Below are 115343 nucleotides of genomic sequence, written 5' to 3'. Positions count from 1 at the left end.
ATGTACTATACCGCTTTAGCGGAAGGGTGTGTTCATCATGAATCAGTTTGGGGCAACCGTTATGATGGTCTTAGAGACAAGTGGCTTTTTTGCACCTCTACTCTTCATCAGTTTTCACCTTTTGCGTCCGCTTCTGTTTTTGCCTGTTGCTTTCATTTGTATATCCGGCGGTATTTTGTTTGGGGCGGTGACAGGTTCGATTTACAGTGTGATTGGTGTGACCTTATCTAGTTTATTATTTTATAAAGTGAGTCAGTGGATGCCTAAGACGTTACAAAAACTGGTGAAGCTAAAACACAAGTTTTTTGGGAAGCACTCTAGCTTTTCCACCTCTCAAATTGCATTACTACGTCTGGTCCCGTTTATTCATTTTCATTTAATTTCACTATGTATTATTGAAATGTCTCAAGGGTTTAAAGATTATATGAAGACCTCCTTCTACTCAAACATCCCGCTAGCAGTAGTTTATACTTCTGTAGGGCAGTGGATCTCAAAGATGTCCCCTTTCATCATGGCCGGTTTTTTGGTGATGTTACTAACCTTAATTTATCTTTTAAGAAGGAAAGAGATCGTAATCAAGTGGGATGACTTTTTTCAAACAGGAACATAAGAAATGCCCCCTCATTAAGAGAGTGGGCATTTTTTGTTGCGCGGGTTTAGTCACCTGAATGACTCAGAACTAATTTATTTATAGGGTTTTTCCATTCGACTCTGGCATGGGGGTAGTGAATGTAAATTTCTTTCTCAACGAAATAAAGATCATTACGCTCAAAGCCTTTTAACTTATCAGGTTGCCTTGTCCATACGGATATAGACACCACATCAAAGGAATTCTCCGTAGTACCTAAGTATTTTTCTCCCTCAAATAAAACGCCCTTATACGTGAGTAAAAAATTCTTCTTAACGTTCTCTGCATCATCTAAGAAATAAAACTGCTTTTTCTCCTGAGCAAGCTCAAGCTTTCGCTTTGGATTGATAACGTATTTATAAGCTGTATAGATCAGGAGGATGGCAGCAACCAAAATTAACAACCTAAATAAATAAATGATCATATTGATCGACTCCCTTACCGAATCTATCTACCTCTCCTTACGATTGAAATTACAAAACGTTTCAACTTTTTCATAAAATCCTAAACCCGTGCTATAATCGTACCAAAACAGCTAAAAGGAGATACAGCACATGAACTGGGAAACACTTTTTAAAATGCAGCAAGAATTAGACCAACGTATTGAAGTGGAGCATGGATTGGAGAATGAGGATCTGTTTCGGAGAAAAGTTATGGCCTTGCTCGTTGAGTTAGGGGAGCTTGCGAATGAAACAAGATGCTTTAAGTTTTGGAGCACTAAACCTCCTAAAGAAGATGAGGTAATATTGGAGGAATACGTGGATGGACTTCATTTTATTCTTTCACTGGGACTTGAGAAAGACTACCGTTATTCACCGCAAGAAGACGGTCATAACTCAGTAGATGTAGATCTAACTGAACAATTTCATAAAGTGTATGGAGAGGTGCACCTCTTTCAAGAATCGCCGAATGATCTTCACTACCAGCAACTTTTTAAGACGTTTTTGAATTTAGGAGTAAAGCTTGGATTTTCTGAGCAATCTATCCAGGACGCCTATTATCACAAGAATGAAGTCAATCATGAACGGCAGGAAAATGGGTATTAGGTTCTTTGAATTTTGTGAATTTTTCTTTAAAGCGTTATAATGAAGAGAATGAGTACATAGAAGGAGGAATTAAAATGGCTAAATGGGATGATACTCTCACGATGCTTAAAGACTTAACAGATGCGAAAGGGGTCCCAGGTAACGAGAAAGAACCACGGGACGTTATGAAGAAATACATAACTCCATTTGCAGATGAAGTGTATACAGATAATTTAGGGAGTCTGATTGCTAAAAAAGTAGGTAAAGAAAACGGGCCTAAGATTATGGTTGCTGGACACTTAGATGAAGTTGGATTTATGGTTACTCGTATTGATGACAACGGGTTCATCTACTTCCAAACAGTCGGTGGCTGGTGGAGTCAGGTAATGCTGGCACAACGTGTGACCATTATGACTAAAAACGGTGACCTGACAGGAGTGATCGGTTCTAAACCACCACATATCCTTCCTGCTGATCAGCGTAAGAAAGCAATCGATATTAAAGAAATGTTCATTGATATTGGAGCATCTTCTAAAGAAGAAGCACAAGAATTTGGTGTTCGACCTGGTGATTCAGTAGTGCCGTATTTTGAATTTACTCAGATGCCAAATGAAAAAATGCTACTTGCAAAAGCTTGGGATAACCGCATTGGATGTGCCATTGCGATTGAAGTATTACGACAATTAAAAGGTCAGGAACATCCGAACGTCGTGTATGGTGTTGGAACCGTACAAGAAGAGGTAGGTCTTCGTGGAGCTAAGACTTCCACAAATGCCATTAAACCTGATATCGGCTTTGCAGTAGATGTTGGGATCGCTGGTGATACACCTGGGGTTTCTGATAAAGAAGCAGCCAGTAAAATGGGAGAAGGGCCTCAAATTATTCTTTATGATGCATCCATGATCTCCCATAAAGGGCTTCGTGACCATGTGATTGATACAGCAGATAAGAACGAAATCCCTTATCAATATGATGTGATTGCCGGTGGAGGAACAGATGCTGGTTCAATTCATCTTACAGCAGACGGCGTACCTGCTCTTTCTATTACCGTCGCTACACGTTATATCCATTCCCACGCAGCAATGCTACACCGTGATGACTTTGAAAATGCGGTGAAATTAATTGTAGAAGTGATTAAAGGTATGGACGAAGAAACGGTCAAGCAAATTACATTTAACTAAAGATGAGTTCAAAACGTCCAGGGGCGATCTCCTGGACGTTTTTTTAATGGAAGCGGGTTTTGAGGGTTTGATTCCTCTCTTCTCCTGCTTATTACTGCGTAAATAAATTTAGTGGATATGTTCAGAATAGGTGTGGGAAGCTAGGTTTAATAGAAGTGAAAGGTGGGGTCACTAATGAGTGTGTTTAATGGAAATATTTTTGAAGGTGAGTTTGCTCATGACTTGGATTCTTTTTATGTGAAGTCAGTAAAAAGTGTCGAGACGGGTTCCTCCTTATCCGAGGAACAGGTTGAGGAATTATTAAAGTATTTAGAGGAACACAAAGGACAAACGACAGCCATTACGATCAATGATCAACTGCCTATGATGCTAGAAGCGGATGAAGTGCAGTGTCTGATTGGAGAGCTCCGTTTTATAAAGAGTCACTTAGACTAAAAAGAGGCTGTCTCGTCGAGCAGCCTCTCTTTACTATTGCTTCATGTTTTGGACGTGGTTTTCAAGTGTTTCAAGAACTTCCTTCTTATCTTGCTCATTTGCATTTTCCCAGTATAGTTCGAAAAGAACACCAAGACCTGGGAGCATTTTTTCTTCACCGCTTTGAATGGCATCTTGAATCGTTGCTTCAAGTTGTTCTTGGTTGTTCCCAGAAATATTATCTAAAATAGCGTTTCTTAGGTTAAGGTTCAATTCTTCCACCTCTTTTCTTAAGGATACGATCTAATTATAGTTTGACCCCGGTGAATAGAAATATGTATGATAAGATAGGAAATCAAGTGCGAAACAAAGGATGAACATACTTATGATTGAATCTACTCAAAACCCATCCGTTAAGCGGTGGAAGAAGTTACAACGAAAAAGAACCCGCGACCAGGAACAAGCCTTTTTGGTGGAAGGTTTTCATCTTGTGGAAGAAGCGTTAAAAAGTCAGTGGAAGGTTCTTGAACTAATTGTTAGGGAGGATGTAGAGCTTCAAAGCGAATGGAGCAACTATCCATATTCCTATGTGTCTTCCCAGGTATTTAATGAAATAACAGAAACGGAGCAGCCCCAGGGGATCGCCGCGGTTGTAAGAATGGATGCACCGGAATGGCAACCATTTGAACGTATATTGATATTAGATGCTGTACAAGACCCGGGCAACTTAGGGACATTAATACGTACAGCAGATGCAGCTGGCTTTGATGCGATTATTTGCGGAAAAGGAACGGTCGATCCATTTAATGATAAAGTGCTACGCGCTACTCAAGGATCTGTCTTTCACATTCCTTTCTTTAAAGGAGAGTTATTAGAATGGGTGCCCGAACTTCAGAATCAAGGGGTTTCTGTCTGGGCTACGTCATTGAAAGAAGCGAAAGATTATACGGCTTGTACCCCATCTGCCCCTGTAGCCTTGATTGTAGGAAATGAGGGTGCAGGAGTTAATGAAACCTACGTCGATCAGGCTGATGAAAGAGTCATGATTCCCATTTATGGGAGAGCTGAATCGTTAAATGTAGGCATTGCAGCCGGAATTTTAATGTATTATTTAAGGAACTAAGGTTGCAAAGAGCGTATAGCTTTTCTATAATAGCTATTAGTTGAATAAAGTAAAGCGTTGAAAGAGCCAGTAAATGGTTGCCACCTATCCGATCTTCAGGGAGGGGATGTCTTAGACTGAGAGCATTTCCAGATCGACCAATCATTGAAGTTTCACTCTTGAGCTGACACTGGGACCTCTAGCTATGAGTAAAAGTGTTTCCGGATGAAGAATCCGTTATCAATGATGAAGTGGACATTTCCTCAGGCAGGATGTGTCAACAAGGGTGGTACCGCGAAACCATATCGAACAAGTCTCGTCCCTTTTATAGGGAGGAGACTTTTTTATGTTCTTAAAATGACGATAGATTTAAGAGGAGGATTAAGATGAAAGAGCGTTTAGTAGAACTGAAAACAGAAGCCCTCGAGAAGGTTGCACAAGCTGAAGACACAAAAGCTCTTCAAGATGTGAAAGTTCAATACTTAGGAAAGAAAGGTCCTATTACCGAAGTTCTTCGTGGGATGGGGAAGCTTCCTAAAGAAGAACGTCCTGTTATTGGACAAATGGCTAACGATGTTCGTGAAGAGATCCAAGTAGCGATCGATGAGAAACAAACGAAAATGGAAGAAGCGGCTCTTGAAAAGCAGCTACAAGAAGAAACGATTGACGTGACACTACCTGGCCGTCCAGTACAAACAGGTGGTCCTCATCTTCTGACGAATTTAATCGAAGAAATTGAAGATCTGTTTATCGGAATGGGCTTTGAAATTGCTGAGGGCCCTGAAGTAGAAGCAGACTACTATAACTTTGAAGCCTTGAACTTACCAAAAGGTCACCCTGCTCGTGACATGCAAGATTCTTTCTATATTACTGAAGAGATCTTAATGCGCACTCATACCTCTCCTGTCCAAGCACGTACAATGGAGCAGCATAAAGGAAAAGGCCCTGTAAAAGTAATCTGTCCTGGTAAAGTTTATCGCCGTGACACAGATGATGCGACTCACTCTCACCAATTTACACAAATTGAAGGGTTACTTGTCGATAAGCACGTTCGAATGAGTGATTTAAAAGGTGTCTTAAATGCTTTTGCTAAGCAAATGTTTGGTGAAGAGCGCGAAATTCGACTTCGCCCAAGTTTCTTCCCATTTACAGAGCCATCTGTTGAGATGGATATTTCTTGTAAAATGTGCGGTGGTGAAGGATGTTCTGTATGTAAAGGAACTGGATGGATTGAGATTCTAGGTGCAGGAATGGTTCACCCGAATGTACTTGAAATGGCTGGCTATGATCCAAACGAATACACAGGTTTCGCCTTCGGTATGGGGCCTGAACGAATTGCGATGTTGAAATATGGTATCGATGATATTCGCCATTTCTACACGGACGATGTACGATTCTTGAATCAATTCCATAAGGCGTAAGGAGGAGAAAAGCATGTTTGTATCATTAAATTGGTTAAAGCAATACGTAGATCTTCAAGGGTTAACACCTGAAGACTTAGCTGAAAAGATAACAAAAACAGGTATCGAAGTTGAAGGGGTGGAACCTTTCGGTGAGCCAATCGAAAACCTTGTTGTAGGATATGTGAAAGAATGCGATCAACACCCGAACGCAGACAAGTTAAACGTTTGTCAAGTGGACGTAGGTGACGAGGTATTGCAAATTGTGTGTGGCGCACCAAATGTAGCCAAAGGACAAAAAGTTGCCGTCGCTAAACCAGGCGCTGTATTACCAGGAGATTTTAAAATTAAAAAAGCTAAATTACGCGGTGAAGAGTCTTCAGGTATGATTTGTTCCCTTCAGGAATTAGGCATTGATGAAAAGTACGTGCCGGCTGAATTTGCAGAGGGAATTTTCGTCTTTGATGGCGATCCTGAAATTGGGGCAGATGCTTCTTCCTTATTAAATCTGGACGATCTCATTATTGAGCTAGGACTTACCCCTAACCGTTCTGATGCCCTAAGTATGATGGGTGTTGCGTACGAAGTAGCAGCAATCCTAGACACGCCAATCCACTTCCCGGATGAAGAAGTGCAAATTATAAATGAAAAAGCTGAAGATGCTATTTCTGTATCCGTTAAAGACGGGGACCTTAATCCATATTATGGAGCGATGGTGGTTAAAAATATTCAAGTTGGACCTGCTCCTCTATGGATGCGTAATCGCTTAATTTCAGCTGGAATTCGTCCTATTAACAACGTTGTTGATATTACGAATTATGTTCTCCTTGAATATGGACAGCCACTTCATGCCTTTGACTATGATCGATTTGGAAGTAAAGAAGTAGTGGTTCGCCGTGCTACAGATGGCGAAACGATTAAGACGTTAGACGATGAAGAGCGCACGCTGTCTTCTAACCACCTTGTAATTACAAACGGCCAAGAGCCTGTTGCCATTGCAGGGGTTATGGGAGGAGCTGACTCTGAGGTTCATGAAGGAACGACTACTGTTCTTTTAGAAGCAGCTTACTTTGATCCTCAAGCTGTTCGTTCAGCGGCTAAAGACCATGGTTTACGAAGTGAGGCTTCCGTTCGATTTGAGAAAGGTGTCGATCCTGACCGTGTTCAACGTGCGGGTCTTCGAGCAGCTCAACTTCTTTCTGAGTATGCTGGAGGAGAAGTACTAGAAGGCGTAGTTGCTTACGATGAATTGACTTATGAAGAGAAAACCGTAACCTTCACAACTTCTCGAATGAACCATGTATTAGGAACAGATATGAATGACGCGCATATTCAGGATATTTTGCGTAAACTTCAGTTCTCCTATGAACAAGACGGAGAAACCTTTACCGTAAACATCCCTACCCGTCGTGGGGACATTTCTCTTGTGGAAGATATGGTAGAAGAAATTGGACGTATGTTTGGATATGACAACATTCCATTTACGATGCCACAAGGGGCTGGAAATGCTGGTGGTTTAACAACTTATCAAGCATTGCGCCGAAAAGTGCGTCGCTACCTGGAAGGCGCAGGTTTATCTGAAGCTCTAACATATTCCCTTACGACAGAAGAACGAGCGAACATGTTAGTAAGTCCTGATGTGAAAGGTGAAAATGTTCGCCCTGTGCACTTAGCAATGCCAATGAGTGAAGAGCATAGTCATCTTCGACTTAGCGCTTTACCTGAGATGTTAGCATCCGCTTCTTACAATGTCGCTCGTAAACAAAAAGACGTTGCTTTCTATGAAGTAGGCTCCATCTATGTAACAGAAGAAGCCGTCTTAACCAAACAACCGGAAGAAAAAGAACGCTTAGCTGGTGTGCTGACAGGTAGCTGGTTAACGCATCCTTGGCAACAAGAGAAGAAAAATGTTGATTTCTATGTTGTAAAAGGAATCCTAGACGGATTGTTCGGATATTTAGACGTAGAAAACCAAATCTCTTATCAGCAAGGTCAAGTAGACGGAATGCACCCAGGCCGTACAGCTCTTGTTCAGTTGAATGGAGAAACTATTGGACACGTTGGCCAGGTTCATCCAACGCTTCAAAAAAGCTTTGATTTAAAAGAAGCCTATGCCTTTGATGTGGATCTTGAAAAAGTGTTTGAAGCGATTTCGTCAGAAGAGACGTATACACCAATCCCTCGCTACCCATCCATTAGCCGGGACATCGCCCTTGTAGTAGATGAAAGTGTAGCGGCAGGAGATCTTCGTCAGACCATTCTTGAAACAGGTGCTCCTCTTGTGAAGAATTGTTTAGTCTTTGACGTTTATCAAGGAGAACACCTCGAAGCTGGAAAGAAATCACTAGCCTTCTCGCTCCTTTACCTTGACCCATCTCGTACCCTTAAGGACGAAGAGGTAGAAGAAACGCACCAAGCCATTCTTACTAAAGTAAAAGAACAATACAACGCAGAACTACGTGCCTAAGCCTAAACCAAAAACTCCCTCTTTATCTAAAGAGGGAGTTTTTTATGTTCACCTTAATTCTTGATAATAAGTAGATAAAGAGAACGCTCGCATCCATTTTTGTAGTAAGTAATCTCAAATATGGAAAGCGAGTGGTTTCCACCCCCTCCTTACTCTCGGAAGATGGAAACAGAATCACCCTCTCGGTTGCCTATTCTTTCACCTAAAAGTTGGTACGGTTGCTATTCCGGTGGGGCATCCCCCATAATACAAATAAAAAGGGGAGAGGCGGTGATCAAGTGCAACATGTAAAAAACGTAGCACTCATACTAATCGGTTCCTTTATCTTCTCACTAGGAATCAACTACTTTGCCATACCAAATGGTTTATCAGAAGGTGGAATCATCGGGATATCAATTGTTCTATATTATGTCTTTGATTGGTCTACCGGTCTATCAACCTTTATTCTAAACACGATTCTCATCATAATCGGTTTTAAGTATCTGGATAAGAGAATGATGCTCTACACCTTCATTGGTATCTTTACAACGTCGTTCTTTTTATGGCTTACAGAACACGTAGGCACACCCATTGAATCGGATTCGTTATTAGCACCTATTTATGCTGGGCTCTTCGCAGGTGGAGGGATTGGATTAATCTTTCGTGCTGGCGGTACTTCTGGTGGGACCCAAATCATTTCTCAAATGATGAAGAAAAATTGGGGATGGAGCATGGCGAATGCAACTTTGTTAATTGACATGATTGTCATCGGAGGATCTGTCTTTGTAATTGGGCAGAAAAAAGCCCTATTAACCGTTATTGCGGTTTATGTAGGAGCACGTGCAATTGAGTTCATAGTGGATGGACTGAATATGCGGAAAGCTGTAACCATTATATCTGAAACTCCTGAGGAGGTATTAGAAGCTATTAATTCTAACGTACCAAGAGGGGTTACTGTATTAGAGGGATATGGAGGATATTCAAAAAAAGATAAAAAGGTCTTGTATGTGGTTGTGCATAAACAAGAAACGTTTAAGCTTCAAAGAATTATCAACGGAGTGGACGAGGAAGCTTTTGTTGTCATACACGATGTACGAAATGCGTTTGGTGGTGGATTCAAATAAGTAGAACAAAAAAGGCGAAAGACCTAGCGCTTTCGCCTTTTTCTGTTAACGATCATTTTATATCGATCGACATTCTATTTGGATCTACATACTTGGAGGGTCCTGATCTTGGAAAAGAGTAATTTTTGGCTTCGTATCTTTTCCTTTGTAGACCCTATTAAAGTAATCGTCCGTTAAGTCAATAATTTCTTTCCTCATAAAGAAGAGAGGGATCACGTTAAAGATCACGACAGCAGCTAACATTAAATCAAGGAATTGCCAGATGAACTCCAACCCTCCAATACCTCCTACAAAGACAGAAATGATATAGACGAAACGCATAATCCAAGACGCTTTTAACCCGAATAAATATTCTGCCTGTTTTTCCCCGAAAAATACAAGCACCCCTACAGTCGTTAATACGAAGAAAAGAAGGAAAAGGGAAATGAAGCCTCCTCCAAAGGTGTCCCCGTATACAGTTGATAATGCAATATCAATCATATTGGATGCTTCGTCTGAGGATTCCACTTGTGTCCATGCCCCTGATACCAATACAGTTAAACCTGAGACGGTACAGATGATGATGGTATCGATAAATACGCTGAACACACCCCAGAAAGCCTGCTTAGAGGGGTGATCTGTTTGAGCAGCTGCGTGTGTGATAGGGGCTGTTCCTAGACCCGCCTCATTGGAGTATAACCCTCGTGCAATTCCCCATCGAAGGGCGAGAGCAAATCCGGCACCTGCAAACCCTCCTGTTGCAGATATTGGTGTGAATGCATGCGTTATGATTAGATTAAAGACCGCAGGAATTTCTGAAACGTTCGCACCTATTACAATTAAACAAATCGTTAAGTAAGTAAGAACCATAAATGGGACAACTTTATCGGTTACGTTAGCGATCCGTTTGATTCCTCCAAATACAATAATCCCTACAACTCCCGTTATAATTAATCCTGTAATCCAACGATCCCATCCGAATGCTCCCTGCACTTGCGTCGTGATGGAATTTGATTGAACCATAATACTTGGTATGAGTTCTAGCATAAGTATAAAAGCGAATAAAAAGGCGACTACTTTCCAACCGAGAGCTTTTCGAATGTAATATTGAGGGCCCCCGACCCATATTCCTTCTTTATTTTTTTCCCGGTATTTCAACCCCATAGCGATTTCTCCGTATTTTGTAGCCATTCCAATTAATGCAATAATCCACATCCAAAATAAGGCACCAGGTCCACCTAAGTAAATACCGACTGGAACACCTACGATGTTTGTAGCTCCAGCAGTTGAGGCAAGTGAAGAAGTGAAAGCTTGGAAGGGAGTAATTGACCCCTTTTGTTTGTCTTTTTTGAAGATTTGTCCTGCAGTTTGATTGAGGATATGTCCGAAATGTCGAATCTGGAAAAACTTCAATCGAATCGTGAAAAAGAGGCCAACAAAAATGAGAAGCGCAGATAAAACATATTTCCATAAGAAGTTAGACAGCATAGGTAACCATTCCATTACATAATCTCCTCCAAAATAAATTTAATATGTTATATAATGGATTTATACCCTAATAATGTATATTGAATCTTTACCCAATAAAAAACTGCACCCTATAGGGTGCAGTTTTAATGTGCTGGACTATTTTATCCATTTATAGGCCTTCTCCGTATTAGCAAAGTGAACTTTAGCGAATTGTTCTAACACATCGGCTCCTTTTGTTTCAATAAGCTTAGCTGCTGCTTGGTCGACGCGCTTTGAAGCCCCTTTAGGTAAAGGCATACCAGCACGCTCAGACAGCTTATCCATTTGATGGACAAATGCTGTTCGAGCGATGATCGAAGCAGCTGCAACAGCGATGGAATAGGATTCGGCTTTTTTTAAGAAATACACATTGTCCTGAAGGGTTGCTTTCTCTGTGCGTAAGTGTTTTTCATAGACTGAGCGTTCAGCAAATTGGTCAATGACCCAGCCTTCAGGTTGATCGGGATTCATTTTCTGCAAGAGTTTGTTATAAGCATGGTGGTGGAGCATTGTTTTCATTTTCCCCTGTGACCATCCTTTTCTCTGCCACTGGTTATATTTATCATTGTGCAGGGTAACGAGAGAATAAGGGATATTCATTTTTACGATTTTACGAGCGATTTGCTCAATTTGAGGGTCTTTTAAACTTTTAGAGTCGCGAACGCCTGCAGCCTTTAATTGTGCGATTTGGTCTTCCCGAACATAAGCGCAGGCAACTGTAATAGGGCCGAAGTAATCCCCTGTCCCTGCCTCATCAGATCCCGCATGACTAGATGTGTAGAGGGAAGATGGTGGTGCGAATTGAGACTCAGTAGGAGAGGATTTGCTTGGCTTTTTTTGAGAGGGACTAGCTGTTCCCCACTTCCCTGCTTCTTGTTCATGATTAGGGCCCTGAAATAGCACTTTACCTGATTTATAAGCTGTAATCGAGCAGCCGTTTACTTTTGCGGCAAAGACAGCACCGGGCGGCGGGTTTCCCTTTAATGTTTTTTGATAATAGCTTTGCATTTTATATAATTGATTAGTTGGTAATTTAAGGACTGTTTGAGACAATCTGTACCATCTCCTTTTAAGAACGAATAGTCTCAGTATATCAAATTGGCGTCTAAAGCTGAATAATAGAGGGAATGAGAGGACAACGCTTTCCTTATTGAACAGCTTCATGTTAATATTAAGTTTAGGATTCTAATGTGGGTGAGGGGGCATATCTCTGTGTCGAATTCAGACAAAAAAAGAACAACGGTCGATATACATAATCGAACATACAAGATCGTAGGAGAGGAGCCATCGCACCATATACGCATGGTGGCTAGTCTGGTGGATCAAAAGATGAAAGAGATCCAGGAGTCAAACCCCAAATTGGATACTGCGCAACTTGCTGTACTAACAGCAGTTAACACCATGAATGATTACTTAAAGCTAAAAGAAGATTATACAAATATAGTTGAATCAAAAAGGAAAGAAGAGGATCGTTCAGACCATGATTGATTTATTATTATTAGGAATATTAGTTTTAGGAGTATTAATCGGTTTACGCAGGGGTTTTGTATTACAGCTCTTTCATATGACTGGATTTATTGTAGCTTTCATACTAGCTGTCGTCTACTATGATGATCTATCTCCGAAGTTACAGCTGTGGATTCCCTATCCGGAATTACCGGAAGGATCGAATTGGGCAGTCTTTGTAGAATCTCTTCCCTTGGAAAATGCATTTTACCATGCCATCGCATTTGCAGCGATTTTCTTTGCCGTAAAAGTAGTCATGCAAATCATCGCATCAATGCTAGACTTCTTAGCAGACCTTCCCATTGTTCATACAGCGAACGGATTGCTTGGAGGAGTACTTGGATTCATAGAAATGTATTTTATATTGTTTATCTTTTTATACATAGCGGCCCTTGTGCCAATGAATATGGTCCAAAATGCGGTGGAAGATTCATTTATCGCACAAACCATTGTAGAACACACACCTTTATTCTCTGGCCAGATCAAAGCGTTGTGGTTTGAGCATGTATCACCGCACCTCTAAAACTTCTCTAACTGGAGAAGTTTTTTCTTTACGTAACAGGGCGTATGGTTTCGATTAACTCATAAAAGACTGTTGTGATGAAATTATAAGAAGCAGGTGAAATGATGAAAGTAGATAAGAAGGAACTCGTTAAAAAATTGGAACAGATTGCTGTATACATGGAGCTTAAAGGGGAAAACCCTTTTAAGATTTCAGCTTACCGTAAAGCTGCGCAAGCATTAGAAAGTGATGATCGTTCTTTATCAGAAATTGATGATTTCACTAAAATGAACGGCATTGGTAAAGGGACAGCGGCAGTCATTGATGAATTTATAGAAAAAGGCGAGTCTGATACGTTAAATCAGCTGCAGGAAGAAGTGCCTGCTGGTCTTGTTCCTTTGTTGCAACTTCAAGGGCTAGGGGGTAAAAAGCTTGCGAAACTGTACCAGGAACTTGGGGTAACCGATGCAACGTCGTTAAAGACTGCTTGTGAGGAAGGGAAAGTGCAGGAACTCAGTGGTTTCGGAAAGAAAACGGAAGAAAAAATCCTTCAAGCTTTAGAAGATATTACAAAGCGCCCTGAACGACTTCCGATTGCAGTTATGCTACCATTGGCAAAGAAGATTGAAAGCTATCTTGATGAGATGAATGCCATTGAACAATATTCAAGGGCTGGAAGTTTAAGAAGAATGAGAGAAACCATTAAAGACTTAGACTTTATTATAGCTACAAAAGATTATGAGGCAGTAAGAGAGCAACTGCTTGAAATTGAAAATGTGAAAGAAATTATTGCTAAAGGGGATACGAAGGTATCGCTTTTATTAGCTGAGGGCTATGATATAGCTGTAGATTTCCGTCTTGTCGCACCTGATGAATTTGCGACTACCCTCCATCATTTTACGGGATCAAAGGATCATAATGTAGCTATGCGTCAGCTTGCTAAAGAACAAGGAGAGAAGATTAGCGAGTATGGTGTTGAGAATACGGAAACAGGAGAAGTTAAAACGTTTCAATCGGAACAAGAATTCTTTGCTCATTTTAACCTGAACTTTATTCCACCAGAGGTAAGGGAACAAACAGGAGAAGTGGAATCGTTCAAAGAGCCGATTCAATTGCTTGAACACAAGGATATACGTGGAGATCTGCATATGCACTCGGCTTGGAGTGACGGAGCGCAGTCCATTCGTGAAATGGCAGAAAGAGCAAAAGAAAAAGGATATGAGTACATCGCAATCACAGATCACTCTAAGTACTTACGCGTTGCTAATGGATTAAACGAAGATCGACTCAGAAAGCAACGTGAAGAAATTGAGAAAGTAAACGAAACCATGAAAGATTTCCATATCTTTGCCGGAATTGAAATGGACATCTTACCGGATGGATCGTTGGATTTTTCAAACGAGTTCTTGAAGGAAATGGATTTTGTCATTGCGTCGATTCATTCTAACTTCTCACAGCCAAAAGAAACCATTATGAAGCGTCTAAGAACAGCTCTTGAGTGTCCTCACGTCCATTTAATTGCTCATCCTACAGGTCGGCTGATCGGTAGAAGGGATGGGTATGAAATCGATATGGAAGAACTCATTCAAGGTGCTAAAGAAACGAACACAGCGCTTGAATTGAACGCTAACCCCAATCGTTTAGACCTTGCTGCTTCTTATATAAGACAAGCTCAGGAAGAAGGAGTGCGTATTGCCATTAATACAGACGCCCATAATTATTCAATGCTCGAAGATATGGAAGTAGGGGTTGGCATTGGTCGTAAAGGCTGGCTTAGGAAAGATACAGTATTAAACACGTGGACGGTTGATCAATTAAAAGCGTTTATGAAAGAAAACAGGTAATGAATAAAAGGGGTTCACAACGATGAATGAACGAATCTATCATGTTTTAGAATATAATAAAATGATTGAACAATTAGCAGAACAGGCTTCGTCCTCCCTTGGTAAAGAACAAATCTTAAAACTAAAACCATCTATTGAGGTTGAAGAGGTTCAGAAATGGCAAGCAGAAACGGATGAAGCAGCACATGTACTACGTTTAAAAGGGCACGCGCCACTTGGTGGGGTTTTCGATATTCGTCCTCACGTAAAGCGTGCGGCTATCGGGGGCATGCTGCAACCTGAAGAGTGTTTGGATATTGCGAGTACTCTATATGGAAGTAAGCAAATGAAAACGTTCATTGAAGACATGGACGTGGAAGAAGACTTAATGATACCGATCTTGCAAGAAATGGCTGAACAAATTGTGCCACTAAATGATTTAGAACGCTCGATTCGAAATCGTATTGACGATCACGGTAAAGTAATGGATGGAGCTAGTGATAAATTACGCACACTCCGTTCAAAAATTAGAACGACAGAAAATAAAGTACGTGACAAGCTGGACGGGTGGACTAGGTCAAAAAGTAAAATGCTTTCTGATGCCATTATCACCATCCGAAATGATCGTTATGTATTACCTGTGAAGCAGGAATACAGAGGTTCTTTTGGAGGGATCGTACACGACCAATCTTCCTCTGGAGCTACGTTATTTATTGAGCCTCAAGCAGTAGTAGAATTGAATAATCAACTGCAAGAAGCCCGCGTTCAGGAAAAGCATGAGATTGAACGGATTCTAATTGAATTGTCAGAACGTATTGCAGCCGATGAAGATTACCTGTATCAGAATGTAAAGGTACTGGCAAAACTGGACTTTATGTTTGCGAAGGCTCGCTTTGGTAAGACAATGAGAGCAGCTAAGCCAACCATTAATGACCAAGGGATCATTAAAATGAAGCAAGCACGCCACCCTTTAATTCCAGAAGATGAAGTAGTGCCAAATGACGTGGAGCTTGGCGAGGATTTTACATCAATTGTGATCACAGGTCCCAATACGGGTGGTAAGACCGTCACATTGAAAATGGTCGGATTATGCCAGCTGATGGCTCAAGCTGGGTTACAAATACCTGCACAAGATGGCTGTCAACTTACTGTCTTTGAAAATATCTTTGCTGATATTGGAGATGAACAGTCCATTGAGCAATCCTTAAGTACATTTTCTTCTCACATGACGAATATCGTGGACATCTTACAAAAAGTCGACCATAAAGGCTTGGTGCTATTTGATGAATTAGGCGCAGGAACAGACCCGCAAGAAGGTGCCGCTTTAGCCATGTCCATTTTAGATGATGTAGTCGGAAGAGGGGCAAGAGTCATAGCAACCACCCACTATCCTGAGCTAAAAGCCTATGGATTTAACAGAGATGGTGTTGTCAATGCTTCTGTTGAATTTGATGTAGAAACATTAAGACCGACATATCGTTTACTTATTGGCGTACCTGGGCGGAGTAATGCTTTTGAAATCTCTAGAAGATTGGGGCTAGAAGAAAGCATTATAACCACAGCTAAAGGCCATATGGGAGCCGATTCAGAAAGTGTCGAAAACATGATCGCTTCCCTTGAAGAGTCTAGACGTGGAGCCGATCGTGATTATGAAGAAGCTGAGGAATTGCTCCAAGAAGCTCAAAACCTGCGTAATGAGTTAGAGCAAAAATGGGCAGAGTTTGAAAGTAAACGAGAAGACCTATATCAAAAAGCCGAAGAAAAGGCGAAAAAAGCTGTCGATAAAGCGAAACAAGAAGCAGAAGATATTGTCTCAGAAATGCGTAATATGAAGAATCAGGCAGAGCTTAAGGAGCATGAGTGGATTGAAGCTCGTAAAATGCTTGATGAGGCACAGCCGGAACTAGCTAAGAAAAAACAAAAGCAGCCTGTGAAGAAGAAGGCTACTCAACCTACTTTGCAACCTGGTGATGAAGTAAATGTCCTCTCCTTAAATCAGCAAGGTCATATTATTGAAAAAGTAAATGATAAAGAGTTTCAGGTGCAGTTAGGTATTATGAAGATGAAGGTAAAAGCCAAAGACTTGGAGTTCGTGAAACGCGAAGAGCCTTTAAAACAAAAGCCGATGGCAACTGTGAAAGGGTCAAGTCACCATGTGAAACCGGAACTTGATCTTCGAGGAGAGCGTTATGAGGAGGCTTTACATCGTTTGGAGAAGTATGTGGATGATGCCATTTTAGCTGGGTATAAAACGGTTCATATTATTCACGGAAAAGGAACAGGTGCTCTCCGCAAAGGTGTAGAAGAATTCGCAAAGCGCCACAGATCGATTGCAGGTGCACGATCTGGAGGTATGAACGAAGGAGGCGGCGGCGTTACCGTCTTTGAATTACGCTAATAAGGGGAGAGAAATAAATGGACTTTTGGGAGCATGCCCTTGTAGAGACAGCAGCACGTTATAGCGTTGCTGTTCTCTGCGCTGTTTTATTTCTTGCTATCTTTGAAGTGGTGACGAAATATAACAACTGGGAACATATAAAGAAAGGGAATTTTTCAGTAGCAATGGCTACAGGAGGTAAGATCTTTGGGATCTCAAACATTTTCCGCTATTCGATTCAGCACAATGATTCTCTGTTAGAAATGATCGGCTGGGGGTTCTTTGGGTTTGTACTGCTATTATTTGGTTATTTTATATTTGAATTCCTTACCCCAAGCTTTCGAATTGATGATGAGATTGAACAGGACAACCGGGCTGTAGGGTTTATCTCCATGGTCATTTCAGTTGGATTATCCTTTGTCATAGGAGCAAACATTAACTAAGGGAGAGAATCAGATGGAAACTTTAGCGAAAGTTTTAGGCGTCGTTTCCGCTGCCTTTATCATCGTAGGAATTATATATATCGTGTTTTTCGTTTAATATTGAACTCCCACTGGCTATTCAGCGTCAAGTGGGAGTTCTTTTTATGAACAGTCAGGTCAATTCATTACTGAGTCAATCTTTAGCTACAGCACATTGAATGTAGGTCTTTCAATTAAATTTTCTAAATTATCTTTCAATTTAAGCAGGACTATCGTTATAATATAGGTAAGAAGTCTAATTTTATTCGAGGGGGTTAGGTATGAGCGAATTACATGCAGTAGATCAGCGCCCATGGTTAAAACATTATCCAGAGGAGATCCCAACATCGATCGAGTACGATGAAAAGCCTATCCATCAATTCTTGAAGGAAAGTGCTCTTCAATACCCAAAAAAGAAAGCGCTTCATTTTATGGGCAAAGAGATATCGTATGATTCTTTATACTCAGAGGTTCAGCAATTTGCCAGTTACCTTCAGTATTTAGGGTTGAGAAAAGGGGACCGTGTTTCCATCATGCTCCCGAACTGTCCGCAGTCTGTAATTGCTTATTATGGTATTTTACAAGCTGGCGGTGTGGTGGTTCAGACAAATCCGCTTTATGTGGAGCGTGAGCTTGAGTATCAGATGAAAGACTCAGGTGCGAAGATGATCGTTTGTTTAGATGTCTTGTACCCGAGAGTCACTAACATAAAAGGGAAAACGGATCTCGAACACGTGATTGTAACTGGGATTAAAGATTATTTACCATTTCCTAAAAACGTGGTGTACCCGTATATTCAGAAGAAGCAGTATGGTTTAATTGTGCGTCCTGAACACGGAGGAGACACCCATGTGTGGGAAGATCTAATGTTAGATGCATCTGGAATCGTTCATGAAGTAGATATAGATCCTAAAGAGGATGTAGCCATCCTTCAGTATACAGGGGGGACAACAGGATTCCCTAAAGGGGTCATGCTTACCCACTATAATTTAGTTTCGAATACTCAAATGTCTGATGCCTGGTTGTATAAGGCGAAAAAAGGCGAAGAAATCATATTAGGTATTCTTCCGTTCTTCCATGTATATGGGATGACCTCCGTTATGAATTTATCAATTATGCTGGGTAATAAAATGATTTTACTTCCAAAATTCGAAGTAGAGGACGTGTTAAAAACGATTCAGAAACAGCGTCCAACTTTATTCCCAGGTGCCCCGACAATTTATATTGCTTTACTAAATCATCCTTCTTTACAAAAGTATGATTTATCTTCCATTGAGGCATGTATTAGCGGGTCGGCTCCTCTTCCTGCAGAGGTGCAGGAACAATTTGAGCGTGTGACAGGTGGGAAGTTAGTTGAAGGATATGGTCTTTCGGAGTCTTCGCCAGTTACACATTCCAACTTTGTTTGGGAGAAGCGGGTAAGTGGAAGTGTTGGTGTCCCTTGGCCTGATACTGATGCCAAAATCTTTAAGCCTGAAACGACAGAAGAAGCAGAACCTGGTGAAATTGGAGAAATAGCTGTCTTTGGCCCGCAGATCATGAAAGGGTATTGGAATAAGCCTGAAGAAACAGCTCAGGTGCTCCGTGAGGGATGGTTGTTGACGGGTGATTTAGGCTACATGGACGAAGAAGGGTATTTTTACATTGTAGATCGAAAAAAAGATATGATTATTGCTGGGGGATACAATATATATCCTCGTGAAATAGAAGAAGTCCTATATGAACACGAGGCTATTCAGGAAGTAGTCGTAGCAGGTGTGCCCGATCCTTATAGAGGCGAAACGGTTAAAGCCTATGTGGTCTTAAAAGAGAATAAAACCTTGACTGAGGAAGAACTTGACGCCTACAGCCGTAAGCATATTGCCGCTTATAAAGTACCACGAATCTATGAATTCAGAACAGAATTGCCTAAGACAGCTGTCGGGAAGATCTTACGTCGTTCCCTCGTAGATGAAGAGAGAGAAAAGCTTGCCCAATCAAACAAAACGACTAGTTGAGCCCCTGGCTCTTTTTTCTTTGGGATGAGTTTGGATAAGCCCTTTATATTAAGATTGACAGAAGTCAAATCGTTTTGTAGAATGAAGATGAATGAATAGTCATTCATTTTACAAAGCATAGTTAGGGGATCCACATGAACAAAAATCGACCAAAGTACAAACAGATTATTGATGCAGCAGTAGAGGTCATCGCCGAAAATGGCTATCATTCCTCGCAAGTTTCTAAAATCGCCAAAAAAGCCGGAGTGGCTGATGGTACGATTTATCTTTACTTTAAGAATAAAGAAGACATCCTCGTTTCATTGTTCCAAGAAAAAATGGGGCAATTTATCGAAAAAATAGAGGAAGATATAAAAACAAAGTCGAATGCTAAAGAGAAGCTACTTGCAATGATTAAAACTCATTACGGGTTGCTATCCGAAGATCACCATTTAGCAATCGTTACGCAGTTAGAGTTAAGACAATCAAATAAAGATTTACGTTTAAAGATTAACGATGTGCTAAAGAGATACCTCTTAGTCATTGATCACATCGTAGAGGATGGAAAGGCAGAAGGACTTTTTCATGAATCCCTTGATTTGCGTCTCGTTCGTCAAATGGTCTTTGGTACATTAGATGAGACGGTGACGAATTGGGTTATGAATGATCAGAAGTACAGCCTGACCGATCAAGCTGAAGAAGTGCATGAACTATTAATTCATGGACTTACTATACATGCTAAGTAAGATTAGGAGGGAGCGTTATATGGATTATTTACAGTTAGAATCCACAGATGGTGTGGCCGTCATTACGATTCAAAGCCCACCAGCTAATGCATTAGCAAGTTATATTTTAAAAGATCTTGCCTCAGCTTTTGATGAGATTGAGGCAGATCCTTCCTTAAAAGCTGTAGTGATAAAAGGGGAAGGGAAATTCTTCTCAGCTGGAGCGGACATTAAGGAATTTACGTCCTTTCAGAGCCAGGAAGATTTAAGCAATCTGGGTCGTGAAGGACAACTGCTCTTTCAGCGTATAGAACATTTCAGGGCGCCAGTCATTGCAGCCATCCATGGAGCAGCCCTCGGAGGCGGATTAGAACTTGCTATGTCTTGCCATATGCGAATTGTGACAGAAGATGCAAAGCTTGGTTTACCTGAACTCTCATTAGGGATCATACCTGGATTTGCAGGAACGCAGCGTCTCCCTCGTTATGTAGGAAGTGCCAAAGCCTATGAAATGATTCTTACAGGGGAACCGATTACTGGTAAAGAAGCTTATTCAATTGGGCTTGCTAATAAAGCGGTTACATTTGATGCTTTAGAAGAGGAATCTATGAAACTAGCAAAGAAAATGGCTGCTAAGAGTGGCCCATCTATTGAAGCTGTTATGCGATTAATCCCGCATACATTTACTTCTACTTACGAGCAAGGCCAACAAGAAGAAGCAAAGGAATTTGGAAAGGTATTCGGAAATGAGGATGCCAAGGAAGGCGTAAAAGCCTTTATTGAAAAGCGTCAACCAAACTTTAAAGATCAATAGTCTTAGGAGGTTATATCATGAACATTTATGTATTAATGAAGCGAACATTTGATACGGAAGAGAAGATTCAGATTGACGGAGGACGTATTGAAGAAGAAGGAGCAGAATTTATTATTAACCCTTATGATGAATATGCGATTGAAGAAGCCATTCAATTGAGGGATGAACACGGCGGGGAAGTTACAGTCGTTACGATTGGTGAAGAAGAGTCTGAAAAGCAACTTCGCACAGCACTAGCGATGGGAGCAGACCAAGCCGTCCTTATTAATACAGAAGAAGATCTTGAAGAAGGAGACCAATATACAACGGTGAAGATTCTGGAAGCTTTCTTTAAAGATAAAGAAGCAGATCTTATTCTAGCAGGAAACGTTGCGATTGATGAAGCAAGTGGTCAGGTAGGCCCACGTTTGGCTGAGCGTTTGAATTTCTCTTGTGCCACAACGATTACAGGAATTACTGTGGATGGCGACAAAGCTCAAATCGAGCGAGATGTAGAAGGGGATGTTGAAAAGCTAGAAACATCTCTACCGTTACTTGTAACTTGTCAACAAGGCTTAAATGAACCAAGGTATCCTTCTTTACCTGGTATTATGAAGGCGAAGAAAAAGCCTTTAGAAGAGTTAGAATTAGATGATTTAGATCTTGAAGAAGATGATGTAGAAGCAAAAACAAAAACGATCGAAATTTATCTTCCACCTGAAAAAGAAGCTGGTAAAGTATTAGAAGGTGAGATCGACGATCAAGTGAAAGAACTTGTTTCATTATTACAAAACGAAGCGAAAGTACTATAAATCGATTGTCAACGAAAGGGGAATCTTTATGAGTCGCAAAGTACTAGTAATTGGAGAAGTTCGTGAAGGGGCATTACGTAACGTTTCATTTGAAGCCATTGCAGCGGCTAAAACGATGAGTGATGGCGGAGAAATTGTAGGGGTATTATGTGGTTCAGATGACTTAACAGAAATGGGGAAAGAACTGGTTTATTACGGAGCAGATCGAGTTGTAACTGTTCAAAGTGACCAGCTAAAATCTTATACGTCAGAAGGATATAGCCAAGCACTTATGGCTGTTATTGATGACGAGAAACCTGAAGGAATCGTGATGGGGCATACGGCGATTGGGAAAGACGTAACTCCAAAACTTGCAAGCAAAATTGAAACCGGTCTCATTTCAGATGCGGTAGATATCGAAGAGACCGGAGAGAACATTGTATTTACTCGTCCAATATACTCTGGTAAAGCTTTTGAGAAAAAGATTATCACAGATGGTTTAATCTTTGCTACGATTCGTCCTAACAATATTAAAGCCCTTGATCGTGATGAAAGTCGTTCAGGAGAGGTTACGGCTAAAGAGGTCGATATTAAAGATTTACGAACGGTCATTAAAGACATTATTCGTAAGACTTCTGAAGGGGTCGATCTTTCAGAGGCAAATGTTATTATTGCAGGTGGCCGTGGCGTGAAAAGCGAGGACGGCTTCAAACCTTTAGAAGAACTTGCAGAAGTGTTAGGTGGGGCTGTTGGAGCTTCCCGCGGAGCATGTGATGCAGAATACTGTGATTACTCGCTACAAATTGGTCAAACAGGTAAGGTCGTTACCCCAGACTTATATATTGCCTGCGGTATATCAGGAGCTATACAGCACCTAGCGGGTATGTCAAATTCAAAAGTCATTGTGGCGATTAATAAGGATCCTGAGGCAAATATCTTTAACGTAGCTGATTACGGAATCGTTGGAGATCTATTTGATGTAGTGCCTAAATTGACAGAAGAGATTAAACAAATTAAAGTAAATGCATAAACAATTCTTGAGGTGCTGCTTGTAAGTGGCACCTCTTCCCTTTCGTAGCATTCATTTACGCATAAATGGATGAGAGAAGGAGAAGCTAATTACAAACAGATGATTAGCCAGAGAATTGTTGAAGTGGTATACTTTAACCATATTCGATTTAGATGCAATTGAGGAGGAATACATGTATGGCTATAACACATGCAACTGATCAAAACTTCGCACAAGAAACAGGCGAAGGTTTAGTATTAGCAGACTTCTGGGCTCCGTGGTGCGGACCTTGTAAAATGATCGCTCCAGTTCTTGAAGAAATGGATGCTGAAATGAACGACCAAGTAAAAATCGTTAAACTAGACGTTGACGAAAACCAAGAAACAGCTGGGAAATTCGGTGTTATGAGTATCCCAACGCTACTTCTTTTCAAAGACGGTAAAGTCGTTGACCAAGTTGTTGGTTTCCAACCAAAAGAGCAACTTGTAGAATTAGTAAACAAACACGCATAAGCGTAACTTAAAAACAGCCTGAGCGATCAGGCTGTTTTTTTCAATAATAGATACCTATTGGATGATTTCTCGCGGCACATTCATGGTGTTAAGTGGGAGGCATAATAGGGAAGAAGGGTTGTAACTATCGTTTTGTAGTTTGGGAGAGTGATGAAACGTGTCTGATAACATCAAAGAAAAACTCGCTGTCCTTCCAGATCAGCCTGGATGTTATTTAATGAAAGACAAGCATGGGACCGTTATTTATGTAGGAAAATCAAAGGTGTTAAAGAATCGTGTTCGCTCCTATTTTACAGGAGCCAATGACGCTAAAACTCAGCGCCTCGTAACAGAAATTGTGGACTTCGAGTATATCGTGACTTCTTCTGAGATTGAAGCACTTATTCTTGAAATGAATTTAATTAAGAAGTATGACCCTAAATACAATGTTTTATTGAAGGATGATAAGACATATCCCTACTTAAAAATTACTGCAGAAAGACATCCCCGCTTAATTGTTACCAGAAAAGTAAAAAAAGATAAAGGCAAATACTTTGGTCCATACCCAAATGTAATTGCAGCGCGAGAAACGAAACGTCTGCTTGATCGTTTGTATCCATTAAGGAAATGCAATACGATGCCTGATCGGGTTTGTCTTTACTATCATATGCACCAATGTCTCGGACCTTGTGAGTATACGGTGACGAAACAACAGAATCAAGATATTGTAAATGAGATTGCCCGTTTTCTCAGTGGAGGTTTTAAAGAGATCAAACAAGATCTTCAATCAAAAATGTACAAAGCTTCTGAAGACTTAGATTTTGAGCGGGCTCAAGAGCTACGCGATCAAATTCAACATATTGAATCTGTTATGGAACAGCAGAAGATGACGTTAAATGATCAAGTTGATCGTGACATATTCGGATATTCCTATGATAAAGGATGGATGTGCGTTCAGGTGTTCTTTGTACGTCAAGGTAAACTTATTGAGAGAGACGTTTCGATTTTCCCGTTTTTTGATGATGCAGAAGAGACATTCCTAAGCTTCATCGGTCGATTCTACCTTCACCAGAATCATCCGAAACCAAAGCAAGTGCTCGTTCCGGTAGGAGCTGATCGAGAGGCTCTTAAGGAATTACTAGAGGTCGACGTTACCATTCCAATGAGAGGCCGGAAAAAAGAACTTGTAGAATTGGCGATGAAAAATGCTGAAATCGCCCTGCAAGAAAAGTTCTCTCTCATTGAACGGAATGAAGAAAGAACCATTAAGGCTGTAGAAGAACTTGGAGAAAAGCTCAATATTGAAACGCCTCATCGCATAGAAGCGTTTGATAACTCAAACATACAAGGGGCAGATCCAGTTTCTGCTATGGTGGTCTTTATTGATGGAAGACCGGAAAAGAAAGAGTATCGAAAATATAAGATACGGGACGTCGAAGGTCCAGATGATTACGATACGATGCGTGAAGTCATAAGAAGAAGATATAAACGGGTTATCCGAGATGGTTTACCTTTGCCCGATCTAATTGTCGTTGATGGTGGGAAAGGTCAAATGTCTGCTGCAACAGAAGTGCTCGAAAATGAGTTAGGTCTTGATATCCCGCTATGTGGCTTAGCCAAAGATGATAAGCACAGAACGAGTGAACTGCTATACGGTGACCCACCTGCAGTTGTAGAGATGGACCGTCAGTCGCAAGAGTTTTATCTCATCCAGCGTGTGCAAGATGAGGTGCACCGATTCGCTATTTCCTTCCATCGTCAATTACGTGGAAAAGGCGCTATCCAATCTGAACTTGATAAGATACCAGGAGTCGGAGAAAAGCGGCGTAAGCTTCTGTTACGCCATTTCCAATCTGTTAGACATATCAAAGAATCAGAAATAGAGGATCTAACCAAACTAGGAGTCCCGAAACCATTAGCTCAAACCATTCTCGAGCACCTCAACCAACCAGAGGATGAAGAAGTTGAAGAGGAAACATTAGAATAGATCAATAAGTGACAAGGCTCTTCCTCTGTTTGGGGAAGAGCCATTTTTATATAATGGCATTGTTAAAGTTGTTAATTGGCTAAGTGGAAAGCGTTCATTTCTAAAACCATCTTGTGATCAAACCAAAGCTAACGGAAACATTATCTCAATTTTGCACCTTCATGGTTTCGACACTTTAATTTTAATAATTGAAATAAATTCTCATTGACATTGAGAATCGTTCTCTATAGAATAAAACATGACATAATACTGAAAATCATTTTCATTTGGGAGGACTACATATGCCATTTAGCTTTAAGAAAACACTATTGTTCACAGGGTTATCGTTTTCACTAGTATTAGCGGGGTGTGCTGGTGATAGCGAAGGGGAAGATGAAACAGAAGGTACGAATTCTGATCAACAAGAAGAGGCCCAAGATACAGAGCAAGAAGATCAGGAACAAGAACAGAATCAAGAAGCCGAAACTGCATCAATTGAAGATCAGGTTCAGGCTTATAAAGATATTACAGCTGAGTTAGATAAGATGAAAGAAGACCAAGAAGTAAACTGGGACATGATTAAGGAAACGTATACTTCAGATCTTCAGCCTGTTTTAACAAGCGTAAATGGTGAGTTTGACCAGGCGATCACAGCTGCTATTGCAGCAGGAAAAGATGGGTCTTTAGAACAAAATGCAGCCCGACAAATCATTGATAAAACGACGCAGTCTTATTTCTATCAGAAACAAAAGAGTATGCATGGCGACATTGCTAAAGAGTTAGAAGAAGGCACGAAAGAAAAAGCCCAACAACAGTTTGATCAACTAAAATTCCTTGCTAATGAAGTATTTATCCCAACTGCAGTTAAGCGTGACAGCTACTATGAACTAGAAGGGGACTCTAGTCTTGAACAGAATATTAATGCCGGCTTAACGACTCAACAAGAAGCAATTCAAGAAGGAAATGTTGATGATTATGGAGTTTATAAGCAAATCACAGACAAATCCATTTACCGCAGTTACTTCTTAGCGGCTCAATCCTATGCGGAAAAGATTGAGAAAGCAGCGAGTGAAGGTGCGTCGGATGATGAACTAACAGCTGAGCAAGCAGAAGCATGGGGATTCTATCAGGCTATAAAAGGATCACTATCTTCAGGCGACAAAGAAGCTGCTGAACAGATCAATACGTTATTCAGCTTGGATCAAACAGAACCAAGCACAATTAAAGCTAGTGAGGTCAATGACTTATTTGTTCAAGCTTTTGTAGGAAAAATCAAAGGTTATCATAGTGAAGCAGTTGAAGAAACTAAAGAAGGAAATATTACAAAAGCTCGTACGGAAGCACTTGAAGCGAATATGTTTACGAAAGCCATTGAAATGTCCATGAATGAAAGACTCGGAGAAGAGCAAACGAAAGAAACACTTCAAAAAGCAGAATCGTGGTTAGAGGCTATAAGCAACGAGAATGCTGAAGAAGCAGAAAAAATTGGTCAAGAGATTGTCTCTACTTTAGACAAACTCGTACAATAATCTTCTCAGATTTACCATCACACGGGAAAAAACCTGTAACTTGGATATAAGTTACAGGTTTTTTATTTGGACACTTCTATGAATGAAGACCCTATTCGAAACCTAGTCCAATTGTGATAAAATGAACAAGATGTCTTGATGAGGTGAGAATATGAACGTACTACTAACGGGTGGGGCAGGATTTATTGGTTCCCACTTAGCTGAGTCTTTACTGCAGGATGGACACAAAGTAACCATCATCGACAAATTTCATCCCTATTATGATTATAAACGTAAAAAAGAACAATTAGATCGCATATTTAGTTACGCAAATCTCACATTTTGCGAAAATGATCTTTTAGATAAAGAAAGTTGTGCACCGATTTTTCATCAATCCTTTGATGCTGTATTTCACTTAGCAGCTCTTCCTGGAGTCCCGTACTCATTTGAACAACCATTAGAATATGTAGATGAGGATATTAAGGCAACGATTAATGTCTTAACAATGGCTGGAGAAGCTGGCATTCCTCATGTTTTATTTGGTTCTTCTTCTTCGGTCTATGGAAACAGGGACGGAGAGATGAGTGAAGATTTACCGATCCAAACGGTTATGTCCCCATATGCAGCAGCAAAGGTAAGTGGGGAAGCATATGCGCATATGTATCAGCACGTCTATGGTTTCCAGTTGACCGTGTTTCGTTATTTCACCGTTTATGGGCCTTGGGGGCGACCTGATATGGCTATTCCAAAGTTTATTCAGGCGAACCTTAAAGGAGAATCTATAGACGTATTTGGAAGTGGGACAGCCAGGGATTACACCTATATCGATGATATTGTAGACGGAATGCGGTTAGCACTAGCACATAGTAAGGGGAATCAGATTTATAACATTGGATCTGGAAATCCCATTACGATCGAAGAACTTGTCCAAACCCTAAAAGAAATCTTTCCTGATATGAAAGTAAACCATGCCCCTTTTCGATTAGGTGATGTGAAACAAACGTGGGCTGATCTCACGAAAGCTAAAAGATTGTTAGGGTATGAGCCTAAACATAGCTTTGAAGAAGGGCTGAGAAAAACAGTCCAATGGTTTATTCGTCATGAAAGGTAAGCGAATTCTTAAATGGATGATTCGAATAGCTGGTGTTTTATTAGCAGGACTATTTGTGTACCTAACCATTCATTATTTTTCATTTGATACGGTTCTACAAGTAGCGGAAGAACTGTTAGCCTCTCCTGTTTGGTTAATGGTAATGGTGCTAACCTATGCATTTTCATTTTGGATTAAAGCATTTGTATGGCGAGAATATGTGAATGAAAAGGGGAGTCTCCTTCCATATTGGTCAGGAATTCATTACGCTCTTTTCATGAACCATATTTTACCTTTTAAAACAGGGGATGCAGTGAGAGCGGGTGTCTTAAAAGGGACGAAGTCGTTTAGTTGGGAGAAGAGTGTGAGTAGTGTAGTGGCCATGAGAGTCCTTGATCTTGGGGGTCTATTTCTTCTTGCGGCCATCGGCACATATCTATATATGAATACGCTGTTCTATATAGGGATTACAACGGTAGGAATCCTATTTGTTCTTGCTTTGCTGCTCCCCTTTCGTTTGAAGAAAATTTTAAATAAACGTTTTCTAACATCCTTCAGTCACTTTTCCTCAACACTACTTTCCAAAAAAGGTGTTCTTTTGTTTGGACTTATAGTGATGAGTTGGATTCTTGAAGGATTCATTATTTATAGTGTGGGACGGATTACTGTAGAGGATCTTGGTTTTTTTGAGTCCGTTTGGGCAACGTCTGTTGCAGTTGTAAGTGGTGTATTTCAAATTACTCCTGGTCATATAGCAGGCTATGAAAGTGTACAGAGCTATGCGCTGACATTTGTAGGTCTTCCGATTGAGACAGGGTATGCTATTGCAGTTGTTACACACGTATTTAAATTTATTTATGCTTACGTTACAGGTCTGATCAGTTTTTATCTGACACCTGTATCGTTCTCCGTAGTAAAAACATGGTTTAAAGGGAGGGAATAAACTAGTGAAACAAGCATCATCTTTTGAAAAAATCGCAGCTAGAGGATGGAATTTATTAAATGAAGGTAAACCGTTCACTCCTATTTTTGTTATAGGCACAATGTTTTTGTATCATCTCTTTGATCTAAATACTTCCGCAGGGGCATTAGCCATTAGCATTATGTATGTTTTACCGTTACTAGCCTTATTCTATTATTTTGATTTCCCGTTGCTTTTACGATCTTATTTATGGATACCGGTTGTGGGATTTTTAATGATTTTTGAGAGCAGTTATTTGTCACTATGGTTATTAGCCTTAGGGATTTATTTCTTCTTTACGGTTTTCTTTTGGGGAACCTTTTATTATCATATGCGAATCGGAACAACATGGTGGAATTTCACACGATTTTGGAAGCTTGTATTAAAGAATAGTGATTCTACAAGCGGAAATGCACAAGAGCAAATCCCTAAATTTATTCTTCTGCTAGGAATTTGGGAGTACACGTTTCAACACTTGGACACAGGCGGGTTGAGCATTACTGATCTATATCAATTGATCTTATTTTATGCTGGAACAGCCCTCTTTACTTGGATATTGCATCATTACTTATTTGATTGGAAACCAAAACCCTATGAAACGTATACGCAAGAACATTATGAACAACCCATGGAGTCACCGAATGATCGCGTCATTGTCATAGTCATAGATGGAATGAGGAAAGACCGATTCGAGGCGGCTCATACACCATTTCTTGATTCATTGAAACAACAAGGGACGGAATACACCCAAATGGAAACCGTTTATCCTGCTCGGACGGTGGTTTGTTTTACCTCCATGTTTACAGGTACCTATCCTTTTGAGCATAAAATCCAAAGCAATATGGTGTGGAAGCTCGGGGCTCAAACAGAAAGTATTTTTGATTCTTTACGTAAAGTCGATAAGAAGGGGCGTTTATTAGGAATTGCACATCTCGTAGATACTTTCGGGGATGATGTAGATACAGTGACGGCCGTTATGCATAATGACGTTGCAGATAAGAATATTGTCCAAAAAGGGAAGCACATTATGGAGACAGAAAACCCTGAATTGTTTATCATGCAACTGATTAGTACAGACCAAACCGGTCACAGTCGTGGTGTGTTGTATGATGATTATATTGAAAAAATCGAAGAAACCGATAAGCTTGTCCAAGATTATGTGGAGTGGTTAACAGAACAAGGGTATATGGAAAATACAACGTTAATGGTTTGTGCTGATCATGGCCAAGCCGATGGAATTGGTGGACACGGCCACTTAGATGAAGGGGAGCGATTTGTTCCTTTCTTTATGACTGGTCCGACCATTGAAAAGGGAAAACGAGTAGAGAAAAAACACAGTCTTGTGTCGATGGCACCGACTATTGCCCATTTACTTGGAGCACCATATCCAGACCATTCCAGGGGAGAAGTATTGACTCAAAGTAAGAAGGAGGATCTGTCTTCATGAAGAAAGTCGTGGTATTTTTACCTGCTCACAACGAAGAAGACTGCATTAAAGAAATGATTCATACCATTCCACGACAAATGGGAGAGAACATAGAAGTGAAGATCATCCTCATTGATGATGGTTCAAAAGATAACACGATTGAATTGGCTAAAGAAGCAGGCGTGGATGCCATTTACCGGAATGAAACCAATCAAGGTTTGGGGGCTGCTGTCAGACAAGGGCTAAAACGTTCTTTAGAGCTAGGAGCAGATATTGGGGTTATGATTGATGCAGACCTAGAGTATCCTGGTCGACAAATACCTGATCTCATCCAACCGATCTTAAATAATCAAGCAGACTATGTGATGGGTTCTCGCTTTCTCGGCAACATCGAAGGAATGAAATTACACCGCCGCTTAGGCAATTATGCTTTCACGTTCCTCCAATCCTTGTTATTAAAGAGATGGATTTATGATGGCCAATCTGGAATGAGGGCATTCTCTAAAGAGGTCATGCAAGAAGCTGAAATTATTCATGATTACAACTATGCCCAGGTGGTCACGCTTAATATTGTCCGAAAAGGATTCCGCATGAAAGAAATTCCGATTGAATATCAAGTACGGAAAAAGGGTGAATCTTTCATTAAATTCAAAGCTTATATGAGCTCTGTATTACCGGCGATTTATCGTGAAATGAAGCGACACCCTTCTCCGGTGAAAAAGCCTGGGACAAATGAAGAGTGGACGTAACATAGTAAGAAAAGGATACCAAAAGGTGGCTTTGGATAATAACATTCCGAGCCACCTTTTGTATGTTCTTTGAAAAAGGAATGGTCGACTTAAAAAATGAAAGAGATCGATTAGTCAAAAAAATTGCTTATCTCTGCTTGACTATAGCGTTGATAATCATTATCATTATCGTAGGAGGTCTCAAATGAAAAAGATTATCATTTCCATCATAACGCTTACACTGAGTTTCATCATTATGGATCCAACTAATACAGCTGCTTACTCTTATGGGGACCCCGGTGAAGAGAAATTTGCCGAAGCTTATAAAGAAGTAAAACAATACGTGGATGCTGATAAGTGGGATCAAGCCGAGCAAGTCATAGATACGTATAATAAAGAATTTGATTTATATTTTAAACAAACCGTTCCTTACATAGAAGAAGCGCTCGACAATAAAGATAAAGAATTGTTGTTAAAAAGTTATCGAACAGCATTACGTTTAAACGTGGAGCGCCGTCTTCATTTTGCACAAGAACAATTTGAGGATTATGGTCAGGCCAAATTGCTGCTCGCTAAAGCGCGAGGGACGTTTGATGTGTTAAAGCCTACCTATAAGGAAGATGAAGGGGAAGAAGCGGTTCAATCCATTTATGAATCTTTCGACGAGGCCTTGCAATCATTAGGGAATCCCGGATTGTTTGGTATCGGAGATCAACAAAGTGATCAGGAAACATTTGATCGTGAAATTAACGAAATCAATACGTCTTTAACGGAAGCATTTCCAGTTCCGGCCCAAGAAGATGATGATGCGAACCTAACAGAAGAAAACTTAGGGATCTTCGGTGGTGAAGACGGGGAATCCAATCCAATTTGGAAGTGGTTATCCATAGGACTTGTTGGATTATTTATCCTATTAATTGTCTTTAATCGCACGAAAAACCGCAAGAAGGAGTAGGCATAGAGGGGGAAACAATAATGGATTTTCAAGCCTTTCTGATTACACTGAGAGAAGCGTTAGAAGCCATATTGATCGTCGGGCTCATTTTAAGTTATTTAACACGTTTGGATGCTAAGAAATATCATCCTTGGGTATTTGCTGGTGTATTCTTTGCTTTACTAAGCAGCTTCGGAGTAGCTTTATTATTCCAAGTTATCTTTACTGGCTTTGCTAGCTTTGGGTCTGAAGTTTATTTAAAAATAGGGATTATGTTTGCTTCTGTCATCTTACTTAGCCACATGGTTATGTGGATGAAGAAAGAATCAAAGAATGTAAACGGAGATATGCAGAAAAAGATTAACGCTGCTGTCACAGCTGGTAGTGTAACGGCCCTTGTATTGCATACGTATTTAATTGTTCTTCGTGAAGGTGTAGAAACAGTCTTCTTCTTTGCGGCCATAAGCGGGGGAGAAATTCAAGATGTATTCACTAGCTACGGAGCTCTTAGCGGCTTAATGCTTGCGTTAATATTAGGTTATCTATTCTTCACAGGCACAATGAAGTTCTCTTTAAAAACCTTTTTCCGAGTTACAGGAGTCCTAATCATGTTTATTGCCGCTGGACTATTGGTTCAAGGAATTGGCATGTTACAAGACCTTGGGAAGATGGGATCTGTGTACGAAACGGTTCAAGGAACGCCCAAAGCTGTTTATAATATCGTAGAATTCATGCCTGAACACTATCAAGATGAGGTTCATTTTGAGAGAGACACCGGCGGTGACGTGATGATCAGTGGTCAGATCGGTTTATTTATGGCTGCTATGTTTGGTTATAGCCATAATCCAACTGTCGAACAAATTGCAGCCTATTGGTTATACTTTGTCTTTATCATTGGCGCCAATATCTGGCATGCAAAGGAAATCACGCTATTTAGAAAGAAAAAAACGAAAACAGTGGATCAAACAGTAGCTTGACCCTCTCTATAACGTACTTGTAAAACCCGCCATACGAGCGGGTTTTTTCGTATCTAACGTAGGAAGTGAACCATGTGCAAAATAAACAATTATGCCTTAGTGAAAAATTTTATATCGGTTTTGCCCTTTTATCCTTAATAGCCATATTATCGTTTCGTATTCTATATAGCAGTGCATTCGCTAGAAGCTGGGACGCGGTTGATTTTGCTTTAGGGGTGCAAAGCTATAATCTCTTAGATATGCAACCCCATTTTCCTGGATACCCTTATTTTATATTGGGTGGAATGCTTGTGAATCTCTGGGTAGAAGACCCTGCGCGTTCCTTAGCTCTTTGGAACAGTCTGTTTTCCTTATCCTCATTACTTCCCATGTGGTTCATTTATAGAAGGTATTTGACTATTTCTAAAGCGCTTATTGCTGTCGCTTTCTCTCAATCCATTCCATTTTTAACGATTATCATTGCCTCTCCTATGTCTGAAGGGACTGCTTTTACGATTTTGTGGTGGTACATATGGGGGCTTATGGTTGCTCTTGAGAGGGGGCGGTATCGATATGATCTTCTTCCCCTTGCTCTTTTCAGTCTCTTGATGGGGGTGCGTCTCTCTTATTTACCTTTTTGTGTAGGAATCCTTTTATTGTGGTACAAAAGGCTGAGAGAAAAAGGACTCGGACATGTACTAGAACAGGCTGGGATAGCGTTCTTGTTTCAATTCTTATGGGTTTATCCTTTAATCCTTTCGGTGGGTGGGATAGACAGTTTTCAGTTTATAGCTACAAAGTTTGTTGAAGGGCATTTTACAGGTTGGGGTGGTTCTATTGCTACAGAACAAGCCCCCTTTATAACTCGAGTATGGACGTTTATTTGGACGAATATCTTATGGACTGGTCTTTCGGTTCACTCGGTTTTAATCCTGATATTATATGGGGTGCTAGTCCTTTCCTTATTCCGTGGGCCATCCTCTGTGCTCTATGAAAAGTTGTGGTGGAGTTTGGGAACAGCTTATACGTTCTGGGCTTTCTTCGCGCAAAATGTAGACAAGCCAAGACATATCTTACCGACGGTAGTGATCCTCGTGATTTTATTGTTGGTACACCTCTTAAAAGGGGGAGGGAAACGCAAAATAGGGGTGGTTTCGCTTCTTCTATTGATGAATACAGGGATAGGTGGATATTACGTACATAAGCAGGCAACGGAGTTACCTGCTACGTATCAACTGGCGAACTATGTAGAACAGCAATCTGAGCCTTTAAAAATATATACGTGGGAAGAAGAGCGTGTCCTTCAATATGTAGGAGTTTCTAAATCGTTTCAAAAGATTCAAACGTATGCTTTATTTAAAGAAGATGCCAGTAATCAACTGAAACAAGGAAAAACGGTCTACGTTACAGACCGGGTAGTTCAAGGCTTTATCCAACAGGGGATGGATACCACTGATTTCACGGCTGTAAAAAAGTTTACGTCTGATCCTTTGTTTGATCCCGTTTATAGTGATATTACTCTGTACAAATGGGTTACGTCGTCATCACCGTAAAGGTAACGGACTTCTTTTTATGGAGACATTCATAGGCACATTCGGCGGATACTCCTTGTAATAATGTTACTTGTTCAGCTATGAAGCCGGCTTCTAAGCGAAAGTTGTAAGGCGTTTTGTACTTTAATCTTTTTTGAGTTAAGTCACCTGAAAGAGTAAATTTATACTCTTTCTTTTTTTCTTTCTCTAAAGAAAGCACTCCCCAGGACATTGCCCCGAAAAAGGTTCCGACCTCATCAATCGTGTGACAAGGATATTTTCGGGCTAAACTTTTTCCCATGAAATATAAAATTGTGTCTTTCTCTTTCCCCAGTAAATCTGGTAAAAGTTGATTTCTCAGTACCTCATGGCCGATCAGGGAAGAGGGTACATCGCTGTATTCATCGAATAAGTTGGCAATTTGTTCATTCATTTAGGTTCATCCTCTCTCTTTTTATATTATTGCAGGGGGCAAGATTCTCTGCAATATGTTCTTTTCAAAATCGGGCAAAGTCTAAAAAATAGAGAGAAGAGAGAAAAGGAACACACCATAATTCACCATTTTATGAACATGTTTTCTTGACGCTCACCATGGATAGAAGTACAATAAACGTGACATAAATTGTGCATTTTTTTCAGATAAATCAAGGAAGACTCGAATTTGTTTCCTTTTTTTAAGGGTTTAGTAAAGCGCTTTATTGTCTGAAAAGTTTGTGCAACTATAAGTTACATACTATTCGAGGGGGGTAAACGTCACACATGGCAGGCAATCGAGAGTTTTTTTATCGCAGGTTACATTCATTACTAGGGGTTATTCCAGTTGGAGTTTTCTTGCTCCAACACTTAGTTGTGAACCATTTCGCAACAAGAGGGGAACAGGCGTTTAACGATGCGGCTCATTTTATGGAAAGTCTTCCGTTCCGTATTGTATTAGAGTTATTTATCATTTTCATTCCTCTTTACTTCCATGCCATTTACGGAGTTTATATTGCTTTTACGTCTAAGAATAACGTAAACCAATATGGTTATTTCCGTAACTGGATGTTCTATCTACAGCGTATTTCAGGAATCATTACGCTTATCTTTGTAACATGGCACGTATGGGAGACGCGAATTCAAGCTGCATTTGGAGAAGAAGTAAACTTTTCCTTAATGGCAGATATTTTATCTAATCCGTTTATGGTTGCGTTCTACATAATCGGTGTTGTTTCGACAACATTCCACTTCGCCAATGGTTTATGGTCATTCTTAGTAAGCTGGGGAATTACAATGTCCCCTCGTTCACAGCGTATTTCTACGTATGTAACGTTGGCGATTTTTGTCGCATTAAGTTATGTAGGGGTAGCAGCTATTTTAGCATTTGTTTAAACGTATGTACGAAATAGATTGTTTGGAAAGAAATTAAGGGAGTGAGCATTAAAAATGAGTAATCAAAACATCGTAGTCGTAGGCGGGGGACTCGCTGGACTAATGGCAACAATTAAAGCCGCTGAAGCCGGTGTACACGTGGACTTACTTTCCCTTGTACCTGTTAAGCGTTCTCACTCTGTTTGTGCGCAAGGCGGAATTAATGGTGCTGTAAATACGAAAGGGGAAGGGGATTCTCCTTGGGAGCACTTTGACGATACAGTATATGGCGGGGACTTCCTTGCCAATCAACCTCCTGTAAAAGCAATGTGTGACGCGGCACCAAGCATTATTCATATGCTGGATCGTATGGGTGTTATGTTTAACCGTACGCCTGAAGGATTATTGGACTTCAGACGTTTCGGGGGTACGCAACACCACCGTACAGCCTATGCCGGAGCAACAACAGGACAACAGTTACTATATGCACTAGATGAACAAGTTCGACGCCATGAAGTCGCAGGTCTTGTTACCAAATATGAAGGATGGGAATTCCTTTCCTCCATCATTGATGAATCAGGTGTGAGTCGTGGGGTTATGGCACAGAACCTAAATTCCCACGAGATTAAAGCCTTCAGAGCGGACGCGACGATCGTCGCAACAGGTGGACCTGGAATTATCTTTGGTAAGTCTACAAACTCTGTAATTAATACAGGCTCAGCAGCATCAGCTCTATACCAACAAGGAGCTGTGTATGCGAATGGTGAATTCATCCAAATTCACCCAACAGCCATTCCTGGGGACGATAAATTGCGCCTCATGAGTGAATCTGCTCGTGGTGAAGGTGGTCGTGTATGGACCTATAAAGATGGTGAGCCATGGTATTTCCTAGAGGAAAAGTATCCAGCTTACGGAAACCTTGTGCCTCGTGATATTGCAACACGTGAAATCTTTGATGTTTGTGTAAACCAAAAACTAGGTATCAATGGTGAGAACATGGTTTACCTGGATCTGTCTCATAAGGATCCAAAAGAATTAGATGTTAAACTTGGCGGAATCATTGAGATCTACGAGAAATTTGTCGGTGACGATCCTCGTAAAGTACCGATGAAGATCTTCCCTGCCGTTCACTACTCTATGGGTGGACTGTATGTGGATTATGATCAAATGACGACCATTCCTGGCGTATTTGCAGCTGGTGAATGTGACTTTACTCAACATGGTGGGAACCGTCTTGGGGCTAATTCATTGCTATCTTCCATCTTTGGTGGAATGGAAGCAGGACCGAAAGCTGTTCAATACATTAATGGCTTAGACAAAGTTGCTGAAGACGTTTCTTCTAAACTATTTGATGATAAGTTAAAAGAAGAAGAAGAGAAGTTTGAGGCTATTCTGAATATGAAAGGTACAGAAAACGCGTACCAAATTCATAAAGAACTAGGCGAGTGGATGACAGATAATGTAACGGTTGTACGTGAAAATGAAAAACTTCGTAAAACCGATGAGAAAATTCAAGAACTTCAAGAGCGTTTTAAAGATATCAACATTAATGATACGACGCGCTGGAGTAATCAGGGTGCTATGTTTACCCGTCAGCTTCAAAACATGCTTCAGTTGGCGCGTGTTATTACCATCGGAGCCCTAAATCGTAATGAAAGCCGCGGAGCTCATTATAAACCTGAGTTCCCAGAGCGTAACGATGAAGAATGGCTTAAAACGACGAAGGCAAGTTATGATCAAGAGAAGAACGCCCCAGTATTTAGCTATGAAGACGTGGATATCTCTCACATTCAACCACGTAAGAGAGACTACTCTAAAAGTAAAGGGGGTAAATAAACATGAGTGAAACAAAACAAATCACCTTTATTATTAAAAGGCAGAATGATCCGGAATCTTCTTCTTATGATGAAACATTTAAGGTTCCGTATCGTCAGAATATGAACGTTATTTCAGCCTTAATGGAAATTCGACGAAATCCGGTTAACGCAAATGGTGAAGACACAACGCCTGTTTATTGGGATATGGGGTGCTTAGAAGAGGTCTGTGGTGCTTGTTCTATGAAGATTAATGGCAAGCCTCGCCAATCTTGTACAGCGCTAGTCGATCAGCTTGAGCAGCCGATTCGTCTTGAGCCGATGTCTACTTTCCCTGTTATGCGAGACCTTGCGGTTGACCGTAGCCGTATGTTCGATGCCCTTAAGAAAGTGAAAGCTTGGGTACCGATTGATGGTACGTACGATTTAGGGCCAGGCCCTCGCATGCCTGAAAACAAACGTCAATGGGCGTATGAGCTGTCTAAATGTATGACTTGTGGTGTATGTTTAGAGGCATGTCCAAATGTAAATAGTAAGTCTGACTTTATTGGTCCGGCGGCTATTTCCCAAGTGCGTCTGTTCAACTCTCATCCGACAGGATCTATGAATAAGAATGAACGCTTAGAAGCATTAATGGGCGAAGGTGGACTTGCGGAGTGTGGAAACTCACAGAACTGTGTACAATCTTGTCCGAAGGGCATTCCGCTAACAACATCGATTGCTTCCATGAATAGAGAGACAGCTTTACATTCCTTTAAGAGCTTCTTTGGCAGTGACCATGAAGTAAACTAAGAATGATCAGAATGAAATGCAAACTCCTGCAGCTGTTAAAGCTGCAGGAGTTTGTTTTGCTAAGAAAAGACACGGGGAGGAACAATCAATGAAAAGAGTTTCCTATGTAGAAGATTCCAAGAAGTGGTTAGAAGAGTTTACGTTTTCTATAAAAACGAAGGTCCGATTTTCAGAGACTGATTTATTTGGCCATATGAATAACACAGTTCCCTTTACCTATTTTGAAGAAGCGCGTATTGAATTCCTAAAATCGGTCGGGGCTTTTCAAGTAGAAACAGATGATTCAAACAGCATTCCAGTTGCTGCTGATCTTCAGTGTGATTATCACAAGCAAGTTTTCTTTGATGATGTTCTTTCGGTGGCTGTTAAAATCAATTATGTAGGCAACACTTCCTATGACCTTCATTATTTAGTGAGAAATAAAGAAGGTGATGTTTGTTTAACAGGCAGGGGACGAATTGTGCAAATTGATGCTGGATCCGGGAAACCAGTGTCGATTCCCCGGGAAATACTTAATGCGTATGAACTTTCTCCGTCGGTTGCAAAAGGGTAATTTCCTTTGTATGATTATCGATAAGGTTAATTAGAAAAAGGCTGAACGATCGATAATGAATTCAAAACTATACATAAATAGAGGGTACTTTATGATACAGAACAATAAATTTCTAAGAGGAATCTATCGCTATCTCTTTCCAATTCTCTTCACTCTGCTTTCTGCCTATTTGATTATGGTGATACTAAAAATTCCTTATATAGGCATTAATGTAGAAAAAAATGAAATGGATTTGTGGGAAGTGGTGGAGGTTGAAAAACATAGCTGGGCGGCTAATCAAGATATAAAGATTGGTAGCAGGGTCGTGGATGTTAACGGAATGGAGACAAGTAAATATCCTACTGTTCAAATCTATGAGAATGTAGAAAAAGCAGATAGCATTACCATTAAAGCCCCTGGAAGTATACCTGTCAAGTATTCTAAAATTGAAAATGAGGTTAGCCTTGACCAGTGGTTATTCTATATCCTCTTTCCTTCTTCATTTATGTTAATCATGCTGTTCCTTTCCATGTTTATTCTGTTTCATAAAAAGCATGATGAATCAGGTAACAGGCTTATATTATTCTTCTTGACTGTTGGCCTTGCCTACTTATCTGGTAGCGGTTCTGCTAGAGGGGACACGATCTCTACTTTAGTCAATACGGTAACGTTGCTAATGGGGCCTGCATTACTCTTACATTTCGTAGACAGCTATTTCAGAGAGCTAAAAAGCAGGTGGTATGCATCTGAAGTATACAATTGGATGAAAATTGCTGCCTTTATTGTTGTTGCTTATGAGGCGGCTTGCTTGCTGAGTGGTTATTACCCTGACTGGTACCCTCAATTTATTTCAATATTGTTTATTACATTCACTTGCATAGCATTAACGTTAATTATCATCGGGTATAAACGTTATAAGCAGACTGAATATGCCCCTATTCTAAAGTACATGCTTGTTGGTTTATTCATGTCCTTTACGCCATTTATCCTTTTGTTTATGCTACCCAACTATTTATTCGGGTTCCAGGTGATGTCAGGCGAAGCGAGCGCTTTGTTTCTTGTAGTCATGCCGTTTACGTTTATCTATCTGATTACGGCGAAACGATTATTAGACATTGATTTTGTAATGGGACGGATACGGTATTATGCTTATTCTTCTTTGATTCCGACGGTGTTGATTGTCGTGCTGGTTGGAGTGGTAATTGATTATCCTTTCTCCATTCAAAATCTTCTGCAATTAGGATTTGGAATTTTAATTGTTTTGGTAATTTTCCTTTATGTGAAAGAGATCTTTAATTTTCAGATCCAAAGAAATCTATTCTCAGAGAAGAAAAACTATCACCAAAGCCTACAGCGCTTTATACACGAAATGAAGAAAGAACGAGAAGCGGTGGGGTTGTTTAAGAGGCTAAAGCGAGAACTGTTAGATGTATTGGATTTAAAAGAAGTATATATATTCTCTCAGAATACAATTTCAAACTATTTCTGTTTGTATCAAGAGGTGCCACTCCCTTTGATGGAAGAGTGTGTGGAGAAGTCGAAGCCCGTGTTAAGTGATATTGGAAATTTAGTAAAACTGCAGGATCATGAAGGATACGTGCTTGTGATCGGTCACACGGTTAGTAAGATTACCTATCTGTATATTTCAGAGAAGCCAAATCGAACAGAGTTAAATCTAGATGAAAAAGGCTACCTACAAACGATTTCTTATAACACCAATATCGCCCATGAGAATTTGTTACTGATTGAGGACCTCTTTCAAGAACTTCAGCACGTAAAGAACGATCGTCAGCAAAATTATCCAGCCTGGTTATCGAGGTTGCTTTTTTCTCTTGCTGAAAATGAGCGTCAACAAATTGCAATCGACCTCCACGATACCGTTCTGCAAGAACAATTGTATCTTTACAGGCAGATGGATGATTTCGTCAATCGGAATTATTCAATGGAACCCGTTGTAAAAGATAATATGCTTAATTTCAAGGAGCAATTGCTCGATAATATTCATCTGATACGAGAAACTTGTAACGAATTGCGTCCACCTTTCTTAGAGGAAATGGGCCTTGTGCCTTCGTTGCAAAATTTAATTCACCAATACCAGCTTCGCTCTAACTATACGGTAACGTTTGATTCAAGAGACTTCCAGATTGAATTGGATAGTCAGTATGTGCTTGGTATTTATCGGATTGTTCAGGAATTGTTAACGAACGCAATGAAACACTCAAGGGCTGATCAGGTATTTATTCTTTTATACCGTGAAAGTTCAAATGTGAAGTTGATTTACGAGGATAATGGAGTAGGAATTAACCCGAATAAGCGAATGGAAACCTACTCTCATATGGGGATATCAGGGATTGAACAAAGAGTGAACGGTTTAAATGGGAAAATGAGTATACAATCAGCTCCTAAGCAAGGATTCCAAATGAACATTACATTTTTCAATGCAGCAAATCACGAAGGGGACGGTTTATATGATTAACATTTTGATTGTTGATGACCACCCTGCTGTTGGTATGGGCACTAAAGCAATGCTAGAGCAGGAAGCCGATATGGAAGTGGAAGTCATCTCTGACAGTTTGAAAGCTGAACACCAAATTAAAGAACATGCGTATGATGTATTACTGTTGGACTTATACATGCCAGGGTTAAATGGAGTAGAGCTTGCGAAGCGGGTGAAGACAACCTATCCAGATATGAAAGTATTGATTTATACAGGGTTTGATATTAGTACACATTTTAATCTATTAGTGGAATCGAACATATCTGGCTTTGTGAGTAAGACAGCAACGAAAGACCAGCTTGTAACAGCCATTCATTGTGCTTTACGTGAAGAAGTGGTCGTGCCGTTGCATCTATTTAAACAATTAAGAAGAGCCGAGGCTACTACCCAGCACATTTCTTCGGAAGGCGATGCCAGCTCGTTATCTCTTAATGAGAAAGAACAAAAGATATTAATTGAAGTTTCAAAAGGACTGACCAATAAGCATATTGCGCAAAATTTACATATGTCACAAAGGAGTGTGGAGTACACACTTACAGGTATATTTAGTAAACTTGAGGTTCGCTCACGTACGGAAGCATTAATTCGGGCGAAGGAACTTGGTTTAATCTCTCAAAGTTGAAAAATAAGTAAAAAGTGGAATGTCTGTGTGGCACAGCTTCATCTTTTCTTTCATACGATGTAAAGACTAAATAAATACCCTTCGAACCGCAGCTCTAAGTTAGCAAGGAGGGGTTAGCGCTTGAAGGAAAAAGACTATAAGCCGAAGCAATTACTCACGAAACGCGAAAAAGAAGTTTTCGAATTGCTAGTGCAAGACAAGACCACAAAGGATATTGCTCAGGAACTCTTCATTTCAGAGAAAACTGTTCGTAATCACATTTCGAATGCTATGCAGAAGCTGGGCGTTAAGGGGCGTTCGCAGGCTGTTATTGAGCTTCTTCGCATGGGGGAGCTTAAACTCTAAAATGTACCGACTTTCTTCGGAAGGTCGGTATTTATTTTATATTACAGCACTTTTAACAGAGTAGCCTTGTCGGCTTTTATTCTTGCAATTTCTTTCGAAAACCGTAACAATGAATGTAGGATGATACTAATAGGACTCTCGGGAGGTAACAAGTTGGACAAGGTTACGACGACAGAAGTCAAGATTGCAGATGTGGAGAAGAAACTAAGGCACATCTCTGGCATCATTAAACAAACGGGAAGAGAAATTTTAAACCATTACCCTATAACACCTCCTCAATTCGTTGCTTTGCAATGGCTTCTTGAATCTGGTGATATGACGATCGGTGAATTGTCGAATAAGATGTATCTTGCATGCAGTACAACCACAGACCTCATTGATCGGATGGAAAAGAATGAGCTGGTTGAACGAGTGCGTAATCCAAAGGATCGGCGTGTTGTTCTTATTCACCTCCTTGATAAAGGAGAATCCATTATTCAAGAAGTAATTAACAAGAGACAGGCATATTTAGATCAGGTTCTTCGTAGTTTTTCTAATGAGGAAGTTGATCAATTGCAAGGGTTTTTGCAGCGCATGCATACAGAAATGAAGGATGTAGAACAACAAGAAAAAAGCAACAAGAGCGAATAGAGGCGATAGAGTTGGACCAACCAATTGGGGTTATTGATTCAGGAGTAGGCGGTTTAACGGTAGCAAAGGAGTTAATGCGCCAACTGCCAAAAGAAGAATTTGTTTACTTAGGGGATACGAAAAGATGCCCATACGGACCGAGACCTAAGGAAGAAGTAATAAACTTCACCTGGGAAATGGTTCGTTTTTTGCAAATGAAGAAGATTAAAATGCTTGTAATTGCTTGTAATACAGCAACAGCTTTTACTTTGCAACAACTAAAAGAACAGTTAGATATACCGGTTATTGGTGTCATTCAACCAGGAGCCCGATCAGCCATCAAAGTATCTAAGAACTTACATATCGGAGTAATCGGAACAGAAGGCACCATAAAGAGCAAAGCTTATGCAAATGCCCTTCAACATATCAATCCAGATATAAGGGTCAATGCATTATCGTGCCCGCCATTTGTCCCCCTTGTCGAACAAGGGCTCTTTAGCGGGGAGGAAGCTCTGCACGTTGTAAGAGAAACATTAGAACCAATGAAAAAAGCAAATCACATCGATACGCTTATTCTTGGATGTACCCATTATCCCTTGTTAAAAGATACAATTCATCGGGTTATGGGGGATGAGATCACTATCATATCCTCAGGGGACGAAACAGCCCAGGAAGTGAGTGTCATACTCGATTATTACGGTAGATTGTATGAAGGAGACCGTGTGCCGAACCACAAGTTTTATACCACCGGTGACTCGAAACTATTCGGTGATATCGCAAACTCATGGTTTGAAGACCACATTTCCCACATAGAAACAATCTCACTTGGTGAATAAATGACCAAAGCCTACTCTTTTAAAAGAGTAGGCTTTTTTGTTGGTCTAATTTAGTTGATAGCTCGTATATATAGTAGTACAAACCATCATAGGAGGGGAAAACATGCGGAAGCGTGCTGCTTTATTATGCGGAAGTCTTGTCACTAGCGTCGCTCTATTATCAGGGTGTGTCTTTCAAGGGGAGCAATCATTAGAAGAAATGGATAAACCTAAGCAGGAAAATGTAGAAGGGGAGGCAGCGGCAACAGAAGAAAGTGTAAATGTGGGACAAACGGATAACTCAGATGTTATTAAAGTAGAAACAGTGGCTCGCCAGCTGTACTTACTAGATGAGAATGGCATGGTCGTTCCTCAAACGGTGCCTCTGCCAAAACCAGAGACCAATGATGTAGCTAAACAAGTGCTACAATACCTTGTTAAAGGTGGTCCTGTCACAGACTTCTTGCCAAGTGGTTTTCAAGCAGTCTTGCCTGCTGGAACGGAGGTCAATGGTCTTGATATATTAGATGATGGTACGCTTGTGGTGGATGTATCTAAGGATTTTATCGAATACCGTCCAGAGGATGAAATCAAAATTTTAGAATCAATGACGTACACCCTTACACAGTTCGAGAATGTTGATCGCATTAAGTTGCAAATTAACGGATACGATACTGATGTTATGCCAGTTAATAATACGCCACTTTCTAGTGGATACTCCCGAGCGAACGGCATCAACCTCGAAACAGGGGATGTTGCTGATATTTCTAACAGTCGTTCTGTAACTGTTTATTATCCTGCTCAACATGACGACCAATTTTACTATGTTCCTGTAACAAAGCGTGTAGAAGGTTCTTCTGAAAGCGACTACGCAACCATTATTGAAACACTAGTAAATGGCCCAGGGTATAAAGGGGATCTGTTAAACGTATTTAATGATGGGGTTCAATTAACGGAAGAGCCAACTGTAGAGGATGGTGTCCTTTCCCTCACATTTAATGAAAACGTATTAAGTAACTTCGAAGATCAGTCCGTCATTTCGAAGAAGGTTATGGATTCCCTAGTATTGTCCTTAACGGAAAGAGATGATGTCGAAGCGGTCTCGGTTAAAGTAAAAGATTTTGAAGAAATCTATGATGAAGAAGGAAATGCGTTCACAAAACCTGTGACGCGCCCTGAAATGGTAAATACAGGTCGATTTTAATTCTCGCTTTTGGCGCATACTAGATATGAAAAAAGAGGCATAAAACAAGCCTCTTTTTTCGTGCTTATCAAACTATTTATAAAGCGTTCAGAAGCCTTGGTTTTGTCGTTTTAAAGTAAACTTTTGCTCTGAAATATGTTAAGATGAGCTAGGATTAAGTGAAGGAGGACGAAACATGAGAACGGATGAAAGAAAAGAAAACGAGTTAAGACAGGTACATATAGAAACCGATTATGTAAAGCACCCGGAAGGATCTGTCTTAATTACAGTTGGTGAAACGAAAGTAATTTGTAATGCAAGCATAGAAGACCGCGTTCCTCCTTTTATGAGAGGTCAGGGAAAAGGTTGGGTAACAGCTGAGTATGCGATGCTTCCTCGAGCAACCCAGCAACGAAATATACGAGAATCTTCAAAAGGTAAAGTGACAGGCCGTACAATGGAAATCCAACGTTTAATTGGTCGTTCTTTAAGAGCTGTTGTGGACCTTGAGCAATTTGGAGAGCGAACACTTTGGGTAGATTGTGATGTAATCCAAGCTGACGGAGGAACCAGAACGGCTTCTATTACTGGTGCATTTGTTGCCATGGTTCTTGCATTTGGTAAGCTTGTAAAACAGGGTACAATTAAGAAACTACCTATTAAAGACTACCTTGCAGCGACTTCAGTTGGCGTTTTGCCTACAGGAGAAGAGATATTAGATCTTTGTTATGTGGAAGATTCCGAAGCTCAAGTTGACATGAACGTGGTTATGACAGGGAATGGAGAGTTTGTAGAACTGCAAGGAACTGGTGAAGAAGCCACTTTCTCTTATCCACAGCTTCAGAAAATGATTGAGCTGGCCCAAGGCGGTATTTCTGAGTTATTTGATCAGCAAAAGGCTGCTATAGGGGAATGGAGTGCTCATATCGATCGTAACCGCAATCAGTAAGTAAGGGGAGATTTGAAATGAAGAGACTTGTTGTAGCCACACACAACCAGGGGAAAGTACGCGAATTCCGTCAATTATTTTCGAAATATGATATAGAAACGTTATCTTTAGAAGATCTGAATCAGGATGTGCCTGAAGTTGAGGAGACCGGAGTAACGTTTTGGGAAAATGCACAGCTGAAAGCAGAAACGATTTCATCTCTCCTTAATATGCCGGTCATTGCCGATGACTCTGGTCTTGAAGTGGATGCATTAGAAGGGAAGCCTGGCGTTTATTCTGCCCGTTATGCAGGTGAACCTAAAAATGATAAAAATAACTTGGAAAAAGTTTTGTCAGAGTTAAATGGGGAACAGAACCGGAAAGCTCGATTTGTTTGTGTATTAGCTCTTAGCCTCCCGGGCGAAGAAGTCATCTTTGAACGGGGCACTTGTGAAGGCCGTCTGGCTGAGCAAGCTCAAGGGGAGACTGGATTTGGGTATGATCCAATCTTTATTCCTGATGGCTATAACCGGACGATGGCCGAGATCGGTGCGGATGAGAAGAATAAAATAAGTCATCGAAGCGAGGCGCTCGAAAAAATCGAGACAACGATACGTGAGTTATTGAAATAAGGAGAGGATTATCATGCCAAGTGTATTAATCGTGAGCGACAGTCATGGATTAACTGAACAAGTTCAGAACATCAAAGACCGTCATGCCCATGAAGTAGATGGCATGATTCATTGCGGGGATTCTGAATTAGAGTACCGTTCAAAAGAAATGGATGGATTTATGAAGGTGAAAGGAAATTGTGATTTTAGCGAAGAATATCCTGAGGAATTACAAGAATCTATACAGGATATGTCCTTTTTTGTCACCCATGGCCATCTGTTTCGGGTGAAATCGACACTTATGCCATTGTCCTATCGGGCAGATGAGGTAGGAGCGCATATTGTTTGTTTTGGCCATTCTCATATCGCTGGTGCTGAGATGGTGAATGGAAAGTTGTTCATCAATCCAGGCAGCATTCGTTTACCTCGTAATCATCCGGAGAAAACGTATGCGATTGTCACATGGGATCAACAGCAGTCGGTCCACGTTCATTTCTATAATGATCAAGGAGAAAACATTTCAGATTTAACCTATGAAACAAATTTTTTAGGCAGAAGTTAAAACTTCTGCCTAAAATGTGTTGACATATTTCTTTATAGTCCTTATAATAAATTTTGTTCGCTTCGACAGAAAGCATCGATGAACACATACATAAGAGCACTTCAATTTAAATGCGGGTGTAGTTTAGTGGTAAAACCTCAGCCTTCCAAGCTGATGTCGTGGGTTCGATTCCCATCACCCGCTCCAATATACATATTTGCAATTCGAAAATCATATAGTTAATAATATCTTTTGATTTTTCTTACATTACGTCCCAGTAGCTCAGTAGGATAGAGCAACGGCCTTCTAAGCCGTAGGTCGGGAGTTCGAATCTCTCCTGGGACATAGAAAATTTTCAAAAAAGACTTTAGGGCCTTCCTAGAGTCTTTTTTTTACATATGTATATCTGGCTATTCCCGTATAAAATAGAGAAGAAACGGGAATCATGTAGCGTAAAACTTCATTCACTAACCTGGATTTTTTAATAATAGTTGAGTATCCTTAAAGAAGATAATGCTTCCTGTTTTATAAATGAGATTAAAGGAGATTTCTACTTTATATCGAATCAAGTTTGTAGCAGTAGTGGGTAGGGAATGAAGAGAAAGATTGGTTAACTTACATACGTAAATTGAACTGAGGGAGGATGGACTATGACTCAACAAAAGGCTGATGTCGTCATATTTCCCAAATGGAAGTCGTCATTAGAGCAAGACGGATTAGCCGCTTTAAAAGAAAAGAATTATAAAGAAGCACTTCAGTCTTTTAATAAACTCATTGACTTTGAAGCGGCAAATTCAGAAATCATGACGGGTAAATTGATCTGCCTTATGGAATTAGGTCAATACGATGAAGTGGAAGAACTTTGTCAAAAGCTTATGAGAGAAGATGAAGAGCATTATTTTCAATACTTACATATCTATTTAACGGTTTTATTCCAAACAGGGAAATATGAAGACTTGCTCGATTTGTTGGACGAGGTGTTTCAATCTGAAGACATTCCACAAGATCTTCGTAAGCAGTTTTGGCAACTGTATGACATAACCGAAAATCTGCGTACGGATGAAACACGAACTGAAAATATTGAAGCGGTTGACGAACTGCTCATAGCTTTGGATACACATAATGTAAAGAAACAATGGCAGCTTTTGTCGATGTTACGAAAGCAAGATATTCAGCCCTTCATGACTGAAATCTCCCCGTACTTAATTAAAGACGATGTGGAGCCTGTTATTAAAACCGCGCTTGTGCAGTGGATGCAAGAACAAAGGGTAGATCGAAAGGTAGAAGTAAGAAAACTCGGTTCAGAAGTCATGGTTAATCCTATTGAACTGCCTGATATCCTTTCTCACGCTTCATCCAAGCAGCTTTTATATTTACTTGAACGAGTAGAGCAAGACAATCCTACCCTTTTTGAGTTTATACAACAGCTCGTATTTCGCTATATGTATGTTCGTTTCCCGATTATGCCAGAGGATCATGAACTGCCTGCATTGGCGAAGGCGTTTTATGAATTGGGAGCATCTTCCCTGCAGTTGGACGATGTTCAGTTTCCATTCCACCAATACATAGAGGAAGAAGAAGTAGAAGCTTGGAAACAGCAAATTTCATATTATGAAGGGCAATACTTCGCTGTTTTAGACGAGGAATAAACTGTAAAGGTATCATGCTGTATAGGCTTGTAGAAGATTGTTGAAAGCACAATAGATTATGTTATAATAAGGTGGTTGCAAATTACGCATTCAATCTTTTGTTACAAAACTTAAGAACACTGAACGAACGAATAATGTATGAAAAATAGATGTTGGAGGGAAAATCATGTCTGCAAAATGGGAAAAATTAGAAGGTAACGAAGGCCAACTTACTGTTGAAGTTGATGCTGCTGAATTTAAGGTTGCCTTAGACAAAGCATTCGCGAAAGTAGTTAAGGATATCCAGGTACCTGGTTTCCGTAAAGGGAAAGTACCTCGTCCGATCTTCGAACAACGTTTTGGTGTAGAATCTTTATATCAAGATGCACTAGATATCATTCTTCCTGAAGCGTACTCAAACGCGATTGACGAAACAGGAATCACTCCAGTTGATCGTCCTGAAGTTGATGTTGAACAAATCGAAAAAGGTAAAAACCTGATCTTCACTGCGAAAGTAACGGTTAAGCCAGAAGTTAAACTTGGCGACTACAAAGGTCTTGAAGTTGAAGCTCAAGATGCAACGGTTACAGATGAAGACGTTGAGAACGAACTAAAAGAACAACAAGAAAAGCAAGCTGAACTAGTTGTTAAAGAAGAAGGTACTATTGAAGACGGTGACACTGTTGTAATGGACTTTGAAGGTTTCGTTGATGGCGAAGCATTCGAAGGTGGACAGGCCGACAACTATTCATTAGAAATCGGTTCTGGAACATTCATTCCTGGTTTCGAAGAGCAACTTGTTGGTAAATCTGCTGGAGAAGAAACAGAAGTAGAAGTTACATTCCCAGAAGAATACCACGCTGAAGACCTTGCTGGTAAGAAAGCAACGTTTAAAGTGAAAGTTCACGAGATCAAAGCGAAAGAACTTCCTGAATTAGACGATGAGTTCGCGAAAGATGTCGACGAAGAAGTTGAATCTATGGACGAACTTAAGAAGAAAACAAAAGAACGTCTACAACAAGAAAGAGAACAAGAAGCTGAAAATGCTAAGCGCGAAGAGCTAGTAAATAAAGCTACTGATAACGCTGAGATCGAAATTCCAGAAGCTATGGTTGAGACTGAACTTGACCGTATGATGAAAGAATTCGAACAACGTCTTCAAATGCAAGGCATGACATTAGACATGTACTTCCAGTTCACAGGTCAAGACCAAAACGCACTTAAAGAGCAAATGAAAGAAGATGCTGGTAAGCGCGTTAAGACTAACCTTGTTCTTGAAGCAATTGCTGATGCAGAAAATGTTGAAGTTACAGAAGAAGATATCAATGAAGAGCTTGAAAACATGGCTGCAATGTATCAGACAAATGTTGACAACCTTAAGCAAATGCTTGGTGGCAACACTGACGCAGTTAAAGAAGATCTTAAGATCAAAAAAGCAATTGATTTCTTAGATTCTGAAAGTAAAACGGCATAAGAAAGTAACTGTACTTTCTGGCGGTTTGAAGTAATGAAAGCAAGGCGCGATTTGTTCGTGCCTTGTTTTTACATATAATAATTCCTTTTATGGGTATGGAATGAACCCAAGTATGGAAAAATACATATATACTAAATCATCGCTTATTGGATTTACATTCCCAGCCCACTCATACTTTTGGATTACTGCACATATGTTGACTATTCATACACTCACGTACATAATGAATACAAATGGAAGTGAGAGAATCTTCCGAACAGGAAGTTTTTTTACTTTTAGTGACTCATGATATTTGGTATGATGTCGTAAAGAAAGGTTTTGGATGTTTAACCAATAGTTTGTAAAGGTTTTTTTATAGATTTAGTGTGACATATACTTTGTGAGGTGAAATGCATGTTTAAATTTAACGAAGAGAAAGGGCAACTTAAATGTTCTTTCTGCGGTAAGACTCAAGATCAAGTCCGCAAGTTAGTTGCTGGACCTGGGGTTTATATATGTGATGAGTGTATTGAATTATGCACAGAAATTGTGGAAGAAGAGCTAGGGAACGAAGAAGAAGTTGAATTTAAAGAGGTACCTAAACCTCAGGAAATCAACGAAATTCTGGATGATTATGTAATTGGGCAAGACTATGCTAAGAAATCACTTTCAGTAGCTGTTTATAACCATTACAAGCGTATTAACGCAGCGACAAAAGCTGATGATGTAGAGCTTGCTAAAAGTAATATTCTAATGCTTGGACCAACAGGTAGTGGTAAAACATTACTAGCCCAAACATTAGCACGTATCTTAAATGTACCATTTGCTATTGCGGATGCTACATCTCTTACTGAGGCTGGTTATGTTGGGGAAGATGTGGAGAACATCCTTCTTAAATTAATTCAAGCAGCTGATTACGATGTTGAAAAAGCTGAAAAAGGTATTATCTATATTGATGAAATCGATAAAGTTGCACGTAAATCTGAAAATCCATCCATTACTCGCGACGTATCTGGTGAAGGTGTACAGCAAGCCCTTCTAAAAATTCTTGAGGGCACAGTTGCAAGCGTTCCTCCTCAAGGTGGACGTAAACATCCTCATCAAGAATTCATTCAAATTGACACAGGCAATGTTCTATTCATTGTTGGTGGTGCATTTGATGGAATTGATCAAATCGTAAAACGTCGTCTTGGTAAGAAGGTAATTGGATTTGGTTCTGAACAAGAAACGGCTGAAGACATGGAGAAGAAAGAAGTTCTAACGAAGGTACTTCCTGAAGACTTGTTACGCTATGGTCTTATCCCTGAATTTATTGGTCGTCTTCCTGTTATCGGTGCCCTTGAATCTCTTGATGAAGATGCATTAGTTGAGATTCTGACAAAACCTAAGAATGCGCTAGTGAAGCAGTATCAGAAACTGTTCCAAATTGACCATGTTGAACTTGAGTTCGAAGAAGAAGCCCTTCGTGAAATTGCTCGTAAAGCAATTGAACGCAAAACAGGTGCTCGTGGACTTCGTTCCATTATTGAAGGAATCATGCTAGATGTCATGTATGAATTGCCATCTCGTGAAGATATTGATAAGTGTATTATCACAGCGGATACCGTTACGAAAGAAAATGGTCGTCCGAAGCTTGTGTTCAATGATGGCACTGTTCAAGATGAAAATGAAACACCAAAAGAAAGTGCGTAATATTTACCAATGATTTGGTGAAATCGTTATGCCCATTCATTATATGTAATCGAGAGAGGTTTCTCCTTTTTTAGGGGAGCCTCTCTCGTTTCATTCAAAATCTCGGTTATGTGCCGGGATTCTTTTTGTGAGAAGGTAGTCCTTTTTACAATTGTTTTCGTAGGTTGGATTTCAATTGATTGGGTTTAATGTGACTATTTGAGGAGATACTAGCTGATAACATAAAAGATGTATGGTACAGGAGGAATCTTTATGACATTAGCGGGTATCGTCTTATTTGTGCAACTTTTTTTTGGTATTGTAATCGGCCTTTACTTTTGGAACCTTTTGAAAAATCAACGCTCTCAAAAAGTCACGATTGATCGGGAGTCTAAAAAAGAAATGACAGAGCTTAGGAAAATGCGCCAGATCGCTTTATCTGAGCCTCTTTCGGAAAAAGTCCGTCCCCAATCTTTTAAAGATATAATCGGGCAGAAGGATGGAATTGAGGCATTGCGGGCGGCTATTTGTGGTGCCAATCCACAGCATGTCATTGTATATGGACCGCCAGGAGTTGGGAAAACAGCAGCGGCACGGCTTGTTCTAGAGGAAGCAAAGCAGTATAAGGATTCACCGTTTCGACAGGATGCTGTCTTTGTAGAGTTAGATGCAACCACGGCTAGGTTTGATGAACGTGGGATTGCGGATCCATTGATTGGGTCTGTGCATGACCCGATCTATCAAGGAGCTGGAGCAATGGGGCAAGCAGGTATCCCTCAGCCTAAGCAGGGGGCCGTCTCTAATGCTCATGGTGGAGTTCTGTTCATAGATGAAATTGGGGAATTACATCCCATTCAGATGAATAAATTACTTAAAGTACTAGAAGATCGAAAAGTCTACTTTGAGAGTGCTTACTATAGTGAAGAGAATCAGCAGATCCCTCTGCATATTCATGAGATATTCAAAAAAGGGTTGCCAGCTGATTTTCGTCTGATTGGAGCCACAACGAGACGACCTGAGGAAATCCCTCCAGCCATTCGCTCCCGATGTTTAGAAGTGTTCTTCAGAGAGCTTGAACACGAAGAGGTGGTGGAAGTAGCCAAAAGAGCTGCTGAGAAAATCCAGTTCACCTCTGATCCTGATGCATTAGAAACACTAGCAGGCTACGCTAGAAATGGTCGTGAAGCTGTAAACATGATTCAAATTGCTACAGGTATTGCGAAGAAAGCAGGCAGAACTACAATTTCAAAAGCCGATATTGAATGGGTAGTTGATGCTTCCCAACTAGCTCCACGATACGACAAGAAAATCGGGGCGAAAGACCAGATTGGTATTGTCAATGGACTAGCAGTCTTCGGGCCGAATTCCGGATCGCTTTTAGAAATTGAAGTGACTGTGCTTCCTACGACATCCAAGCAGGGTACAATCAATATAACGGGTATTGCGGAAGAAGAAAGCATTGGCACTCAAAGCAAATCCATTCGCCGGAAAAGTATGGCGAAAGGTTCGATTGAAAATGTCATTACCGTTCTTCGGTCTCTTGGAGTCCCTGCACATGAGTATGATATCCACGTTAACTTCCCAGGGGGTATACCGGTAGATGGTCCTTCTGCAGGGGTAGCGATGGCGCTTGGGATCTATTCGGCGATTCACAAGCTACCTGTACGACATCAGGTCGCAATGACAGGGGAGATTAGCATACATGGGCATATTAAACCTGTTGGTGGTGTAATGGCTAAGATCAAAGCAGCTAAGCGTGCTGGTGCTAATAAAGTATTGATTCCTGCTGAAAACAGTCAGGAAATGTTTAACCAAATTGAAGGGATTCAGATTGTACCTGTAACCCATATTCGAGAGGCGCTTGCGTTAGCTTTACAAGGCGATGTACAAACGCTTTTAAACGAGAAGCGATTCGCTGATCAGAGGTCCTCACAGTCATCTTAAAACCAATCGGCCAAATGAAACATTTTACAAAGAAATTGGTTTTCATTATACTTTTAAAGAACCATAACTTTGTTGAGGATTAGAGCATTGTCTATTTGACAGGCTCTCTTTTCTCTTTTTCTATTATGGAAATTCATGGAGGTGCAAGAAATATGACGAATCAAAATACTATTCACATCCCCCTCCTTCCATTACGTGGACTTTTAGTTTATCCATCAATGGTCATGCATTTAGATGTGGGTCGAGATAAATCAGTGAACGCAGTAGAGAAAGCGATGGTTCAAGATCATACTATTTTCCTAGCTGCGCAAAAAGAAACGAAGATTGATGAACCGACTAAGGATGATATATATCAAGTGGGTACCATGGCAAAGATTAAGCAAATGCTTAAGCTTCCTAACGGTACAATCCGAATTCTTGTAGAAGGCTTATACCGTGCAGAGCTAGTGAGTCAAACGGACGACGAAGAGGAAGAGCTGCTTATGGCGGAAGTCCGTGAAGTGGAAGAAACACACGGAGAAAGTCTAGAAGAACAAGCCCTTATGCGCAAACTTCTTGAACAATTCGAACAGTACATAAAAGTGTCTAAGAAGGTTAGTGACGAGACGCTTTCATCTGTACAAGATATCGATATCCCCGGGCGCTTAGCGGATATTGTAACGTCCCATCTTCCTTTGAAGATTAAAGATAAACAACAAGTATTAGAAATGATCCATGTACCAGATCGAATCGAGCATATTATTGACCTGATTAATAATGAGAAAGAGGTCATGCAGCTTGAGAAGAAAATTGGACAACGCGTCAAGCGTTCCATGGAACGGACTCAGAAAGAATATTATTTAAGAGAGCAAATGAAAGCTATTCAGAAAGAACTTGGCGATAAAGATGGCAAGTCTGGCGAAGTGGAAGAGCTAAAAGCCAAGCTCGAAGAAGCAGACCTACCTGAACGTGTTCAGAAAGTAGCGCTGAAAGAACTTGATCGTTACGAGAAGATTCCGAGCAGCTCGGCTGAAAGCTCTGTTATTAGAAATTATATTGATTGGATTCTTTCTCTTCCTTGGACAGAACAAACAGAAGATAATCTGGATATTCCTCATGCGGAAGAAGTTCTTGATGCCGATCACTATGGACTTGAGAAAGTAAAAGAACGAATTATTGAATACCTGGCTGTACAAAAGCTGACAAACAGTATAAAGGGGCCGATCCTTTGCTTAGTAGGCCCACCAGGGGTCGGGAAAACATCCTTGGCTCGTTCCATTGCTCGTTCAATGGATCGTAATTTCGTTCGAGCTTCATTAGGTGGCGTTCGAGATGAAGCGGAAATTCGTGGTCACCGCCGTACCTATGTAGGGGCGATGCCAGGTCGAATTATTCAAGGGATGAAACGGGCAGAAACCGTAAATCCTGTTTTCTTATTGGATGAGATTGATAAAATGGCAAGCGATTTTCGTGGAGACCCATCTTCTGCTATGCTGGAGGTACTTGATCCTGAACAAAATAGTACGTTTAGTGACCACTTTATTGAAGAGACGTATGATCTTTCAAACGTCCTCTTTATTGCGACAGCAAACAACATGCAGACCATTCCGGGTCCTTTACTAGACCGTATGGAAGTCATATCAATTGCAGGGTATACAGAAGTGGAGAAGCTTCATATTGCGAAGGAACACTTACTGCCGAAACAGTTGAAAGAAAACGGTCTGAAGAAAAGTCAACTACAGTTTAGAGAAGAAGGTCTGTTAAAGTTAGTCCGTCAGTATACACGTGAAGCAGGAGTGCGTGGCTTAGAGCGGGAAATCGCTGCTGTCTGTCGTAAAGCCGCCAAGATTGTGGTAGCGGAAGATAAGAAGCGAGTCGTTGTAACGGAGAAGAAATTAGAAGAGTTGCTAGGGAAGCCGAAGTTCCGTTATGGTCAAGCTGAGAAAGAGGATCAAATTGGAACAGCTACAGGACTTGCTTATACGTCCGCTGGTGGAGATACCTTAGCGATAGAAGTTTCCCTTTACCCTGGTAAAGGAAAGTTAACGCTTACGGGGAAACTGGGAGATGTTATGAAAGAATCTGCTCAAGCAGCCTTTAGTTATATTCGCTCTAGAGCCGAGGAACTTGATATAGACCCTGAATTCCATGATAAGAATGACATTCACATTCACGTACCAGAAGGAGCTACTCCTAAAGATGGTCCATCCGCTGGTATTACCATGGCAACGGCTCTTGTATCAGCACTCACGAATCGACCCGTCAAAAAAGAAGTTGGGATGACTGGTGAAATCACACTACGAGGTCGAGTGCTCCCAATCGGAGGCCTTAAAGAGAAATCGCTAAGTGCTCACCGCGCTGGGCTAACGACGGTTATTATGCCAGCCGAAAATGAGAAAGATTTAGAAGATATTCCAGAGAGCGTACGTGAAGGGCTAACCTATATCCCTGTTACTCATCTGGATCAAGTGTTAGAACATGCACTAGTGGAGGAGAAATAATTCATGAAAGTAAATCAGGCGGAACTTGTTATAAGCGCCGTTAGTCAAAAGCAATACCCAGAAGAGCCTATGCCTGAAATCGCACTGGCTGGACGTTCAAATGTGGGGAAATCGTCGTTCATTAATAAAATGATTCAACGAAAAGCATTAGCACGTACCTCTGGGAAACCAGGTAAAACCCAGACGCTGAATTTCTATAAGATCAACGAATCCTTTATGTTCGTAGATGTGCCTGGTTATGGGTATGCCAAAGTTTCGAAAAAAGAAAAAGCCAAGTGGGGAAAGATGATGGAAGAGTATTTCTCAACCCGCGAACGCTTGCGTATGGCCATGTTAATTGTGGACATTCGTCATGATCCTTCTGAAGATGATCAATTAATGTATGACTTCTTAAAACACTATGAGCTTCCAGTGACCGTAGTAGCAACGAAGTTAGACAAAATCAAAAAAGGTCAGCGTGCCAAGCAATTAAAACGCATCATTGAGGTATTAGAGATGGAAGAAGAAGACATCCTCCTTCCGTTCTCATCAGAAACAGGTGAAGGGAAAGACGAAGCCTGGGGCATTATCAAGCCTTACCTTAAAAAGTAAATGAACTAAAAAGTCCTCTGCGTAATAGCAGAGGACTTTTTTTTATAGGTTATAAAATTGCATAACTTATTTCTTTTTAAACCATAATAAATATAAACCAAATCCGACTAAAAGGAGCGGCCAGAACGTTTCAATGAAGTGAACGATAACGTTAATCCAGTAGAACCAGCCAGGTTTATCCGCAACGAATAGGACGAACAGAGATAGGGTAATGAGAATAATAGCCGGGATGATCCCTTTTCGTGTCTTTTGAAACCTTATTAAAAAAGATAGTCCTATAATAAGAGGGAAAACGCCCCAATGGTCAATCCAGAAGGAATAGGTGCGTAATCCGTGGAAGTGGATTCCTAATCCGAAAAGGACTCCTCCAGAGAATAAGGTTTCGTATTCGGATGCAATGTAACTATGAAGCAGCAAAGCGGTACCAATAATGATGAGAATGGTAGGCCAAGAATAAAATTGGGTGAGGAATGGAACCTGAAATTCTTTTAGAAGAAAGTAAAAACCAATCCCAATCAATAACAGCCCACTGAATGTATTTTGTCGTTTCACTAGGGTTTACCTCCTCTTAAAACAGCCTGCATTTCTTGCTTATTAAGGGTCATTGTGTTACGGTACTAACGGTATTTATTTCAAATTGCGACCAGTTTATATAGACCTATCGTATCATAACGATTCAATAACTGTTCACATTTTTATGAATTGAGACTTTGGTTCTCGTGTTATAATAAAAGTATTGAGTATAAAGATGTACGTAGATTTTTGGAGTTTTTTTGGGGGTGAAGGTGTGCATATTTTAGTTGCAGGTTTAAATTATAAAACGGCCCCTGTTGAAATACGTGAAAAAGTAACCTTCTCTGAAGACGAATTGGCTAGAGCCATGGAAGCGTTAAATCAACAGAAAAGCGTACTAGAGAATGTGATCATTTCTACGTGTAATCGTACGGAGATTTACGCGGTAGTCGATCAACTTCATACAGGTCGTTATTACATCAAACAATTTCTATCCCAGTGGTTCAATATTGATAAAGAGGACTTCTCACCTTTCTTATCGATTTATGAATCAGATGGAGCACTTGAGCACTTGTATCGCGTGACATGTGGTTTGGATTCAATGGTACTAGGAGAAACACAAATCCTCGGCCAAATGAAACAAGCCTTTTTACGCGCGCAGGAAGCGGGTACAACAGGGACGATCTTTAATCAGTTGTTCAAGCAAGCTGTAACGCTTGCTAAACGTTCCCATAATGAGACAGAGATTGGGGAAAACGCTGTATCTGTTAGTTACGCGGCTGTCGAGCTCGCTAAGAAGATCTTTGGCGACTTAATGAATAAACATGTTGTGATTTTAGGTGCTGGAAAAATGGGCGAGCTCGCTGCGAAGAACCTTCATGGTTCTGGAGTGAAACAAGTCACGGTTATGAACCGCACATTTGAAAAGGCGGAGCAGCTGGCCGGACAATTCCGCGGGGAAGCAAAGCCTATGAGTGAGCTAAACAGTGTGCTAGAAAAGGCAGATATTCTAATTAGCTCAACAGGAGCAAGTGACTATGTGTTAACCAAGCATCATTTAGAAGCGGCTCATAAGAAACGGAAAGGACTTCCGTTATTCCTTGTTGATATCGCAGTCCCTCGTGATCTAGATCCAGCTATTGATGAATTGGATAGCGTGTTCCTTTATGATATCGACGACCTTCAAGGAATTGTGGATGCGAACTTGGAAGCTCGTAAAGAGGCAGCTGAAGCGATTGAAGTGATGATTGAGGGCGAAATCGTAGAATTCAAAGAATGGCTACAGACGCTAGGGGTTGTCCCTGTAATCTCAGCTCTTCGTCAGAAGGCTCTTACCATTCAGGCAGATACGATGAAGAGTATCGAACGGAAAATGCCTGATTTAACAGAGAGAGAAAAGAAGGTTTTAAGTAAGCATACAAAAAGTATTATTAACCAAATGCTTAAACAGCCTATTTTGCAGGCCAAAGAATATTCAGCTCAGCCTAATGCTGATCAGAACCTTGATATGTTCATGCAAATCTTTGGTATTGAAGAGGAAGTTCAGCAAGAAATTCAAAAGCAAAATGAGAAAAACAGACAAGCCATCCTTGAAACTGACGGGAAATTATCCTTTCAACCAGCATCGAATGTAGCTAATTCTTAGGAGAGGAATTTCCTTATGTTCGATCTTAAATGGTTATATGAACTAATTATTGTGATATATTGCCTGAGTTTAATCGGGTATTTTATAGATTTTATTCAAAATAACCGGAAGGCAAACCGCGCTGCCTTCTGGTTACTTTCTATGGTTTGGGTTTTACAAACCTTTTTTTTATTAGGACAAACGTTATTAGAATCCCATTTTCCAATTGTGACCATCTATGATGGCTTATACTTTTACGCATGGATCTTAGTGACCTTTTCACTTATACTGAATCGCCTCTTTCGGGTTGATTTCTTTATCTTCTTCACGAATGTATTAGGGTTCTTTATGATGATGCTTCATATCTTTACCCGGGCTCAGTATGACGCTACGGAAAAGGCGATGCGGTTGGTTAGCGAGTTGTTGGCAACGCACATTACGTTAGCGATCATCTCCTATGGATTTTTTACATTTTCTTGTATTTTCTCATTCATGTACTTATTACAATATCGACTGCTCAAGGAAAAGAAGTGGAATAAAAGATTGCTACGCTTAGGTGATTTAGGGAAACTGGATACGTTTTCTTATGTAGCTGTTATACTTGGAGTGCCGCTCTTATTAATAGCTATTATTCTAGGGCTCGTATGGGGATATACGTCAGGGGACGAATTCTACTGGTATGATTCTAAAACATTAGGTTCGTTTGTGATGTTACTTATTTATCTTGTCTATTTATTCCTTCGAGTTGTAAAAGGGTATCAAGGCCGAACGATGGCTTTTTATAACACAGGAGCTTTTCTATTCTTATTAGTGAATTTCTTCTTGTTTAGCTCCCTATCAAATTTTCACTTTTAAATGTTGTCAGGAGGAACTGTTATGCGCAAAATCGTAATCGGAAGCAGAAAGAGCCAATTGGCTTTAACCCAGACCGATTGGGTTATTGAGAAATTAAAAGAGATTGCACCAGAAAATGAATACGAAGTGAAAAAGATTGTGACCAAAGGGGACCAAATCTTAGACGTTACCCTCTCTAAGGTCGGTGGCAAAGGCTTATTTGTTAAAGAAATTGAGCAAGCTATGTATGACAAAGAAATTGATATGGCTGTTCACAGTATGAAGGACATGCCAGCTGAAACGCCTGAAGGGCTAACGATTGGATGTATCCCGATTCGTGAAGACCACCGTGATGCTTATATCGCCAATGATAATGTAGCCTTTCGCGATCTTCCTGAAGGGTCAATAGTTGGGACAAGTAGTCTGCGTCGTGCTGCCCAAGTGCTAGCAGCAAGACCCGACTTACAGATCAAGTCCATTCGAGGCAATATTGATACGCGACTACGTAAGTTAAAAGAAGAAGATTTCGATGCGATCGTCCTTGCTACAGCAGGTCTTAAACGTATGGGTTGGTCTGATGATGTCATCACTGAATATTTAGAGCCAGATGTTTGTGTGCCGGCTGTTGGCCAAGGGGCACTTGCGATTGAATGCCGGGAAGACGATCAGGAAATCCGTGATCTAATGGATCAGCTGAATCACGCTTATACTCACCGTACGGTTATGGCTGAGCGTACTTTCTTAGATTTATTAAATGGGGGCTGCCAGGTTCCGATTGGCGGTTACGCTTACTTAGAAGGAGACGACATTATCCTAACGGCTATGGTCGGTACTCCAGATGGGGAAACGATCCTAAAAGAAGAAGTTCGCGGTCAGGACCCTTATGAAGTTGGGCGAGAAGCAGCAGATAAGATCAAAGCCCGCGGTGGAGCGGAGATTATTGAGACTGTAAGAGAAGAGCTCGATCAGTAATGGATCCTTTAAAAGGGAGAAAGATTCTTGTAACACGAGCTTCGGAGCAAGCGGCTTCTTTTACAAGGTGTATTGAACAAAAGAGCGGGATTTCAATCGAAATTCCGCTTCTTTATTTTACAAGTGTTCCCTCTGAGGAGAATAGAAGAGTATTAGAGCGCCTACACACGTTTAACTGGCTTCTATTTACGAGTTCGAACGGCGTTCATTTTTTTATGGAGTTATGTGAGCGTTACCATATTCCAAAGCATGCCTTTAAAGATAAGCAGATTGCGACAGTAGGAATGAAAACAGCCAAGGCATTAGCTGATTATGATCTGAGTCCCCATTTCATGCCTGATACATATACAGGGGAAGCGCTCGGTGCGGCTTTCTTACAAGAAAAGGGCAGTGGACCAGTTTTAGTTGTTCAGGGTAATTTAGCCCGTCAGAAGGTCGTTGAGATCATTCAACCCTACTATGATGTAGAAACAGCAATTATGTATGAGACGCGTGTAAATGTTAAAATGGAAGAGGCTTTAAATAAAGCAATACAAAACAATCAATTAGATGCCTTAACCTTTACGAGCCCTTCAACTGTACAAGCTTTTACCCAACTTCTTAAACCTTCCTTGTTCGAGCATGTGCGCTCGACATTGTGCCTGTGTATTGGTTCCACTACAGAGAAGGAAGCTGAACAAGCTGGGTTTACTCGGCGATGCGTACCCGAGCATCAAACGGTGGAGGGCATGTGTGAAGCGCTAGAGAGATATTTTCATGAGAAAGGAATAGATGATTAATGAAAGACTTACAGTTTAAACGTCATCGTCGTCTTCGTACAACTGAATCCATGCGTTCATTAGTACGTGAGACCCATTTAAATAAAGAGGATTTAATTTTTCCGATATTTGTAGTAGAAGGGGAAAACATAAAGAATGAAGTATCCTCGATGCCAGGTGTGTATCAAGTTTCCCTGGATTATTTAACGGCTGAGATGCAAGAATTAGAAGACTTAGGCATTCGTTCTGTCATTCTTTTTGGGGTACCCCATGAAAAAGATGAGACAGGCTCACAAGCCTATTGCGAAACAGGCATTGTTCAAAAAGCGATCCGTCAGGTCAAAGAAGATGTGCCAAGTTTAACGGTTGTAGCGGATACATGTCTTTGCCAGTACACAGACCACGGACATTGCGGTGTCGTGCGTGATGGAGAAATTGTGAATGATGAATCTCTTGAACTAATTGTAGAAACGGCAGTGAGTCAAGCGAAAGCTGGCGCAGATATCATTGCTCCTTCTAATATGATGGATGGATTTGTTGCTGCCATTCGCCGCGGATTAGATGAAGCTGGATTCGTAAATACACCTATTATGTCTTATGCAGTGAAATATGCTTCTTCATTTTACGGACCGTTCCGTGATGCGGCTCATAGCTCGCCTCAATTTGGCGATCGTCGTGCGTACCAAATGGATCCCGCTAATCGTCTTGAGGCCATTCGTGAGGCTCAGTCTGATGTGGAAGAAGGAGCAGACTTCCTTATTGTGAAGCCAGCGCTTGCCTATTTGGATATCATGAGAGAAGTAAAGGACCGCTATCCTTTACCTGTAGTGGCCTATAACGTAAGTGGAGAATATTCCATGATTAAAGCGGCTGCACAGAATGGTTGGGTCAATGAAAAAGAAATCGTACTAGAAAAGTTAACATCAATGAAACGAGCAGGAGCAGATTTAATTATTACGTATTTTGCTAAAGACGTTGCTCGTTACTTGTCTGAATCATAAATCGAAAAAGGAGTTGTCATGATGCGTGAGATGAATCAATCGAAGGAAGCATACCAGAAGGCCGTGCAGTATATGCCGGGTGGAGTCAATTCCCCAGTCCGTGCCTCTAAATCAGTTGGCATGGATCCAATCTTCATGGAAAAGGGGAAAGGCTCTAAAATCTACGATATTGATGGCAATGAGTACATTGATTATGTCCTTAGTTACGGTCCATTAATCTTAGGCCACGCCGATGAGAACGTGGTTTCAAGATTAAAAGAGATCACTGATCTTGGGACAAGTTTCGGAGCCCCTACTAAGCTTGAAAATGACTTGGCAGAACTCGTTATTGACCGTGTACCGTCTATTGAAATGGTGCGTATGGTGAACTCTGGAACAGAGGCTACTATGAGTGCTCTTCGTTTAGCCAGAGGCTATACAGGTAAAAATAAAATCCTTAAATTCGAAGGAAACTATCATGGACACGGGGATTCCTTGCTGATTAAAGCAGGATCTGGAGTGGCGACACTTGGTTTACCAGACTCTCCTGGCGTTCCAGAAGGCATTGCTAAGAACACCATTACGGTCCCTTACAATGACGTTGAGAGCCTTCGCTATGCTTTTAACGAATTCGGTGATGATATTGCCGGTGTTATTGTTGAACCGGTCTCCGGAAATATGGGTGTAGTCCCTCCTAATGAAGGGTTCCTGCAAGAGCTTAGAACGATTACAGAAGACCATGGTTCCTTGCTAATCTTTGATGAAGTGATGACAGGGTTCCGCGTGGATTATAACTGTGCCCAAGGGTACTATGGTGTGACACCTGATTTAACTTGTCTTGGAAAAGTAATTGGTGGAGGCCTGCCTGTAGGCGCCTATGGCGGTAAGAAAGAAATCATGGAGATGATTGCGCCGACTGGTCCGATTTATCAAGCGGGTACATTATCAGGAAACCCTCTTGCTATGGCAGCAGGTTTTGAAACATTAAATGCGTTAACAGAAACCTCTTATCAGGAAATTAATAAGAAGGTAGATCGTTTAGTAGAAGGGTTTGAAGAGGCTGCGGAAGCTTATAACATTCCTCTTACGGTCAACCGCGCAGGTTCGATGGTCGCTTTCTTCTTTAATGAGGGAGAGGTTACCAATTACGATACGGCGAAGAAATCAAACACAGATCGTTTCGCTCAGTATTACCGTGCGATGATTGAAGAAGGCATCTATTTACCTCCTTCCCAATTTGAAGGGATGTTCTTATCCACGAAGCACACCGATGAAGATATTGAGAAAACAATCGAAGCAACGAAGAAAGCTTTTGCTTCATTATAGGCATAAAATCGACCCCCTCATCATGTATTAGGATGAGGGGGTTTTTCTCTGTAAAAGCGCGATTAGGCATAATTTTTTCTTCCCTCTCATATATCTAGAATGACATAGGCGCTCGAAAGGTCATGCGTGTACATTGAAGGGAGGAGAAGCGCTTGACATATGAAGAACAAAACGTGTTTAGCTTTCACTTAAATGAATCTCTTTGGTTTAAAAGAGGACAGGAAGTAGAAGAGTTTATGGGCATTTCTCTTGAGCCGGATATATCGATTCAGGAGTATGGAGATACCGTTTCAATTAGGGGTGTCATCGAACTTGGTGGTGAGTATTTCCGCTCTTCTGAAGAAGGGGAAGAAGAGGAGAATCAAATACTTTCCTTACGGGATCATGCTTCTAAGCGGACTATTGAGAATGTAGACATCCATGATGATGGTGTGAGTGAATTCTATCACCGGTTCCCGGTTGAGATCTCGATTCCTAAAAGCCGGATTCAATCGATGGATGATGTGACTGTAAGCATTGATTCTTTTGATTACGAACTACCAGAGAAAGGTCAATTAAAATTAAATGCTACCGTCGCTATCCATGGAGTGAGTGAAGAATCACGATATGAAGAAGTGGTAGAAGAGTCGTATGAAGAGGTCGATACCCAACCTTTCAACTTTGATGTGACCTATCAGGAGGAAGAGGAAGAAGTTCTTGAGATGGATTCACGCGAAGAAGAGGTTGAAGAAGTGGTAGCTGAGGTAGAGGAACAAGATCATGCCAAGGATGCTGGTGAGCTTGAAGAGCAAGAGGGCGGTCGCTGGAAGTATAAGCAAACCCAGACCCTTTCTGAATTCTTTGGCAAGGTGGATGAGCAAGCTCAAGAAAATGAAGAGGAATCTGAGGAAAGTATGGAAAGCTATGAGTTTGAAGAGTCTTCAGAAGAATCCTCAGAGGAAAGTCGTGAGGAAGAAGCGCCTCAGGATGCTCGTTATCTAACATCTATGTTTGAGCGTCACGATGAATCCTACGCCAAAATGAGAATGTGTATTGTTCAAGAAGATGATACATTAGGCTCGATTGCCCATAAATACAAAATACCTCCAACTCACCTGAGTCGTGTGAATAATTTAGGAGACGAGGATGTAAGTGCTGGGCAGATCCTCTATATACCAGCTAAAGCTTAATGAGAGAAAATCTTAAAAATCCTGCAACGTCATTCGTTGCAGGATTTTATATAGGTGGTTATTTAAATGTTCGTTAAGGCGAAGGGAGTGAACCAAAGATGAATCAGGAAGTGGTGGATGTATTATCGTTTTATGGATTAACGGCTTATGAAATGGAACAATACTCAGATAAAGTTACGAAAGCCTATACCCCAGTAGGTCCCGTAGCTGTGAAACGTTCAGAAATGGATGAGCGTACGCTCCATCATTGGCTTGAAACGTATCGACAAATTGAAAATTATCAATTTCAACACGTTATGCCTTTATATATGGCAGCTAATAAAGAACTTTATGTATCCTATGGGGATCATATTTATTATGTGATGCCCTGGATGGATACGCCGAATCGTGATACCCCGCCTTATCCATTTGAGCAGCTCTATAGGACGATTGGAAAAATGCATAAGCGTACACTCCATACAGAAGTGGTGAAACGGGAAGATTATGAAGAGAGAATGAACAATCGGAAGACTCAGCTGCAGCAGTATAGGGAGTCACTAGCGAAGTGGGTGCAGACATTTGAAGAGCATCACTACATGTCCCCTGTTGAATTACAGATCTGCACGCATTACAGAGATCTTGATAAAGTGTGCGAGATCAGTATGGACTGGTGTGATCGTTTCTTAGATGATTTAGAAGAAGATAAACAGGTCCGGACAGCCCTGATCCATGGGAATGTGAAGCCGAGTCATTTTCTTTATGATGATTCAAAGCCCTATCTATTAAACTGGGAGCGTTCCAAAACGTATTATCCTGCCTATGACATTACAACGTATTTCTATCACGTTCTTCGTTATCATGATGCTCCTGTCGATCAGCTTATCTCGACGTTTTCTTATTATGAAGAACAACTTCCACTTTTAAATAGTGAGAGGTGCTTATTGGCTCTGTTTCTATTGAATCCAGAGTCTTATATTCGACAAATTGAATCATATGTAAACGACTCCCAGGCGATCGGGCAGCCGTTTCTTGTACAAAAGTTTGAGCGTTCTTACTATGTTCTTCGCCATGCCTTAGATGTTCAGGAACAAATCGAGCAGGCGCGTTTGTATCAGGAAGAACAAGCAGAGAATGGCTAAATCCACTCAAGATGAAAAGCGAAATACAAACCAATCATGATTCCGAGTAGGAAAACATCAAAGGTTGTTGGAAAGAGAAGCGTCCGCACGAGTTGGAAGAAGGCGATCGGCAACACGCAGCGCTCAATGATGATTAACCATTGTCGGCACCAGGGTGGGAGCTTGTAACGATAAAAACGTGCCACAGGGCATAACCTCCTTTATTGCTTTTCATTAGTATATGTCCCCACAGGCTGTCAGTGTGACTGAAAAACTTTACTAAATAGGTTGACTTAACAGATGGAATGTGGATAAAATAACAAGTACAAGAAAATCGATAAATGCCGTGAAGGGGAAGAGTATGAAACGCAAGCCTTTCAGAGAGGAAATCATTCGCTGAGAGATTTCCAGGTCCTTGCGCTCAGAAGGTCGCCCCAGATGCTGTCTCTTTGAAACCGATAGTAGAAGAGGCCGGAGAATACTCCGTTATGTAAGAAGTGTATAGATGACAGGAGTCGTCTATAAAATAAAGGTGGTACCGCGAATCCATTTCGTCCTTTTCTAAGGATGAAATGGATTTTTTTGTGCACATTCCCTTTCCGGTATAGGCGATAAAGGAGGAACTCGTATGGAGAATCATGAAGTATCTCTTCCAACGAAATATGACCCAAATGCGATTGAGAAAGGTCGCTATGATTATTGGGTAGATGGCAAATTTTTTGAAGCAAAAGATGACAAAACGAAAGAACCGTTCACGGTCGTAATCCCGCCCCCAAACGTAACAGGTAAATTACACCTTGGCCACGCATGGGATACCACCTTACAAGACATCATTACACGTGTAAAACGTATGCAAGGCTATGATGTGTTATGGCTTCCGGGTATGGACCATGCTGGTATTGCGACACAGGCTAAAGTAGAAGCAAAGCTAAAAGAACAAGGTACCTCTCGCTATGACCTTGGTCGTGAGAAATTCCTTGAGAAGTCTTGGGAATGGAAAGAAGAGTATGCGACCTTTATCCGTAAGCAATGGGAAAAGCTTGGTCTTGGCTTAGACTATTCTCGCGAGCGTTTCACATTAGACAATGGCCTTTCGGATGCTGTTCGTGAAGTGTTCGTAACGCTTTATGAGAAAGATTATATCTATCGCGGCGAATATATTATCAACTGGGACCCGACGACCAAAACGGCCCTATCTGACATTGAAGTCATCTATCAGGATGTTCAAGGGCATTTCTACCACATGAAATATCCGTTAGCGGACGGATCAGGCCATATCGAAATTGCTACAACGCGTCCTGAAACGATGCTTGGAGATACAGCGGTTGCGGTTCACCCTGAAGATGATCGTTATAAGCACCTAATTGGGAAGAAAGTTACGCTTCCAATCGTAGGTCGCGAAATCGAAATCGTAGGCGATGACTATGTGGACATGGAATTTGGTAGCGGAGCGGTAAAAATTACACCTGCTCACGATCCAAATGACTTTGAAATTGGAAATCGTCACAATCTAGAACGTATTCTTGTTATGAATGAAGATGGATCGATGAACGAGAATGCCAGCAAGTATCAAGGCATGGATCGTTTCGAGTGTCGTAAGCAACTTGTGAAAGATCTTCAAGAGGACGGAATCTTATTCGAAATTGAAGAGCATATGCATTCTGTTGGACACTCAGAGCGTAGTGGCGCGGTAGTGGAACCATACTTATCTACACAGTGGTTTGTGAACATGCAGCCACTAGCTGAAGAAGCAATCAAGCTTCAAGAAGGTAATGACAAAGTTAATTTCGTTCCAGATCGTTTCGAGAAAACGTACTTGAACTGGATGGAAAACATTCGTGACTGGTGTATTTCCCGTCAACTATGGTGGGGCCACCGTATTCCGGCCTGGTACCATAAAGAAACTGGTGAGGTATACGTAGGTCTTGAAGAACCAGAAGACATTGAGAACTGGGAACAAGATGAAGATGTTCTTGATACATGGTTCTCCTCTGCATTATGGCCTTTCTCAACAATGGGCTGGCCTGATGAAGAGAACGAAGATTACAAACGTTACTTCCCAACAGATGTTCTTGTAACAGGGTATGACATTATCTTCTTCTGGGTTTCTCGTATGATCTTCCAATCCATTGAGTTTACAGAACGTCGCCCATTCAAAGACGTTCTTATCCACGGCCTTGTGCGTGATGCGGAAGGACGTAAGATGAGTAAATCCCTTGGCAACGGTGTTGATCCAATGGATGTCATTGACAAATACGGTGCAGACTCCTTACGTTACTTCTTAGCAACAGGTTCAACTCCAGGCCAGGACCTTCGTTTCCAATGGGAAAAAGTAGAGTCTACGTGGAACTTTGCGAATAAGATTTGGAACGCTTCCCGTTTTGCTCTGATGAATATGGACGGCATTACGTATGAAGAAATCGACCTTACAGGTGAGAAATCTGTAGCGGATCACTGGATCTTAACTCGCTTGAATGAAACCGTTGAGCAAGTAACGCGAAACGTAGATAAATATGAGTTTGGTGAAGCAGGACGTCACCTTTATAACTTTATCTGGGATGACTTCTGTGATTGGTATATTGAAATGGCGAAGCTTCCACTATACGGAGAGGACGAAGCGAAGAAGAAAACCACTCGCTCAATCCTTGCGTACGTATTAGATAACACAATGCGCATGCTTCATCCATTCATGCCATTTATCACAGAGGAAATCTGGCAAGCACTTCCGACTAAGGGCGAGTCCATAACGGTAGCAAGCTGGCCTGAGAAACGCGAGGATCTTCACCATGAAGAGGCTTCTGAGCAAATGAAACAGCTAGTAGCCATCATTCGCTCTGTTCGTAACATCCGCGCTGAAGTAGACACACCAATGTCTAAACAAATTCAGCTGATGATTAAAGCGAACACAGAAGAGATCGCGAACCAGTTAGAAGAGAACCGTCATTATTTAGATCGTTTCTGTAACCCAAGCGAGCTTATCATTGATGCGAACCTGACTGCACCTGACAAAGCAATGTCAGCCGTTATCACAGGTGCTGAACTGTATCTGCCGCTTGAAGGCTTGATCGATATTGAAGAAGAAATTGCTCGTCTGAAAAAAGAACGCGAGAAGTGGGATTCTGAAGTACAGCTTGTACAGAAGAAGCTCTCAAACGATAAATTCGTAAACAAAGCTCCTGAACACATTGTTCAAGCTGAGCGTGATAAAGAACAGGACTATATCGACAAACGCGATAAAGTTGATGCTCGTATTAAAGAACTACAGTCCTAATGAAAAAACTCCGTCTAGCTAAGCTAGACGGAGTTTTTTAGTACATGGGCGATATGATTCATATATTTCTCCACAATGTTAATGGAGCTCTTTGCACTTAGCGTTCGGCTGCCAACCACATCTTCGATTTCATTCAATAAGAGATTGCCTTCTTCATCAAATAAGAAGTCAATCCCGACCATCCCAAATGAAAAAAGCTTCATAATCCGGTGTATGTGATTCTTTTCTTCGTCTGATAATGAATACAGTCTGGCAGATCCTCCGAGTGTATAGTTGGCCTTAAAGTCAGAGTTACTTTCTCGCAGAATAGCTGCTACAATCTCATCTCCCACGACAAATACGCGTAAGTCCTTCCCGAGTACAGGAGCTGGTTGTTGAAGGATCAGGTTATGCTCTTTAAGGCGATCGGCGAGCTCTGTGGCACGCTTTATTGAATCGATCCAATGAACATCTCTCCCTCCTCTTGAATCAACCCTTTTAACGATGTATGGGTAAGGGAGTGGAGGATTCGCTGGCGGGAAATCAGCTCCCTTTATAAAGAACGTATCCATCATCGGAATAGAGTGAGGGGCCAGATACTGGTGGGTTTTCGCTTTATCGTTACAGATTTCACTAATTCTAGAAGAATTGAACGTTTCTATCCCGCATGCTTCTAATTGTAGAGTAAGCATTGGATCGATTGTTCTTATGATGGCGAACGATGGCAAAGGAACGTCTTTACCTTGAAAGAGCACAACAGAATTTCCGTTCTTTACGCCTATAGTTAAGTCTTCTTTCGATACGAAAGTGAGGTCGAGTCCCGCGCAAGTAGCCTCTTCCATCATCCAATCGATGAAAGACTTGTTGCGACGGGCGTCCTGTCCTGCATAGATGAGCCATCCATTCATAGTGCTTGATTTCCTTTCTTTGAGAGGCGCTCTATAACATAGTCCATCATTGCGTCGGCTACATTAATGCCTGTGCATTCATAGATGTTTCGAATTTGAGCATTGCCATTCACTTCGCAAATAACCGGCTGTTCGTCTTCATCATATAGAAGGTCTACTCCGCAAAAAGCGGTTCCAATCGCCTTACTTGCTCTGATCGCAAGCTCTTCCTCTGCTTGTGAAGGAGTGTAAGGTTCCATCTTCCCGCCCGTAGTTATGTTAGCCCTAAAATCATTCTCCGAGTACCGAAGCATAGAAGCCACCACTTTCTCTCCGACTACGTTAAGACGCACGTCCCGTCCATAACTAGCCGAGATGAACTCTTGCAGAAGGAAGGGTCGATTGTGAATTTCTTTTACCTTCTCTATCATTTCATCTTTCGTATGTACAAGATAAACCTGCTCACCAAAAGATCCATACGCTTCTTTTATAATAAGAGGAAAACCTAATTTCTCTCCCTCATCGATCAGATGGTTCAGATTAAGATCATCTGTTTTTATAAAGATCTTAGGCCCTAAAATGGTTTGCGGTATAGGAAGCCTTGCAGAAGCTAACTGTTGGTACATCAAGCCTTTATGATCACAGGCCTCGATGGAAGCGGCTGAATTAAAGACAGGAATCCCCATTGCCTCTAGCTGACGCGCAAGCAAGATATCTTTGTCGCCAAATATAACAAAATCAGGGCGCTCTTTTAGAGAGACCCCGGTAATGTCCATACCATGACTAGAAAGGGTACTCAGCAGTTCTTGATTCTGATAAATGTCCATTGAAACACCCTTACCCTGCGCAGCCTCTTGTATCAGCTTAGCGTAACCTAGAAATTTAGGGCTTCTCAAATGCCCGTTATAAACGATCCATCCGTGCATAGAATCACTCCTTTATGTGATGAGTTGTGTAGTGGGTGTATCCCCGTTATAAGGTAGCTTTTATAAAGTATAACGTTGCCAAATCATAGTAGGCGGCGAGTGATCTCACCCCTCCTTAAGGAGGGGCCGTTAGTAAAATTAAGGAAGGGATTGCCCGGGGACTGCGAGACTCCCGCGGGGTAAGGAGCCTAGGGGAGACACCACAGAGAGCAATAGCGATCGAGGAGGCTCCCCAGCTCCCCGCAGGAAAGCGAGTTGTCCCCGGGCAAGCCCAAGCACTCATCAAAAGCAGGCGGCCCCATCCTAAACTTACTATAGGAACTGTTTTTGGAACCTATCCTATTATAGGATAAAATAAAGATGGAATGGAGGTACATATATGTTTACGACGATGAAACAAATCGAAAAATTTTTTAATGACCGAAAAGGGTTAGGAATTAAACCCGGGTTTAACCGAATGTATAAAATGCTCGAGGCATTGAACAATCCTCATAAAGATATAAAAGCCGTACACATCGCTGGGACAAATGGGAAAGGGTCAACGCTTGCGTTTATGAAGCAGGCCTTAATGGACCAGGGCTTTAGAGTAAGTAGTTTTGTATCGCCATCATTTAAGACGATTCGGGAACACATCTTTCTTCAAAACGAACCCATATCAGAAACTCGTTTTATCCATTATATCAATAGCCTGTACCCTGTTGTGAAGGAAATGGATGAACATGAGGATGGTCCGTCTGAGTTTGAACTTCTTGTTATGGTGGCGATTCTCTTTTCTCGTGACTATGCAACAATTAGTTTATTTGAAGCTGGAATGGGAGGGAAGGGCGATTCTACAAATGTCCTCGAACCGATCCTTAGTATCATTACAATGATTGACCTGGACCATACAGCTTTTCTTGGGGATACAATAGAAGCCATAACATCTGAAAAGGCTGGGATTATTAAAGTAGAAACGCCTGTTGTTTCCGGTGTGACGCAAGAAGAAGCGAAGCAGATTGTGAAAGATACGGCTGCAAAGAAGAATGCGCCCCTTTATCAATGGGGAGAGGTATTTACAATCAAGGAGATAGGAGAAGCATATTCATTTATCTCTGAGTGGGATGAAATAGATGAGGTCCGTGTCGCTCTCCCTGGGAAGCACCAGCAGAAAAATAGTAGTTTGGCTTTAATGGGGCTATCACTTATGGAAGGGGTACATATCGATCAGGCAGTGAGGTCGTTTAGGGATGTGGAGTATGAAGGAAGATTTGAAACGGTTTCGAGTAATCCCACCATTATTATTGACGGAGCGCATAATGTAACAGGGGCTGAGTCGCTAATTTATACAGTTCGTAAGTTGTATCCGGATAAGAAGAGAACGTTGTTATACAGTGCTCTACGGGATAAGCCCCTGGCTGAAATGATCCCTTTATTAGAAGAGGCTTTTGATAGAGTCGTATTCACGACCTTTGATCATGCAAGATCCTCTAGCCCTGAATACCTCGCATCGTTCTCTACAAGTTCAAATCCTGAAATAGCTTCAGATTGGAAGGCGTATATAAATAACAGATGGGATCCTTCTAAGGAAGAGGTTCTAGTTATCGCCGGGTCCCTCTATTGGATCCCGTGGGTTAAAGAATTTATCCAAAAAATTTCTGAATAGATGAGCATAACTATTCAGAAATTTTTGAACAAATAGGTGTTCTGTGCTAAGATAAAAGTATTAGTATTTACTAAATATTACCTTAAATAAGGCTAGCGATAAACGGAGGAGTACAAGATTTGAGCGACGGGGATAGGAGATGCGAGGGATGATATCAAAACAGAAGACAGTGGCATTGTGGAGTATATGGGCAATACTCTGGCCGGGGATTATAGCGACCGTTTATATGGTAACAAACCCTGGGACGCAAGGCAGGGAATTTGATCTTCTCTCCTTCGCATTTATGATCGTCATAGTAGCACTATTTCCGATTGTAATTAATAATAGCCCAATTATTTTCATTCATGGCATAAGTCTTGCTGTATTTTTGTATTTTGGGTTGTTTTTCGAAATGATCATGACTCAGCTTGCTTATATTGTTTCGATCTCAAAAGTAAAACTCTCGAGAGCCTATTGGTATAAGCTTCCTCTTAATTTGACCATGTTCCTATTTGTGTCCCTTGGCTCTGCCCTTTTCTACTATATATTAGGGGGGACCCATGGACCATCAGCCTTTAACACACCTAGTGATGCCATCCCCATCATCGGGTATGCTGTAGCTCAGTTCATTCTGAATCATGTTGTGATCTATTTTGTACGAAATTATTTTCTGGGGAATAAAGGATCCATTTTTGATAAAGAGTTCTATTGGGATTTAGGGAATACAGCGATTGTAATGCCGATCGGATTTGTCTTGTACGTTTTATATATGGAAATTGGGGCTGCGGCAATCTACTATGTTGGGCTTCCTTTTGTTGGGTTGTCCCTCATATTAACGCTCTATTATGCCAGTCAACATGTGAACGAATACTTACAGCAGGCAAATTCAATTGGTCAAGAACTTACAGGTCGCTTAAAAGTTGATGAAGTGTTGGACCGATTCGTCGAGAGTTTAACGGTCCTTTTTCACGTTGACTATATCTATATATTCGATCGAAAAAATCAAGATCATCTTGAACTAATCCGATATTTCGATGGTGGCAAAAGCATTGGGTTTCAAAATCCTCAGTTTTCATCATACGAGGGGGTTAGTCAAGGTGTGTTGGCTAAGGGTGAACCTATTCTCTATCAATCTAGGAAGCAATGGAAGCAGATTCAATCGGATCTTATTCCTAGAAAAGTAGAGAGCATTATGTCTGTACCCATTGAGCGTAATAACAAAATAGAAGGAATCATTACCATTGCTTCTACGAGGAAACGCTCGTATGAGAAATTCCACCTTATGCTAGTAGGGATCCTATCGAACTATATGGCCGTAGCCATTCAAAATGCGCGGCACTATGAAGAAACGAAGCGCAAAAGTGAACTTTGTCCGTTAACGAAACTGTATAATTATCGTTACTTTGAAGACCTCGTCAGCGACTACGCTGACAGATGCGAACAATCAGAGGAAGAGGAATGCGCCTCTGTTATTTTATTAGATTTGGATCATTTTAAGAAAGTAAACGATGCTTATGGACATGAAAGTGGTAATGAAGCTCTTTGTGAGTTAGCGAATCGCTTATCACATATCGTAGGGAATGATGGGACGGTTGCACGGTATGGGGGAGAAGAATTTGTAGCCTTCTTACCAGGAGCAGGGAGAGAGAAGGGACTCTCGATTGCAGAGAAGCTTCGTCACGAGATCTCTTCTGTCCCGTTCCGACTGAAAGAACACATCACCGACCAGCAAGGGGATATAGAGGTGTGGCTCACAGGAAGTGTGGGAGTCGCGACCTTCCCTGAAGATTGCGAAAGTCCGATTGAACTCGTACGCCACGCAGACCGGGCCATGTATGTGGGGGCGAAACAGCAAGGTCGAAACAAAGTAGCAAGCTATGAACGGGTGTTAGAAGCGGCTGAGTGAGGAGCTCAGCCGTTTTTTAATAGGGAATTAAAAAAATTCAATTCTGTGGATCTCTTTTTATAAAAATCGTGAATTTGGAAGAAATATAGGTCTCATTATCGGTGGGCGGATGTCGAAATAGGACCTTTTAAATGGGTTGACTTTATTATACAATGATTCTATAACATTACATATTCACTCTCTGGTGGTTATAGGACCATTTTTTTACAAAAATTTTGATGGAAGTTTCTTGATAAGCAATTTGTTGGATGATGAAGGATACCATTTTTCCAATTAAGGAAGAGGTGAGATTGTGGTTGGATATATCGGCGCTCTTATTGCGGTTGGCATTCTTTTAGTAGGAGCCTCTTACATACCTATACAACTCGATCGGAAAGGGAAGTTCTATTTAATCGGAGCTTCTGCATTAATCGCTTTGGCCACTTATGCATCAAAGGTCACGTTCGCCTGGTGGCAAAGCAGTTTGATACTAGTATTATTAGCTTTCTTAACGGCATTATTGTTAAACCGTCGCTTGCAGCAGTTCGTTCTTGTCCGTGATACGTCCGTTTCAAATGAAGCTGTACATAAGGAAGAGAAGGAGATCGAACCTGTTGCACACGCTGAGGAAGAGATGGATGTTGAGAAAGAAGATCTGATTGTGTCTCAAACGGTTGAAGTAGACAACCGTTCTGACGATAGTAAAGAAGAGGATGTTCTTCTTGCAGAAGAGTTATCAGACGTTGAACCAGATGCAAGCGACGAAGAAGAACCAGCAGAATTAGATGTCATAATAGAAGAGGAACCTTTAAGTACAGATGAACCAGTTGTTTCTCCTGAGGAAGAGTTGTTAGCCGCGCGTTCTGATTGGATGGAAGAAGATGAGGCAGAAGAAGAACACGCTCTAGGGGACTCCTTTGAGGATCGTTCCTCTATCCTAGAGGTCATTGATGAAGGTTATACAGATGATCGGGGCGAGGGGAATGTAGTGGTAGATTCTGCTCCTGAATGGGTTGATGAAGAAGATGTACTCGAGCCTCTAGAAGAGTTGGATGAAGAAGAGGAATTGGCGCTTAGGGAGGAAGTTCTGGAAGACCTTGAGCCGTTAGACGATGAAGATTTTCAGCAAGAAGATGAAGTCGAAGAACTAGAAGGTAATGAGTCTGCATTTGAAATGGTAGAGTGGGTTGATCATGAGCCAGATGCACTAGAAGATGAAGTTCCTTTAGAAGGAGCTCCTTCTGAAGAAATAGCGAAGCCTTTAAAGAGTGTGTTCCAGACGCAAATGCTTCATTCTCTTGTAGAAGAAGTTATGGTTCAGGAAGAGATCTTGTCCTCTGACGATTATGCACAGTACGTTAAAAAGTTTTTACAACCATCCCTGCCAGACCAGGACTATTACACCTTTGCCTCCCTGCTTTTGCAGCATCATATAGAGCACCAGCATTATCAGAAATTAAATGAATGGACCCATGAGCTTTTGGACAAGTTTTCAGATTATCCAATGATTGTAGCTGAATTAGAGTATATACAAGACTTCGCGAAAGAAAATTTAGATTCATAGACTACTAAAGAAATAGGTGTGATGAACAATGAAAAGAAGTCATGAAATTACGGAATTGCCCATTATTAGTATCGTAGATGGAAAGGAAGTCGGCAGAGTTAAGTCACTTGTCATTAATCCAGACGAAGGACATGTTGATTTTCTAACGATTGAACATAAAGATTGGCAAGTTAGTGTAAAAGCGATTCCGTTTAAAAAGGTAATCGGGGTTGGGGAATATGCGGTCACAATTGAGAGTACAACCGCGATTCTAGACCTTGATGAGATTCCGATTGCAAACGAGTTAATTAATAAGAAAGTGAAGATCATCGGTTCTAAAGTGATGACTCGTAAAGGACAATTGATTGGAGAAGTCACGGAGTATTACGTGAATGATGATACTGGAAAAGTAATCGCAGCATCCGTACAAATGGGGAATGAAGAAGTGGTTCTAGAAAGTGCCTCAGTTGTGACCTACAGCGAGCATATGACCATTGTTAGCGAAGAAGCGTTAACGCAGCATGTGACAACGCTTGAAGAACTGACAGGGGAACCTGAATCGGCACCAGCTAAAGTTACTCAACAAGAAACGGTAACGAAAGAGCCGGTGGCTGTAGCTGCAGAGGAGAAAGTAAAAGAGACCGTTCCTGCTGAGCCTGTACCGGTACCACAAGATCAGCCAGCCTCTTCTGTCCAAGATGAGCTAGAAAGTACGCTTGTAAGTGAAGAGACAACAGGGGCATGGAATCAAGATGTTCCAGAAGATGTTGAACCTCAGCTTGAGCTTGTAGAAGAAGTTACCCCAGAGGAAGAGTCAGCTTCTGCGTCTCTTATTTCTGAAGAGGTGGAAGAGGTTGTAGAAGAAGAGGAGAAAGAAAAGCCTGCTTCAAAACTTGAAGGCATTCACAACAAACAGCTACAGCTCCTTAAAGGAAAAGTGGTTCAAAAAGATATCGTCGATGCTCGTGGCAATATTTTATTTAACGAGGGTGACGAGCTTACAGAAGACGATGTGAAGCTTGCCCAGGATCAAGGCCCAAGTGTAGTCGTTGATTTGACGATGAGTGTTGAAGGCTAAACCATATAAGATAGGGAGAATGCGTTGTGGATAAACGGTGGGATTTGAAATTTTTCATGTACCTCCTTGCAATGGCCCTGTTTATTTATGGTTTCTCTGTTGGTGGGGCATTTGCTTATGATGTTGTCATGGCAGGGCCTAAAACATATGAAGAAGGAACAACAATCGGGGAGATACCGGTGGACGGAATGACTCGCCAAGAAGCTGAAACGGCTCTTCGAAACAGAGTGCAGGACTGGCTCGATGTTCATCCGGTTGAAATGCTGACAGAAGACGAAACGATTGTTTTATCAGAAGACTTCTTAACGGTGGGCGTAGCGGATACATTAGACAGCTTACAAAATGGGAGTGCTACCCCCCTTTCTGTTCGGTTTAACCCGTCAGCTTTAGAAGAGCAGAAGGATTCATTTGGTGAGGATGTGTATGATAATCTTCTGCTTGATAAACTCACTGCTGACATAAAGTCACAAGTGGAAGTGCTAGCGGATCAGCCTTTAACCTATTCGGTCTATGATTACGTGAGCGCAGGGACAGAATCCCTCTACAAAGTGATAGCGGAATTCGAGCAACCCATACCTGATGGAGTTGACGTGTTTACATACACAAATGAATTGGATGGTTTAGTCATTGAACCACGTACAAATGTTTCATTGCTTGAACAAGTCAGTGATGTTCCTCTACACCAGCAACCTGCCCTGAATGTAGTGGCGTCAGGTTTATATGGAGCTGTCCTAAAGACCAATTTCTCAATTATCCAACGTCATATTAGTCAGCATCTTCCTTCCTATGCCCAAAAGGGGAGAGAAGCGAGCTTAGACCTAGATGAAGGTCATGACTTTGTTTTCTTCAATCCTAATGAGTCCTTGTACCGAATTGAAATGGAAGTAAGCGAAGAATCGCTTTCCGTTCAGATTATAGGGTATCCGACCTCCTATAGCTATGACGTACTTATTGAAAATGAGCGCCAAATAGAACCTCGTACCATTATCCAGTATAGTGATCTTGCTACTGGAATAGATGTGAAGCGTGATGGGGAGACGGGACTGATCTATGATGTGTACCGTGAGATTTATGATCAGGACAATGTAGCTATTGATTCAGAATTTATCACCCAGGACTATTATGCACCTGTTCACAAACTAGAGGAACGTCCGGAACCAGTTGAACCTGTCACATCTGAAAATGGCGGGACGGATCAAAACGGATCTCTATCAGATGGTGAAGCTGAATCAGGTGGCAATAGTGAGAGTGGCGATGAAGAAAACAGTGATGGCCAGAATGACGGAAATGAAGACGGCGAAACGAGCGGATCAGAAGGTGGACAAGAAAGCAAGGATCCTGCTGAATCCTCGGGTGAAGGGGAAGATGATGGGACCTCTGGAGGATCGACTGAAGGAAACGGCGGAGAAGATACTGATGGAACAGGTGGAATATGGAGCCCTGATGAAGGTCCATCCAAAGGGGAATAACGGTTTAGGAATGCGGACTCTACCCAATTGAGTTCGCATTTTCCGTACGGAGAGAAAGTGAGGAGAATAACAAGTGGCAGAACGTAAACGTCTGGGTGACCTTTTAAAAGAAGCAGATATGATTACAGAGGGACAAATTAAAGAAGCACTGGAGACGAAAGAGGGTGGACAGAAGCTAGGAGACGTCTTACTTGATAAAGGGTACATCACCGAGCAACAGTTAATTGAAGTATTGGAATTTCAGTTGGGCACACCCCGGATTTCGCTCTATCAATATCCAATTGATACAAATCTGTTATCTCTTGTATCGAAGGAATTTGCCAGACGAAACATCTTGATTCCTATCAGTAAAGAAGATCATGAACTTGTCGTCGCGATGAATGATCCGATGGATTATTATGCAATTGATGATTTGCAGATCTCGACAGGATTCCGTATTTCACCTGTTATCGCGACGAAGGATGAAATCTATCAGGCGATCAATAAATATTACAATCTGAACAATGGGGAAGACCTCGAGCCATCGGACGACCCGGATGATGCCCCGGCGATTCGGCTGTTAAATCAGCTCCTTCAAGCAGGTGTACAAATGAGGGCGAGTGACATTCATATTGATCCTCAGGAAACGAAAGTCTTGATCCGTTATAGAATCGACGGTGTGCTTCGGACGGAACAGGCTCTATCTAAAACGATGCAAAATTCATTGACGGCACGTGTAAAGATTATGGCTAATTTAAACATTACAGAAGTTCGGTTACCTCAAGATGGACGGATTAAGACGGTCATTGATCACACAGCAGTAGATTTACGTATTTCCACTCTCCCGACTGTATATGGGGAAAAGATCGTAGTCCGAATCCTGAATTTAGGCAGTGCGATGGGGAAACTATCAGACTTAAACTTTAACAAGGTCAATTACAAGCGTTACTTGGAACTAGTGAACCAGCCCTCAGGACTTGTCTTAATTACAGGCCCTACAGGATCAGGGAAATCTTCTACCCTCTATGCCTCTTTAAATCACTTGAACACAGATGATGTTAATATCATTACGGTAGAGGATCCGGTTGAGTATCAGCTTGAGAAGATCAATCAGGTTCAGGTGAATGCCAATATCGGCCTTACCTTTTCAGCCGGACTCCGGTCGATTTTAAGACAGGATCCAAACATTATTATGGTCGGTGAGATCAGGGACTCTGAAACAGCTGAGATTGCGATTCGAGCTTCTTTAACCGGGCACCTCGTGTTCAGTACGCTTCATACGAATAGTGCGATTGCTACGATCCCTCGTTTAATCGATATGGACGTTGAACCTTATCTTGTCATGTCTTCAGTGTCAGGCATTGTTGCCCAGCGGCTTGTTCGGAAAATCTGTCGTGATTGTAAAGAAGGCTATACTCCAACTGAAGTTGAACAAGATTTATTCCGTAAACGGGGATTAAAAGCAGATACGGTCTATAAAGGAACAGGATGCAACAGCTGTCAGCACACAGGCTACCGGGGGCGTATGGCGATTCAGGAAGTACTGACGATCGATGAAACGATTCGGAATATGATGATGAACAACAAGTCAATGTCTCAGATTAAGGAGTACGCCTGGAAGAAAGGAATGATCTTCTTAGTCGATGACGGGCTGTTAAAAGTGAAACAAGGCTATACCACAACAGAAGAAGTATTGCGTGTAGCGAAAAGTGAGTAAGGAGGTGTTGTCGTGAAAGAGCGGTTTGAGAAATTGTTACGAGCAGCGTTTGAATTAAAAGCATCAGATATCCACATCACGGTCGGTGTTCCTCCGATCTTTCGCCTTCACGGTGATTTAAAGCAGTACGGGAAAGAAACGATGCGACCAGATGATACAGAAGGCATGGCGAGAGCTATATTATCTGAAACCTTATGGGAGAAGTTTGAGGAAACGGGAGAGGTTGATTTCTCTTATGGAATCCCAGGCGTATCTCGTTTCCGCATTAATGCGTATCATCAGCGGAACTGTGTGTCCCTTGCAGTTCGAATCGTCCCAACGGAAATTCCGACATTAGATGCCTTACATATGCCAAATGTACTGAGGGAAATCTCTGAAAAGCCTCAGGGACTCGTGCTTGTTACCGGGCCTACTGGAAGCGGTAAATCTACCACTCTCGCTTCCATGATTGACTATATGAATAATTCCATGCGACGCCATATTATTACGCTAGAAGACCCGATTGAGTATTTACATTCTCATCGGTATTCGATTATAGATCAGAGGGAAGTCGGGTTTGATACGAATAACTTCGCCAATGGGCTGCGCGCTTGTTTACGTCAGGACCCGGACGTTATTTTAGTGGGTGAAATGAGAGATTTAGAGACGATTTCAACAGCGATCACAGCAGCAGAAACAGGTCACCTTGTGCTAGGTACGCTGCATACGACCGGAGCGGCGAGTACGATCGATCGAATTATTGACGTATTCCCTCCGAACCAGCAAACGCAAGTCCGCATTCAGATGGCAAGCGTCCTGCAGGCGATCGTATCCCAGCGCTTGTTTCAGCGTAAGGATAAGAAAGGACGGCGGGCAGCTACGGAAGTGCTTATGAATACGTCTGCTGTGAAGAACTTAATCCGGAACGAGAAGATTCACCAGATTCCAAACATCATCCAGACGTCGAAAGCACAAGGGATGCACACCCTTGATTTCTCTGTTCGTGCTTTAGTTGAGGAAGGGGTTATCACAACAGAAGCGGCGGCCCCGTTTTTAGAAGAGAGGGGGCAGTAGGCGATGGCTTACTTCAAGTACAAAGCCCGTACGTCTAAAGGGAAGATGAAAGAAGGCCGTATTAAGGCGGATTCAAAGCGTGAAGCGGTCGGCAAATTAAAAGACGACGGAATGACCGTTGCAACGATTAATGAACTAAATAGCATTTTATATAAGGATATTCAAATCGGCAGTCAGGTGAAAAATAAAGAATTTGTCATCTACCTTCGCCAATTTGCGACGCTGCTAGAATCTGGTATCTCGCTTATTCAATCGACCTACATTCTGAAAGATCAAACGTCGAGTAAGGCGCTGCAGCGAGCGCTTACCGGGATTGCAGAAGATCTAGAGGGTGGATTATCGTTCTCTGATGCTGCAGAAAAGCACCAAAAGATTTTCCCTGATCTGTTTGTGAATATGGTCCGGGCAGGGGAAGCGGGAGGTAATTTAGATGAAATCTTAGATCGCCTGGCAGCTTACTATGAGAAGCAATATGACACGCGTCAAAAGGTGATTTCAGCGCTTGCCTATCCGTTAGTCGTTCTAGTAATTGCGATTGGAATCGTCATCTTCCTATTAAGTTTCGTCGTGCCGAGATTTGCGGACATGTTTCTCTCCTTTGGTGGAGACATCCCGCCGATTACTCAGTTTGTCATGAGCCTTGGGGAGATCTCTCAAAAGATGTGGTGGCTGTTCATCGTTATTCCACTCCTTGCTTACGGGGTAATTCGGTATATGAAACAGTACCCGCGATTTTCCTATGGGCTTGATCTTATGAAATTAAGAATTCCGATATTTGGTCCTCTCATACAAAAATCGGTGTTAGCCCGTATGACCCGAACAATGAGCTCTTTGTTTAACAGCTCTGTGCCTATTTTACAGGCGGTCTATATCACAGAACGCATTGTCGGAAATAAAGTTGTCGAATCGGTCCTTAAAACGACAAGAAAGTCCCTAGAAAAAGGGGAATCAATGGCTGGTCCCATGAAAAATCATTGGATCTTTCCTCCTCTTGTCACTCAAATGATTTCCGTTGGGGAGAGCTCTGGTTCTTTAGACCATATGCTCGGGAAAGTTGCGGATTTTTACGAATCAGAACTAGATTATGCAACCGATCGAATTAAGAGTTTAATAGAGCCTGTTATGATCGCTTTCCTGGCGCTTATTGTCGGGGGCATTGTAGCAGCCATTGCCATTCCGATGTTCTCGATCTTCGAACAAATTGGGTAAATGTGCTAAATTCATAAGATAATAGTGGTAATAATGAGACGTATTTACTATAATGGATATAGATGATCACACGTACGAAGATACCACCGGAAGCGACGAAAGGCTGGCTGTATATGGGCACTTAGCCACCCTGGAGCGAGTAGTGCAACCGACCAGACATGACAAAATCCGTGTTGATGATGTGGTCGTTTTTGTAATGATGGTGTCATAATTATTCTTATAGAAAAAGGGGAGAACAAACTCATGTTAAAGAAGTTTCGTCAATTGATGAACAAAGATGAGAAAGGTTTCACACTTGTTGAACTACTTGCTGTTATTGTTATTTTAGGGATTATTGCGGCGATTGCGATTCCTAGTATTGCGAATGTTGTTGAGAATAGCAAGAAGGATGCAGTGATTAGGACTGCTGAACAAGCTGTAGAAGCTTATCGTCTGATGGAGACATCTGAAGGAGTGGACACTGAAAAAACTTTAGAAGAACTTGCTACTGCAGGTTATTTAGAGAATAGGGAAGGCTTTACAGGCAGCGTTACGCCTTCTACAGCTACGGATGCTGATGGAGCTTCTACTGGAGAAACGACTTACACAGTAACGGTGTCTAGTGAAAAGTATACTGTTAGTGGAGATGTGTCTTCATTAGATAGAGGTAGTGTAGGTGATGTTACATCTTCAGGAAATTAATATGATTGATAACATAGATCCCTCGCTGAGGGATCTATAACTTACATATATTGGGGATGCGTTGATGGATGTTTTATTTATAATATACTTTTTGCTATTAGGTCTTATTATAGGATCTTTTTTTAACGTGGTAGGTCTAAGAGTACCTAAAAAACAAATGTTTGACCAATCGCGCTCAATTTGTCAGTACTGTAAAAATAAATTAGCTTGGTATGATTTAGTACCAGTCTTATCATATACATATTTGAAAGGTAAATGCCGCAACTGCAAAACAAAAATATCCCCCCTCTACCCGATAGTCGAAGCGGCTACGGGGTTTTTGTATGCATACAGCTTCATACGTTTTGGTTTCTCAACAGAACTAATTGTCGCTCTGCTCTTCTCATCTCTTCTCGTCATTATTACGGTAACGGATCTCAATTATATGCTCATTTCAAACAACATCCTACTCTTTTTCCTACCGCTCCTTATCATAGGACGAATCATCTCTCCACTAGAGCCATGGTGGAACCCGATTGCTGGTGGATTAACTGGCTTCCTTTTAACTATGATTATCATTTTAGTCAGCCGAGGCGGTATGGGCGGGGGAGATATGAAGTTGTTTGGCGTTATTGGCATTGTGCTTGGATTGCCGGGCGTTCTTCTAGCATTCTTTTTATCTACTTTGTACGGATCGATCATTAGCGGAGGGCTTCTTTTATTCAAGAAGATAGATCGGAAAAAGCCTGTTCCCTTTGGTCCTTATATTGTTTTGGGGGCATTGACGACTTATTTCTTCGGTTCCTCTATCATTGAGTGGTATCTTCAATTATTCTAGGAATAAAGGCAGGTGACCTATTATGCTAGGTTTTAAGAAATCGAAAGAGAGAGTTAACATTATATTTAAAGACCATGTCATCCGATACATAGAATGTGAGACTCCGGATTTCTCCGGTGTAGTGGATTACGGGGAACGCTATCTTGAAAGTGGGATTATTGAAGAGGGGAAAGTGATTGACCAGAGAGCCTTAAATGCTGTTATAGCAGAACTCGCTGAAGAGAAAGAGTGGCGGAAGAAGAAGGTGTACTTTAGCGTACCCGATGCGTCCGTGATCATTAAACCGTTTCATATTCCCAATGATCTAAAAACAGCCGATGAAGTGAAGGGCTATTTATATATGCAACTTGGTGAATCTTTACATCTTCCTTTTGAAGAGCCTGTGTTTGACTATGTGGTGTTAGAGGAGAAGGTGAATATGAATGAAGTGCTCCTTTTTGCTTATCCGGAAACCAGAATCCGGGACTTCGAGTTAGCTCTCCTTGAAGCGAATACAAAGCCAGCTGTAGCGGATTTAACATTTTTATCTTTGTACCGGCTATATTACGATTTAGATTATGCGCGTCCTGAAGATCATCTCTTAACGCTTCAGTGGAATATGGATGGTGTTGTCATTACGGTCTTTCATGACGATCATCCTCATTTTACACGCTACATGAAGAGTGGATTGGATGAATCGCTTTGGGAAGTTCCTCACACGGATGATGATGCTGTTCGCTGGACGGGGAATGAGAAAGAATTGGATGCTTACATAGATGAACAAATGAGAGAAGTAGAGCGGATCATGAACTTCTATCGCTACTCTGTTACAAACGGGGAGTCAGCTGTTACGAATCTATTAATATCAGGTGACTTTCCGTGGCTAGAGGATGTGTACAAGAAGTGTCATATCCATTTTAATCTTGATGTGAGAATGATTGAACCGGGTGAGTATTCAGCTGAAAGGGATGAGGACATTCCATTTCGCTATGCAGAGAGTGTTGGCCTGGCATTGAAGCCATAGAAAGATGGAAGTCTTGAGGGGGATCGAAGGGTTATGAAGGTAGAAATTAACTTACTCGAACAGAAAGAGAAACAAAATGTAGTGCCTTATTTGTTAGGTCTTGTCGCATTGCTTGCCCTTCTTTTGATCTGGCTTCTCCTTTACATGGACAAGCAGGCTGCACTAGATGAAGTAGAAGATGTAAATAGCCAAATTCAACAGGTGAGAGTACAGCAACAGGAGTATCAAGAAGCGCTGAAAGATGAGGTTCAAACGAATCGTCGTGAACTGAAGCGATCGGTTGAAGCGTTAGAGAGCAACCTCTTCCCTGCAGTATCATTACTTGAACGCATGGTTTCCTTGCTTCCTGAGCGGGGGTTCTTTGAGCGATACGTATACGTTCGCCCGCAGTCACTCCTTCTTTATGTTCGCTTTGACGATTTTCAGGATGTGGCGGCCTACACCAATCGTTTAATAGACGAAGATTACGTATCTGATGTTTCGGTTCAACAAATTACGTCAAATGTGCTCGAAGAAGATTTAGATCCTACTCAATACAGACCAAGGTATGTAGCAGAATATGAAGTGACACTTGATAAAGATCTTTGGGAAGAGGGGGATCGTGAAGATGAGGATTGAGTGGACCCGGATACATACGATCGTTGTAGTCATCCTTGTTATATTATGTCTCGGAGTGTACTGGGGTGTTCACTCCCTCTATGTGGACCCGGCGTTAGAAGAGGTTGAGCGGGTAGAGACTTCCCTAGAGAATGAAGAAAGAATTCTTAACTCTCTTGCTGACCAGGAAATGGAGCAGCAGGACCTTACGCTACAAACATCACGAGAACTGCAGCAGAAGCTTCCTGTTCTCCCTGTACAAGACCAGGTAATCTTAGCCATGGAGCGAGCTGAAAATGTGTCAGGAACGTTTATTGAATCGGTCAGCTTAAATGGCGATCAGGAAATTGAAGCAGTTGTAGAGGAAGAGGAGAATACGGATGATTCAGCGAGTGAGACACCTGATGAAACAGCTGAAGGGGAAGAGCAAACAGAAGAAGTAGAAAGGGAAGCCCCTCCAGTTATGCCTTCAGTGAATGCGCTCACGTATCAGGTTACGGTTATGGCGAAGACTTTCAGTGATTTGACGCTTTTTCTTGAGGAGTTAGAGCGTATTCCGCGTTTAATCAGTTTCGATGAAATCGAATTTCAGCCAGAAGGCATGGAAGAGGGAGCGGATCAAATCTCCTTCCTCGTTACATTCTCAGCCTTTTATGAGCCTGATTTAAGGGATTTGCAGGATGAATTGCCTCAGTATCATTATCCAGAACCTTCACAGAAGGAGTCGCCTTTTGAAGGAGACGGTGATCTTACCAGCGAAGAAAATTCAGACACACCGTAGTCACCCTTTTTAAGAAAGGGTGGCTTTTTTTGTTCTTTTTGAAAGAATTTATCGAAAAGACAAGAACCCCACCTGACACAACTCGCCTTTCTTTTCTCTGACGCTGTGATAGATTGGAACAAACTAGTAGAGAAATGAGGGGAGCATGTGGACAAGCACAATAAGATCTCCGTTCGCATTAATGGAGAGGATACCTATCTTGAACGAGACCATGAAGGAAAAGAGAAGAAGGTAAAAGCCCAGAAAGTAAAAGATGAGCTGTTCGTCGCAAAAGAAGAGCAGGCATCTGCTATAGAAGAATGGATGGAGGAGCAAGAGAAGAAGAAACAAACAGGGGAAGATGAGGACGAAGAAGAAATTCCGGTCATTGAGCGGAGCTATCCATCTAAGAAACGATCGTTCTCGCTGCCATCTGAAATGAAACAATTACTCATAGCGGCTGCCTCAGCTATTCTGGTTGGAACAGTGATTGGTTTTATTATGATCCGTATCTTCGGGGGGATCGATGGTACAGCAGACAATGCTCAACCTGCCATGCCTGCTCTTCAGACTGGTGCCGCTCAAAATGGGGAAGGAACCGCTGCAGGCGGAACCGCTCAGGCCATTGCTTTCCCTGACGTCTCTGCTTTTGTGGTACAGGCGGGAATTTTCTCGACGGAGGAGAAAGCAAAGACATGGTCGCAGAACCTCTCTGATAAGGGTCTTGAAGGATTTATTTGGCCGAGAGATGGTCAGTTTTATTTATTCGCAGGCGTTGCGTCCTCAAAGGAGAACGGGGAGAAGATTGCGACCTATTTGAAAGATCAGGGGTTTGAGACGTTTGTGAAGGAATGGCACGTCGCAAGTGGGGAACGTAAAGTCGCGCAAGCCGAAGGAAAGTGGATCCATTCGGGTATGGAGTCATGGAAAGGGATCCTTCCTATCACTACATCCTTAATGGACACAGGAGGAGGCGCTGTTTCAGACGTAACATCTAAGGTAAAGGCTTGGAAACAAGCCATACCTAATGAGGCATCAGAGCGAACGGCTCCTATTCAGGAAGGGTTTAATCAGTTTGGCAAGGCAGCAGAAACGTTTCAGCAAAACAAAAGCACGCAAGGATTATGGAATATGCAAACGAGTATGCTGTCCATATGGTATGCTTACGAACAATATATGAAGTAGCATAGCAGATGCTTTCCTTATGGGGAGCATCTTTTTTGTAAGAAGAAGAACGGGGATATTCTCTCAACTTCGAAGGGACACAGTGCATAAATACCTACTCCTCCTAGACATCCTATAGGTATTCCATAAAGGAGGACACACGATGAATCGATCCATCTGTACGGGGGTGCTTTTATGTATCAGTTTGTTTTTGTTCGGAGGTCATATGAAAGCAGAAGTTATTCATATTACTCAAAAAGGGGATTCCCTCTATAAAATAGGGGATAGGTATAACGTTACGGCTGATCAGCTTGCGAAACTGAATGGCATGCCTGGCGAACGTAAGCTTGTACAAGGTCAGTCCATTTTAATACCTGGTCAGTCCTATATGGTGCAACCGGGTGATTCTTTATATAAAATTGCTAAGCGTCATCAGATTCCTATAGATGAGCTTATGGAACTGAACGGTCTTCATTCTTCTTTAATCCTAACGGGGGATACCCTTCAAATTCCGCAAAAAGAGAAAACGAACGTAAAAGTGGGGGCGTACTTTATTCCAAAAGACCAGGGGTATAATGATGAAATGATGAGTGCTCTTGGCAGGTATTTAACAACGATCTATCTATTCAGCTATAATCCGAATCAGGACGGGACTTTATCCTCCCTTCCTTTAAATAATAGTGTTGCAGAGGCGTGGAGAAAGGGGATTTCTCCATTCGCGACGCTAACGAACTTAAGTGGAAGTGGTTTTGATCCGGAGCTTGCTCATGATCTAATGGCGAACGAAAATAAGCGAAAAAAGTTGATTGAAAACCTCTATATGGTATTGGACCGACACGATTATAAAGGGGTTGTTATCGACTTTGAAGGACTTCGTCCGGAAGACCGCAGTCTGTTCTCGTCTTTTATAAAACAAGTGGGTGAGCGCTTGCATCCTCATAACATGGAGGTGCATATTGCGGTACCTCCGATGAGTGGGAGCAGATCACCATCCTACGCTGCTGCTTATGATTACAAGACGCTCGGAAGGTACGCAGATAGCCTGTTCCTGATGACCTACAATTGGCACTGGCTTGGTGGTGCTTCTGGACCGATCGCTCCCATTCAAGAAATAAAGAAGACGTTGGACTTTGCAACCTCCGTGGTTCCACGGGAGAAATTAATGCTTGGTATTCCGATGTATGCCTATGATTGGGTGGTTAGCAAGGAAGGGGTAAAAGGGAAAGCTTATTCTGTGCAACATGCGATTAGTAAGTATATTCAGCATGAAAGTAGCATCCATTATGATGAACAATCAGAAGCTCCGTGGTTTCGGTATAAGGATGAAGCAGGGCGTACTCATGAGGTGTGGTTTGAGGACCCTAGAAGCTTACTCGCGAAGTTTGAGCTTGTTCGGGGCTACCGGTTAGGTGGAATGGGAGCCTGGCAGTTGGATTTTAGTATTCGCCAAAGCGAAACATTGTTACGATCGGAGTTTAACGTTTTGAAATAAAGGGAAGGGCAAGCTGTTGGGCTTGCTTTTTCCCATTTTCCGATCATGGAAGATAGGGGAATTTACATTTTTGTAAGCTTAAACTCAAATATTAAAATACAGTAAAGAATGTAATCATTGCTTTCACCCTTTTGCGTAAGGAGGAAAGAAACGGTATGATCATAATACCCTGAATCGATTACAACTAGAAAAGGATGATGTATATGTCACAACTTATTTTAGCTTCTTCTTCTCCAAGAAGAAAAGAATTATTAGAACAAGTTCATATCCCCTTTAAAACGAGAAAGCAGGACGCTGATGAATCGAGCTTACCTTTCTACAATCCACGCGCGTATGTCCAAGCACTCGCAGAGCTCAAGAATCGTACGGTCAACCTTGAAGAACATAACGAGGTTATTCTGAGTGCGGATACGATCGTGAGCTTTGAAGGAAAGGTTCTTGGTAAGCCGAAAACAGCAGAAGAAGCATACGAAATGCTCTCTATGTTGAGTGGGGCGCAACATGAAGTGTATACAGGTGTTATGCTGCGATCTTCTGAACAAGAATCGTTTATTGTAGAGAAGACGACGGTTGAATTCTGGCCTTTAACAAAGGATGAAATGGAGTATTATATCGAAACAGGTGATCCTTTCGATAAAGCGGGTGGCTATGGTATTCAAACGTACGGGGCTACACTTGTGAAAGGAATCAAAGGCGATTACAACAATGTCGTTGGTTTACCTTTATCGCGTGTCGTTCGCTCCCTGCAAGCTTATGGCGTCTATCCTTTACTGCCTGAAGTCAAGAATGATCAAACAGGGAATTAAGCGAAAGGAGGCGTTGATGTGCCAGAAGCGCCTGTATTTATTAAGCAGGTCCCCCAGGAGGATCGACCAAGAGAGCGTCTGATTCGATTGGGGGCACGTCAATTGTCCAACCAGGAACTCCTGGCGATTTTGTTAGGAACAGGTACCAAAAATGAATCGGTGATGTCTCTTTCTCAAAGGCTTCTCGTTCATTTTGAAGGATTAATGTTGTTGAAAGATGCAACGATTGAAGAATTAACAGCGATTAAAGGAATTGGAGACGCGAAAGCTGTGAATGTTCTAGCTGCCCTTGAGGTCGGGAAGCGCATTCACTTTCACAAGCCATCGGAACGATACACCATAAGGAGCCCGGAAGACGGTGCTGATTATGTCATGGAAGAGATGCAGGATTTAAAGCAGGAGCACTTTGTGGTCCTTTTTTTAAATACGAAAAATCAAGTCGTTCATCGACAAACGATTTTCATTGGTAGTTTAAACGCCTCGATCGTGCATCCTCGCGAGGTGTTCAAGGAAGCTGTCAAACGTTCTGCGGCCTCTATTATATGTGCCCACAATCATCCCTCAGGAGATCCATCGCCCTCACAAGAAGATATCCAAGTGACCCGTCGACTGATTGAGTGCGGAAAGATGTTAGGGATTGAAGTCCTTGATCATCTTGTCATTGGTGACCATAAATATGTCTCGCTTAAAGAAAAAGGTTATTTGTAAACGTTCGCTTATATTCAGTTCAAGCCTCCACCTTCACTCATTCAATCAGACTATTCCTTAAAAAATGACCCGATTACTACTATCTATTTCTACTTTTTTTTCGTATAATTGAAAAGAAACCCAATGTCATCAAGCGCCAGGCGTGAAGTTTTGTAAGACTTCCGTTTGGCGCTTGTTCACTTGATAAAAAATGAAGTTCCTTTTGATGGAAATGAGGGAACGAAAATAAAGACTAACATTACATAATAAGAATAAAGAAACGACTAAGTACGTTCGCGATCTGGTCATAGAAAGGAAGATGTATGGTGGTTGGATTTGGTTTTTCACAAGATTTAGGGATTGATTTAGGTACAGCAAATACGCTTGTTTTCTTGAAAGGTAAAGGGGTTGTCGTGAGAGAGCCTTCTGTTGTTGCAAAGAATATGGGTTCAGGAGAAATTCAGGCTGTAGGTAGCTCTGCTAAAAACATGGTCGGCAGAACGCCTGCGAACATCTCGGTTATCCGTCCCATGAAGGATGGGGTCATTGCTGATTATGATACAACAGCAGCGATGATGAAGTATTACATCAAACAAGCGCAGAAGAATCGTTCATCATTTGCCAGAAAACCGAATGTCATGGTCTGTGTTCCTTCTGGTATTACGATGGTGGAAGAACGGGCAGTTATTGATGCTACGAAACAAGCGGGAGCTAAAGATGCGTTTCCAATTGCAGAGCCATTCGCTGCTGCGATCGGAGCTGGTTTGCCAGTGTGGGAGCCGACTGGTAGTATGGTTGTAGACATTGGTGGGGGAACGACTGAGGTCGCGATTATCTCTCTTGGAGGGATTGTAACGAGCCAATCGATTCGTGTAGCCGGTGATGAAATGGACGATTCTATTATTCAGTACATTCGCAAACAATACAATCTTATGATTGGGGAACGCTCTGCTGAGACGCTGAAAATGGAAATTGGTACAGCAGGGAAACCTTCTGAAAATGAAGAATTAGATATTAGAGGACGCGACCTTGTAACGGGTCTTCCAAAGACGATTACCATTACAGCAGAAGAGATTGCTGGTTCTCTTAAAGACACGGTTGATCAAATTGTAGATGCTGTAAAGAATACCCTCGAGAAAACGCCGCCGGAGCTTTCGGCTGATATTATGGATCGTGGTATTGTGTTAACAGGTGGCGGAGCTTTATTGAAAAATATTGATACCGTCATTAGTGATGAAACGAAAATGCCTGTCTTCGTCGCTGAAGACCCACTGGACTGTGTGGCTATTGGAACAGGGAAATCGTTAGAATACATTCATCATTTCAGATCTCAGCCAAATGTGGCGTCTAGAAGCATGGATTAAGAAGGTGTAAGGTATGCCATCATTTTTTCGAAACAAACGACTGATTCTCATTCTTGTAAGCATTATTTTCCTGGTGGCGCTCATTGGATTTACCATTAGAGACCGGGATCATTTAACGCTTCCGGAACAGTTCTTGCAAGATACAATCGGTTGGGTTCAGACAGCTTTTCATGCCCCTGTGCAATTTGTGACAGGGACCTTTGATAACATCAAAGATGTAAAGAACACATATGAGCAGAATCAAGTGTTAAAGCAGAAACTGCTTGAGGACCGTAATTTACTAGAAGAAATTCAGTTATTGAAGAAAGAAAATAAAGAACTACGCAGTATGCTCGATAAGAATGAAAGTCTAGGAGACTACACCCCTATTCAGGGGACAGTCATCGCCCGTGGCCCTGAAGAGCGTTGGTATAAGCAACTTACCATTAACAAAGGGGAGCAACACGGCGTCAAGAAAGGGATGGCGGTCATTACTGGAAAAGGAATGATCGGGAAGATTCAAAGTACTTCTCAAGTCACATCGACGATCCAGTTGTTAAGTGGCTTCGGAGGAAACAACCTTATTCATGCTAAAGTCGTCGGAGATGAGAACCAATACGGTTTAATTGAGGGCGGGTATGATGAAAAAGAGAAGGCTCTTCTCTTGAAAGAAATCCCCTATGATGCCAAGATTGAAAAAGGGCAACTTGTGGTGAGCTCTGGTATGGGAGGCGTGTTCCCTAGTGGGTTAGAGATCGGGAAAGTCCGTGAAGTCGTAATCGATGAATATGGATTAACTCAACTCGCCTATGTCGAACCAGCAGCTGACTTTTATGAAATCAATCACGTGTCAGTCATTGATCGAGATATGTTTTCACCAAAATTAGATGAGCAACCAGAGGACCCAGAAGGGGAAGAGGAGGATGGACAATGAAGCGTTTAATCCTTCCGGCCATTCTTCTGCTATTTCTTGTATTAGAAGGAACAGCTACTGATTTCTTACCAAAGGAATGGCTCCTTTCCGATTATTATATTATCCCTCATTGGGTGTTTGTCTTTCTTGTGTACATAGCGATCTTTTACGATTTTGACTACACGTATTATTGCGTTTTATATGGAATTTTATTTGGTTTTCTGTTTGATCTCCTGTATACCGATATACTTGGGGTCTATATGTTTACCTATGGAATTACGGCGTATATCGTACATGGCTTAAAGAAGCTTCTTCACGCCAACATGTTTGTAGCTATTTTAATGAGTGTCGTTGGTGTAGCTATGGCTGATGCGCTCATCTTCTTCCTGTACTCCTCTGTACAAGGATTTGTCATGACATGGGAAACGTACGCGCTTATGAGTTTAATTCCTACTTTACTGGCTAATCTAGTCTTCACGCTCGTTTTATATCCATTCGTACCATCTCTTCTTTACAAGTGGTCAGAAGAGCAATTGGCAAGCCAGAAAGCCGTATAGGCGAAAGGAATTGCGATAACAAGAGTCGAATATATTGTTTGAGGTGAAGCTTCCGTGAGTACCAAGAAGCAAGTCGTTACTATAAAAGGCACAAAAGACGGCCTGACATTACACATTGATGATACATGTTCGTTTAACGATGTTCTTTATGAATTAGACCAAAAGATTTCTCAAAACTATGTAGACGAAGACCAGCCGATGATCACTGTAAATATCCAGGTTGGAAATCGGTACCTAACAAATGAGCAAAAAGATGAGCTGATTGAAGTCATTCGTCGCCATAATAAACTTGTGATAGATGAAATCTACTCAAACGTCGTGACAAAGGAAGAAGCGCGTGAGTGGGAAATTGACCGGGCAGTGAATCCGGTGTTTAAAGTCATCCGTAGTGGACAAGTGTTAGAGGTGCGCGGTGATCTGTTACTCGTAGGGGATGTGAACCCTGGAGGGAAGATCGTGGCAACAGGTAACATCTATGTAATGGGAAATTTAAGAGGAATCGCCCATGCGGGTGTAAATGGAAATCAGAATGCTGTGATCGCTGCCGCATATATGAAACCGAACCAACTGCGAATTGCAGACTTCTTAAGCCGCTCTCCAGATTATGAAGAGGCTGAGGGAGCGTATATGGAATGCGGGTATGTCGATGACAAACAAGAAAAGATCATCATTGATCGTTTGCAACTTCTCACACAAAAGCGCCCTGAGTTAAAAGGGGTAGAAAGGAGCATGCTAAATGGGTGAGTCGATCGTAATTACATCAGGAAAAGGTGGCGTCGGAAAGACCACGACTACTGCCAACCTCGGTACAGCCTTAGCGCTAATGGGGAAGAAGGTGTGTTTAGTTGATACGGATATAGGTCTCCGCAACCTTGACGTGGTGATGGGGCTTGAGAACCGGATTATTTATGACATTGTAGATGTCATTCAAGAACGTTGCCGTCTCAAGCAAGCCTTGATAAAAGATAAGCGTTTTGAGGACTTATCGTTATTGCCTGCTGCACAAACAAGTGATAAGTCAGACTTAACACCAGAAGGAATGGTGACGATTGTTCAAGAGCTGAAACAGGACTATGATTACATATTAATTGACTGTCCAGCAGGTATTGAACAAGGCTATAAAAATGCTGTGGCAGGAGCGGACAAAGCGATTGTTGTGACAACGCCTGAGAAATCATCTGTCCGTGATGCCGATCGTATTATTGGTTTATTAGAACAAGAGGATGTGGAAGCACCGCGCCTTATTGTGAACCGTATTAGAAACCACATGGTCCAAAATGGGGACATGCTGGATGTCGATGAAATAGTCACTATTTTATCTATTGATCTATTGGGTATTGTAGCTGATGATGATGAGGTCATTAAAGCGTCTAATCACGGTGAGCCTGTAGCGTTTCAACCGAATACGAAAGCAGCTCTGGCATACCGCAATATCTCCAGAAGAATACTAGGGGAATCTGTGCCTTTGTTATCATTAGAAGAGAATAAAAGTATGCTATCAAAGGTAAAACGATTCTTCGGGATTCGTTCTTAAACGTAATAAAGATGAAAGAAAGCTCCGTTCAGTGTGACACTTCACACTGAACGGAGCTTTTTTGGTACCTCTCAACCTAACAGACTTGTAAAATCCATTTTAATCTTTTCTCCTAAATCATAACTTGTCTAGGTCCAACATAAACTTGTACAAAGAATGGATGAAGGAATGAGGAGAGGCTATGAAAAGAGACGTGAAAGATATTCGAAGATCAATCGCAGATCGGAAAAAGAAACGAGGGGTAGGAGGAGAAAAGAAATCTACATCAACTCCTATCGTTCCTTCTGTACAAGAAGAAGAGAAACACGGCTACTTCCCTTTTTCCGAAAGCGATCGAGGTTCAAATGCAAATGCTCAGTTTCTGACGGCTTTCTTATTTAAAAGCGTTATAGCGGGTGTTTTATTTTTCTCTGTTGCGATCTTATACAGACTTGATGTTGGCTATTTAGACAGGCCAAAAGAATGGGTCGATCAGGCCGTAACAGAAGAATTCCAATTTGCAGCCGTGAATCAGTGGTATATGGAGAAGTTTGGTGAGCCGTTGGCGTTTCTTCCCCAATCTCCAGGAGAAGAGGACGCGGTTCCAACGGCAGCGGGTGAATTGGCTCTTCCTGTGAGCGGGAGTATAAGGGAATCATTTCAAACAAATGGGCAAGGGGTGGTTATTGAAACTTCCTCTCAAGAAGAGATTCATGCCTCTGGTTCTGGAATGGTGGAGTTTGCAGGGAAGAAAGAAGATACCGGAAACACCGTCATTATTCAACATGCAGATGGAAGCAAATCGCACTATGGATACTTATCTGAAGTGAATGTGAATCAGTACCAACAGGTAACGGCTGGGAGTGTAATTGGAAAGACGGCTCCTTCTGAAAATGGAACGGCTGAGACCGTTTATTTTGCCATACAAAAAGGTGATCAATTCGTTGATCCAATTGAGGTGATCCAGGTTCATGACGAGGCTGATCAATAATCATTTTCACGTTCATCCGTTGCTTTGGCTTCTGCTGGGAATCGGCATTTTGACCGGTTCCCTGTGGCAGCTTGTTATTATGTTTTCCCTTGTATGGATTCATGAGCTGGGTCATTATGCGATGGCCCGCTTTTTTAAGTGGAGAATTCGTTCTGTTATGCTATGGCCTTTTGGAGGCGTGATGGAAACAGAAGAACACCATACACGACCATTTCATGAGGAAGTACTGGTTGTTTTGGCAGGGCCTTTACAGCACGCATGGCTATGGGGAGCCATTACGTTATTAGGGTACACGGGTTGGGTGTCACCGGGAACGATTGAAATGATGCTGTTGTACAATGGGATATTATTTTTGTTTAATTTATTACCCATTTGGCCCCTTGATGGAGGGAAGCTCTTGTTCCTTTCCCTTTCCTATGCCCTTCCCTTTGTCCGCGCCCAGCAAATTCTATTATACTTATCGCTAAGTTTTCTGGTGGTTGCGTTAATCCTGGCCATGGTTTTCTTGCCCTTTTCTTTAAGCACCATCTTTTTGGCTGCTTTCCTGTTATGGGAAAATCGGCTAGAATGGAGGCAAAGAGAGTATTCCTTTCTGCGGTATCTAATGAAACGTCATGAACAGAATGGAGAGAAAGTTCGTAAACTCCGTGCCATTCACGTGAACGAGGATATCCCTGTCATGCATATCTTCAGGCAATTCAAACGAGGGAACCATCATCAAATCTTTGTCACCCGTCCTAATCAAAGTCGGGCACAGATAGATGAAGGGGAATGTTTGTATTATTATTTCACGATGAAACAATCTCGCGCTAAGGCAAGCGAACTCGCAGAATGGTTTGCTTCATAAGAAAAGGTGAAGAAGATGAAAGATATTTATATTCAAACGCTCCCATCAGAGAAATGGGCGATCGTAACGGATGACGGAACTTTGGACCGTTTATCTGTTTCAAGAAAAGATGATGGCGATCTGATCGGGAACATTTATAAAGGTAGAGTGGTGAATATCGAACCAAGCTTACAAGCGGCCTTTGTTCATTTTGGCCCTAATAAGCTTGGTTTTTTGAAGTGTTCAGAAATCCCTGCTTCAAGATTAGACTCTGAAAAAAGGATCGAACAGCTGATTCATGAAGGCCAGGCATTGTGGGTGCAGGTTACAAAAGACGCCATTGAAGATAAAGGGGCGCAATTAACGGCAAATGTAACGCTGCCAGGGCAACACATCGTTTACCTTCCATTTGGGCACTATCACGCTGTATCGAAGAAAATTGAACAAGACAGACGTGAAGAGTTGCTGGCGTTAGCCACAAGTTGGAGTGTCGGAGAAGAAGGGGTTTTATTCCGAACCTCTTCTAAAACGATGACGGATTCAGAATTGAAAGAGGCCTTCAGTCGATTGCAACAAGAATGGAAAGAGATTGAAACAGCCTTTCAAAATCAGAAACCGCCCGTACTTGCTTTTGAGGATCCTGTCATTCCGGATCAGTTGATCCGGCAATACGGAGAAAAGGAAATTCAATCAATTGCGGTGGACGAACAATGGGTAAAACGGCGAATCGACCACCGCTACCCTTATCTTGCTTCGAAGTGTGAGTGGAAAGATTCGACTCATGCTTGGCCATTTACTGCGAATCAGGTAATGGAGAAGGTCATCGAGCGGAAGGTCTCACTCCAAGGTGGCGGGGAGATTGTACTTGATCAGACAGAAGCGATGGTGGTCATCGACGTCAATTCAGCAAAAAGGGTTGGGAAAGCCTCAAAGGCTCAATCTGTTTTGCAGACGAATGTCGCAGCAGCTAAAGAAGTCGCAAAGCAACTGAGGCTTAGGAACCTTTCTGGAATGATCTTAATCGACTTTATCACGATGAAAAATCCAAAAGATCAACAGCGGGTTCTTTCGGCTCTTAAGAAGGAACTAAAGCAAGACCCTGTACGTTCTGAAGTGCTCGGATTTACTCGGCTTGGGCTAGTAGAGCTAACAAGAAAGCGCACCTCTTCATCGCTTCCTTATCGGATATCAGAGCTAAGAGCAGGACATGTATTAACACTCGAAACGAAGGCCTATCAGCTAGAGCGAGAACTTCTTTCTTACCGGAGAAGTGATAAGGATGTCATTGTGCTTGAAGTCGATCCTGAGCTCCTTTCCGAGTTCAGGGAGAGATGTGATGTTGAAAAATTAAAATCTGTTCTTTACAAAGAAGTCTTTGTCCTTAATAATAGTACAAGCGATAGTTCTTATCGCATCCGTTATGTAGGAGATCAGAAAAACCTGCAAGAGCGACCTTTTTATATCGACGGGTCTCTTGACAGGTTGTTTTAGAGGTGGTAACATCTATATGTTATGTCTCGTAGCACCAAGTGCTACAACCGCTCAAAACAGGTTTTTAAGCTCCTGATGGAGCACCTGCATGGCGAGTCTGAGTGCAAGAGGAGGTGCAAGTATGTACGCAATTATTGAAACTGGTGGCAAACAAGTCAAAGTAGAAGAAGGTCAAACAATCTACGTTGAAAAAGTTGAAGCTGCTAATGGTGAAAACGTAACGTTCGACAAGGTACTTGTAGTAGGTGGCGAAGACACGAAAGTCGGAGCTCCTTACGTTGACGGTGCTTCTGTTACGGCTAAAGTCGACAAACAAGACCGTGGCCGCAAAGTAACTGTATTCAAATACAAGCCTAAAAAGAACTACAAGCGTAAACAAGGTCATCGTCAACCTTACACAAAACTTACTGTTGAAAAAATCAACGCGTAAGGGTGCCTTATGATCCAGGTGCTTGTAACACGAAATGAGCAAAGACAAATCATAGATTTTGAGTTAAGTGGACATGCTGAAAGTGGACCTTATGGACATGATCTCGTATGTGCTGCTGTCTCAGCTGTATCGTTTGGTGCAGTGAACGCTGTGATGGAGCTTTGTGAATTTGAACCTGTCATCGAGCAAGAAGGTGAAGGAGGCTATTTGAGAGTTGAACTCCCGAATTCCTTATCTCCTGCTGTGTTTGAGAAAGCACAACTCTTGTTAGAGGGCATGATGGTATCACTTGAAACCATTAAACGTGATTATGGTCAATATATTACAATAGTCGAACCATAAGGAGGTGCAGCCCAATGCTACGTCTGAATTTACAATTCTTCGCCCAAAAGAAGGGTGTAGGTAGTACAAAGAACGGTCGTGACTCTGAGTCTAAGCGTCTTGGAGCGAAGCGTGCTGACGGTCAGTTTGCGACAGCTGGTTCTATTCTTTACCGTCAACGTGGTACAAAAGTTTACCCAGGTGCTAACGTAGGCATCGGTGGTGACGACACACTATTCTCTAAAGTAGATGGTGTTGTTAAATTCGAACGCTACGGTCGTAACCGCAAAAAAGTTAGCGTATACCCTGTAGCTCAAGAAGCGTAAGCTTTTTAGAAAAACTCTAGCCTTCGGGTTAGAGTTTTTTTATTGAGATGCCGATTCTGTTAAATATAAAGATGCATCTAATGAATGAGCTTCAATTGTCATATGAATTCGTAAAGGAAAAATCCTCTCGTATTAACCCTCTTGAATGAAATCGCTTCTACTCAACAATCTTTTCCCAAAGACCCTAAGTCTGCTATACTTTTACTATTATGATAAAAGGGGCGGGATATGATGAAAGTTGATGAGGTGGAGAATCTCCTGCGGCATTACCGGCACGATTGGATGAATCAATTACAGCTCGTTTATGGGTATGCCACAATGGACAAGATGGAATTAGTAAAAGAGAAACTCCAACATATTATTGCTGATTCAAGAGAAGAATCAAAACTAATGAATCTCAAAGCACCACACTTTTCTCTTTGGGTCGTTCAGTTTCATGTTCGGCATAATCAATTTCATATGACGTACCATGTAGATTCTTCGCTAGACTTGTCTGCTTTTGATCAGTCATTAGTCCACTCATTAGAAGAATTCATGATGCATCTTGAGAAGCATGTAAATGAACGGGACTTATACGAAATCGAGATGTCTGTCACAAAAGGAGAGTTTCCGCTCATTACCTTTAAGATAGCTGGATAATTATTGGAACCTCGCTCCTTAAGTGCAGAGGTCGAAAATATAGAATATGTACAAGACATTGAGATAACAGACAGACAATTGTTAATCTCTCTGTTATTAAAATAAGAGGTGAAAGAAATGTTTGTCGATTCGGTTAGTGTTTATGTAAAAGCTGGTGACGGTGGAGACGGAAGTGTATCATTCCGTCGCGAGAAGTATGTTCCTATGGGAGGCCCTGCTGGCGGTGACGGCGGTAATGGCGGTGACGTTGTATTTGAAGTAGATGAAGGGTTAAATACTCTTATGGACTTCCGCTACAAGCGTCACTTTAAAGCGAAACGCGGTGAGCACGGTAAGAGTAGAGGAGCGCACGGGAAAAACTCCGATCCCCTGATCGTACCGGTCCCACCTGGAACAACAGTAAGAGATGCAGATACAGGGGATGTCCTGGCAGATTTAATTGAGCACAAACAACAAGCCATCATTGCAAAAGGTGGGCGCGGAGGTCGTGGTAATATCAAATTTGCGACTCCTCGTAACCCGGCTCCGGAGATATCGGAAAATGGTGAACCAGGTATTGAGCGTAACGTTTCCTTAGAATTAAAACTGATGGCCGATGTTGGACTTGTTGGTTTTCCGAGTGTAGGGAAATCTACGCTACTTTCTGTTGTAAGTGCTGCTAAACCTAAGGTAGCTGAGTATCATTTCACAACCATAACTCCGAATCTTGGAGTCGTTGAAACAGAAGACCAGCGCAGTTTCGTAATGGCTGACCTTCCAGGGCTGATCGAAGGAGCTCATGAAGGGGTAGGATTAGGTCATCAATTCCTTCGCCACGTTGATCGTACCCGTGTAATTGTTCACGTTGTCGATATGGCAAGTATTGAAGGACGCGATCCTTACGAAGATTTCGTTACCATTAACGAGGAATTAAAACAATACGATGAAACGATTCTTGATCGTCCTCAAATTATCTTGGCAAGCAAGATGGATATGCCTGAATCAGAGGAGAAGCTTGAAGCATTTAAAGAACAGCTTGAACAAGACATTCCAATTTATCCGATCTCATCTATTACACGTGAAGGTTTAAAAGAGTCTTTATTTGCGATTGCTGATATCTTAGAGACGATTCCAAAAGATGACACGCCTGTTGAAGAAGTTGAAGAACGTGTCGTGTATCGATTTGAAAAAGAAGAAACGCCATTCGAAATTACACGTGAATCAGACGGTGCCTTTGTGTTGAAAGGGGCGAAGATCGAGAAGTTATTCAAGATGACGAACTTCGATCGAGATGAATCGATTAGTCGTTTCGCTCGTCAATTACGCACTATGGGCGTAGATGATGCGCTGCGTGAACGCGGGGCGAAAGATGGCGATACCATTCGCCTGCTTGATTACGAGTTTGAATTTGTCGAATAGACTATTCAAAAGGGGAACGAGATCATGAGTATTAACAATGAACAATTTTTTTTAGTCCGAAGTGATGTATTGCCAGAATCCATGCAGAAGACGCTAGAAGCGAAAGCCTTACTTGAACGAGGTAAAGTGGAATCGGTGCATGATGCCGTGCAGAAAGTCGACTTGAGTCGAAGTGCCTTTTATAAATACAGAGATGCAGTTTTCCCGTTCCAGGCCATGGTGAAGGAGAAGATGATCACCCTATTCTTCCACTTGGAAGATCGTTCAGGTACGCTTTCTCAGTTACTTGCAGCTGTCGCTCAATCAGGCTGTAATATCTTAACGATTCACCAAACGATCCCGTTGCAAGGGAAGGCTAACGTAACCCTTTCGTTAAATACATCTGGCATGAGTCAATCCATTGAACAATTATTACAAGATTTTAAACGCTTAGACTTTATAGACCGAGTTGAGGTTGTAAGTAGCGGAGCATAGCTGAGGGGGAAACGTTGTGGTAAAAGTAGGATATTTAGGACCAAAAGGAACATTTACAAATATAGCAGTGGATGCATTATTTCAATCAGATCAAACGGTTAGCTTCCGAACAATCCCTGAGTGTTTGGATGCGGTGAATCGAGGAGATGTGGGGCTGGCCGTCGTTCCTGTTGAGAACGCGATCGAAGGTACAGTTTCGATGACGATTGATTATTTAATCCATCAGGTCGACTTACCGATTATTGCTGAAGTGGTTGTGCCAATTACACAACATGTTCTTGTTCATCCAGACTTCAAGGGTGATGTAGGTGAGATTGAACATGTGTATTCACATAGTCATGCGATCGCTCAATGCCACCAGTTTATTCATAAAGAAATGCCTGGTGTAGAGGTGCACTATAGTGCTTCCACAGGAGAAGCGGCTGCGAATGTGAAAGAGATGAAAGGCCAACACGCTGCTATAGGCAATGCCCTTGCGGCAGAAGAGTATGGTTTAAGAATCTTAAGGCAGAATGTCCATGATTATGATAACAACCATACACGTTTTGTCGTGGTGCAGAAGGAACAAGCGCCTGTTGAGATGAAGGATCATGAAGTGAAGCAACAGAAGACGACGCTTATGGTTACATTACCGAGTGACCGCGCCGGAGCGCTTCACCAGGTTCTTTCAGCATTTGCTTGGCGTAAAATGAACCTTTCAAAGATTGAATCCCGTCCAATGAAAACAGGTTTAGGGAACTATTTCTTTATAATTGATGTGAATCAATCTTATGATTCCGTTCTATTTCCTGCACTACAACAAGAGCTTCAAGCGATTGGGTGCCAAACGAAAATCTTAGGCACTTACCCTTGCTTTGAAGTGGAATCCCAAGCTGTTCATAAAATGTAATGTAAAACCTCTTTCCTTCATTGGGAAGAGGTTTTTGTTATGTAATCCGTTCTTCTTTCTATGTTTAAATCGGCGAAGATCTTTGAGTCTCTAATGTTTATTCCTTAAAAAACGTAACCCTTTATAGGTGCAAAAATCACGAAACACAGCAGGCTTTCGTAAAAAAGTTAGGCAAATCCATCAATCTTTTAGGTGTTCATGCATATGTTGTATGGAGTTCATCTGTTATTTATTTTCTTATGGAAATGCCTATAACAGAAAGAAGGGAGTAACTGCGGTGAAAATACATGTTGTTCAAAAAGGGGACACATTGTGGAAGATTGCCCAGAAATATGGGGTGAACTTTGAAGAGTTAAAAGCCATGAATACACAGCTTAGTAATCCAGATATGATTATGCCTGGTATGAAGATTAAAGTTCCAACTGATTCGAAGCCGGTTAAGAAAGAGACGAAAAAATATCCGGCCGAACATCCTTATAAGGATACCTCACCAAAACCGTTACCAATGATAAAAGAAGAGAAAAAAGAACAGCCAAAGGAAATGCCTAAGAAAGAGATGCCGAAAAAAGAAATGCCAAAGAAAGAAGCTGTGAAGCCGGCTAAAAAAGAGAAACCAATCATGCCTGTTCAACCACAGCCACAAATGCCAATGCAAATGGCACCGATCCAAATGCAATTTCCGACTATGGAACAACAAATGCAAAATTACTATACAACGGTAAATATTCCGCAAATGCCTCAGTATAAAGAGCCTGAGGTAAAGCCTAAGGCGAAACCTGAAGCTAAGCCAGAAGCGAAACCGCAAGCAAAACCGGAAGCGAAACCAGAAGCAAAACCACAACAAGTAAAAGGGATGCAAAAAGACGAGCCGAAGCCACAAGTCATGCCACAAATGCAACAGCCGATGCAGCAAATGCCACAAATGGAGCAACCGATGGCACAGATGCCACAAATGCAACAACCAATGTATTACTATCCAATGATGCAGCATCCATGCATGCCTTGTCCGCCTCATCCTTGTATGCCGTGTTATCCGCATCCACAATATTTAGGCAGTATGGATGCGAATTGTTATGATGACCAGCAAATGATGCCGATGCAACAAGGTATGGTTCAAGGGGCGTTTGATGAATCATCTGAATCCTCAAGTATGGATATGCCACAAATGCCGGGGCAAGTGGCTGGCATGATGGATGATTGTGGATGTGATGATGGGTACCCTCAAGGATATGGAATGCCGCAGCAGGGATATGGAATGCCACAGCAGGGATATGGAATGCCGCAACAAGGATATGGAATGCCACAGCAGGGGTATGGAATGCCGCAACAAGGATACGAAATGCCACAGCAAGGATACGGAATGCCACAACAGGGATACGGAATGCCACAACAAGGTTATGGAATGCCACAGCAAGGCGGAGGACAACAAGGGTATGGTTTTCCGCAGATGCAGATGGGGGATTCTTCCGGATTCAGTGGATTTGAGATGCCGCGCTTTGATGACGACGACGAGGATTATTAAATATGGGTAAGCACGTAAAAGGGGAAGTCCAAAGCGACTTTCCCTTCTCTTTTTTAGAAACGAAGGCGGGGTTATCTATTCAGCGGATCGAGAGAATAAAGCCGCATGTAGTGAAGGTGTACACCGGCTCACGGTGGCTGATCGTAAAACGGTATACTTCCGTTCACTCTGTAGAGCACCAGTGGGAGTTGTTTAAAGCTATTTCTGCAAACAGCGCTCTCGTTCCCTTTATCCCTTTTCCATCTGGTGATTTGTGGATCCGTGATGGTTACGGGGCGACGTGGACATTAGCTCCGTATATTAGAGGGGATTCTTTAAATTATAAGCGGAAAGCGGATCGGGAGGTAGCTTGTAATGTTCTTGGAGCTTTTCATCAACAAGCAAAAGGGATTGAAGTGGACTCCTTGATTGTGAAACAACCCTTATATATGCACTGGAAAAAGCGATTTCGACATTTTGGAAATCACTATAAAGTCTTTAAGCAATATGGTTATGGAGACCTATATAATTCTCTTATCCACACCTCTTCTTCCTTGTACGATCGATTTATTCAATTGGATTGGTATGCGCTTGAAAAACGGGCGTTAGACAATCGTTCATGGGTTCATGGAGATGTAGCGGCTCATAATTTTATCAGGGCGGAACATAATAATGTATATCTCATTGATTTTGACTTAGCTTCTCAGTCTCCGCGGGTGTATGATTGGATTCAAATTGGGCAACGATTCTTGCCTTTTCTTGAGGGTGCGGAAGAGATCGTTTCTATTGAGAATCGATTGAACGAAGAGGAGATTCCTTTCTTTAGGTTAGGGTTAGCGATACCAGCTGCTTTAGTACGAGAATGGAATACATTTATGAAGGAGGAACGGTCTGTAGAAGAGATCCAATTCTATCTTCAGGTGCTGAGCGAAAGATGGCAGAAGCAACTATCATTTGTCGAACAAAACAAACTTATGCTAACATGATATGAGAAATAACCTAACATAACCCATGATAAACTGAAAGGAAGAGCGTACTTATGCAAGATAAAATCGATAAGCTTGTGAAATGGTTACAAGACCAAGCCAATAATGCAGGATTAGAAGGACTATTAGTTGGAGTTAGTGGCGGTATTGACTCAGCAGTTGTCGCTCACTTAATTAAGCGTGCTTTTCCTGAGAATTCATTAGGAGTCATTTTACCGTGTAAAAGTAATCCCGATGACCAGGAAGCGGCTCAAAAAGTTATTGATAGTTGTGGCATTAATTCCTTAACAGTAGACCTTACGAAAACGCATGAAGTCATGTTCTCAACTATTCAGGATCAATTAAAAACTTCAGGTGATTACAACGAGGCGCAGGAAAAATTGGCTGATGCCAACCTTCGTGCTCGTTTACGAATGAGTACACTATATTCAGTAGGTACGAACTATAAATATCTTGTTGTCGGTACAGATAATGCTGCTGAATGGTACACAGGATATTTCACCAAGTACGGAGATGGCGGTGTCGACTTAGTGCCACTTGTTCATTTCACAAAAGGTGAAGTTCGTGACCTAGCCCGTGAACTTGGAGTTCCAAATGAAATTATCGAGAAGAAACCAAGTGCAGGATTATGGGAAGGTCAAACGGATGAGAATGAAATGGGTACTTCCTATGAAATGATTGATAAGCATATTAAGGGAGAAGACATCCCTGAAAAGGATCGTAAAATCATTGAAGATATGCATAAAAAGAGCGAACATAAGCGTGAGTTAGCCGCTGCCCCTCCTAAATTCTAACGGACAATTACCTAAATGTAACTCGTGTAAGGAAAACCTCTCTGAGCCATCCTAAGGATGTAAGGGAGGTTTTTCTCATGAAAAAAGAATTCATGATGGGAGCAGTTCTTTCTCTAGGGTTACTTGCAGGGTGTGGAGGCGCTAATGAAGAGTCTATTCAGACAGAACTTGAACCGGAGTCTCTAAACGCTGAACTCGAGAATCAAGCAGAAAGAAATGCCAAAGAAGAAAGCAATAAGGATATTGGCAAAGATCAACCTAAGTTCCAAACCAATATCGACACTGAATATTATCAGTATGAGTTAGAGCGATCTCGTCCTAAAAATGGAGAAGCTCAAAAAGATTATCCGGATTCTCTAACGACACCTATTTCTGATAAGGATGCGAACTCTTACAACAATAAAGAGTATGACAAACAGTCTCGCGAAATCGGGAAACGGTTAAGTGAGTCACGATTTGTTAAAACAGCTCAGGTTGTTGTAACGAATGACGCTGTCATCGTGGCAGTAGAAGAGCCCGATCGTGCGACGTATACAAGAGTGGATGTTGCCGAAAAGGTGCGTGCAGCCTTAAAAGAAATGCCTGAAACAAAAGGAAAAGAAATTGTCGTGTATACAGATGAGCGATACTGGGATCGTATGAAAGATCTTAAGAGCCGTATCAATCAGGATGAAGAAATGCCTGATGGAGTGGATCAATTTAGAGATAAGAATTACAGATAATTGAGAGTGCTTATGTAGCGCTCTTTTTTTTGTGGTTCTTTCTAATGAAAGCATTGTATACATAGGGACATCAACGAATTTATCCCGAATTGGCAGTCTTTTTCAAACTTTTCCTTTGTGTTATAGTGGTTATGGATTTCAATTTCTTATGGAAAGATGAAGAGAGGAGAATGTCCCATGGCAGGTCATTCGAAGTGGGCCAATATTAAGCATCGAAAAGGTGCTCAAGACAAAAAACGTGGAAAGCTATTTATGAAAATGGCAAAAGATATATACGTAGCAGCGAAAGAAGGCGGAGGAGACCCTGAAACGAATCCGCAGCTTCGTTTAATGATTGATAAAGCAAAAGCCAACAACGTTCCAAATGAAAACATTGATCGAGCGATTAATAAAGCGACTGGTGGACTAGACGGGGCTAATTATGAAGAGTTTACGTATGAAGGGTATGGCCCTGGAGGTGCTGCTGTTATGGTAGAGGTACTGACAGATAACCGTAACCGTACAGCCTCTGAAGTTCGACACGCCTTTAATAAAAATGGTGGAAACCTTGGGGAAAATGGGTGTGTTTCCTTTATGTTTGATCGTAAGGGTTACATCGTAATTGACCGATCTGTGGTTGATATGGATGAAGAGGAACTAATGCTTGAAGCGATTGAAGCAGGAGCAGAAGAGATGGAAACGACTGAAGAAGCGTTTGAAATCTATACAGATCCAGAAACATTCCAAGATGTTCGAGCAGCTCTCAAAGAGCAAAATATTTCCCTTGATTCAGAAGAAGTAACCTTCTTCCCGCAGACCTACTCTCAACTAGATGGGGAGTTAGCTGAGCAAATGGAAAAACTAATTGATATGCTTGAAGACTTAGAAGACGTGCAAGAAGTCTACCACAATTTCCAACAAGCATAACCATACCGCTAGGATAAAACTTCTAATTTTGGGAAACCTAAAATTAGAAGTTTTTTTATTCCTTACACACGCTCTGACATCCTTTAGCAAGTGAAAGCGTGTCAGACACCGTGTTGCGCTTTAAAGGGATAAAGAGTAATGGAGGTGGATGGTATGCGGAGGGTTCGACTCGCTTTGATTTTAGTGGCTGTAGGTTTATTTGTGGGCGGTATACGCTCGATGGATTCTATGCCAATTAAAGCTTCAGAGTCTTCTCAAGTACAAACAGCGGGTTCTAAGGTAGCTGTTCAAGAGCCGTTAGAAATGGAAGTTGTATTGCAGCGTGTATATATTGATGGGCACGTCGGGGAAGAACGTAAGAAAGAAACCATATGGGCTATGGAAGATTTCTGGGCACGTTATGAAGGATGGGAGCTTGTGGATCAACAAGTCGGGCACATTACATTTCGTAAAGAAGTAGATGATCTTTCTCCATTTGTTAAAGAAGCAGGTTATTTTGGTCTTAATGAGGGCAATGAGCTCATTTTGTTTGATGGCACGAGTGATGAAACACAGGTCATTCACTCTTTCTTTCAAATTGATGTAGGAAAGCTTGAGAGTTTTCAAAGTCAGGAATTACAAGAAGGAATTAAAATAAAATCAAAAGATCAGTATTTGAGTCTTTTAAAGAAATACGAATACTTCTCGATTACCCCAACCCCATAACAAAACCCCTTCCTTACAATAAGGAAGGGGTTTTGGTTTATATGTATTACGACTGTGTTTTACTCTTAGGTGGCCGGTATACTTTTTCAGCATTCACTCCGAGGTTTTTGAGATATTCCACAATACGATCAATCGTACTCATAGTTACACCCCGTTCCCTGATAATATACGTAGATCATACATCTTCATGACCAGTCAGTCAACATAAAATATGTGCAATTCTGAATCTTCCGGCTTGAGTGGGTGAACTCATATGGCTTATATCGGAGCCAGGGGCCTGCGCTTTTGGTTCATCATCTAGCTCCGGCCCCTAGTTCCTCTGGACATAAGTCAATCAACTGCGGGAAGAAAGGTCCCTTCCCTCCGTTGCTCGTCTTATGCCTCCGGAACTAAACAAGGGGCCTGCGCTTTTGGTTCATCATCTAGCTCCGGCCCCTGGCTCCTCGGGGTCATAAGGAAAATAACTGCGGGTAGAAAGGTCGCTACCCTCCGTTATTTTTCTTATGCCTGACGGAGCCAAACAGGGGCCTGCGCTTTTGGGGGGACATGTGTTAAAATAAACAGAGGTCACTACGGATAAAAGGGAGAACGAATGTAATGATAGCTTATGTTAGAGGGAATGTGGCTGCTGTGTCGGCTGAGAATGTCATTGTAGAAGCAAGTGGCATTGGATATGAAATTTTATGTGCGAATCCGTTTGCCTTTCAGACGATGAAAGGGAAGGAGACGCTTATTTATACGTACCATTATGTGCGAGAGGACCTGCAGACGTTGTATGGTTTTAAAACGCCTGAGGAGAAAATGATCTTCTCGAAATTACTAAATGTCTCAGGGATCGGGCCTAAGGGAGCTCTTGCGATTGTTGGATCAACATCTGTCGGAGAAGTTGTATCGGCCATTGAACGTGAGGACGACAAATTCTTAACCCGTTTCCCTGGAGTTGGGAAGAAGACGGCTCGCCAGATGATCTTGGACTTAAAAGGGAAACTGACCGAGTGGTTACCTGTGGAACAAGATGAAACGACGATCTTCTTCGAAGGGGAGCATACCCATAAAGAACAGACGAACTTTGTAGACGAAGCACTAGAAGCCATGAGGGCGTTAGGGTATTCGGATCGAGAGATTAAATCGATCAGGCCAAAACTTGAAAAAGAACAGTGCTCAAGTGTGGATGAATATGTACGTAAAGGGTTAGCCCTTATGATGCAGAAAGCGTAAGGAAGGAGGGTTACCATGGATGATCGAATGGTGAGTGGAGAGGCAATGACGGATGATGCTTCTGTTGAGTTGAGCCTCCGGCCACAAACGCTTGCTCAATATATCGGGCAAAGCAAAACAAAAGAAAACTTACGGATTTTTATAGAGGCTGCCAGAATGCGAAACGAACCCTTAGATCACGTGCTCCTTTACGGACCGCCAGGACTTGGGAAGACGACGCTCGCTTCTATTATTGCAAGTGAGATGGGTGGTCAATTTAGAACAACCGCTGGTCCGGCGATTGAAAGAGCAGGTGATCTGGCGGCGATATTGTCCTCTCTTGAAGCAGGAGACGTTCTCTTCATTGATGAGATTCATCGATTGCCCCGCTCCGTTGAAGAAGTTCTCTATCCTGCAATGGAAGATTTCTGTTTAGATATTGTGATTGGATCTGGTTCAGAGGCAAGATCCATTCGACTTGATCTGCCTCCGTTTACCCTTGTTGGAGCTACAACGAGGGCTGGGTTGCTTTCTGCGCCCCTCAGAGACAGGTTTGGTGTTTTAAGTCGATTAGATTACTACACCACAGAGGATCTTTGCGAAATTGTAAAGAGGACTTCTGAGATATTTGATGTGGAAATAGATGAACAAGCAGCTGTTGAAGTGGCTCGTCGTTCTAGAGGGACGCCACGGATTGCTAACCGTCTTTTAAAACGTGTACGCGACATCGCCCAGGTAAAGGGCGAGGACGTTATTTCAAGAGAGACAACGGACCAGGCTCTGAATATGCTTCAGGTCGATCAAGCTGGTCTTGATCATGTTGACCACAAGTTATTACTTGGAATTATGGACCACTTCAGAGGAGGACCAGTAGGGCTTGATACGATTTCTGCTACGATCGGGGAAGAGTCACAGACGATTGAAGATGTGTACGAACCATTTCTGTTACAAAAAGGGTTTATCCAACGTACCCCAAGGGGCAGACTGGTAACACATCTTGCTTATGAGCACTTTAACCGGGAGGTGCCTGGACGTGAATGAGTTTCCTAAGATGTTTATTATTTTAGGGGTGGTCTTCATTGTTATCGGCATCGTTTGGAGTGTTTTCGGGAAGCTCCCTGGCGACATTCTTTTTAAAAAAGGAAATACAACCTTTTATTTTCCGATCATGACGTCTATTATAGTGAGTGTTGTCCTTAGTGTATTGCTATATATTATTGGGAAAATTCGTTAAGAACTAGATAGGGAGAGACATATGAACATAAATGATTTTGACTTTCACTTACCAGAAGAGTTGATCGCTCAAACTCCACTGGAAGATCGAACGTCTTCTCGCTTACTTGTTATGGATCGCGAGAAAGAAACCATAGATCATCAGCATTTTTATAACATTACATCATACTTAAATCCAGGTGATTGTTTAGTATTGAACAATACCAGGGTACTACCTGCTCGCTTATATGGAGTGAAAGAAGACACAGGTGCCAAAGTTGAAGTATTACTTCTTCATCAGCGAGAAGGTGACGAGTGGGAAGTGCTTGTGAAGCCTGCTAAGAAGATCAAGGTAGGCACGAAGATTTCATTTGGAGATGGGAAGCTTGTTGCTGAATGTACAGAGTTGCAAGAGCATGGAGGGCGTATTCTTACATTCTCCTATGAGGGAATCTTTCTTGAGGTACTGGAATCTTTAGGTGAGATGCCGCTTCCTCCGTATATTAAAGAGCAAGTTTCTGACCGTGAGCGTTATCAGACTGTTTACTCAAAAGAAGAGGGGTCAGCAGCGGCGCCTACAGCAGGGCTTCACTTTACTAAAGAACTGCTGCAGGAGATAGAAGATAAAGGTGTAGAAATCGCATATATTACGCTTCACGTAGGTCTTGGCACCTTCCGTCCTGTAAGTGTAGATTCTGTTGAGGACCATGATATGCACGCTGAATTTTATCAGATGTCACAAGAAACCGCTGATCAACTGAATCGGATCCGAGAGAATGGAGGTCGTATCATCTCAGTTGGAACGACGTCTACTAGAACTCTTGAAACGATTGCAAGAGATCATGGTTCTTTCAAAGAAGCATCTGGTTGGACAGATATTTTCATCTATCCACCTTATAACGTTAAAGCCATTGATGGTCTGATTACGAACTTCCACTTACCAAAGTCTACGTTAATTATGCTTGTAAGTGCACTTGCGGGTAAGGATTTTGTGATGCGAGCCTATGAAGAAGCTGTCAACGAACAATACCGCTTCTTCAGCTTTGGCGACGCCATGCTAATTTTATAAAGAGACAGAAAGGGTATGAATGATGCCAATTAGGTACGAACACATCAAAACATGTAAACAAACAGGAGCTCGTTTAGGTCGGGTTCATACACCACATGGTTCTTTTGAAACGCCCATGTTTATGCCGGTAGGAACTCTTGCTACGGTTAAAACGATGGCACCAGAAGAGCTGAAGCAAATGGGAGCGGAAATTATCCTTTCGAATACGTACCATTTATGGTTACGTCCGGGAGAAGATATCGTAGAGGAAGCAGGCGGTCTTCATAAATTTATGAACTGGGATGGCTCCATTTTAACGGATTCAGGTGGCTTCCAGGTCTTTAGTTTAAGTAAGCTTCGTGATATTAAAGAAGAAGGCGTTCATTTCAGAAACCATATTAGTGGTGAGAAGCTATTCCTATCACCAGAGAAAGCAATGCATATTGAAAACTCGCTTGGTGCTGATATTATGATGGCATTCGATGAATGTCCTCCATATCCAGCTAGCCACGAATATATGAAGAAGTCTGTTGAACGGACGAGCCGTTGGGCTGAGCGTTGCCTTGAAGCCCATAAACGTCCCCATGATCAAGGTCTCTTCGGAATTGTACAGGGCGGGGAGTATGAAGATCTTCGTCGCCAAAGTATAAATGACCTTGTATCCATGGACTTCCCAGGTTATGCTGTTGGTGGACTTTCTGTTGGGGAACCAAAAGACGTGATGAACCGTGTGTTAGAGTTCACAACACCGTACTTGCCAACAGATAAACCACGTTACTTGATGGGAGTAGGTTCTCCTGACTCGCTAATCGACGGTGCCATCCGTGGTATTGATATGTTTGATTGCGTATTGCCGACACGTATTGCTCGTAATGGAACGTGTATGACGAGTCAAGGTCGCTTAGTCGTCCGGAATGCAAAATTTGCTCGTGACTTCGGTCCAATTGACCCAGAATGTGATTGTCATACATGCCGTAACTACTCAAGAGCTTACATTCGCCACCTCATTAAATGTAATGAGACATTCGGCTTCCGACTTACAACTTATCATAATCTTTATTTTCTGTTAAAATTAATGAAGCAAGTTCGAGAAGCGATTATGGAAGACCGTCTTGGTGACTTCCGTGAAGAGTTCTTTGAACAATATGGCTTCAATAAACCAGATGCTAAGAACTTCTAAATGATAGAAGCTTATTCTTGAAAGGAGGGAAAACACATGGCAGGTTCTGCAGGTTCATTAATTATGCTAGCCCTAATGTTTGTCCTGTTTTACTTCTTGCTTATTCGCCCGCAACAGAAGCGTCAAAAGCAAGTAAAGCAAATGCAGTCTGATCTTCAAAAGGGAGATCACATCATTACCATTGGTGGCATGCACGCAACGATTCATGCGCTAGATGAAAACACGCTTATTCTACAGGTAGAAGATGGAACGAAACTTACATACGATCGTTCAGCTATCCGTGAAGTCGTGACTCAGAAAGCATAAAGAAAAACGCGCTTACCTCTGTTGAGATAAGCGCGTTTTTTATTTGGATTTCCCTCCAACATTAACTCCCATCATCCCGCCGAATAAGGCCATCACTACATAGCCTCCCTGATAAAGGAGTTGAGATGTGGAAACGCCTTTTTGATAACCTAAGAATTGAAATAAGAGAACAAAAACAAGAAAACCAATCCCGGTCAATAGTCCGAGCAACCAGCCCTGCTCTTTCCCTTTTGCTCCGGAAATGAAGCCTCCGATAAAGAGTGTAATGAGTCCAATGATGAGGGTGGCCCATTGCAGAGTGGATTCAGTCATATTTGAGAATTTAAGGAATAAGGCCAACGCGAAGCTGCTTACCACCATCAGAACAAGAATGGTTCCCCATCCATAGGCCAATGCCATCATTCGATCTTTCGCCATAGTATTTCTCCTCCCTGTTCGTCCATCTTTCTACCACTTTATTCACAAAAAAAATAAATAGAATAAAATATTTTCTGGAGGCTCTTGAATATAGTAGTAAAAATGGACAAGGAAAAGGGGGGTTCGAATGGAAACGACCCTGGCGGTTGCGGTGTTTATTATCAGTTATGTGTTTATTATGTCAGAGAAGATAAATCGTGCGCTCGTAGCTTTAGCGGGCGGAGTCTTTATGCTGCTTAGTGGTATCTATAGCTGGGAAGAAGCGTTCACAAGCTTTATTGATTGGTCTACCATTACCCTTTTGTTTTCAATGATGGTGCTTGTTTCGATTACAAAGAAGACAGGCTTATTCGAATACATAGCCATCTTGTTAGCCCAGAAGGTGAAAGGGGCTCCTATTCCACTATTAATTGTGACGGGGGTGCTGACGGCCATAGGTTCTGCGCTACTTGATAATGTAACCACCGTTCTTCTATTTGTACCAATCTTGCTCACGCTCACTTCAAAATTAAATCTTCCCGTTTTCCCTTATCTACTGACCGTTATTCTTTGTGCCAACATTGGCGGGACAGCTACGTTAATTGGAGATCCCCCAAATATTATGATCGGGCAAGCTGTTGAACACTTTACGTTTATGTCCTTTCTTGTGCATCTTGGCCCTGTTGTCTTCTTAATATTTGTGACGACGCTCGGTGGGCTTGTCTTCTTGTTTCGCAAATCCCTTGTTATGGGGGAAGGGGATCAGGTGAGGTCCATGATGGAGATCGATCCTTCATCTTATTTGAAGAAAACCCCCATGCTTTACCAATCCGTTTCCGTGTTATCTCTAACTATTCTCGGTTTCCTTCTCCACGCGTTTGTCCATGTTGAGCTGACAACGGTGGCTGTGTGCGGGGCGATCTTACTCCTTTTATTAACAGAACGAGAAGCAGATACAGAGAAAGTATTTGAAGAGGTAGAGTGGATTACATTATTTTTCTTTATGGGTTTATTCATGCTTGTAGGTGGTCTTGAGCAGGTTGGAGTCATTGATGAGTTAGCCAGGGGGATGATCTGGGTAACAGAAGGGGACTTGCCTTCTACGGCTCTTATGATTCTGTGGATCTCAGGTTTGTTCTCAGGCATTGTAGACAACATCCCTTTTGTAGCTGCAATGATCCCGGTCATAAAAGAATTTCAGTCGTATGGGATGACGAATTTGGATCCTTTATGGTGGTCCCTCGCCCTTGGAGCTTGTTTAGGTGGCAATGGAACCTTAATTGGCGCATCAGCCAATGTTGTCGTGGCGGGCTTGGCCTCAAGTGCTAGACATCCAATTGGCTTTTTGAAATTTATAGCATACGGAATGCCGGTTGTACTTTTCTCTCTGGTGGTCTGTACGGTTTACATCTGGTTTCGTTATCTTGTGCCATTTATGCAGGCGAGTATGTAACAAGCATAGGAAATGTCTGATCGGTTTACACTAAGACCATTAGGGACAACAGAAAGAAGTGAACCTGGTGTGAACTTAGAGGAAGTTTGGATTATTATTTGGAGAACTTTTGCAACTTATTTCGCTATTTTAGTGATCTTTCGCGTCATGGGAAAAAGAGAAA

The 115343-nt window shown here is 41.7% G+C and carries 112 protein-coding genes, 2 tRNA genes, 1 riboswitch and 2 other annotated features (1 of these 117 running past the window's edge); of the genes, 104 read left to right on the top strand and 10 right to left on the bottom strand.

All coding sequences use genetic code 11. The annotated features are described in order from the left end of the window. Positions 1-37 precede the first annotated feature (37 nt). On the top strand, positions 38-610 hold the full coding sequence (locus LQ226_RS08640) for a TVP38/TMEM64 family protein (protein WP_231417417.1): 573 nt from the start codon (positions 38-40) through the stop codon (positions 608-610). 46 nt (positions 611-656) lie between these two features. On the opposite strand, the gene LQ226_RS08635 is transcribed toward LQ226_RS08640, so the two are convergent. Continuing rightward, positions 657-1052: a sigma-w pathway protein ysdB gene (locus tag LQ226_RS08635; RefSeq protein WP_231417416.1), complete on the bottom strand. Its 396-nt coding sequence runs from the start codon at positions 1050-1052 to the stop codon at positions 657-659. Between the two features lie 130 nt (positions 1053-1182). On the opposite strand from LQ226_RS08635, the gene LQ226_RS08630 reads away from it, so the two are divergent. The 3 genes from LQ226_RS08630 (at position 1183) to LQ226_RS08620 (ending at position 3269) form a co-directional block, all read left to right on the top strand. Further along, positions 1183-1674: a dUTP diphosphatase gene (locus tag LQ226_RS08630; protein WP_231417415.1), complete on the top strand. Its 492-nt coding sequence runs from the start codon at positions 1183-1185 to the stop codon at positions 1672-1674. 74 nt (positions 1675-1748) lie between these two features. Beyond that, positions 1749-2834, top strand: a complete 1086-nt coding sequence (locus tag LQ226_RS08625) for a M42 family metallopeptidase (RefSeq protein ID WP_231417414.1) — start codon at positions 1749-1751, stop codon at positions 2832-2834. A 174-nt stretch (positions 2835-3008) separates the two neighbouring features. Further along, positions 3009-3269, top strand: coding sequence for a hypothetical protein (locus LQ226_RS08620; protein WP_231417413.1), 261 nt, complete (start codon positions 3009-3011; stop codon positions 3267-3269). Between the two features lie 33 nt (positions 3270-3302). Here LQ226_RS08620 and sspI read toward each other — a convergent pair whose 3' ends face one another. After that, a complete protein-coding gene (gene sspI, locus LQ226_RS08615) occupies positions 3303-3521 on the bottom strand; it encodes a small acid-soluble spore protein SspI (RefSeq protein ID WP_231417412.1) in 219 nt (72 codons plus the stop codon). A gap of 112 nt (positions 3522-3633) precedes the next feature. Between sspI and LQ226_RS08610 the strand changes: the two genes are divergently transcribed. The 4 genes from LQ226_RS08610 to LQ226_RS08595 all read left to right on the top strand — a co-directional run bounded on the left by LQ226_RS08610 (position 3634) and on the right by LQ226_RS08595 (position 9320). After that, a complete protein-coding gene (locus LQ226_RS08610) occupies positions 3634-4371 on the top strand; it encodes a TrmH family RNA methyltransferase (RefSeq protein ID WP_231417411.1) in 738 nt (245 codons plus the stop codon). Between the two features lie 365 nt (positions 4372-4736). Further along, entirely contained in the window at positions 4737-5771 is a 1035-nt protein-coding gene (gene pheS, locus LQ226_RS08605) for a phenylalanine--tRNA ligase subunit alpha (RefSeq protein ID WP_231417410.1), read from the top strand. A 13-nt stretch (positions 5772-5784) separates the two neighbouring features. After that, positions 5785-8217, top strand: coding sequence for a phenylalanine--tRNA ligase subunit beta (gene pheT / locus LQ226_RS08600; RefSeq protein ID WP_231417409.1), 2433 nt, complete (start codon positions 5785-5787; stop codon positions 8215-8217). A gap of 278 nt (positions 8218-8495) precedes the next feature. After that, positions 8496-9320: a YitT family protein gene (locus tag LQ226_RS08595; RefSeq protein WP_231417408.1), complete on the top strand. Its 825-nt coding sequence runs from the start codon at positions 8496-8498 to the stop codon at positions 9318-9320. 84 nt (positions 9321-9404) lie between these two features. On the opposite strand, the gene LQ226_RS08590 is transcribed toward LQ226_RS08595, so the two are convergent. Then, positions 9405-10802 (bottom strand): alanine/glycine:cation symporter family protein, encoded by a 1398-nt coding sequence (locus LQ226_RS08590; protein ID WP_231417407.1) that lies wholly within the window; start codon positions 10800-10802, stop codon positions 9405-9407. A 123-nt stretch (positions 10803-10925) separates the two neighbouring features. Then, complete coding sequence (gene rnhC / locus LQ226_RS08585; RefSeq protein WP_231417406.1) at positions 10926-11861, bottom strand: ribonuclease HIII; 936 nt, start codon at positions 11859-11861, stop codon at positions 10926-10928. A 159-nt stretch (positions 11862-12020) separates the two neighbouring features. Between rnhC and zapA the strand changes: the two genes are divergently transcribed. The 20 genes from zapA to LQ226_RS08485 all read left to right on the top strand — a co-directional run bounded on the left by zapA (position 12021) and on the right by LQ226_RS08485 (position 34384). After that, positions 12021-12296 (top strand): cell division protein ZapA, encoded by a 276-nt coding sequence (gene zapA, locus LQ226_RS08580; protein WP_231417405.1) that lies wholly within the window; start codon positions 12021-12023, stop codon positions 12294-12296. Further along, positions 12289-12837: a CvpA family protein gene (locus LQ226_RS08575; RefSeq protein ID WP_231417404.1), complete on the top strand. Its 549-nt coding sequence runs from the start codon at positions 12289-12291 to the stop codon at positions 12835-12837. Before zapA ends, LQ226_RS08575 begins: the two co-directional genes overlap by 8 nt. A gap of 104 nt (positions 12838-12941) precedes the next feature. Continuing rightward, the gene (gene polX / locus LQ226_RS08570; RefSeq protein ID WP_231417608.1) at positions 12942-14660 is read left to right on the top strand and encodes a DNA polymerase/3'-5' exonuclease PolX; all 1719 of its coding nucleotides are present in this window, start codon (positions 12942-12944) and stop codon (positions 14658-14660) included. A gap of 22 nt (positions 14661-14682) precedes the next feature. Further along, positions 14683-17037, top strand: coding sequence for an endonuclease MutS2 (locus tag LQ226_RS08565; RefSeq protein WP_231417403.1), 2355 nt, complete (start codon positions 14683-14685; stop codon positions 17035-17037). A gap of 17 nt (positions 17038-17054) precedes the next feature. Further along, positions 17055-17459 (top strand): DUF350 domain-containing protein, encoded by a 405-nt coding sequence (locus LQ226_RS08560; protein ID WP_231417402.1) that lies wholly within the window; start codon positions 17055-17057, stop codon positions 17457-17459. Between the two features lie 299 nt (positions 17460-17758). Next, the gene (locus tag LQ226_RS08555) at positions 17759-19474 is read left to right on the top strand and encodes a long-chain-fatty-acid--CoA ligase (protein WP_231417401.1); all 1716 of its coding nucleotides are present in this window, start codon (positions 17759-17761) and stop codon (positions 19472-19474) included. A 134-nt stretch (positions 19475-19608) separates the two neighbouring features. Beyond that, complete coding sequence (locus tag LQ226_RS08550; protein WP_231417400.1) at positions 19609-20199, top strand: fatty acid metabolism transcriptional regulator FadR; 591 nt, start codon at positions 19609-19611, stop codon at positions 20197-20199. 19 nt (positions 20200-20218) lie between these two features. Continuing rightward, positions 20219-20992 carry an enoyl-CoA hydratase gene (locus tag LQ226_RS08545; RefSeq protein WP_231417399.1) on the top strand — a complete coding sequence of 258 codons (774 nt, stop codon included), beginning with the start codon at positions 20219-20221 and terminating at the stop codon, positions 20990-20992. A 17-nt stretch (positions 20993-21009) separates the two neighbouring features. Then, positions 21010-21783 (top strand): electron transfer flavoprotein subunit beta/FixA family protein, encoded by a 774-nt coding sequence (locus LQ226_RS08540; RefSeq protein ID WP_231417398.1) that lies wholly within the window; start codon positions 21010-21012, stop codon positions 21781-21783. Positions 21784-21811: 28 nt separating this feature from the next. Further along, positions 21812-22792 (top strand): electron transfer flavoprotein subunit alpha/FixB family protein, encoded by a 981-nt coding sequence (locus tag LQ226_RS08535; RefSeq protein ID WP_231417397.1) that lies wholly within the window; start codon positions 21812-21814, stop codon positions 22790-22792. Positions 22793-22968: 176 nt separating this feature from the next. Next, a complete protein-coding gene (trxA, locus tag LQ226_RS08530; RefSeq protein WP_036784544.1) occupies positions 22969-23283 on the top strand; it encodes a thioredoxin in 315 nt (104 codons plus the stop codon). A 157-nt stretch (positions 23284-23440) separates the two neighbouring features. Next, positions 23441-25249, top strand: coding sequence for an excinuclease ABC subunit UvrC (gene uvrC, locus LQ226_RS08525; protein WP_231417396.1), 1809 nt, complete (start codon positions 23441-23443; stop codon positions 25247-25249). Between the two features lie 281 nt (positions 25250-25530). Beyond that, complete coding sequence (locus LQ226_RS08520) at positions 25531-26757, top strand: hypothetical protein (RefSeq protein ID WP_231417395.1); 1227 nt, start codon at positions 25531-25533, stop codon at positions 26755-26757. A 151-nt stretch (positions 26758-26908) separates the two neighbouring features. Beyond that, positions 26909-27847, top strand: a complete 939-nt coding sequence (locus LQ226_RS08515) for an NAD-dependent epimerase/dehydratase family protein (protein ID WP_231417394.1) — start codon at positions 26909-26911, stop codon at positions 27845-27847. Continuing rightward, positions 27837-28769, top strand: a complete 933-nt coding sequence (locus LQ226_RS08510; protein WP_231417393.1) for a lysylphosphatidylglycerol synthase transmembrane domain-containing protein — start codon at positions 27837-27839, stop codon at positions 28767-28769. Before LQ226_RS08515 ends, LQ226_RS08510 begins: the two co-directional genes overlap by 11 nt. A gap of 4 nt (positions 28770-28773) precedes the next feature. After that, the gene (locus LQ226_RS08505; RefSeq protein WP_231417392.1) at positions 28774-30234 is read left to right on the top strand and encodes an alkaline phosphatase family protein; all 1461 of its coding nucleotides are present in this window, start codon (positions 28774-28776) and stop codon (positions 30232-30234) included. Then, positions 30231-30962: a glycosyltransferase family 2 protein gene (locus LQ226_RS08500; protein ID WP_231417391.1), complete on the top strand. Its 732-nt coding sequence runs from the start codon at positions 30231-30233 to the stop codon at positions 30960-30962. The genes LQ226_RS08505 and LQ226_RS08500 overlap by 4 nt, the downstream gene beginning before the upstream one ends. Before the next feature lie 184 nt (positions 30963-31146). Next, positions 31147-31896 (top strand): hypothetical protein, encoded by a 750-nt coding sequence (locus LQ226_RS08495; RefSeq protein ID WP_231417390.1) that lies wholly within the window; start codon positions 31147-31149, stop codon positions 31894-31896. Between the two features lie 20 nt (positions 31897-31916). Then, complete coding sequence (locus LQ226_RS08490) at positions 31917-32852, top strand: FTR1 family iron permease (protein WP_231417389.1); 936 nt, start codon at positions 31917-31919, stop codon at positions 32850-32852. Between the two features lie 74 nt (positions 32853-32926). Further along, positions 32927-34384 (top strand): nucleoporin-interacting protein, encoded by a 1458-nt coding sequence (locus LQ226_RS08485; protein WP_231417388.1) that lies wholly within the window; start codon positions 32927-32929, stop codon positions 34382-34384. Here the strand turns inward: LQ226_RS08485 and LQ226_RS08480 are convergent. Then, positions 34365-34796, bottom strand: coding sequence for a DUF2507 domain-containing protein (locus LQ226_RS08480; RefSeq protein ID WP_231417386.1), 432 nt, complete (start codon positions 34794-34796; stop codon positions 34365-34367). The two genes, LQ226_RS08485 and LQ226_RS08480, sit on opposite strands and share 20 nt — an antisense overlap. A 326-nt stretch (positions 34797-35122) precedes the next feature. On the opposite strand from LQ226_RS08480, the gene LQ226_RS08475 reads away from it, so the two are divergent. The 21 genes from LQ226_RS08475 (at position 35123) to yihA (ending at position 56766) form a co-directional block, all read left to right on the top strand. Then, positions 35123-35731 carry a succinate dehydrogenase cytochrome b558 subunit gene (locus LQ226_RS08475; protein ID WP_231417385.1) on the top strand — a complete coding sequence of 203 codons (609 nt, stop codon included), beginning with the start codon at positions 35123-35125 and terminating at the stop codon, positions 35729-35731. Positions 35732-35785: 54 nt separating this feature from the next. After that, positions 35786-37546 carry a succinate dehydrogenase flavoprotein subunit gene (gene sdhA, locus LQ226_RS08470; RefSeq protein ID WP_231417384.1) on the top strand — a complete coding sequence of 587 codons (1761 nt, stop codon included), beginning with the start codon at positions 35786-35788 and terminating at the stop codon, positions 37544-37546. A 2-nt stretch (positions 37547-37548) separates the two neighbouring features. Next, the gene (gene sdhB / locus LQ226_RS08465) at positions 37549-38316 is read left to right on the top strand and encodes a succinate dehydrogenase iron-sulfur subunit (protein WP_231417383.1); all 768 of its coding nucleotides are present in this window, start codon (positions 37549-37551) and stop codon (positions 38314-38316) included. An 88-nt stretch (positions 38317-38404) separates the two neighbouring features. After that, on the top strand, positions 38405-38869 hold the full coding sequence (locus LQ226_RS08460; RefSeq protein WP_231417382.1) for an acyl-CoA thioesterase: 465 nt from the start codon (positions 38405-38407) through the stop codon (positions 38867-38869). Positions 38870-38924: 55 nt separating this feature from the next. Next, positions 38925-41324 (top strand): sensor histidine kinase, encoded by a 2400-nt coding sequence (locus LQ226_RS08455; protein ID WP_231417381.1) that lies wholly within the window; start codon positions 38925-38927, stop codon positions 41322-41324. Further along, entirely contained in the window at positions 41317-41967 is a 651-nt protein-coding gene (locus LQ226_RS08450; RefSeq protein ID WP_231417380.1) for a response regulator transcription factor, read from the top strand. Before LQ226_RS08455 ends, LQ226_RS08450 begins: the two co-directional genes overlap by 8 nt. 120 nt (positions 41968-42087) lie before the next feature. Continuing rightward, complete coding sequence (locus tag LQ226_RS08445; protein WP_036784583.1) at positions 42088-42312, top strand: helix-turn-helix domain-containing protein; 225 nt, start codon at positions 42088-42090, stop codon at positions 42310-42312. Positions 42313-42465: 153 nt separating this feature from the next. Beyond that, positions 42466-42942 (top strand): MarR family winged helix-turn-helix transcriptional regulator, encoded by a 477-nt coding sequence (locus tag LQ226_RS08440; protein ID WP_370635463.1) that lies wholly within the window; start codon positions 42466-42468, stop codon positions 42940-42942. 11 nt (positions 42943-42953) lie between these two features. Next, positions 42954-43757, top strand: a complete 804-nt coding sequence (gene racE, locus LQ226_RS08435) for a glutamate racemase (protein ID WP_231417378.1) — start codon at positions 42954-42956, stop codon at positions 43755-43757. A 103-nt stretch (positions 43758-43860) separates the two neighbouring features. Further along, positions 43861-44940: a GerMN domain-containing protein gene (locus LQ226_RS08430; RefSeq protein WP_231417377.1), complete on the top strand. Its 1080-nt coding sequence runs from the start codon at positions 43861-43863 to the stop codon at positions 44938-44940. A gap of 175 nt (positions 44941-45115) precedes the next feature. Next, entirely contained in the window at positions 45116-45868 is a 753-nt protein-coding gene (gene rph, locus LQ226_RS08425; RefSeq protein WP_231417376.1) for a ribonuclease PH, read from the top strand. 17 nt (positions 45869-45885) lie between these two features. Continuing rightward, positions 45886-46479, top strand: coding sequence for an XTP/dITP diphosphatase (locus LQ226_RS08420; RefSeq protein ID WP_231417375.1), 594 nt, complete (start codon positions 45886-45888; stop codon positions 46477-46479). Positions 46480-46492: 13 nt separating this feature from the next. Continuing rightward, positions 46493-47020: a metallophosphoesterase family protein gene (locus LQ226_RS08415; protein WP_231417374.1), complete on the top strand. Its 528-nt coding sequence runs from the start codon at positions 46493-46495 to the stop codon at positions 47018-47020. 112 nt (positions 47021-47132) lie between these two features. Continuing rightward, positions 47133-47206 (top strand) — tRNA-Gly (locus LQ226_RS08410). Between the two features lie 64 nt (positions 47207-47270). Then, positions 47271-47344 (top strand) — tRNA-Arg (locus LQ226_RS08405). 305 nt (positions 47345-47649) lie between these two features. Next, the gene (locus tag LQ226_RS08400) at positions 47650-48648 is read left to right on the top strand and encodes a tetratricopeptide repeat protein (RefSeq protein ID WP_231417373.1); all 999 of its coding nucleotides are present in this window, start codon (positions 47650-47652) and stop codon (positions 48646-48648) included. A gap of 166 nt (positions 48649-48814) precedes the next feature. Next, positions 48815-50101: a trigger factor gene (gene tig, locus LQ226_RS08395; RefSeq protein WP_231417372.1), complete on the top strand. Its 1287-nt coding sequence runs from the start codon at positions 48815-48817 to the stop codon at positions 50099-50101. 393 nt (positions 50102-50494) lie between these two features. Further along, on the top strand, positions 50495-51772 hold the full coding sequence (clpX, locus tag LQ226_RS08390; RefSeq protein ID WP_036784604.1) for an ATP-dependent protease ATP-binding subunit ClpX: 1278 nt from the start codon (positions 50495-50497) through the stop codon (positions 51770-51772). Positions 51773-52024: 252 nt separating this feature from the next. Then, a complete protein-coding gene (gene lonB / locus LQ226_RS08385) occupies positions 52025-53695 on the top strand; it encodes an ATP-dependent protease LonB (protein ID WP_231417371.1) in 1671 nt (556 codons plus the stop codon). 152 nt (positions 53696-53847) lie between these two features. After that, positions 53848-56175 (top strand): endopeptidase La, encoded by a 2328-nt coding sequence (gene lon, locus LQ226_RS08380; protein WP_231417370.1) that lies wholly within the window; start codon positions 53848-53850, stop codon positions 56173-56175. Between the two features lie 3 nt (positions 56176-56178). After that, positions 56179-56766 (top strand): ribosome biogenesis GTP-binding protein YihA/YsxC, encoded by a 588-nt coding sequence (gene yihA, locus LQ226_RS08375; protein ID WP_231417369.1) that lies wholly within the window; start codon positions 56179-56181, stop codon positions 56764-56766. Positions 56767-56832: 66 nt separating this feature from the next. Here yihA and LQ226_RS08370 read toward each other — a convergent pair whose 3' ends face one another. Further along, a complete protein-coding gene (locus LQ226_RS08370; RefSeq protein WP_231417368.1) occupies positions 56833-57318 on the bottom strand; it encodes a LiaI-LiaF-like domain-containing protein in 486 nt (161 codons plus the stop codon). Positions 57319-57553: 235 nt separating this feature from the next. Between LQ226_RS08370 and hemA the strand changes: the two genes are divergently transcribed. The 8 genes from hemA (at position 57554) to LQ226_RS08330 (ending at position 66060) form a co-directional block, all read left to right on the top strand. Next, positions 57554-58924, top strand: coding sequence for a glutamyl-tRNA reductase (hemA, locus tag LQ226_RS08365; RefSeq protein ID WP_231417367.1), 1371 nt, complete (start codon positions 57554-57556; stop codon positions 58922-58924). 15 nt (positions 58925-58939) lie between these two features. Beyond that, on the top strand, positions 58940-59758 hold the full coding sequence (locus tag LQ226_RS08360) for a cytochrome c biogenesis protein (protein WP_231417366.1): 819 nt from the start codon (positions 58940-58942) through the stop codon (positions 59756-59758). Positions 59759-59779: 21 nt separating this feature from the next. Then, complete coding sequence (gene hemC / locus LQ226_RS08355) at positions 59780-60709, top strand: hydroxymethylbilane synthase (RefSeq protein WP_231417365.1); 930 nt, start codon at positions 59780-59782, stop codon at positions 60707-60709. Beyond that, the gene (locus tag LQ226_RS08350) at positions 60709-61488 is read left to right on the top strand and encodes a uroporphyrinogen-III synthase (protein WP_231417364.1); all 780 of its coding nucleotides are present in this window, start codon (positions 60709-60711) and stop codon (positions 61486-61488) included. Before hemC ends, LQ226_RS08350 begins: the two co-directional genes overlap by 1 nt. Next, positions 61488-62468: a porphobilinogen synthase gene (gene hemB, locus LQ226_RS08345; RefSeq protein WP_231417363.1), complete on the top strand. Its 981-nt coding sequence runs from the start codon at positions 61488-61490 to the stop codon at positions 62466-62468. The genes LQ226_RS08350 and hemB overlap by 1 nt, the downstream gene beginning before the upstream one ends. 21 nt (positions 62469-62489) lie before the next feature. Then, a complete protein-coding gene (hemL, locus tag LQ226_RS08340) occupies positions 62490-63773 on the top strand; it encodes a glutamate-1-semialdehyde 2,1-aminomutase (RefSeq protein ID WP_231417607.1) in 1284 nt (427 codons plus the stop codon). A gap of 152 nt (positions 63774-63925) precedes the next feature. After that, on the top strand, positions 63926-64942 hold the full coding sequence (spoVID, locus tag LQ226_RS08335; protein WP_231417362.1) for a stage VI sporulation protein D: 1017 nt from the start codon (positions 63926-63928) through the stop codon (positions 64940-64942). 98 nt (positions 64943-65040) lie between these two features. After that, positions 65041-66060, top strand: coding sequence for a phosphotransferase (locus tag LQ226_RS08330; RefSeq protein ID WP_231417361.1), 1020 nt, complete (start codon positions 65041-65043; stop codon positions 66058-66060). On the opposite strand, the gene LQ226_RS08325 is transcribed toward LQ226_RS08330, so the two are convergent. Beyond that, positions 66057-66245: a hypothetical protein gene (locus LQ226_RS08325; protein ID WP_231417360.1), complete on the bottom strand. Its 189-nt coding sequence runs from the start codon at positions 66243-66245 to the stop codon at positions 66057-66059. The two genes, LQ226_RS08330 and LQ226_RS08325, sit on opposite strands and share 4 nt — an antisense overlap. 131 nt (positions 66246-66376) lie before the next feature. Continuing rightward, positions 66377-66601 (top strand) — a binding site (T-box leader). 66 nt (positions 66602-66667) lie between these two features. On the opposite strand from LQ226_RS08325, the gene LQ226_RS08320 reads away from it, so the two are divergent. After that, positions 66668-69310, top strand: coding sequence for a valine--tRNA ligase (locus LQ226_RS08320; protein WP_231417359.1), 2643 nt, complete (start codon positions 66668-66670; stop codon positions 69308-69310). 23 nt (positions 69311-69333) lie between these two features. Here the strand turns inward: LQ226_RS08320 and LQ226_RS08315 are convergent, their stop codons facing one another. Further along, positions 69334-70197 carry an ATP-grasp domain-containing protein gene (locus LQ226_RS08315; protein WP_231417358.1) on the bottom strand — a complete coding sequence of 288 codons (864 nt, stop codon included), beginning with the start codon at positions 70195-70197 and terminating at the stop codon, positions 69334-69336. Next, positions 70194-71102: an ATP-grasp domain-containing protein gene (locus LQ226_RS08310; RefSeq protein ID WP_231417357.1), complete on the bottom strand. Its 909-nt coding sequence runs from the start codon at positions 71100-71102 to the stop codon at positions 70194-70196. Before LQ226_RS08310 ends, LQ226_RS08315 begins: the two co-directional genes overlap by 4 nt. Before the next feature lie 379 nt (positions 71103-71481). Here LQ226_RS08310 and LQ226_RS08305 point away from each other — a divergent pair, with 379 nt between their 5' ends. The 44 genes from LQ226_RS08305 (at position 71482) to yajC (ending at position 113331) form a co-directional block, all read left to right on the top strand. Further along, positions 71482-72744 carry a bifunctional folylpolyglutamate synthase/dihydrofolate synthase gene (locus LQ226_RS08305; RefSeq protein WP_231417356.1) on the top strand — a complete coding sequence of 421 codons (1263 nt, stop codon included), beginning with the start codon at positions 71482-71484 and terminating at the stop codon, positions 72742-72744. Positions 72745-72892: 148 nt separating this feature from the next. Then, positions 72893-74629, top strand: a complete 1737-nt coding sequence (locus tag LQ226_RS08300; protein ID WP_231417355.1) for a sensor domain-containing diguanylate cyclase — start codon at positions 72893-72895, stop codon at positions 74627-74629. Between the two features lie 292 nt (positions 74630-74921). Beyond that, positions 74922-76172, top strand: a complete 1251-nt coding sequence (locus LQ226_RS08295) for a hypothetical protein (protein WP_231417354.1) — start codon at positions 74922-74924, stop codon at positions 76170-76172. A 28-nt stretch (positions 76173-76200) separates the two neighbouring features. Continuing rightward, positions 76201-77229 (top strand): PRC-barrel domain-containing protein, encoded by a 1029-nt coding sequence (locus LQ226_RS08290; protein ID WP_231417353.1) that lies wholly within the window; start codon positions 76201-76203, stop codon positions 77227-77229. Between the two features lie 26 nt (positions 77230-77255). Then, positions 77256-78698 (top strand): VanW family protein, encoded by a 1443-nt coding sequence (locus LQ226_RS08285; RefSeq protein ID WP_231417352.1) that lies wholly within the window; start codon positions 77256-77258, stop codon positions 78696-78698. Positions 78699-78816: 118 nt separating this feature from the next. Beyond that, positions 78817-80394 (top strand): GspE/PulE family protein, encoded by a 1578-nt coding sequence (locus LQ226_RS08280; RefSeq protein ID WP_231417606.1) that lies wholly within the window; start codon positions 78817-78819, stop codon positions 80392-80394. A 12-nt stretch (positions 80395-80406) separates the two neighbouring features. Then, positions 80407-81447 (top strand): type IV pilus twitching motility protein PilT, encoded by a 1041-nt coding sequence (locus LQ226_RS08275; protein ID WP_231417351.1) that lies wholly within the window; start codon positions 80407-80409, stop codon positions 81445-81447. A 3-nt stretch (positions 81448-81450) separates the two neighbouring features. Beyond that, the gene (locus LQ226_RS08270; RefSeq protein ID WP_231417350.1) at positions 81451-82656 is read left to right on the top strand and encodes a type II secretion system F family protein; all 1206 of its coding nucleotides are present in this window, start codon (positions 81451-81453) and stop codon (positions 82654-82656) included. A gap of 79 nt (positions 82657-82735) precedes the next feature. Next, a riboswitch (cyclic di-GMP riboswitch) is annotated at positions 82736-82819 on the top strand. 80 nt (positions 82820-82899) lie between these two features. After that, entirely contained in the window at positions 82900-83337 is a 438-nt protein-coding gene (locus tag LQ226_RS08265) for a prepilin-type N-terminal cleavage/methylation domain-containing protein (RefSeq protein WP_231417349.1), read from the top strand. A 64-nt stretch (positions 83338-83401) separates the two neighbouring features. Continuing rightward, complete coding sequence (locus LQ226_RS08260; protein ID WP_231417348.1) at positions 83402-84154, top strand: prepilin peptidase; 753 nt, start codon at positions 83402-83404, stop codon at positions 84152-84154. Between the two features lie 22 nt (positions 84155-84176). Beyond that, positions 84177-85157: a type IV pilus biogenesis protein PilM gene (pilM, locus tag LQ226_RS08255; RefSeq protein WP_231417347.1), complete on the top strand. Its 981-nt coding sequence runs from the start codon at positions 84177-84179 to the stop codon at positions 85155-85157. Positions 85158-85190: 33 nt separating this feature from the next. After that, positions 85191-85775 (top strand): hypothetical protein, encoded by a 585-nt coding sequence (locus LQ226_RS08250; protein WP_231417346.1) that lies wholly within the window; start codon positions 85191-85193, stop codon positions 85773-85775. Continuing rightward, positions 85765-86535: a hypothetical protein gene (locus tag LQ226_RS08245; RefSeq protein ID WP_231417345.1), complete on the top strand. Its 771-nt coding sequence runs from the start codon at positions 85765-85767 to the stop codon at positions 86533-86535. The genes LQ226_RS08250 and LQ226_RS08245 overlap by 11 nt, the downstream gene beginning before the upstream one ends. Before the next feature lie 147 nt (positions 86536-86682). Next, on the top strand, positions 86683-87699 hold the full coding sequence (locus LQ226_RS21135; protein WP_231417344.1) for an SPOR domain-containing protein: 1017 nt from the start codon (positions 86683-86685) through the stop codon (positions 87697-87699). A gap of 142 nt (positions 87700-87841) precedes the next feature. Further along, entirely contained in the window at positions 87842-89170 is a 1329-nt protein-coding gene (locus tag LQ226_RS08235) for a glycoside hydrolase family 18 protein (RefSeq protein ID WP_231417343.1), read from the top strand. Between the two features lie 203 nt (positions 89171-89373). Next, positions 89374-89976 carry a Maf family protein gene (locus LQ226_RS08230; RefSeq protein WP_231417342.1) on the top strand — a complete coding sequence of 201 codons (603 nt, stop codon included), beginning with the start codon at positions 89374-89376 and terminating at the stop codon, positions 89974-89976. Between the two features lie 18 nt (positions 89977-89994). Next, positions 89995-90684 (top strand): RadC family protein, encoded by a 690-nt coding sequence (radC, locus tag LQ226_RS08225; RefSeq protein WP_231417341.1) that lies wholly within the window; start codon positions 89995-89997, stop codon positions 90682-90684. Between the two features lie 302 nt (positions 90685-90986). Further along, complete coding sequence (locus LQ226_RS08220; protein WP_231417340.1) at positions 90987-92027, top strand: rod shape-determining protein; 1041 nt, start codon at positions 90987-90989, stop codon at positions 92025-92027. Positions 92028-92040: 13 nt separating this feature from the next. Continuing rightward, the gene (gene mreC / locus LQ226_RS08215; protein WP_231417339.1) at positions 92041-92940 is read left to right on the top strand and encodes a rod shape-determining protein MreC; all 900 of its coding nucleotides are present in this window, start codon (positions 92041-92043) and stop codon (positions 92938-92940) included. Beyond that, entirely contained in the window at positions 92937-93476 is a 540-nt protein-coding gene (mreD, locus tag LQ226_RS08210) for a rod shape-determining protein MreD (RefSeq protein ID WP_231417338.1), read from the top strand. Before mreC ends, mreD begins: the two co-directional genes overlap by 4 nt. A 54-nt stretch (positions 93477-93530) precedes the next feature. Further along, the gene (gene minC / locus LQ226_RS08205; protein ID WP_231417337.1) at positions 93531-94220 is read left to right on the top strand and encodes a septum site-determining protein MinC; all 690 of its coding nucleotides are present in this window, start codon (positions 93531-93533) and stop codon (positions 94218-94220) included. Next, positions 94213-95010, top strand: coding sequence for a septum site-determining protein MinD (gene minD / locus LQ226_RS08200; protein WP_231417336.1), 798 nt, complete (start codon positions 94213-94215; stop codon positions 95008-95010). Before minC ends, minD begins: the two co-directional genes overlap by 8 nt. Before the next feature lie 181 nt (positions 95011-95191). Continuing rightward, positions 95192-95980, top strand: a complete 789-nt coding sequence (locus tag LQ226_RS08195) for a M23 family metallopeptidase (protein WP_231417335.1) — start codon at positions 95192-95194, stop codon at positions 95978-95980. Continuing rightward, on the top strand, positions 95961-96827 hold the full coding sequence (locus LQ226_RS08190; RefSeq protein WP_231417334.1) for a M50 family metallopeptidase: 867 nt from the start codon (positions 95961-95963) through the stop codon (positions 96825-96827). The genes LQ226_RS08195 and LQ226_RS08190 overlap by 20 nt, the downstream gene beginning before the upstream one ends. Positions 96828-96842: 15 nt before the next feature. After that, entirely contained in the window at positions 96843-98297 is a 1455-nt protein-coding gene (locus LQ226_RS08185; protein ID WP_231417333.1) for an Rne/Rng family ribonuclease, read from the top strand. A gap of 35 nt (positions 98298-98332) precedes the next feature. Beyond that, positions 98333-98406: a sequence feature (ribosomal protein L21 leader region), on the top strand. Positions 98407-98418: 12 nt separating this feature from the next. Beyond that, positions 98419-98727 carry a 50S ribosomal protein L21 gene (gene rplU, locus LQ226_RS08180; RefSeq protein ID WP_036784710.1) on the top strand — a complete coding sequence of 103 codons (309 nt, stop codon included), beginning with the start codon at positions 98419-98421 and terminating at the stop codon, positions 98725-98727. A gap of 9 nt (positions 98728-98736) precedes the next feature. Next, a complete protein-coding gene (locus LQ226_RS08175; RefSeq protein ID WP_231417332.1) occupies positions 98737-99069 on the top strand; it encodes a ribosomal-processing cysteine protease Prp in 333 nt (110 codons plus the stop codon). A gap of 14 nt (positions 99070-99083) precedes the next feature. Beyond that, the gene (gene rpmA / locus LQ226_RS08170) at positions 99084-99374 is read left to right on the top strand and encodes a 50S ribosomal protein L27 (RefSeq protein WP_036784714.1); all 291 of its coding nucleotides are present in this window, start codon (positions 99084-99086) and stop codon (positions 99372-99374) included. Between the two features lie 228 nt (positions 99375-99602). Continuing rightward, positions 99603-100013, top strand: coding sequence for a Spo0B domain-containing protein (locus LQ226_RS08165; protein WP_231417331.1), 411 nt, complete (start codon positions 99603-99605; stop codon positions 100011-100013). A 117-nt stretch (positions 100014-100130) separates the two neighbouring features. After that, entirely contained in the window at positions 100131-101411 is a 1281-nt protein-coding gene (obgE, locus tag LQ226_RS08160) for a GTPase ObgE (protein ID WP_231417330.1), read from the top strand. A gap of 24 nt (positions 101412-101435) precedes the next feature. Then, positions 101436-101885, top strand: a complete 450-nt coding sequence (locus LQ226_RS08155) for an ACT domain-containing protein (RefSeq protein ID WP_255688039.1) — start codon at positions 101436-101438, stop codon at positions 101883-101885. 16 nt (positions 101886-101901) lie between these two features. Further along, positions 101902-102774 carry a prephenate dehydratase gene (gene pheA / locus LQ226_RS08150; RefSeq protein WP_231417329.1) on the top strand — a complete coding sequence of 291 codons (873 nt, stop codon included), beginning with the start codon at positions 101902-101904 and terminating at the stop codon, positions 102772-102774. A gap of 277 nt (positions 102775-103051) precedes the next feature. Further along, positions 103052-104296: a SafA/ExsA family spore coat assembly protein gene (safA, locus tag LQ226_RS21070; protein WP_284526543.1), complete on the top strand. Its 1245-nt coding sequence runs from the start codon at positions 103052-103054 to the stop codon at positions 104294-104296. A 2-nt stretch (positions 104297-104298) separates the two neighbouring features. Then, entirely contained in the window at positions 104299-105261 is a 963-nt protein-coding gene (locus LQ226_RS08140) for a phosphotransferase (protein WP_231417328.1), read from the top strand. Positions 105262-105314: 53 nt separating this feature from the next. Further along, positions 105315-106055, top strand: coding sequence for an NAD(+) synthase (gene nadE, locus LQ226_RS08135; RefSeq protein ID WP_231417327.1), 741 nt, complete (start codon positions 105315-105317; stop codon positions 106053-106055). Between the two features lie 77 nt (positions 106056-106132). Beyond that, the gene (locus LQ226_RS08130) at positions 106133-106777 is read left to right on the top strand and encodes a YhcN/YlaJ family sporulation lipoprotein (protein ID WP_231417326.1); all 645 of its coding nucleotides are present in this window, start codon (positions 106133-106135) and stop codon (positions 106775-106777) included. Positions 106778-106954: 177 nt separating this feature from the next. Next, positions 106955-107683, top strand: coding sequence for a YebC/PmpR family DNA-binding transcriptional regulator (locus tag LQ226_RS08125; protein WP_231417325.1), 729 nt, complete (start codon positions 106955-106957; stop codon positions 107681-107683). A 153-nt stretch (positions 107684-107836) separates the two neighbouring features. Further along, positions 107837-108388, top strand: a complete 552-nt coding sequence (locus LQ226_RS08120; protein WP_231417324.1) for an intercompartmental signaling factor BofC — start codon at positions 107837-107839, stop codon at positions 108386-108388. Positions 108389-108985: 597 nt separating this feature from the next. Continuing rightward, the gene (gene ruvA / locus LQ226_RS08115; RefSeq protein ID WP_231417323.1) at positions 108986-109606 is read left to right on the top strand and encodes a Holliday junction branch migration protein RuvA; all 621 of its coding nucleotides are present in this window, start codon (positions 108986-108988) and stop codon (positions 109604-109606) included. Positions 109607-109621: 15 nt separating this feature from the next. Further along, complete coding sequence (ruvB, locus tag LQ226_RS08110; protein WP_231417322.1) at positions 109622-110626, top strand: Holliday junction branch migration DNA helicase RuvB; 1005 nt, start codon at positions 109622-109624, stop codon at positions 110624-110626. Further along, positions 110619-110819 carry a DUF2905 domain-containing protein gene (locus LQ226_RS08105; protein WP_231417321.1) on the top strand — a complete coding sequence of 67 codons (201 nt, stop codon included), beginning with the start codon at positions 110619-110621 and terminating at the stop codon, positions 110817-110819. Before ruvB ends, LQ226_RS08105 begins: the two co-directional genes overlap by 8 nt. Before the next feature lie 21 nt (positions 110820-110840). Next, on the top strand, positions 110841-111866 hold the full coding sequence (queA, locus tag LQ226_RS08100) for a tRNA preQ1(34) S-adenosylmethionine ribosyltransferase-isomerase QueA (protein ID WP_231417320.1): 1026 nt from the start codon (positions 110841-110843) through the stop codon (positions 111864-111866). 19 nt (positions 111867-111885) lie between these two features. Continuing rightward, positions 111886-113025: a tRNA guanosine(34) transglycosylase Tgt gene (gene tgt / locus LQ226_RS08095; RefSeq protein ID WP_231417319.1), complete on the top strand. Its 1140-nt coding sequence runs from the start codon at positions 111886-111888 to the stop codon at positions 113023-113025. 36 nt (positions 113026-113061) lie between these two features. Further along, positions 113062-113331: a preprotein translocase subunit YajC gene (gene yajC, locus LQ226_RS08090; RefSeq protein WP_231417318.1), complete on the top strand. Its 270-nt coding sequence runs from the start codon at positions 113062-113064 to the stop codon at positions 113329-113331. A 39-nt stretch (positions 113332-113370) separates the two neighbouring features. Here yajC and LQ226_RS08085 read toward each other — a convergent pair whose 3' ends face one another. Beyond that, positions 113371-113748, bottom strand: a complete 378-nt coding sequence (locus LQ226_RS08085) for a TIGR04086 family membrane protein (RefSeq protein WP_231417317.1) — start codon at positions 113746-113748, stop codon at positions 113371-113373. A 127-nt stretch (positions 113749-113875) separates the two neighbouring features. On the opposite strand from LQ226_RS08085, the gene LQ226_RS08080 reads away from it, so the two are divergent. Together LQ226_RS08080 and LQ226_RS08075 are read left to right on the top strand one after the other, a co-directional pair. Next, complete coding sequence (locus LQ226_RS08080; RefSeq protein ID WP_231417316.1) at positions 113876-115180, top strand: ArsB/NhaD family transporter; 1305 nt, start codon at positions 113876-113878, stop codon at positions 115178-115180. A gap of 69 nt (positions 115181-115249) precedes the next feature. Further along, positions 115250-115343 carry the 5' portion of a DUF421 domain-containing protein gene (locus LQ226_RS08075; protein WP_436663197.1) on the top strand. 575 nt of this gene lie beyond the right edge of the window, so 94 of the gene's 669 nt are visible here — the first part of the coding sequence; it begins with the start codon at positions 115250-115252; its stop codon lies off the right edge, out of view.

Origin of the sequence: Pontibacillus sp. HN14, from assembly GCF_021129245.1 — a bacterium.
Classification (GTDB): Bacteria; Bacillota; Bacilli; order Bacillales; family BH030062; genus Pontibacillus.
This window is presented reverse-complemented; position numbering and strand designations above follow the sequence as displayed.

Coding starts and splice junctions, on each gene's coding strand:
- LQ226_RS08640 (WP_231417417.1), top strand. CDS start 38: ATGAATCAGTTTGGGGCAACCGTTATGATGGTCTTAGAGACAAGTGGC.
- LQ226_RS08635 (WP_231417416.1), bottom strand. CDS start 1,052: ATGATCATTTATTTATTTAGGTTGTTAATTTTGGTTGCTGCCATCCTC.
- LQ226_RS08630 (WP_231417415.1), top strand. CDS start 1,183: ATGAACTGGGAAACACTTTTTAAAATGCAGCAAGAATTAGACCAACGT.
- LQ226_RS08625 (WP_231417414.1), top strand. CDS start 1,749: ATGGCTAAATGGGATGATACTCTCACGATGCTTAAAGACTTAACAGAT.
- LQ226_RS08620 (WP_231417413.1), top strand. CDS start 3,009: ATGAGTGTGTTTAATGGAAATATTTTTGAAGGTGAGTTTGCTCATGAC.
- LQ226_RS08610 (WP_231417411.1), top strand. CDS start 3,634: ATGATTGAATCTACTCAAAACCCATCCGTTAAGCGGTGGAAGAAGTTA.
- pheS (WP_231417410.1), top strand. CDS start 4,737: ATGAAAGAGCGTTTAGTAGAACTGAAAACAGAAGCCCTCGAGAAGGTT.
- pheT (WP_231417409.1), top strand. CDS start 5,785: ATGTTTGTATCATTAAATTGGTTAAAGCAATACGTAGATCTTCAAGGG.
- LQ226_RS08590 (WP_231417407.1), bottom strand. CDS start 10,802: ATGGAATGGTTACCTATGCTGTCTAACTTCTTATGGAAATATGTTTTA.
- LQ226_RS08575 (WP_231417404.1), top strand. CDS start 12,289: ATGATTGATTTATTATTATTAGGAATATTAGTTTTAGGAGTATTAATC.
- polX (WP_231417608.1), top strand. CDS start 12,942: ATGAAAGTAGATAAGAAGGAACTCGTTAAAAAATTGGAACAGATTGCT.
- LQ226_RS08565 (WP_231417403.1), top strand. CDS start 14,683: ATGAATGAACGAATCTATCATGTTTTAGAATATAATAAAATGATTGAA.
- LQ226_RS08560 (WP_231417402.1), top strand. CDS start 17,055: ATGGACTTTTGGGAGCATGCCCTTGTAGAGACAGCAGCACGTTATAGC.
- LQ226_RS08555 (WP_231417401.1), top strand. CDS start 17,759: ATGAGCGAATTACATGCAGTAGATCAGCGCCCATGGTTAAAACATTAT.
- LQ226_RS08550 (WP_231417400.1), top strand. CDS start 19,609: ATGAACAAAAATCGACCAAAGTACAAACAGATTATTGATGCAGCAGTA.
- LQ226_RS08545 (WP_231417399.1), top strand. CDS start 20,219: ATGGATTATTTACAGTTAGAATCCACAGATGGTGTGGCCGTCATTACG.
- LQ226_RS08540 (WP_231417398.1), top strand. CDS start 21,010: ATGAACATTTATGTATTAATGAAGCGAACATTTGATACGGAAGAGAAG.
- LQ226_RS08535 (WP_231417397.1), top strand. CDS start 21,812: ATGAGTCGCAAAGTACTAGTAATTGGAGAAGTTCGTGAAGGGGCATTA.
- trxA (WP_036784544.1), top strand. CDS start 22,969: ATGGCTATAACACATGCAACTGATCAAAACTTCGCACAAGAAACAGGC.
- LQ226_RS08520 (WP_231417395.1), top strand. CDS start 25,531: ATGCCATTTAGCTTTAAGAAAACACTATTGTTCACAGGGTTATCGTTT.
- LQ226_RS08515 (WP_231417394.1), top strand. CDS start 26,909: ATGAACGTACTACTAACGGGTGGGGCAGGATTTATTGGTTCCCACTTA.
- LQ226_RS08510 (WP_231417393.1), top strand. CDS start 27,837: ATGAAAGGTAAGCGAATTCTTAAATGGATGATTCGAATAGCTGGTGTT.
- LQ226_RS08500 (WP_231417391.1), top strand. CDS start 30,231: ATGAAGAAAGTCGTGGTATTTTTACCTGCTCACAACGAAGAAGACTGC.
- LQ226_RS08495 (WP_231417390.1), top strand. CDS start 31,147: ATGAAAAAGATTATCATTTCCATCATAACGCTTACACTGAGTTTCATC.
- LQ226_RS08490 (WP_231417389.1), top strand. CDS start 31,917: ATGGATTTTCAAGCCTTTCTGATTACACTGAGAGAAGCGTTAGAAGCC.
- LQ226_RS08480 (WP_231417386.1), bottom strand. CDS start 34,796: ATGAATGAACAAATTGCCAACTTATTCGATGAATACAGCGATGTACCC.
- LQ226_RS08475 (WP_231417385.1), top strand. CDS start 35,123: ATGGCAGGCAATCGAGAGTTTTTTTATCGCAGGTTACATTCATTACTA.
- sdhA (WP_231417384.1), top strand. CDS start 35,786: ATGAGTAATCAAAACATCGTAGTCGTAGGCGGGGGACTCGCTGGACTA.
- sdhB (WP_231417383.1), top strand. CDS start 37,549: ATGAGTGAAACAAAACAAATCACCTTTATTATTAAAAGGCAGAATGAT.
- LQ226_RS08460 (WP_231417382.1), top strand. CDS start 38,405: ATGAAAAGAGTTTCCTATGTAGAAGATTCCAAGAAGTGGTTAGAAGAG.
- LQ226_RS08455 (WP_231417381.1), top strand. CDS start 38,925: ATGAATTCAAAACTATACATAAATAGAGGGTACTTTATGATACAGAAC.
- LQ226_RS08450 (WP_231417380.1), top strand. CDS start 41,317: ATGATTAACATTTTGATTGTTGATGACCACCCTGCTGTTGGTATGGGC.
- LQ226_RS08430 (WP_231417377.1), top strand. CDS start 43,861: ATGCGGAAGCGTGCTGCTTTATTATGCGGAAGTCTTGTCACTAGCGTC.
- rph (WP_231417376.1), top strand. CDS start 45,116: ATGAGAACGGATGAAAGAAAAGAAAACGAGTTAAGACAGGTACATATA.
- LQ226_RS08420 (WP_231417375.1), top strand. CDS start 45,886: ATGAAGAGACTTGTTGTAGCCACACACAACCAGGGGAAAGTACGCGAA.
- LQ226_RS08415 (WP_231417374.1), top strand. CDS start 46,493: ATGCCAAGTGTATTAATCGTGAGCGACAGTCATGGATTAACTGAACAA.
- LQ226_RS08400 (WP_231417373.1), top strand. CDS start 47,650: ATGACTCAACAAAAGGCTGATGTCGTCATATTTCCCAAATGGAAGTCG.
- tig (WP_231417372.1), top strand. CDS start 48,815: ATGTCTGCAAAATGGGAAAAATTAGAAGGTAACGAAGGCCAACTTACT.
- clpX (WP_036784604.1), top strand. CDS start 50,495: ATGTTTAAATTTAACGAAGAGAAAGGGCAACTTAAATGTTCTTTCTGC.
- lonB (WP_231417371.1), top strand. CDS start 52,025: ATGACATTAGCGGGTATCGTCTTATTTGTGCAACTTTTTTTTGGTATT.
- lon (WP_231417370.1), top strand. CDS start 53,848: ATGACGAATCAAAATACTATTCACATCCCCCTCCTTCCATTACGTGGA.
- yihA (WP_231417369.1), top strand. CDS start 56,179: ATGAAAGTAAATCAGGCGGAACTTGTTATAAGCGCCGTTAGTCAAAAG.
- LQ226_RS08360 (WP_231417366.1), top strand. CDS start 58,940: ATGTTCGATCTTAAATGGTTATATGAACTAATTATTGTGATATATTGC.
- hemC (WP_231417365.1), top strand. CDS start 59,780: ATGCGCAAAATCGTAATCGGAAGCAGAAAGAGCCAATTGGCTTTAACC.
- LQ226_RS08350 (WP_231417364.1), top strand. CDS start 60,709: ATGGATCCTTTAAAAGGGAGAAAGATTCTTGTAACACGAGCTTCGGAG.
- hemB (WP_231417363.1), top strand. CDS start 61,488: ATGAAAGACTTACAGTTTAAACGTCATCGTCGTCTTCGTACAACTGAA.
- hemL (WP_231417607.1), top strand. CDS start 62,490: ATGCGTGAGATGAATCAATCGAAGGAAGCATACCAGAAGGCCGTGCAG.
- LQ226_RS08330 (WP_231417361.1), top strand. CDS start 65,041: ATGAATCAGGAAGTGGTGGATGTATTATCGTTTTATGGATTAACGGCT.
- LQ226_RS08320 (WP_231417359.1), top strand. CDS start 66,668: ATGGAGAATCATGAAGTATCTCTTCCAACGAAATATGACCCAAATGCG.
- LQ226_RS08315 (WP_231417358.1), bottom strand. CDS start 70,197: ATGAATGGATGGCTCATCTATGCAGGACAGGACGCCCGTCGCAACAAG.
- LQ226_RS08310 (WP_231417357.1), bottom strand. CDS start 71,102: ATGCACGGATGGATCGTTTATAACGGGCATTTGAGAAGCCCTAAATTT.
- LQ226_RS08305 (WP_231417356.1), top strand. CDS start 71,482: ATGTTTACGACGATGAAACAAATCGAAAAATTTTTTAATGACCGAAAA.
- LQ226_RS08300 (WP_231417355.1), top strand. CDS start 72,893: ATGATATCAAAACAGAAGACAGTGGCATTGTGGAGTATATGGGCAATA.
- LQ226_RS08290 (WP_231417353.1), top strand. CDS start 76,201: ATGAAAAGAAGTCATGAAATTACGGAATTGCCCATTATTAGTATCGTA.
- LQ226_RS08280 (WP_231417606.1), top strand. CDS start 78,817: ATGATTACAGAGGGACAAATTAAAGAAGCACTGGAGACGAAAGAGGGT.
- LQ226_RS08270 (WP_231417350.1), top strand. CDS start 81,451: ATGGCTTACTTCAAGTACAAAGCCCGTACGTCTAAAGGGAAGATGAAA.
- LQ226_RS08265 (WP_231417349.1), top strand. CDS start 82,900: ATGTTAAAGAAGTTTCGTCAATTGATGAACAAAGATGAGAAAGGTTTC.
- LQ226_RS08260 (WP_231417348.1), top strand. CDS start 83,402: ATGGATGTTTTATTTATAATATACTTTTTGCTATTAGGTCTTATTATA.
- pilM (WP_231417347.1), top strand. CDS start 84,177: ATGCTAGGTTTTAAGAAATCGAAAGAGAGAGTTAACATTATATTTAAA.
- LQ226_RS08250 (WP_231417346.1), top strand. CDS start 85,191: ATGAAGGTAGAAATTAACTTACTCGAACAGAAAGAGAAACAAAATGTA.
- LQ226_RS08245 (WP_231417345.1), top strand. CDS start 85,765: ATGAGGATTGAGTGGACCCGGATACATACGATCGTTGTAGTCATCCTT.
- LQ226_RS08235 (WP_231417343.1), top strand. CDS start 87,842: ATGAATCGATCCATCTGTACGGGGGTGCTTTTATGTATCAGTTTGTTT.
- LQ226_RS08230 (WP_231417342.1), top strand. CDS start 89,374: ATGTCACAACTTATTTTAGCTTCTTCTTCTCCAAGAAGAAAAGAATTA.
- LQ226_RS08220 (WP_231417340.1), top strand. CDS start 90,987: ATGGTGGTTGGATTTGGTTTTTCACAAGATTTAGGGATTGATTTAGGT.
- mreC (WP_231417339.1), top strand. CDS start 92,041: ATGCCATCATTTTTTCGAAACAAACGACTGATTCTCATTCTTGTAAGC.
- mreD (WP_231417338.1), top strand. CDS start 92,937: ATGAAGCGTTTAATCCTTCCGGCCATTCTTCTGCTATTTCTTGTATTA.
- minD (WP_231417336.1), top strand. CDS start 94,213: ATGGGTGAGTCGATCGTAATTACATCAGGAAAAGGTGGCGTCGGAAAG.
- LQ226_RS08195 (WP_231417335.1), top strand. CDS start 95,192: ATGAAAAGAGACGTGAAAGATATTCGAAGATCAATCGCAGATCGGAAA.
- LQ226_RS08190 (WP_231417334.1), top strand. CDS start 95,961: ATGACGAGGCTGATCAATAATCATTTTCACGTTCATCCGTTGCTTTGG.
- LQ226_RS08185 (WP_231417333.1), top strand. CDS start 96,843: ATGAAAGATATTTATATTCAAACGCTCCCATCAGAGAAATGGGCGATC.
- rplU (WP_036784710.1), top strand. CDS start 98,419: ATGTACGCAATTATTGAAACTGGTGGCAAACAAGTCAAAGTAGAAGAA.
- LQ226_RS08175 (WP_231417332.1), top strand. CDS start 98,737: ATGATCCAGGTGCTTGTAACACGAAATGAGCAAAGACAAATCATAGAT.
- rpmA (WP_036784714.1), top strand. CDS start 99,084: ATGCTACGTCTGAATTTACAATTCTTCGCCCAAAAGAAGGGTGTAGGT.
- LQ226_RS08165 (WP_231417331.1), top strand. CDS start 99,603: ATGATGAAAGTTGATGAGGTGGAGAATCTCCTGCGGCATTACCGGCAC.
- obgE (WP_231417330.1), top strand. CDS start 100,131: ATGTTTGTCGATTCGGTTAGTGTTTATGTAAAAGCTGGTGACGGTGGA.
- LQ226_RS08155 (WP_255688039.1), top strand. CDS start 101,436: ATGAGTATTAACAATGAACAATTTTTTTTAGTCCGAAGTGATGTATTG.
- LQ226_RS08140 (WP_231417328.1), top strand. CDS start 104,299: ATGGGTAAGCACGTAAAAGGGGAAGTCCAAAGCGACTTTCCCTTCTCT.
- nadE (WP_231417327.1), top strand. CDS start 105,315: ATGCAAGATAAAATCGATAAGCTTGTGAAATGGTTACAAGACCAAGCC.
- LQ226_RS08130 (WP_231417326.1), top strand. CDS start 106,133: ATGAAAAAAGAATTCATGATGGGAGCAGTTCTTTCTCTAGGGTTACTT.
- LQ226_RS08125 (WP_231417325.1), top strand. CDS start 106,955: ATGGCAGGTCATTCGAAGTGGGCCAATATTAAGCATCGAAAAGGTGCT.
- LQ226_RS08120 (WP_231417324.1), top strand. CDS start 107,837: ATGCGGAGGGTTCGACTCGCTTTGATTTTAGTGGCTGTAGGTTTATTT.
- ruvA (WP_231417323.1), top strand. CDS start 108,986: ATGATAGCTTATGTTAGAGGGAATGTGGCTGCTGTGTCGGCTGAGAAT.
- ruvB (WP_231417322.1), top strand. CDS start 109,622: ATGGATGATCGAATGGTGAGTGGAGAGGCAATGACGGATGATGCTTCT.
- queA (WP_231417320.1), top strand. CDS start 110,841: ATGAACATAAATGATTTTGACTTTCACTTACCAGAAGAGTTGATCGCT.
- tgt (WP_231417319.1), top strand. CDS start 111,886: ATGATGCCAATTAGGTACGAACACATCAAAACATGTAAACAAACAGGA.
- yajC (WP_231417318.1), top strand. CDS start 113,062: ATGGCAGGTTCTGCAGGTTCATTAATTATGCTAGCCCTAATGTTTGTC.
- LQ226_RS08085 (WP_231417317.1), bottom strand. CDS start 113,748: ATGGCGAAAGATCGAATGATGGCATTGGCCTATGGATGGGGAACCATT.
- LQ226_RS08080 (WP_231417316.1), top strand. CDS start 113,876: ATGGAAACGACCCTGGCGGTTGCGGTGTTTATTATCAGTTATGTGTTT.